Here is a 111,823-nt window from a genome sequence, read left to right as displayed (position 1 = left end):
CGGCTGGCTCGGGGTCTATCTGGACGTCGAGGTGGACTGGGGCCACTTCGAGGACCTGGTGGAGACCGCGTATCGCCAGATCGCCCCGAAGACCCTGATCGCTCGCCTGGATGAGTCGTAGCCGTTCTATAGGGTGATGTGGTGGACATGCGCGGGCCGGTGGGCCAGAAGCTGGCGATCTGGCTGGCGTTCGGCAGCTCCGCCGCCGTCATGGTGCTGGAGCTCGTGTCGCTCCGGCTGGTCGCGCCGTACATCGGGCTGACGCTGGAGACGAACACTGCTGTTATCGGTGTCGCCCTGGCGGCCATCGCGACCGGTGCGGCCCTCGGTGGACGGTTCGCGGACATGGTGCCGCCGCAGCGGACGCTCGGGCCGCTGATCCTGCTCGGCGGGGCACTGGTGATGCTGGTCCTCCCAGTGGTCCGCTGGACCGGTGAGGCGCTCCGAGGCGGCGCGAACGACCTGGTGTTCCTGGTGCTCGCCGTGACGCTGTTCGCACCGGCGGCACTCCTGTCGGCCGTCACCCCGATGGTGACCAAGCTGCGGCTGGACACACTGACCCAGACCGGCACCGTGGTCGGCAAGCTGTCCGCGTACGCGACGGTCGGCGGCATCGTCGGCACCGTGCTCACCGGGTTCGTGTTCGTGGCGACCATTCCGATCAGCACGATCGTCCTGGCGCTGGGCGCCGCACTGGTCGTTGCCGGTGCCGCACTGACCTTCCTGCTCCGTGGCGTGCGGTCCGCGGTCAAGCCGGTCGCTCTGGCGGTCATCGGCGCGACCCTGACCTTGGTCGCGCCGCGCCCGTGTGAGGTCGAGACTGCCTACCACTGCGCCCGTGTTGTTGCAGACCCGAACCGGGAGGGCGGCCGGACCCTCTACCTCGACCAGCTGCGGCACTCGTACGTCGACCTCGACGACCCGACGTTCCTGGAGTTCGAGTACATCAAGAGCTTCGCGGCCGCGATCAACGGCACCTGGGCCGAGCGGCAGCCGCTGGATGTGCTGCACATCGGCGGTGGCGGGATGACCATGACGCGGTACCTGACGGCGACGCGGCCGGGCAGCAAGCACCAGGTGTACGAGATCGACGCGGCCGTGGTGGAGCTCGACAAGCGGGAGCTGGGCGTCCGGACCGGACCGGAGCTCGCGGTGACGGTGCAGGACGGCCGGCTCGGCGTCCGGGACGAGACCACGGACAGCCGGGACCTGGTCGTGATGGACGCGTTCAGCGGGCTGTCCGTGCCGTGGCACCTGACCACCCGCGAGGTGATCTCCGACGTCCGCCGGGTGCTGCGGCCGGACGGGCTGTACCTGATGAACGTCATCGACCACGGCGACGCGAAGTTCCTGAAGGCCGAGGTCAAGACCGCGCAGGCGGTCTTCCCGTACGTCGCGGTCATCGCGCGCAAGGACGAGCTGTCCGGTCGCAGCGGCGGCAACTTCGTGGTCGCCGCCGCCGACCGGCCGATCGATTCCGCGGCGATCGAGCGCCGTCTCGGGCCCTCGCTGGACGTCCTCGACCGGCCGGACGGCTTCGTCGGCGACGCGCCCGTGCTGACCGACGACTACGCGCCGGTCGACCAGTTGCTCACGCCGTACAGCGGCTGACCGTCGTGTGATTGCATGTGGTCATGCACCCACGCGCAGGCCAGCCGGCACAACCCGAGGACCTCGTCGACGTCGACGCCATGCTGGCGGCGTACACCGACCTCACCCCGGACGTGGAGAACCCTGCCCAGAAGGTCGTCTTCGGTACGTCGGGCCACCGCGGCTCCAGCCTCGACGCAGCGTTCAACGAGGCGCACATTCTGGCGATCACGCAGGCCGTCTGCGAGTACCGAGCGGGCCAGGGCACGACGGGACCGCTGCTCGTCGGCCGGGACAGCCACGGTCTGTCGGAGCCTGCCTGGCGCACGGTGCTGGAGGTGCTGGCCGGTAACGACGTCCAGACGCTGGTCGACAGCGCCGACCGGCTCACGCCGACGCCGGCGGTGTCGCACGCGATCCTGCGGCTGAACCGCGGCGCCGGCGCGGACGCGGACGGCATCGTCATCACGCCGTCGCACAACCCGCCGCGCGACGGCGGCATCAAGTACAACCCGCCGCACGGCGGACCGGCCGACTCCGACGCGACCAGCTGGATCGCGAACCGGGCCAACGAGCTGATCGCGGGCGGCAACCGCGAGGTCCGCCGGACGCCGTTCGAGCAGGCCCGTCAGCGCGCGGGGGACTACGACTTCGTCGCGCACTACGTCGACGACCTGCCGTCGGTGCTCAACCTGGCCGCGATCCGCGACGCCGGCGTGCGGATCGGCGCCGACCCGCTCGGCGGGGCCAGCGTCGACTACTGGGCCGCGATCGCCGAGCGGCACCAGCTCGACCTGACCGTGGTGAACCCGCGGGTCGACCCGGCCTGGTCGTTCATGACGCTCGACCACGACGGCAAGATCCGGATGGACTGCTCCTCGCCGTACGCCATGGCCTCGCTGGTCGCGCAGCGGGACCAGTACGACGTGGCGACCGGGAACGACGCGGACGCCGACCGGCACGGCATCGTCACGCCCGACGCCGGGCTGATGAACCCGAACCACTATCTGGCGGTCGCGATCTCGTACCTGTTCAGCAACCGCCAGTGGGGTCCCGACGTCGCTGTCGGCAAGACGCTGGTGTCGTCGTCGCTGATCGACCGCGTGGTGGGGGACTTGGGGCGCCGGCTCTGGGAGGTCCCTGTCGGCTTCAAGTGGTTCGTGCCGGGTCTTGTTGACGGCTCCGTCGGCTTCGGCGGTGAGGAGTCGGCCGGTGCGAGCTTCCTGCGCTTCGACGGCACAGTGTGGACCACTGACAAGGACGGGATCCTGCTGGCGCTGCTGGCGAGTGAGATCACCGCTGTGACCGGTGAGACGCCGTCGGTGGCCGACGCCAAGCTGGTCGAGCGGTTCGGCGCATCGGCGTATTCACGGGTGGACGCGCCGGCCACACGCGAGCAGAAGGCCAAGCTGGCCGCTCTGTCGCCCGACGCGGTCACCGCGACCGAGCTGGCGGGCGAGCCGATCGTGGACCGCCTGACGCACGCGCCCGGTAACGGCGCCGCGATCGGCGGGCTGAAGGTCACCACCGAGTCGGCCTGGTTCGCTGCGCGCCCGTCGGGGACCGAGGACCTCTACAAGATCTACGGCGAGTCGTTCAAGGGCGCAGAGCACCTGGACGAGGTGTTCACGCAGGCGCGTGACGTGGTGTCCAAGGCGCTGGGCTAACGCACGAAGGAGTCCAGCAGCCGCTCCAGATCCGCGGCGGGGTCGTCGGTGAGCCCGCTGTGGATCGGTCCGGGATGCACGACGGTGCTGCGAGGCGCAGCCAACCACCGGAACCGCTCGCCGATCGAGGTAGCAGCAGCCGGGCCGCCGCCCGCTTCGCCGGCGCAGATCGCGCGAACCTGATCCAAGGACGCACACACCACGTCAACGTCGACGGCTGGGTCCAGGGCCTTCAGCCGATCCGGATTCACATCCCATGCGGCGCCCAGGTAGTCCAGCGCCCGGCAGTACAGGACCGCGCCGACGTTGATGAACTCACCGCGCTGAATACGCGGCGCCGCCCGCAGAATCACGTAGTCGAAGGGCTTCACCGCACACCTCCCGGCACCCAGGCGGCCCGGTTCGCCAACCGCGCTAGCAGGTGACCGAGGTACCGCTCCCGGTCGCCGTCCTCGAGCCATTCGTCGGGCACCAGCGCGATCACCTCGGTCAACAGGTCCGGGGTGATCGCCGCGACCAGTTCGGCGTCCACCTTCGCCACCCCTGGTACGGCGACCGAGAACACGTGGTCGTTGGTGTCGTACGGCAAGGAGGCGAACTTCTCGGCCGGCATCCACGAGTGGTGGAAGTACAGAGCGGCCCCGTGGTCGATCAGCCACAGGTTCTTGTGCCATACGAGCATGTTCGTGTTCCGCCACGACCGGTCCACGTTGGCCACGAACGCGTCCAGCCACAGGATCCGCGCCATCGCCTCGTCACCCGGGTTGCCGGCCGATCCGTCGTACCCGAAGGAGCCGGGCAGGAAGTCGACGGCGAGGTTCAGCCCGGCGCTGCGGATCAGCAGTTCCTGGATCTCGAAGTCCGGCTCGGACTTGCCGATCGCCGGGTCGAGCTCGATCAGCTTCAGCTCCGGGACCCGCAGGCCGAGCCGGCGGAACAGCTCGCCGACGATCACCTCGGCGACGAGCGCCTTCGGCCCCTGGCCGGCGCCGTGGAACTTGATCACGTACGTCCCGAGATCGTTGCCCTCGACAACACCGGGCAGCGATCCGCCCTCCCGCAGCGGCAACACGTAGCGGGTTGCGGTGACAACTGGCAGACTCACGACGGAGAGCCTAACTGGTTGACGATCGGGTACTGGTGCAGGGTGAAACAACCGTCCTTCGGGGTCGAGGAAGAGTTACTCCTCGTGTCCGCGACCGGCGACCCGCTGCCGCGGAGCAAGGCCGTCGTCGCGGACGTGCAGGACCCCGACGTCACCCTCGAACTCACCCGGGCCATGGTCGAGATCAACACCCCGGTCTGCGAGTCGGCCGCCGAGTTGCGGGCCTCGTTGTCGGACATGCGCGCCAAGCTGGCGCTGGCGGCCGCGGACGAGGGCGGGCGGCTGCTGGCCATCGCCGTACCGCCGCACGGCCGGGCGGCCCAGTCGATCACCAAGAAGCGGCGCTACCAGGAACTGGCGCAGCGGTGGGGCCTGCTGGCACGGGAGCAAGGTGTCTGCGGTTGTCATGTCCATGTCGACGTATCGGATAAAGAGACAGCTGTCCGCGTCAGCAACCACATCCGTCCGTGGCTGCCGGCGCTGCTCGCCCTAACTGCGAACTCACCGATCTACCTCGGCCAGGACACCGGCTTCGCGAGCTGGCGGTGGCTGATGACCACACGCTGGCCCTGCTCCGGTCCGCCGCCGTACCTGGAGTCGTTGGAGCACTACGAGGCCTTGGTGGCCATGCACATGGCGGCCGGGACGCTGATGGACGAGCAGATGGTCTACTGGGACATCCGCCCGTCGACGCACCTGCCGACGGTCGAGGTGCGGGTGAGCGACATCCCGCTCACGGTGGACGAGACCGTGCTGCTGGCGACGCTGGTCCGAGCTGTGGTGATGATCGCGCTCGAGGACGGCGGCCGGGGCCCGACGCTGGAGCCGGAGGTGCTCCGTGCGGCGTACTGGCTGGCTGCGCGCGACGGTGTTACGGGCGACGGGCTGGACGTGCTGACGGCCGAATCGCTACTGATGGCCCAGGTCCTGGAACGGCTGCGACGCCACGTGGCTCCTGCGCTGCACGAACTCGGCGCGTCCGACCTTGTCGACGAAGGGATCCAGCGTGCGCTGACCGACGGCAACGGTGCCGTCAAGCAGCGCAGGGCCTTCCGTGAGGGCGAGGACTTCGTCGCCCTCACGGAAGTCAAGCCCTAGCCGCGCAAGAAGTCCTCCAGACCGTGCAGGTCGTCGGTGTTGACGTAGTCGACGTCAGCGGCGACCAGTTCGCGCCACAGGGCCGCGCGGGCGGCGCCCGGTACGTCGGGGGTCGCCCAGAAGCGGACCTTGTACCCGGCGTGGTGGGCCGTCACCACGATGTCGTGCAGCTTGGTCTTCTCGCTCTCCGGCATCGGACCGACGCCCTGCCAGGTGAAGACGTTCGTCCAGTTGTCGCTGACGAGCGGCATCAGCGACGCCGGCAGACCGGATTGCAGGTCGCCGAGGCGCCCGTCGTACCCGGCGTAGCGGATCTTCTGCGCCTTCATGGCGTCCAGCGGGCGGTTGCCGCTGATCACCGAGGTGACAGCGCCCTTGAACACGCGTCCGTCGACGAAGATCGTGCTGATCCCGCGGTACTGCGCCAGCGCCTTGTCCACCGCGGCGTACGTCGACGGTCCGTCGCTCTTGATGTCGATCAGCAACTGGAACCCGCCGCCGTGCTTGTAGACCTGGCCGTGGTTCTCGCGGACCCGGTCCGCCAGCGGCTTCAAGTACAGGCTCTCCAAGGTGCGGCCGGGCTGGGCGTCTTCCAGGTCGTGGGCGACCCGCAGCTCGCCGTCGATCAGCCAGACGTCCGCCTCGACGCTGTTGAAGCCACGGTCGAGCGCGTCCTGTAGCGGCCGGCGGTGGTCGTAGTCGTTGTGCGCGTGCGCCGACGGCAGCGCCTCGACGGCCGGGGCGTCGTACGACTTCGGGAGCTTCAAGTGGTTGGCCCGGGCGACCTCACGCACCCGGTCCGGGTAGTCGCTGATGATCCCGTCCACGCCTTGGTCGACGAACCACTGGATCGTGGCCGGGTCGTCCACGGTCCACGGAATCACCTTGAGCCCGGCCTTGTGCGCGGCGTCCACCGTGGCTTTGGTGAAGTACGGGCGGAACGCCGGGTCGGAGATCTTGCCGCCCTGCGGGAAACCGTCGACCGGCGAGATCGCCGACGCGCCGAACGACTTGACCGCCTTGATCGGGTCGCCGCCGAAGTCGTCGATGTCGATACCGCCCAGCCACGGCGACTTCCCGGGCTGGCCGACCTGCAGGAAGTTGTAGTTGTCGAGCGCGACCAGCGGCAGCTGCGGCATCACCTCGCGCATCCGCATCAGCGAACCCCAGTCGAAGCTCTGGATCGTCACCTGGCGCGCGATGTTCGCCTTCCGGATCTCACTGGCGACCACCTGGACGAACTGCTCGCGCGGCGCGGTCTCGGACGGTGCTCCGGCCTCGACCTTGGTCTCGACGTTGAGCTTCACGCCGTACGCGTGGTAGCGGTGCACAAGCGCGAACACGTCCCGCAGCTCCGGCATCCGGGCGCCCGGGTCGGGCTGCTGCCCCGGGAAGTTCGGCAGCGTCTGCGAACCGCAGTCGAGCTGCTTCACCTGGTTCAGCGAGAGCGTGTTCACGAACTTGCCGACATACGGGTACTCGGGGTCGCCTGGCGTGTACGGCGCGGTGTCACGGCACTTCTTGCCGTCGACCTTGCGGTCGTGGGTCACCACGGCGTACCCGTCCTGGGTGATCTGCACGTCGAGCTCCAGCGTGCTGACACCGAGCTGCAGCCCGTGCGAGAACGACGCGATCGTGCTCTCCACGGTCAACCCGAGCCCACCGCGGTGGGCCTGGATGTCGAACTCACCACGAGCAGCAACGGCCGGGGCGGCCGGAAGCAGCAGTCCGGCGATCAGCGCGCACGGGAGAAACGCGCGGGGAAGGCGGCGCATGAGGGGTTCCTTCCGGAGGGGTCATGGGCGGGACGTCCCTGAGGCTGTCTGCCACAGGCATACCCATGTCCTCGCGAAAGTAGCCGAAAAGTAGCCCACCGGTAACGCTCTGGTGTGCCTACGGCGTAGAGGTGATGCGGCGTACGGATTGGGTTTCGGCGGTGATGTGGCCGTTCTTGAAGGACTTGTCGAGGGTGCCTTCGGTGCGGCGGGTGAGGGTGAGGTTGACGGGGCAGTTCGTGGGTGGCTTGACGCCGGGGCTGGGAGTAGCAAGGGACGGGCGGAGGGAGCCGGGCGGGATGGTGGCAGACGTGCGGCCGGGCTCGAGTTCGAGGTTGTCGGGCTGGATGCAGTCGCCGGTCCAGGTGAGGATCGACGGGAGGTCGGACGGGCCGGTGGCGATGCGGACCGGGATCGCGGCGCGGCGGGAGTACGTCGTGCCGGCCAGGGGAGCGGTGAGGCGGACGCGTTCGGGGAGCTTCACCGTCGACCTCGGCGCGGAGTCGTCGCCCTTGCCGCGAGTGAGGTCGAAGGTGATCTCCGTACCTGCCTGGACCACGCCGTCGAGCTGACCGGTGTAGTCGGTGACGCCGGCGGTGTGGTGGCGCTCGAGCTCGACCGTCTTGCCGCCGCCGGACGACCTGACCGATTCGCCGTCGCCGAGCTCGACGAACGTCAGGGTGCCGACCCGGTACGACGCGCTCACCTGCGCGACCTCGGCCGTCTCCGGCAGCGTGACGACGTAGTTCGCCGTGATGCCGCTGGTCCGGATGTCCTTCGACTCGACCGTCGAACACCCGGCGAGCACGACAACCATCCCGACAACGCCAATCCGCTTCACAGTCAGCGAAGCTAACAGCGCAAAGGGTTACAGACTTGCGTAGAACTACTCGTACTGCAGCGCCTCCAGAGGATTGAGCCGCGCCGCGCGCCGGGCCGGCCAAATGGCGGCGAAGATGCCGACGACGACCGAGAGGACGGCGAAGATCACCAGCTGGCCGGCCGGCACGGTGAAGGAGATCTCGTCGAGCCGGGCCGCGAGCAGCGAGGCCAGCACCAGTCCCAGGACGATGCCGATCACCGCGCCGATCAGCGCCGTGATCACGCTCTCTTGGCGGATCATCCGTTTCACCTGTCCTCGGGTCAACCCGATCGCCCGCAGCATGCCGAGTTCACGGGTCCGCTCGAACACGGTCAGGACCAGGGTGTTGACGATGCCGAACAGGCTGACCACGACGGACAGCGCCAGCAGCACGTAGAGCACGTTGAGCAGGCTCTTGATGCTGTCGGTCTGCGCGTCCTTGAACTGCTCGATGGTCACTGCCTTCGCGTTCGGGAACGCGCTCATCGCGGCGTTCAACGTGGCGGTGTTCTTCGGAGTCACCCCGCCTTGCATGGTGAGGAAGGTGTAGATGTTCTGCGGCTGCGGCGTGGCGGAGTCGAAGGTGGCCGTCGAGATCGTCACGTTGCCGAACGGTGAACCACCCGCCGGCGGCTTGAAGATGCCGCGCACCTGGAACTGGAGCTGTTTGCCGGTCACCATCTGCAAGGTGAGCGCCGATCCCAGCCCCAGCCCGTGCTGCTTGGCGTAGTCGGCGTCGACGATCGCGCCGTCGGGTTCCAACTCGGCCAGCGAAGCCTGGGAGCCCGCTTGCCAGTCGAAGCTGAGCAGCTGCGGTGCGGTCCGGTCGATCGCGGTGATCGAGATCGTCTTGCCGAACGCCTGTGCCTGGCCGCCGCGGACGCTCGTCACCTCCTGGACCGTCGGCACCTCCGCCGCCTTCTCGGCCACCGCCGGCGGCAGCGGACTGAAGTTGTTCTGCGCGGTGATCGCGTAGTCGGAGCTGGAGATCCGGTCGACGGCGTCCTCGAACGGTTTGATCAGCCCGGCGCCCAAGGTCGCGACCAGCGTGACCAGCGCGAGCCCGATCATCAGAGCGGCAGCGGTCGACGCGGTCCGGTGCGGATCGCGGCGGCTGTTCTGGCCGCCGATCGCGACCGCCGGCCCGTCCGGCAGGATGCGCGGGAACTCGGGATGCCCGCCGAACAGGCGTCGGAGCGCCCAGATCGGGACCAGCACGATCGGCCAGATCAGAGCGGTCAGTACGACGACCGCCCAGCGCGCCACCGGATCCGAGACCGCGGCCAGCGGGCGGATGAGCCGCGGGGAGAACGCGGCGATCCCGATGAACAGCAGCAGAACGCCCGCGCCGAGCAGCGACAACAGCGTGCTCGTCTTCAGCCCGTCCGCGAACAGTCCGACGAGGATGCAGGCGATACCGGCCGCCGCGAGCAGCGCTGCGCCGACCGGACGGTAGCGGTGCAGCCGCCCGGGAGCGAGGACCGCACCCTCGCGGACCGCCGCGATCGGCGGCACCCGGGTCGCCCGCCACGCCGGGCGCAGGCTCGCCACGGTCGTCACCACGACGCCGACGAGCAGCGCGACCACGATCGTCCGGGTCTGGAAGACCAGCCCGTCGTTGGGCAGCGTGAACCCGATCGCGTCGAACAGCTTGAACAGCCCGGTCGCGATCGCGAGCCCGAGGAACAGGCCGACGATCGCCGAGACCAGACCGGTGACGAAGGCTTCGAGCACCACCGAGCCGAGGACCTGCCGCCGGGAGGCGCCGAGCGTCCGGAGCGTGGCGAACTCGCGGGTGCGCTGGGCGATCGTGATGGCCAGCGAGTTCGCGATCACGAACGACCCGACGAACAGCGCGATCGCGGCGAACACGAGCAGGAACGTCCTCAGGAAGTTGAGGAACGTCGTCGTCCCGGCCGCATCCTCCGCGGCCTGCTCGTCGGCGGTCCGGACCTGGGTGGCCTCGGGAAGGATCGGCCGTACGGCGTCCACCAGCTGCTGCGGCGTGACGCCGGACTTGGCCGCGATCAGGATCTGGTCGAGCTTGCCGGTCTTGCCGAACAGGCGCTGCGCGGTGCCGAGGTCGAACCCGGCCAGCGTGGCGCCGCCGATCGACGACACCGCACCGAACTCGACCAGCCCGGTGATCCGCATCTGCTGCGCCGCGCCGCGGGCCTGGACGCCGACCATGTCGCCGGTCGCGAGTCCCTTCTTCTTCGCGGTCTGGGTGTCGACCACGACCTGGCCGGCGGCCGGCCACGCACCCGACACCAGGCTCAGCGAGTTGAACTGCGGCTGCGCGGGATCCACGCTGAAGCCGATGTTCGGCGCGCCGCCGAACACGATGACCTTGCCGTCCTTGCCGATCAGCTGCGCCTCACCGTTGACCGCGCCGCCCGCCGCGCCGACCTCGGGCAGCTCGCGGACCTTGTCCAGCAGCCCGGCCTGGAACGGCGGCGCGGTGACGACGGTGCCGTCGTCGGCCGCCTCGAACGCGGTCTTCCCGGTGATCGCGGCGTCGGTGTTCTTGTAGTTCTCGGTGAAGATCGAGTCGAACGCCGACGTGATCGAGTCGGTCAGGACGTACGTGCCCGAGATCAGCGCCACGCCGAGCACGACGCCGATCGCGGTCAGCGCCGTCCGGAGCTTGCGGGCCAGCAGCCCCTGCAGCGCGAACCTGATCACTGCAGGTCCAGCGTGTCGATGATCTGCAGGATCTCGTGCTGGCTGGTCCGGCCGGTCTCCTTCACGATCGTGCCGTCGGCCAGGTAGAGCACCCGGTCCGCCAGCGCGGCCGCCCGGGCGTCGTGGGTCACCATCACCAGCGTCTGGCCGTACTCCTCGACCGAGGAGCGCATCAGCGTGAGGATCTCGCCGCTGGTCCGGGAGTCGAGGTTGCCGGTCGGCTCGTCGGCGAACACCACGGTCGGCCGGGACACCAGGGCCCGCGCGATCGCGACCCGCTGCTGCTGGCCGCCGGACAGTTCGGCCGGCCGGTGGTCGAGACGGTCAGTGAGACCGACGCGCTCGATCAGGTCGTCGAAGTACTGCGGATCCGGCTTCGTGCCGGCGATCGTCAGCGGCAGCAGCACGTTGTCGCGGGCGCTCAGCATCGGCAGCAGGTTGAAGAACTGGAAGATGAAGCCGATGTGCTGCCGGCGGAGCTTGGTGAGCGCGTCGTCACCGAGCGTAGTGATCTCGATGCCGTCGATCCGCACCGAGCCCGCGGTCGGGCGGTCCAGCCCGGCCAGGATGTGCATCAGCGTCGACTTGCCCGATCCGGACGGTCCCATCACCGCCGTGAGCTGCCCGGGTTCGATCCGGACGCCGACCCCGCGCAGCGCCTCGACGGCCGTGTCCCCCTCGCCGTACACCCGTACGACGTCCTGTGCGTGTACAACTTCCGTTGCGGTCCCCACCATGCCGACCATCGCCCCTCCCGGCGATCCAACGGCCCCCAGCCTGTTCGGTTGTCTCCTTCGAGTCTGACCTCGATCAGGCGATCCCGACAGGGGGGAGTCCCCGATCGATCCCTGAGCCGGGGACGGCGGGTCGCGGGGGTGCAACCGGCGACCGGGGGACATGTCGTTGCTTCAGGCAACGCGAGGGGGAGGAGAAGAGGGTGCCGGACCGGGAAGCGCCTCACGGCGCGTGGCCGCTCGTAGCGGCTTATTTTGGGACCCGGGGCTTGCACCGGCCCGACACCTCGAACAGTGTAGCGGGTGCCCAAACCCCTTGTCCTGTTGGGATTCCGGGCGGCGAGACGTATAACACCCGTCGGCGCCGCATGCAACTACCAGAGGGTCCCGGCGCGTTCGGCGCGTGCCGCGGTCTGCAGCTGGTCGGCGGTCTCGACCAGTTTCGACGCGGACAGTACCTGGTCGTGGCCGTCGTCGGCGAGATGGGCGCGCCCGGTCGCCACGATCCGCGCGAACGCCGCCGCGCGATCCAGCGTGGTCGCGAAGTCACCGGTTGCGACACCGCGCAGCACGGCGTCCACCATGTCCCGCACCTCGGCGGGGCCGGGCGGCTCGGCGACGCCGGCGACGACCGCGTGCACCTCGGCGTACTTACGGCCGGTGGCGAACTCGCGGGACACCGCCTCGGCGTTCGAGTGCACCCAGGACCGCAGCACGTACAGCCGCCAGAGCGCCCCGGGCAGCGAGTCGGCGGGGGAGTCGGACCACAGCTCGGCGAGCTCGTCGAGACCGTACTCGTCGGCCAGTTTGACCACCCGGGCGTGCACCTCAGCGTCCTCGGACTTGCGCACCCCGCGGACCAGCAACTCGGCGGTCCGGTGCGCGGCCTCGGTGACGGTCGCCGGATCGGCGGCACCGGGCAGCGACTCGAACAGCTTGTTGCCGGGCATCACCGGCCGACGCGGGTTGGGGGTGCTCACGGCCTCCATGGTGCCTGACACCGTGCAGCGCCGCATGCCGACCCGGCGCAGTCAGTAGGCTCGACGCATGGCAGGTGCGGGGAAGGCGAACGGGAAGCTCGCCAAGAACTTGGTCAAGTACGGCGTGCGGTACGGACCGCTGGTCGTCGAGGCGGTCCGGCACGGGCGCGAGCCCGCACAGCAGGCGCTCCAGGCCGCCTGGGCGAAGCGGTCCGCGCGCCGCAAGGCGGTCGAGCACGTTCTCACCGTGCGCGAGGGCTCCCTGCTGAAGGTGATCAAGGACGGGCAGGCGATCTTCTTCGTGTTCTCCGGCGACGCGATCGTCACGACCTACCCCGCCGTACCGCAGAGCAGCTACCCCGAGCTGCTCCGGCATGCCGACCTGGACAATCGGGAGCCGGCCGCCGCCCTGACCGCCCAGCGGCCGAACATCCTGCTGCTGGTCCGCCGGAAACGTTGACGCGCGCGTAACATCCCGGACCCGGCCGGGCAACAGGCCGGACGCAGAGTGGAAGGACGTTTCCACGAGGGAGGGCGTCCGCATGCTCTGGAAGATCAGGACCGAACTCGCCGACCGGCCCGGTGCCCTGGCCGAACTCGCTGCACGGTGTGGTGCGGACGACATCAACATTCTCAGCCTCGAGGTGTTCACCGCCGAGACCGGCGCCGTCGACGAGCTGGTGGTCTCCACCGGCGTCGGCTGGACCGCCGACGACCTGACCGCGCTGGCGGCCGAGGCCGGCTGCGTCCGGACGACGGTCCGCCCCTGCCAGGCCGACGTGCTCAGCGACGCCCCGACCCGGTACCTGCGCGCCGTACTGCGGCTGATCGACGACCCGGTGTCCGTCGACGACGAGCTGGGCAACCTGCAGGGGTTCGACGAGTACACGCCGGCCGAGTGGGCCCGCGCGGACGTGCTGGTCGAGATCGCCGGCCGGCTGGCCGAGCGGTTCGAGACGCCGGACGGGCCGCGGCCCGGGGCCGGCGTACCCGACCTGCGGCTCGCGACCGTCGAGGACGCCGACGCCGTGGTCGCGATGCACGACCGATGTTCGTACGAGAGCCGCACCCGGCGCTACCACGTGCCGATGCCGAAGCTGACCGCACGGACCGCGCGGCACCTGTCGGCGCCGGCGGGCGGCGTATCGGTCGTCGCATGCGTCGACGACGCCGTGATCGGGATGGCCACGGCCGCGCCGTGGGAGGAGCTGGGCAGCACCACGATGGAGATCGCCGTCCTGGTCGAGGACGGCTGGCAGGGGCAGGGCCTCGGGCTGCGCCTGCTGCGCCAGGTGGTCGGGGAGGCCCGGGCCCTCGGCGCCGACCGCGTCGTCTGCATGGTGCAGCCGGAGAACCACGCGATGCTCCGCACCCTGGAGCGGCTGCGGATGCGCTCCCGAGTCATCCGGGACGGCGACAGTCTGATGGTGAGTGTCGCACTGTCCGACCGGAGCCTGTCGCATGCGGTGGATCGACCGCCGGTGCAATATCGTCAGACCCGTGCCACCCCTTCCCACCGGTCGGAACCCCCACGGTCTGCTGGTCAACCTGCCCGCGAGCACGCGCTCGCCGCTCTTTCAGCTCTTCAGCCGATTTCTGATCGCGCTGGGGCTGCTGACCGTGATGGTGCTGATCGTGGTGGTCGACCGTGACGGCTACAAGGACAGCTACGACGGCCATGTCGACCTGATCGACAGCATCTACTACGCAACCGTCACGCTCACCACGACCGGGTACGGCGACATCACGCCGGTGACGCCGACCGCCCGGCTGGTGAACGCCTTCATCGTCACTCCGCTGCGGATCGCGTTCCTGGTGGTGCTGGTCGGTACGACACTGGAAGTGCTGGCCAACGAGGGTCGCCGGATCATGCGCGACACGCGCTGGAGGAAACGGATGAAGGACCACACCATCGTCGTCGGCTACGGCACCAAGGGCCGGGCCGCGGTGCAGACGCTGATCAGCAACGGCGTGAAGCGCGAGAACATCGTCGTGATCGACCCGCGCGCCACGGCGATCGGTGACGCGGGCAACGACCAGATGGCCGCGTTCCACGGCGACGCGACGAACCGGACGGTGCTGCGCCGCGCCGAGGTGATGACCGCGCGCGAGGTGATCGTGACCACCGACCGGGACGACTCGGCCGTCCTGGTCACGCTCGCCGTGCGGCAGCTGAACCCGAGCGCACACGTCGTGGTCGCGGTCCGCGAGGAGGACAACGTGCCGCTGCTGCGGCAGAGCGGCGCGGACGCCGTGGTCACTTCGTCGGAGGCGGTCGGCCGGCTGCTCGGCTTGTCCGCGGTCAGCCCGAACCTCGGCGAGGTGATGGAGGACCTGCTGACCTACGGCGAGGGCCTCGAGGTCGCCGAGCGCCCGGTCCTCGGGCGCGAGGTCGGCAAGCCGCCGTCCGCCGTACCGGACCGGGTTGTCTCGGTGGTCCGCGACGGCAAGGTGCACCGGTACTACGACTCCAACGTCTCGGTCCTGGCCGCCGGCGACAAGCTGATCGTCGTCCGCCCCGCCAAGGAGACCCCGTGGGCCGAGCGCCCGGGCGCCGAAGAGGACGACGAGTAGCCCTTCCGCCGTCCGGCCGCCCTGCCTAGAGTCGAACTGCCTGGGGACGGGCTCTGACAGGGGGCGGTCATGAGATGGAACAAGGCAGCGCGGATCGCCGCGATCGCGGCGCTCGTCGGTGCGGGACTGAGCGGGACGCAGAGTCAGGCCTCGGGGCCGCCGGGCGGTGGCGCCTGCGTCTCGGAGGACAGCGTCGTCCAGGCGCGGGGCGGGCGTGAACCGGACCTCGGCCAGGTCCCACAGGATCTGCCGGCGACGGCGAAGAACAAGGCGAAAGCGGGCTTCAGGGCCACCGTTCCGGTGTACTTCCATGTGGTCACCGACGGCTCGATCGGCGCGCTCACGTCGGCCCAGATCCAGGCGCAGATCGCCGTACTGAACAACACGTACGCGGGCGGCGAGGGCGGTGCCAGGACCGGGTTCAGTTTCACTTTGGCGGGTGTGACGCGGACCGACAACGCGACCTGGTTCTACGCCGGCGCGGGTGGTCTGCCTGAGCACGACATGAAGCACGCCCTGCACACCGGCGGTCCCGGGGACCTCAACTTGTACTCGACGACAGCCGGCGCGGGTCTGCTCGGATGGGCGTACCTGCCGGACATCGTCACCAAGCCGGGCCAGGCGTACCTCGACGGCGTCGTCATCGACTGGGAGTCCTTCCTGGGGACGTCGACCACGTACGCGGGCCGCTACGACCAGGGCGAGACCACGACGCACGAGGTCGGTCACTGGCTGAATCTCGAGCACACGTTCTTCGGCGGCTGCAACGCGAAGGGCGACTTCGTCGACGACACCCCGGCCGAGAAGACCCCGACCAGCGGCTGCCCGGCCGGCAAGGACACCTGCAAGGCGCCCGGGCTCGACCCGATCCACAACTACATGGACTACTCCTACGACTCCTGCTACACCCAGTTCACACCAGGCCAGGCCCAGCGCATGGCCGACGCCTGGCTCTTCTACCGCGCCTAACCCGCACCACCACCCCGCCGTACCCGCTCTGCGGTAGGCATCTTTGGGCCCCCACCGTTCATTTCGGCGCTCCGAAATTGGACGGTGGGGGCCCAAAGACGGGTTGGGGGCCGTCACGGTGTGGTTGCGGTGTGGAGTTGGGGGAGTGGGGGTGTTGACGAGGGCTGAGGGGCGGTTTAGTGTCTCGGCTGTAAACGATTACAAGAACGATTACAGGAGGTCGGCGTGAGTCGTCCGACGATCGCTGGGGTGGCCCGGGCGGCCGGGGTCTCGGTGGCGTCGGTGTCACGGGTGCTGAACGGGCTGCCGGCCACCGAGGAGATGGTCGAGCGGGTGCAGCGGGCGGTGTCGGAGCTCGGCTACGTGCCGGACGCGCGGGCCCGGTCGCTGAAGGTCGGGCGGACGTTCCAGCTGACGCTGGCGGTCGCGGACGTCGGCAACCCGGTGTACGTGACGATGATGCGGGCGGTCGAGGAGGTCGTGGCCGCGGCCGGCTACCGGCTGGTGGTGACGACGACCGGGCCGGACGTGGTGGACGAGGTCGCGCTGGTTCGGGGGATGGCGCGCGGGTACGCCGACGGTCTGCTGATCAGCCCGCTGCGCGTCGACGAGGATCTGGTGAAGTCGATCCGCGAATGCGAGGTGCCGGTGGTCGTCGCCGGTAACGTCCCGGCCAAAGCGGGCGTCGACACCGTGCGGGCGAACTCACCCAAGGGCATGCTGCTCGCCGTCGACCACCTTGCGTCCTGCGGCCGCACACGCATCGCGTTCCTGAACGGCCCTGCCGACACGGTCCCCGGGGCGGCCCGCGCGAAGGGTTTCACCGAAGCCCTGAAGGCCCACAACCTCGAGCCCGTCGCCGTCACAGAAGCAGACGACTTCACCTTCGCCGCAGGACGTTCTGCCGCACGGCAGCTGCTGACGACCCCCGGTTCGGAGCGGGTCGGTTTCGATGCGGTGGTGTGTGCGAACGACTTGCTGGCTGTGGGGCTGATGCACGAGTTGGCGGCCGCCGGGCTGCGGGTGCCGGACGACGTTGCGGTGGTGGGGATGGATGACAGTGAGTTGGCCGAGCAGAGTTTTCCGCCGCTGACGAGTGTGAATCTGGGGTCGGCCGAGCGCGGGCGGCGGGCGGCCGAGTTGCTGCTGGCAAGGATCGAGGACAACGACCGGACCCCGCGGCGGATCGTCGTCCAGCCGTCCCTCAGCATCAGGAGGTCCACCCCGTGACGGCAACCGTGACCGCGCCGCGGCCGGTGAAGAAGAAAGTGGGGAAGCCGAAGGCGAATCGCGAGGCGATCCTGCTGTTCCTGCCCGCCCTGCTGCCGGTGCTGATCCTGAGCGTTTACCCGCTGATCCGCGGTATCGCGCTCGGCTTCACCGATGCCCGCGCCGGCCTGCGGGTCGAGACGAACTTCGTCGGCTTCGGCAACTTCGCCAAACTCCTGCACAACGACCTGTTCTGGGACTCGTTCCGAATCGGCGTGATCTGGACCTTGTCGGTCACGCTCCTGCAGTTCGTCGCCGCGCTCGGCCTCGCCCTGCTGCTGAACACGAACCTCAAATTCCGCGGCGTCGCGCGGACCCTCGCGCTGATCCCCTGGGCGATGCCCCCGGTCGTCGTCGCGATCATGTGGCGGTTGCTGCTGCACCCGACCAACGGGCCGGTCAACGAGATCCTGCAGAAGCTGCACCTCACCGACCACCCGATCAACTTCCTCGGCGACTTCAACACGGCGCTCCCGGCGGTGATCGTCGTCGGCATCTGGGTCGGCATGCCGATGACCACGATCACGCTGCTCGCCGGCCTGCAGGGCATCGACCGCACGCTGTACGAAGCGGCCGCGGTCGACGGCGCCGGCGCCTGGAGCCAGTTCTGGAACATCACGCTTCCGCAGCTGCGGACCGTGATCGTCGCGATCACCAGCCTGGACATGATCTGGAACTTCAACTCGTTCGGCCTGGTCTACGTGCTGACCGCCGGCGGCCCGGGCGGCAAGACGATGCTGCCGATGTTGTTCGCGTACAACGAGGCGTTCCGCTACGGCAACTTCGGGATGGCCGCGGCGATGGGTGACGTGATGGTGGTCATCATCATCGCGTTCCTGTTCTTCTACCTGCGGAACCGGCTGAGGAGCGAGGCATGAGGACAAGGCCCGCCACCCGCTTCCTGCAGTACGTCGCCGTGCTCGCGTACCTGATCTTCCTCGGCTTCCCGCTGCTCTGGCTGATCTCGAGCTCGCTGAAGTCGCCGCAGGAGTTCGCCAGCATCACGCCGAGTCTGCTGCCGAAACACTTCGACCTGTCCAACTACAGCGACGCGCTGAACGAGCAAGGCCTGGTCCGCGGCCTCGGCAACAGCCTGCAGATCTCGATCTACAGCACGATCCTGGTGCTGATCGTCGCGCTCCCGGTGTCGTACGCGCTGGCCCGGTTCCGCAGCCGGCTGCGTCCGCTGACGAACGGCTGGATCCTGGTCAGCCAGGTGTTCCCGGTGATCCTGATCGTGATCCCGCTGTTCATGATCCTGCGCCCGCTGCACCTGACGAACGCGATCCCCGGCGTGGTGATCGTGTACATGGTCTGGTCGCTGCCGTTCGCACTGTGGATGCTGCAGGGGTACGTCGCCGCGGTGCCGCGGGAGCTGGAGGAAGCGGCCTCCGTCGACGGCGCCGGCCGGGTCCGCACGATCGTCTCGATCGTGATGCCGCTGCTGCGGCCAGGCCTGATCGCGACCGCGATGTTCACCTTCATCTCGGCGTGGAACGAGTTCTTCTTCGCCCTGGTCCTGCTGCAGGACCCGCAGCTCAAGACCCTTCCGCTGGTGCTCGCCCGCTTCGTCGGTGCCGAGGGCCAGGTGCAGTTCGGCCCGCTCGCCGCCGCCTCCGTGCTGGCCACCGTCCCCAGTCTCGTGTTCTTCGCCTTCCTTCAGCGCCGGTTGACCTCCGGCTTGCTGAGCGGCGCAGTCAAAGGTTAGGAGAGATAATGAAGAAGGTATTGACCGCGTTGCTGGCGGCGGGAGCGCTGGTGACGCTCGCCGCGTGCGGGGGCAACAGCGACGACAGCGGTTCGGGGTCGTCGACCGAGAAGGTGACGCTGAAGTTCCAGAGCCTCGCCTTCCAGAAGACCACGGTCGCCGCGACCAAGAAGATCGTCGCGGACTGGAACGCCGCGAACCCGAACATCCAGGTCGAGTACGTGCAGGGCAGCTGGGACTCCGTGCACGACCAGCTGGTCACCCAGTTCCAGGGCGGGACCGCGCCGGACATCATCCACGACGAGTCCGCCGACATCACCGGCTTCGTCAACCAGGGCTACCTCGCCGACCTCTCGCCGTACCTGAGCAAGGACACCAAGGACGCCGTCAGTCCGGGCGTCTGGGACACGGTCTCCAAGGACGGCAAGATCTACGCCGCGCCGACGCTCCTGCAGTCGTACGTCGTGTTCGCGAACTCCGCGATGCTGAAGCAGGCCGGGATCACCGCGACCGGTGACTCGCTGAGCTGGGACGATCTGGCCGCCGACGCCAAGTTGCTGACCGCGGGCGGCAAGTTCGGACTCGGCTGGGGTCTGAAGAGCCCGACCGCGACGATGCTGAACCTCGGCCTGAACTTCGACGCCAAGTACTTCGACGGCTCCGGCAAGGACGCGAAGGCGACCGTCGGCGACGCCGAGCTCGAGGTGCCGAAGCGCATCCACGCGATGGCGTACGACGACAAGTCGATCGACCCGACGTCGCTGACGCAGAGCGGTTCGGACGTGCTGCCCGGGTTCTACGCCGGCAAGTACGGGATGGTCGTGGCCGGCAACTACGTCGCGCAGCAGATCCTCGAGGAGGCGCCGAAGACCTTCCAGTGGGAGGTGCTGCCGCCGCTGAAGGGCACGAGCAGCAAGCAGGCCGCGAACCCGCAGACGCTGTCGGCGCCGGCCGAAGGCAAGCACATCGAGCAGTCGGCGAAGTTCATCGACTACTTCATGAAGGCCGAGAACCTGGCCGCGGTCGGTCAGGGCGACTGGCTGATCCCGACCACCCAGGCGGCCCGGGACGCGGTGCAGCAGGCGACCGGCGGCAAGAACGGCTGGCAGCAGATCCTGGCCAGCGGCGCCGAGCTGACCAAGGCGCCGTTCCAGAGCGTGGAGAACTACCCGCAGTGGAAGGACCAGATCGCGACGCCGGCGTTCCAGCAGTACCTGGCGAACAAGACCGACGCGGCGGCGCTGGGCAAGAAACTGAGCGACGGATGGGGTCAGGTCAACAACTGATGTCCTTGATCGAGGAGAAGGCAACGGGGGTCCTCGTCGGGTCCGCGGTCGGTGACGCGATCGGCGGAGCCGTCGAAGGCTGGACACCGGAGGCGATCCGGGAGCGGCACGGCGGCTGGGTGACCGGCATCGTCGGCCCGTGGTACGACGACTGGCGGACCGCCCGCCCGATCGCGCCGTACCACAAGGGCGACGGGCACATCACCGACGACACCTTGATGACGCACGCACTGGTCGAGGTGTACGACGAGCGCCGGTCACACCTGGACGCGTATGCGGTCGCCGAGTCGCTGGTGCCGAAGATGCTGAACGGGACCCGCTGGGTTCCCGAGCTCGAGGCGGACGCGCTCCTGCTGCAGCGGGTGTTCCTGGCCGAGAAGTGGCTGGTCGCCCGCCTGCACTACGGGCACGTCGATCCGCGCGAGGCGGGTGTCGGCAACATCGTGAACTGCGGTGCGGCGATGTACATGGCGCCGGTCGGGATCGCCAACGCCGGCGATCCCGAGGGCGCGTACGCCGAGGCGCTCGACGTCGCCGGTGCGCACCAGTCGAGCTACGGACGGGAGGCGGCCGGCGTGTTCGCGGCTGCCGTCGCCGCCGCGATGACGCCGGGCGCAACGCCCGCGTCGGCGGTCGCGGCTGCTGTGGCGCTGGCCAAGGACGGCACTCGGAGGGCCGTCGAGGCGGTCGTCGAAGCGGCCGACGGCGTGACGGACTGGGAGGAGGCGATTCCTGTGCTGCGGAAGGCGATCGAGCCGTACGACACTGTCGGTCCGAACTACCGTGAGCTGTCGATGGACGCCCGCCGGCCGAGCCGTACCAAGGCGATCGAGGAGCTTCCGGTCGCGCTCGGGTTCGTCCTGGTCGCCGAGGGAGACGTCCGGCGGGCTGTCCTGGGCGGCACCAACTACGGGCGCGACGCGGACTCGATCGCGTCCATGGCCGGCGCGATCACCGGAGCTTTGCAGGGCCACGACGGCGTACCGCCGGACTGGGCGGAGCGGATCGCCGAGGCGAGCAAGACCGATCTGGTGGCGCCGGGGCGGGTCATGGCGTCCGTCGTACGGGACATCCGGGCGGCCGACGCCGAGCGGTGGGCCCGGCGTGCGGCCGCGTTGGATGCGCTGGTCTGAATGTCAGTTGGCGTACGCCTCGAGCTCGACGATCCGGGAGTACCCGTGGTCGTTGGAGTCGTGGATGACGAGCTGGACGGCGTCGACCGCGCGCGGCTCGAAGGTGATGACCAGACGGCCCGTGGTGTTGCCCCGCACCTCCTCCATGGTCGTCCACACACCGTTGTTCCGGAGTCGGACGTCGAAGTCGCGGATGCCCATCACGGCGGCGGGGTACTTGGTCGAGTCGAGGGTTTGGAGGACGACTCGGCCGATGGTGGTCGGCTGGACGAAGTCGACGCCGTAGGTGTCGGGGAAGATGCCCTTGGTGTTGTCGTGCCAGCCGCTGGCGCCCCATTGCTCGGAGTCGGCGTTGCCGTCGACGCCGCCGCAGAGGCGCATGTTGCCGTTGGTGGAGGATGCGACAGCCTGTTCGCCGAGCAGCACGTTGTCGCGGGCGGGAACAGGCTTGATCACCACAGGCACCTGCAGGTGCTGCTTACCGACGGTCAGGTCGACGGAGTACGTCGCGGGCGCGGTGCCGCGCGGGACACTGAGCTCGAGCGGCGCCTTCACGAGCTGATCGACGGGCAGGTAGCTGGAGAACTGGTGCCGGGACAGCGTGAGGGCGGCGTCCCCGGCGACACGCATGTCGGCGATCGTGGGTTTGCGGCCGGTGTTGGTCATGCCGAGCGTCAGCTTCCCGGCCGTGAAGCACGGCAGCGGCACGACCTCCACGGGCTGTGGCGTGGCGCTGATCTCCACCTGGTTGTTGCCGCTGGCAACGGTGACGGCGGGCACCACGAGCGTGAGTGGGACGGCGACGAGGGCGATGCGTCGGAGCATGGGCTGGTCCGTTCAGGCGAGATGGGTTCCGGGACGGCCGTCCTCGACGACCAGGGTGGCGCGCGTGGACGCCGTACCGCCGGGAGTGACGACGCGGTCGACGACACGGAACTCCGACGTCCACTGCGTCCGGTCGAGCCGGCAGCTGAGGTAGCCGCGCTGGACGTTCTGGTACTTGACGTGCGGGTTCTCGGCGAGCAGCGCGCGCCCAGTGGCGTCGGCGTCGACGCCGTCCTTGCCCGACGAGATCGACGTGGTGACGAACTCGGACCCGATCGCCGGCGTGGACGGATCCGCGAAGTTCACCCGCAGGTCGGAGGCGACGCTGCGGTGCAGGTCGCCGGTGAGGACGACGAAGTTGCCGACGCCGCGGTCGCGGACGCCGGCCAGCACGCGATCGCGCGCGGCGGCGTACCCGTTCCAGGTGTCCATCGGAAGCTCGAGCTCCGGCCCGGTCTTGCGGTCGAGTTGGGCCATGGCGACCTGCTGCGCGACGACGTTCCAGCGGCTCGTGGAGGATCCGAGCGTGTCCAGCAGCCAGCTTTCCTGGGCGGCGCCGGTGATGGTGCGCGCCGGGTCGGTCGACACCTCGTCCGGCGGCAGCCATCCACCGGTCGACGTCTGGTCGTCGCGGAACTGCCGCGTGTCGAGGATGCTCAGGTCGGCAGTACGGCCGTACCGGAGGTAGCGGTGCAGGCGGATCGACGGGCCGTCGGGGGACTGGTCGAGACGCAGCGGCATGTGTTCCCAGTACGCGCGGAAGCCGTTCGCCCGGCGGACGAGGAAGTCGTCGTACGGGATGCCGTCCTCGGACACGTACCCGGCCCAGTTGCCCTCGACCTCGTGGTCGTCGAGCGTGACGATCCACGGCGCCGCCGCGTGCGCGGCCTGCAGGTCGGGGTCGGTCTTGTGCAACGCGTAGCGGGCCCGGTACTCGTCGAGGGTGAAGATCTCGCCGGCGAAGTCGACCGGTACGGACTGGTTGCGGACGCCGGCGGTCGGTCCGACGCCGACCTCGTAGATGTAGTCGCCGAGGAACAGCACAGCATCGTGCTCCCGGCGTACGACGTCCTGGTACGCGGTGTAGAACCCGTCGTAGTAGGCCTGGCAGGACGCGACTGCCAGCGTCACGGCCGGCTCGTCGGACGGCGCCGGCGCGGTTCGGGTACGACCGGCCGGGCTGATCTGACCGGCGGCGCGGAACCGGTAGAAGTAGTGCCGCCACGGCCGCAGTCCCCGGACATCGACATGCACGGTGTGCGCGTACTCCGGACGGGCGTGCGCCGTGCCTCGGCGTACCACTCTGCGGAACGACTCGTCCTCGGCGACCTCCCACTCGACGTTCACCGGGCGGTCGCCCATGCCGCCGAACGGTTCGAGCGGCCCGGGCGCGAGGCGGGTCCAGATGACTACGGCGTCCGGCAGCGGATCGCCCGACGCGACGCCGAGCGTGAACAACGGTCGGTTGTCGGTGCGATGCGATATCCCTGCCGCATCGACGAGATCGGGGAGGTTTCCGGCAAGAGCGAGCGCGGCGGCGGTTCCGGTCAAGAAGCTGCGGCGGGTGACAGCTGTTCGGGACATGGCCGGAAGTATCAGGCCGCGCCGACAGAACGATCCAGGTGTGTGTTTCGCCTGGCGCAACAGGGGAAGGAAGAGCCTCGATGAGATTGACCTGGGTGCAGCCGGAGGACCTCCTCCCGCACCAACTGGTCCAGGCGCGGTCGGAGGGCGTCGACGTCACCGACGTCCAGGCCCGCTGGCTGGCCGCCGGCGGGACCACGGACGCGCCCGTGTCGGGCGCCTCCGACGAGCCCGCGACCCCCGCGCTGCGGGCACTCGCCCGCGAGCTGCTGGACCTGCTCGACGCACGGACCGGGGACTGGCGCGAGCCGGTGATCCCGGAGCTGCCGTCGCTGGGTGCGCCGGTCGATCTCGAGACCCGCACACTGAACGCCTGGCTCGGCCGGATGGCCGGGAACCTGCTCGGCAAGCCGGTGGAGAAGATCCCGCGCGAGGGCATCCGGGAGATTCTGGTCAGCTCCGGTCAGTGGCCGCTGACGCAGTACATCACCGCGATCGGCGTGCCCGACGACGTGCAGCAGCGATGGCCGTGGAACCGGCGGTCGAAGGTGAACAGTCTGCGCGAGGTCATCGACGGCATGCCCGAGGACGACGACATCAACTTCGCGATCCTGGCGCTGGTGATGATGGAGCGCTTCGGTCCCGGGTTGACCACCGAGGACGTGGCGCAGAGCTGGCTCGGCGACCTGCCGGCCGGCCGCGTGTTCACCGCCGAGCGTGTTGCCTACCGCAACCTTCTGGAAGGGATCGAGCCGGCCCGCGCGGCCGTCGTCGGGAACCCGTTCCGGGAATGGATCGGCGCCCAGATCCGGACCGACGCCTACGGCTGGGCGCATCCCGGCGACCGCACCGCGGCCGCGCGGCTCGCGCTGGTCGACGCGCGGCTCAGTCACACCGGCGCCGGGGTCGACGGCGCGCTCTGGGTGGCCGCGATGTCCGCGGCCGCGCTGGTGCTCGACGATCCGGTCGAGGCCGCGGTCGCCGGCCTGGACGTGATCGGCGGTCAGGGCGCGATCGCCCGCGCGGTCCGCTTCGGGCTCAGCCTCGCCGACGCCGAGCTGGACGACGCGCTCGACGCGCTGCACCACGAGTACGGCGACCTGCACTGGGTGCACGCGGTGAACAACACCGCCCTCACCGCGTATGCGCTGACCGCTGCGGATTTCACCACGGCGATCGGCCGCGCGGTGATGGGCGGCTGGGACACCGACTCGGCCGGTGCCACCGTGGGCGCGGTTTTTGGCGGGACGCGCGGGGTTCCGGCAGAGTGGTCCGCACCACTGGACAATCGGGTGGCCACGAGCCTCCCGGGGATGAACCAGATCGCGATCGACGAGCTGGCGCGGAGGACTGTGGAGGTGGCCCGGGGTGGAGCCTGACGTGGTACCTGATGTGTTGGTGGTGGGGAGCGCGAATGTGGATCTTGTGTTGCCTGTTCAGCGCATTCCACGACCGGGCGAGACGGTTCTCGCCGGTGCGATGACACGTGGTCCTGGCGGCAAGGGCGCGAACCAGGCGGTCGCGTCGGCGCGCGCGGGGGCCCGGACGGCGATGGTGGTCGCGCTGGGTGACGACGACGGCGGCGCACTGCTGCGCGAGGCGCTCGAAGGTGTCGACCTGTCGCTGGCGACGACCAGCGACGCCCCGACGGGTACGGCGATCATCACTGTCGAGGACGGCGGTGAGAACTCGATCGTCGTCGCCCCGGGCGCGAACGGCGAGCTGACCTTGTCCGCGGCCGCGCTGACTGCGATCGGCGATGCGAAAATCGTCCTTTCCCAATTGGAGATCCCGTTCCCGACGGTGCAGGCGGCGGCCGCGGTGGCGAAGTACTTCGTGCTCAACGCGGCACCGGCCGCGGAGCTCCCGGACGAGCTGCTCGCCGAGGTGGACCTGCTGGTGGTGAACGAGACCGAGGCCGCGGCGATCGCCGGGCCGGACCGGTCCGCGCTGCTGAAGCAGGTGCCGGCCGCGGTGGTCACGCTCGGCGGGGCGGGCGCGGTGATCCTGACCCGCGAGGCCGAGGAGATCGCGGTTCCCGGCGTACCGGTCGAGGTCGTGGACACGACCGCGGCGGGAGACACGTTCTGCGGAGTACTGGTCGCCACGTTGGCTGCCGAATCAACTAACGACTCGATCACGGCAAGCGACCTGACGAACGCGGTCCGACGCGCTAACGTTGCTGCTTCATTGAGTGTTCAGGCCGCGGGGGCGATTCCCTCCGTGCCGCACGGGGATGCAATCGACGCGCGTTATGCGGAGGTGTACCTGTGAATCCGCTCGAACCGCGGCCCATCGACCTACCCGCCAGGGTCGACCTTGGGCTCGCGATCGACCCGTCCTTCCTGGACGACGCCAAGATCCTCGGCGCGCCGGACGACCCGGCCGACCTGCCGCGGTGGCGCGCCAAGCTGGCCGAGTGGCGGTTCGGTGCCATCGAGCGGACCCGGTACGACGGCTCGCACTACGACGAACCCGGTCGCGAGTGGACCCAGACGGCGTACTCGGTGGCGCTGGTCTGGCTCTGGGACGACCTGCTCTACAACGTTGAGACCGGGAAGTTCACCCCGGAGAAGTTCGTCGAGCACGGGATCGCCGAGTTCGGCGGGTACGACGCGATCGTGCTCTGGCACGCCTACCCGGTGATCGGGATCGACGACCGCAACCAGTTCGACTTCTACCGCGACGTGCCCGGCCTGCGCGAACTGATCGACGACCTGCACCGGCTCGGCCTCAAGGTGTTCTTCGACTACAACCCGTGGGACGTCGGCACCCGCCGCGCGGACCGCTCGGACGCCGACGAGTTCGCCGCGCTGGTCACCGACTACACGGTCGACGGCGTGTTCCTGGACACGCTGAAGGAGGGCGACCCGGCGTTCACCCGCGCGATCCGGCAGGCGAACCCCGCGATCGCGCTGGAGGGCGAGTCACGGTTGCCGATGGCAAGGATCGGCGACCATGCGTTGTCCTGGGCGCAGTGGTTCGCCGACACCCACGCGCCCGGCGTGCTGCGGGCGCACCTGTTCGAGCGCCGGCACATGATGCACCACACTCGCCGGTGGAATCGTGACCACAGCGACGAGCTGCAGTCCGCCTGGGTGAACGGCGTCGGCATGCTGGTCTGGGAGTCGGTGTTCTCGGCGTGGGTCGGGTGGAACGCCCGCGACCGCGCGACGCTGCGCCGGATGGTCGCCGCGCAACGGGCGTTCGCGCCGGTGCTGATCAACGGCGACTGGATCCAGCTGACGCCGGAGATCCCGGAGAAGGCCCGCGACCACGGCGTCCACGGGTCCCGGTTCGACCTGGCGGACATCACGTTCTGGACGTTGATCAACCGTCACGACGAGGACTTCGAGGGCATCGTGCTGCGCTCCGAGGACCAGGTCGGCGACTGGTACGACGTGACGACGGGCGTCCCGATCACCGCGGACGACGACGGTGTCCATCTGGTCGTGCCGGGCCGCGGCGTGGCCGGCATCGTCCGTGTCGGCGCCACCGCCGGCGCCTCCTGCCGGGCCACCGCGCGCCGGCTGGGCACGATGCCGCGCGCCCATGTCGACGAGTCCGCGTTCCCGATGCGGCCGGCCGAGCGGGTCGTCGCACCACCGGTCGCCGGTCCCGCCGAGATCGGCCCGACGGTCGACGTACCGGCGGGGGAGCAGACGCTGATCGTCCGGCACCGGCGGCGCGAGACCGGCCTGTACGACACCGCGCCGTACGTCGAGGAGTGGAAGCCGCTGCCGCCTCGCCTGCACGACATCCAGACGGTGACGCGTGAGGTGTCGCTGCCGGGATGCTCGGTGGCTGTCGCCGAGGTGACCAACGCGGAGTACCAGGCGTTCCTGCAGGCGACCGGCTACCGTCCGCTGGTCGCGAACCGGTTCCTGAAGCACTGGGTCGACGGCGCGCCCGCCCCCGGGACCGAGGACCAGCCGGTGACGTACGTCGACCTGCCGGACGCCCGGGCGTACGCCGCCTGGCGTGGCGGACGGCTGCCCAGCGAGGACGAGTGGCAGCTCGCCGCGCTCGCCGAGGGGTTCACCCGGCGCGAGCCGCTGGTGTGGAACCTGACCGAGAGCGAGCACCGCGACGGACGCAGCCGGTTCTGCATCCTCAAGGGCGGCTCGCACTACGTCGCCGAGGGCTCCGACTGGTACGCCGACGGCGGCCCGCAGGAGCCGGACGTCAGCTTCAAGCTGGTGCTGACCGGCGGCGGCCTCGACCGCTCGGAGAACATCGGCTTCAGGTGCGCAGGATGAGACCTGCTCCACTCGACGGGGTGAAGGTGCTGGAGGCGGCGACGCTGTTCGCGGGGCCGCTGGCAGCGACCTTCCTGGGCGACTTCGGCGCCGACGTCACGAAGATCGAGCACCCGTCCCGGCCGGACGCGGCGCGCACGCACGGCGCCTCGAAGGACGGTGTCGGGCTCTGGTTCAAGACTCTCGGCCGGAACAAGCGGCTCGCGACGCTCGACCTGTCCCGCGGCCGGGACGTGTTCCTCGACCTGGTCCGGCAGAACGACGTCCTGGTGGAGAACTTCCGGCCCGGGACGCTGGAGCGCTGGGGCCTCGGCCCGGACGTGCTGCTGGCGGCGAACCCGCGGCTGGTGATCGCGCGGGTGACGGCCTTCGGGCAGGTCGGTCCGTGGTCGCGGCGTCCCGGCTTCGGGTCGCTGGCCGAGGCGATGAGCGGGTTCGCGGCGGTCACCGGCGAGCCGGACGGCCCGCCGACGCTGCCGCCGTTCGGCCTCGCGGACGGGATCACCGCGCTCGCCACGGCGTACGCCGTCCTGGTCGCGCTGCGCGAACGGGACCGGTCCGGGGCCGGGCAGGTCATCGACATGGCGATCATCGAGCCGATCCTGATGATGCTCGGCGGCGGCATCACGGCGTACCAGCAGACCGGGTACGTGCAGCCGCGGCTGGGGAACCGCTCGTCGAACAACGCTCCGCGCAACGTCTACCGCACCGCCGACGGCCGCTGGGTGGCGGTGTCGACCAGTTCGCAGAGCATCGCCGAGCGCGTGCTGACGCTGGTCGGGCGCGCCGATCTGGTCGCGCAGCCCTGGTTCGCGACCGGACGCGAGCGCGCCCAGCACGCCGACGAGCTCGACGAGGCGGTCGGGTCGTGGATCGCGGCGCGGTCGCTGGAGCTCGTGATGGAGGAGTTCGAGAAGGCCGAGGCCGCGGTCGGGCCGGTGCACGACATCCGCGGGATCATGACCGACCCGCAGTACGCCGCGCTCGGGACGATCGTCAGCGTGGACGACGACGAGCTGGGCCCGGTGCAGATGCAGAACGTGCTGTTCCGGCTGTCCGAGTCGCCGGGGGAGATCAAGTGGGCCGGTCGGCCGCACGGTGCGAACACCGACGAGGTGCTCGCCGAGATCGGTGTGACGCCGGACCAGGTGGCGGCGCTGCGAGCAGCTGGAGTGGTGTGAGGGGGCGTTGAGGTGCTGACCGCACTGTATGTACCGGCCAACCGGCCGGACCGGTTCGCGAAAGCTGTTGCCGCGGGCCCCGATCTGGTGGTGTTCGACCTGGAGGACGCCGTACCGGTCGCCGACAAGGCGGATGCGCGCGGCTGGGCGGTCGCCTGGGTCGCCGCGAACGCCCGCGGGCCGGTCGAGATCCGGGTGAATGCGCTGGACTCGCCCTGGATCGAGGACGACCTGGCGGCGATCCGCGCCGTACCGCAGGTGCGGTTGCGGGTGCCGAAGGTGGAGAGCGCGGCGGACGTCCACGCGGTGCTGGACAAGGTGCCGTCGGCAAGGATCACTGCGCTGATCGAGTCCCCGCTGGGTCTGGAGCGGGCGTTCGAGATCGCCACCGCCGACCCGCGGCTGGTCGCGGTCGCGCTCGGCGAGGCAGACCTGTCCAGCGCGCTCGGCGTGGATGGCCCGGAGGGGTTGATGTGGGCGCGCGGCCGGCTCGTCTCGGCCTCCCGAGCCGCGGGCCTGGGTGCCCCGATGATGTCGGTCTACCCGAACGTCAACGACCTGGACGGCCTGCGAAAGACCTCACAGGAAGGCCGGGCACTGGGCTTCGTCGGCCGTACGGCGATTCACCCGCGGCAGCTGCCGACGATCGTGGAGGCGTTCACTCCGACCCCCGCCCAGATCACCGCCGCGCAGGAACTGCTGGACGCGGTCGAAAAGGCAGACATCGCGAACGGCGGAGTGATCGTGCTACCGGACGGCCGCATGGCCGACCCGGCAATGATCGGCCGAGCCCGCGAGCTCACCACGCTGATGCAGGAGATCGAGTCCCACCGGGGCTGACCGGCCCGGACCCCCACCACTCAGCAACCTGCGGCAACTGGGCCGGCGTCCGCTCACGTGAGGGCCCGAGACGTCGCTCGGCGCGTGTTGGTGAGTGATACAGGTCCGCGGGGCGTGGTCGGCTAAGGTCGAAGTATGCTCCCGCGCAGTGTTGATGCCGTGGTGATCGGTTCGGGGCCGAACGGGCTGGTGAGCGCGATCACGCTCGCCGACGCCGGCTGGGACGTGCTGGTGCTGGAGGCCGCCGACACGTTCGGAGGCGCCGTCCGGTCGACCGAGGACGGCGGCTGGATCAGCGATCGTTTCAGTTCGAACTATCCCCTCGGGGTCGCGTCACCGGTGATCCGCGCGCTCGAGCTGGAGAAGTTCGGCCTGAAGTGGGCGCACGCCCCGCTGCCGCTGGTCCATCTGCTCGACACCGACGGCTCCGCGGCCGCGATTCACCCGGATCCGGAGGACACCGCGAAGTCACTCGGCGCCGAGCATCCGGGCGACGGTGACGCATGGTTGCGGCTGTACCAGCAGTACGTGTCCATCCGCGAGCCGTTGCTGAAGGCGCTGCTGACCACCTGGCCGCCGATCGGCCCGGGCGTGCAGCTGGCCCGGAAGCTCGGTTCGGCGGGGGAGTTGCTCCGGTTCGCGCGGTTCATGGCGATGCCGATGCACCGGATGGGCCAGGAACTGTTCGACGGGCGGCACGGCCCGGCGATCATCGCCGGGAACGCGCTGCACGCGGACGCGTCGCTGTCGGGCGCCGTCAGCGGCACGATGGGCTGGCTGCTCGCGATGCTCGCCCAGGACGTCGGCTTCCCGGTCGCGGCGGGCGGATCCTCGGCCTTCTCCGGCGCGCTCGTCCGACGGGCCGAGCGCGCCGGCGCGCTGCTGGTCGGCGGCACGCCGGTGTCCGGTGTCGAGGTGTCGGCGGGCCGGGTGACCGCCGTCCACACGGCCTCGGGGGAGACGGTGGCGGTCGAGCGGGCCGTGGTCGCGGACACGTCCGCGCCGGTGCTGTACCGCGAGTTGTTGCCTGAGGCACTCGTTCCGGCCGGTCTGCGCCGGGACCTCGACGAGCGGTTCGAGTGGGACTACCCGACGGTCAAGCTGAACTTCCGGCTGAGCGGCCCGATCCCGTGGCTTTCACCCGAGGCGCGATCGGCAGGCGTCGTACACCTCGCCGGGACCGCCGACGACCTGGTGCACCTGTCCGCCGACCTGGACACCGGGCGGGTGCCGTCCCAGCCGTTCCTGCTGATCGGCCAGACCACGAAGTCGGATCCGACCCGGTCGCCGGACGGCGCCGAAGCGGTCTGGGCGTACGCGCACCTGCCGCGCGGTGTCGCCGACGACGCGTCCGCGGAGAAGCTGGCCGGCCGGATGGAGCGCGCGATCGAGCGGTTCGCGCCCGGGTTCGGCGACCTGGTCGTCGCGCGGGACCTGCAGCGCCCGTCGGGGCTGGAGTCCGGCAACGCCGCCCTCGGCCTCGGCGCCGTCGGCGGCGGCACGATGCAACTCCACCAGCAGCTGATCTTCCGGCCGACGATCGGGCTGGGCAGCGCTCGCACCTTCGTCGACGGCCTGTACCTGGGCAGCTCCGCGATCCACCCCGGCGGCGGCGTCCACGGCGCCTGCGGCCACCTCGCCGCCCGCACCGCCCTCCGCGACGCCTCCCTGCTCGGCCCTCTCACCCGCAAACTCCCCACCGCCACCCTGCGCCACCTGCAGAAGTGAGACTCGACGAGGCGACCTGCAGGGCTCGGGTGGCGGCTGCTCGGGTCGGGCGGTTGGCGACGGTCGGGGCGGATCTGCGGCCGCACGTGGTGCCGGTGACGTACGTCGTTCACGGTGACGAACTGTTCATCGCGGTCGATCAGAAGCCCAAGTCGACGACCGCGCTGAAGCGGCTGCGGAACATCGCGGCCCACGAGCGGGTCGCCGTACTAGTGGACGAGTACGACGAAGACTGGACCCACCTGTGGTGGGTCCGGGTCGACGGCGTCGCGCGAGGGATGCCCGGCCACGCGGCGGCGGTGGAGCTGCTGGCGGCGAAGTACCCGCAGTACGAGGCCGACCCGCCGCGCGGACCGGTGATCGGGATCCGGGCTGAAGCGTGGTCTGGCTGGTCGTACGCCTGAGCGGGCACGATCGACAGGAAGTGTCCGCCCGGCCCGGCCGAGTTCACGCTCAGCGGGATCGCCGACGAGGCGCAGTGGACGTATACGTCCTGTCGAGCCGCCCGCTGCTCGGCGCGTAGGCTCGGCGGGGTGAACGTGGAGGGGTTGCTGCGAGAGCTTGCGCCGCAGGTGCTGGGGTTCCTGGCGCGGCGGCATGGGCAGTTCGACCTGTGTGAGGACGCCGTGCAGGAGGCGCTGCTGGCGGCGGCGACGCAATGGCCGGTGGACGGCGTACCGGCGAACCCGCGCGGGTGGCTGATCACTGTCGCCACCCGTCGGCTCACGGATGCGTTCCGCAGTGAGAACGCGCGGCGGCGGCGTGAGGACAACGTCGCGGCGATGGCCGGCCCGGAAGAGCTGGTCTCCCCGGCCGCCGACGTGGACGAGGCGCCGGACGCCGACGACACGTTGACCTTGCTGTTCCTGTGCTGCCACCCGGCGGTGACGCCGGCTTCGCAGGTCGCGCTGACGCTGCGGGCCGTCGGCGGTCTGACCACGGCGGAGATCGCCCGCGCGTTCATGGTGCCGGAGGCAACGATGGCGCCGCGGATCAGCCGGGCGAAGAAGAGCATCAAGGCGGCCGGCAGCCGGTTCGAGATGCCGCCGCCGGCGGAGCAGGCCGAGCGGCTGCGCGTCGTACTGCAGGTCCTGTACCTGATCTTCAACGAGGGCTACACCGCCAGCTCGGGCGAGGAGTTGCAGCGGGTCGAGCTGACCGCCGAGGCGATCCGCCTGGCCCGGATGCTGCGATCGGCGCTGCCCGACGACGGCGAGGTCGCGGGCCTCCTGGCGTTGATGCTGCTGACCGATTCGCGCCGGGCCGCGCGGACGGCGGCCGACGGCGGCCTGGTGCCGATCGACGAGCAGGACCGGTCGTTGTGGGACCGCGCGCAGATCACCGAGGGCGCCGACCTGACCCTGGAGTCACTGCGCCGCGGCGCGGCCGGGCCCTATCAGTTGCAGGCCGCGATCGCCGCCGTTCACGCGGAGGCGCCGAGCGCGGCGGAGACCGACTGGCGGCAGATCCTCGCGCTGTACCTGGTCCTGGAGAAGCTCGCCCCGAACCCGATGGTGACGCTCAACCGCGCGATCGCGCTTGCCCAGGTCGAGGGTCCGCAGGCCGGCCTCGACCTGCTCGCGACCCTCGAGGACGACAAGTTCATCACCGAGACCCATCGCCTGGACGCGGTCCGGGCCCACCTGTACGAGCGCGCCGGCGACCCGGCCAAGGCCCACGAGCACTACCTGGCCGCGGCCCGCCGTACGACCAGCCTCCCGGAGCAGCGCTATCTGCAGGCGAAGGCGGACGCGGTCACGGGATGAGCCGGTAGAAGCGGAACAGTGCGGTCTGGAACGGGAGGATCCGCGTCTCGGCGAATCCCGCCTGCGTGGCGTAGCGGCGCAGTGTCGCGGGTCGCATGACCGCGCCGGTCGCGGCCGACTCCGGATCGCCCATCGCCTCCGGCAGGCAGGACATCAGACTCCAGCCGTAGTGGTAACGCTCCAGCTCCGACGCCGGCGCGGTGAACTCGTCCTCGACCAGCTCGTCGAGGATCAGCACCGAGCCGCCCGGCGCGAGCAGCTGCCGCGCGCTGCGCAGCGCATCGACCGGTCGCGGGATGTCGTGCAGCGCCTCCAGGATCGTGACCAGGTCGAACTGGCCGCTCTGCGCGGCGTCGGACGCGTTCGCGACCGAGAAACTGACCCGATCGCTCAGTCCGGTGTCGCGGGCATGCCGGCTCGCCGCGGCGATGGCGTCCTCGTCGAGGTCGAGGCCGTGCACGGTGATCCGTGGATAGGCCTGCGCCATCGCGATCGACGACCAGCCGGTGCCGCAGGCGAAGTCGGCGACCCGGGCCGGGGGATCGGAGCGGAGCCGCTGGTCGATCTCGGGGATCGCCGGCAGCCACTGCTTGCCCAGCAGGTTCAGGTACGTCGGCCGGTTGAACTCCGCGCGTCCTTCCGGCTCCCACGGCTGGTGCGGCGGCGCGGCACCGGTGCGGTAGGCCTCGACGAGGTCGGGCAGCATCCGCGCTGCGCGGGCGAGCTCGACGCCCTTGTAGCCGTGGTAGTCGACGTTGTCCGGGTCGGCCAGCACCGGAACGTGCTCGGGCGGGAGGGTGTAGCGCCGCTCGGTCGGCGCTGCCGTGGTGTCGTCGACGTCGACGAGTCCGCTGACCGCGTGGTGCTCGAGCCACTCGCGGATGTAGCGCTCGTCGGTGCGGGTGCGTTCGGCCAGCTCGACCGACGTGGCGGGGCCGTGCTCGGCGAGTGCCCGGTACAGGCCGAGTTGCTCGCCGAGGTAGACGGCGTACAGCTCGAGCGCCGCACCGGCGTTCCGGAAGAGGCGCTCTACGAGTGCGTTGGTCCGGTCCATGGATTGGATCGTACTGCCCGTCCGGTCGCCTGCGAGTCGATCGCGGCGTGCGCGAGTTCGAGCGCGCGGTGGCCTGCTCTCGCGTGGACGGGCGGTGGGTCGCCGGCCCGGAGTGCGGTGAGCAGCGCGTCGACGTGGCGGTCGAAGGTGCCCGCGAAGTCGCGGGCCTCGTCATCGAAGTACGTCGAATGCCAGCGCTGCTCGACCGGGTCGCCGGGCTTGGAGAACGTCAGCGCGCGGACGGTGTCGTGGATGACGAGGCGTCCCTTCGTGCCGTTGATCTCGATCCGCTGCGTGTCGGGGTAGGCGTACGAGGAGTCGTACGTGCCGAGCATCGTGCCGACGGCGCGGTTCTCGAAGTCCAGAGCCAGCGCGACCGTGCTGAACGCGCCGTACGTCTTGTCGGTCATGTGCGCCGAGACCGCGGAGATCGGGCCGACGAGATGCTCGAGCATGTCGAAGCCGTGGCACTGGGTCTCGATCAGGTTCGCGTGCGGGGACCGGCCGCGGTTCGCCTCGCCGCCGAAGCGCCAGGTGGCGAAGATCAGCTCGCCCAGTTCGCCCGCGTCGATCAGGGCCTTCGCGCGGCGCACGGGTTCGGCGTACCGGTGGTTGAAGTTGATCGCGAAGAACCGGTCGCCGGCCGCGTCGAGGAGCGCGTCGGCCTCGGCCAGGTCGAAGACGAGCGGCTTCTCGACCAGCAGCGGTACGCCGGTCCGCACGAGGCGCAGCGTGACGTCGTAGTGGTCCTCGTTCGGCAGGCAGACCGTGACCAGGTCGGGGCGTTCGCGCTCCATCATGAGGTCGAGATCGGTGTACGGCGTGGTGCCGAACTTCTCCGCCCGAGCCCGCGTCTTCTCGGGCGTGCGGCCGACGACGGCGCACAGCTCGGTGTCCGCGCGCCGGGAGAAGATGCGCGCGTGGTGCTCGCCCCAACCGCCGGCGCCGACAACCGCGACCCTCATGCGGCGCCCTCCTGGGTGACGACGACCTTGCCGGTCTCACCGGCCAGGAACAGCCGGAACGCTTCGGCGATGTCCGAGACCGGGAAGCGGTGACTGATCACTCGGGCGATCAGGTCCTGGTGCGCCGACAAGAGCGCGAGGTTGCCGGGCATCTCGTCGTACCGGAAGTACTCGCTGCCGAGGACGGCGTGCTCGGGACTGATCAGGTCGCCGGAGGCGTTCAGGGTCACGCCTTCGCCGTGGCCGACGCAGATCAGTGCGCCGCGTTTGCCGATGATGTCGAGAGCGGCGCGGCGCGCGGACTCCTTGCCGGAGGCATCGAACGCTACATCCGGGTGGCCGGCCGCGGAGATGTCGTCGGCAAGCAGCGGGACCGCGCCGAACGTCTCGGCGAAATCGAGTCGCCAGCGGGAGACGTCCGAGATGTAGACCGGGACGTCCGCGCCGTAGGTCAGTTTGCTCATCACGGTGAGACCGAGGCCGATCGGGCCCGCGCCGGCGATGTAGACGCTCTCGACGTCCTGGCGGACGAGCGCGGCACGGCCGAGCGCGTGGGCGCTGGTGCCCATCACGTCGAGCAGCATGGTCGCGTTGCCGATCTCGATGTCGTCGGTGATCGGGAAGAAGTTGGTCTCGTGCACGAGCTCGTAGGGGCCGTACCCGCCGTCGTGGGTGAAGCCCATGTCGGCGCGTTTCGCGAAGCACTGGTTGGTGGCGCCGTACTTGCAGCTGCGGCACTCGCCGCAGAAGTCCATCAGGAACACGGCGCCGCGGGTGCCGACGGGCGTGCTGGTGCCGTCGCCGGCCTGCAGGACGGTGCCGGCGGCTTCGTGTCCGGGGACGACGGACGAGCCGTCGTAGTACTGGTGGCGGTCGGTGCCGCAGAGGGCGTTGGCCTGGACTGCGAGCAGAAGCTGACCTGGTCCGGGGTCCGGGTACTCCTGGTGCGCGAACTCGATGGTGCCGGCTCCGGTGAACCTGGGGGCGAGGGCGGTACGCGTCATGGGGCTGGAATTTACTACGTAGCAAATCCAGGCCACAAGGCTTCGCGACGCGGCGGTTGCCGGTCAGCGCGTGGTGCTCTCCCGGATGCGGAGCTCGTAGCCGGCCATCCGGTGCTGCGGGACGTGGTCGTCGGCGAGTTGCTCGTCGAGCAGGTCGAGCGCGCCGCCCGCGAGCTCGTCGAGCAGCGGGGCGACCGTGCTGAGGGTCGGCGTCGAGAGGCCCGACTCGACGATGTCGTCGAACCCGATCACCGAGACGTCTGCTGGTACGTCGACGCCGGCTCGACGGAGAGCGTGCAGGGCGCCGAGGCCGGCCGAGTCGTTCATCGCGAAGATGCCGTCGGGCTTCAGGTTCTCGAAGTGCTTCACGATCGCTGCTGCGGCCGCTGCCGTGGTCCAGTCGCAGTCGACGAGCAGATCGGGGTCGAGTGCGATGCCGTGTTTCTTGAGCGCGGCCTGGTAGCCCTGGCGGCGCAGTTGGTACGAGCGTTTTGGGCCGTGGTTCGCGCCGAGCAGCAGGATCCGCCGCCGTCCGGTGTCGAGGAGGTGGGTGACGGCGGCCTGGGCGGCCTCGCGGTTCCTGATGCCGACGTGGTCGATCGCGCTGCCCGGCTCGCGGTCGCCGATCAGGACGACCGGACGCTCGCTGCGCTGCTCGCTGCGCTGCTCGGTGCGGCCGAGGGAGACCGCGCTCATGATCACGCCGTCGGTGAGGACCTCGCCGCCGCCGCGGAGCAGCTCCAGCTCGGTGTCGCGGCGGCCGCCGGTGGTCTCGACGAGCACCGTCGTACCGCGGTCCCGGGCGGCGGCGACGACGGCCTCGGCGAGATCGGCGAAGTACCGCTCGCGGAACGTCGGCACGGCCAGTGTCACGGTGCCGGTGCGGCCGGTACGCAGCCGGCGGGCGGCCGTGTTTGGCCGGTAGCCGAGGGCGTCGAGGCTGGCCTGGACGCGAGCGCGGGTCGCGGGGGAGACGTGAACGTAGTTGTTCACCACGTTCGAGACGGTGCGTTGCGACACGCCCGCGTGCCGGGCCACGTCGGACATGCTGACCGCCATGGCGTCAGGCTATCAACCACGGCGGGCGTGACCTGAGTTGTAACTTCGGTTTACAGTAGGGGCATGAGCCTTCAGGAGCGGACCAGGCGGGACGCGATCGGGGTCGGCGTCGCGCTGCTGAACAAGCTGGCGCGGTCCCGGGCGATCGACCGGTTCGGGTTGCGGAAACCGGCCGAGCGGGCCGTGTTCGAGGCGACCAAGACCGGTTTCCGGACGGCGGGAGCGCTGTCGCGGCGGTTCGCGGCGGCCTCGAAGCCGGCTGCGCCGTCCCGCCTGCCCGCGGCGCGCGGCACCGGCCGGTTCGACCTGACGCCGACCGAGGACCAGCAGATGATGGTCGACGTCGTCCGCGAGTTCGCCGCCGACGTACTGCGACCCGCTGCCGCCGCCGCGGACACCGCCTGCGTGACCGACCCGCCGGTCCTGGAGTCGTCCGCCGAGCTCGGGCTGAGCCTGATAGAGGTGCCGGAAGACCTCGGCGGCATCGTCACCGAGCGGTCCGCGATGACCGGCGTCCTGGTCGCCGAGGCGCTGGCCCACGGCGACATGGGTCAGGCCGTCGCGTGCCTGGCGCCGTCCGCGGTGAGCACGGCGATCTCGTTGTGGGGCGACGAGACCCAGCAGGCGACGTACCTGTCGGCCTTCACCGGCTCCTCGGTGCCCGCCGCCGCGCTGGCATTGCTGGAACCGCGAGCGCTGTTCGATCCGTTCGAGCTGAAGACGCGGTTCACGGGCGGGCTGCTGAACGGCGTGAAGTCGTTGGTCCCGCGGGCTGCCGAGGCGGAGCTGTTCGTAATCGGCGCGCAGACCGAGGCCGGTCCGCGGTTGTTCGTCGTCGAGCCGGATCATCCCGGTGTGACGATCGAGGCCGAGCCGTCGATGGGTCTGCGCGCCGCTTCGCTGTCGCGGGTGATCCTGGCCGACGTACCGGCGGTTCCGCTGGGCACGGTCGAGGACTATGCCGAGTGCGTGCGGTTGTCGCGGCTCGGGTGGTGCGCGCTGGCGTTGGGTACGGCGCGGGCGGTGCTCGACTACGTCACGCCGTACGTGAACTCCCGGGAGGCGTTCGGTGAGCCGATCAGTCATCGGCAGTCGGTGGCGTTCATGGTGGCGAACATCGGGATCGAGCTCGAGGGCATGAAGCTGGTGACGTACCGGGCCGCCTCGCGTGCCTCCCAGGGGCTGCCGTTCGCGCGCGAGGTGGCGCTGGCGCGGCGGTTGTGCGCCGAGCAGGGCATGCGGATCGGGACCGACGGCGTTCAGCTGCTCGGCGGGCACGGGTTCGTGAAGGAGCATCCGGTCGAGCGGTGGTACCGCGACCTCCGGGCGATCGGCGTGATTGAAGGTGCGGTGCTGGTCTGATGATCAACCTCGAGACCCCGCGGAAGTTCCGGGCCGTCGTCAACCAGGCGCATCAGGTCGCGGCCGAGATGCTGCGGCCGAACTCGCGCCGCTACGACCTGGCCGAGCACGACTACCCGGTCGAGCTGGACATGCTGGCCGCGATGGTCGACGGACTGGGTGCCTCGGGCAACGGTTCCGGCGCGGGCGCGTCCGGCGTACGACGGACCGCCGCCGCGGAGGACGGCGTCGTCAACGGGTCGAACCTGTCGTCGGTGCTGTCGATCATGGAGATGTGCTGGGGTGACGTCGGGCTGCTGCTGTCGATGCCGCGGCAAGGGCTCGGCAACTCGGCGATCGCGTCGGTGGCGTCCGACGAGCAACTGAAACGCTTCGAGGGTGTGTGGGCCGCGATGGCGATCACCGAGCCGGACTGCGGCTCGGACTCCGCGAACATCCGGACCACCGCGCGGCCGGACGGCGACGACTACATCCTCGACGGCGAGAAGATCTTCGTCACCGCGGGCGGCCGCTGCGACGCGGTCGTCGTCTGGGCGACACTCGACAAGTCACTCGGCCGGGCCGCGATCAAGTCCTTCGTGGTCATGAAAGACACGCCCGGCATGACGGTCGAGCGCCTCGAACACAAACTCGGCATCCGGGCCTCCGACACCGCCACGATCCGCTTCGACAACTGCCGCGTCCCGGCCGCGAACCTGCTCGGCTCGGCGGACATCGACAAGGGTTTCGCCGGCGTCATGCAGACCTTCGACAACACCCGCCCCCTGGTCGCCGCGATGGCCGTCGGCTGCGCCCGCGCCTCCCTCGAACTCACCCGGGAGCTGCTGTCCGAGGCCGGCGTACAGATCGACTACGACCGCCCCACCCACCACCAGCCCGCCGCGGCCGCGACCTACCTGGCCATGGAAGCAGACTGGGAAGCCGCCTACCTCCTCACCCTCCAGGCCGCATGGATGGCCGACAACGCCCAGCCCAACTCCCTCCAAGCCTCCATGGCCAAAGCCAAGGCCGGCCGCGCCGCCAACGACATCACGCTCCGCTGTGTAGAACTCACCAGCACCCTCGGCTACTCCGAACACCACCTCCTCGAAAAGTGGTCCCGAGACAGCAAAATCCTCGACATCTTCGAAGGAACCCAGCAAATCCAACAGCTCATCGTTGCGCGACGCCTGCTTGGGAAGACGTCAGCTGAGCTGAAATGACCTTGTTTTCAATGGATTCCGCTGTCTCTCGCGCTCGGTTCAGAGGAGTCCCGGACCTGGGTCGGGATCCTCAGGAACCGGGCTTGGTTGTTGTTCTGAAACGCTCGATGTGACTCTTGACCGCCCTGGCCAGCACAGGCGACATCGGAACGAAGCGCTCCTTGTCTAGTATCACTCTGGCGGATGGGGTGAACATCAAGGAGCTGTCCGAGTACCTGGGGCACTACGATCCAGGGTTCACGTTGCAGATGGATACCCCTATGCTGCCGTCGTCCTACGACCGGGCGCGGCAGGCTGTCGATCGGCGGCTGGCGCGACTTGCGCGGCGGCTGACGGAGCAGTCACGGAGCAGGACGGAAATCAACCGGGTGCCCTGTTCAGCGCGGTCGGGCGGATGCGAGGGCCCGGACTTGCGATCGGGCAGGCACGTCACGAGACAGGCGGGAGGTCCCGGAGCGCGGGGGCAGCCTGGACGAGAGCGGCGTGGGTCAGCGCCTGCGGATAGTTGCCGAGATGCTCGCCGGTCTTGGGGTCCATCTCCTCGGCGTACACGACCAATCAGTCTTTGTGGTCCTTGAGCTTCGGAGGAGTCGCAGATCGCATACTTGCCGAACCAGACACGCACGCGGTGCCTGGGCGCCGTGGGGCTGATGGTCAGGTGAGGATGTGGTTCAAGAAGCCGGTCAGCTGGGTGGAGAACGGGGAGCGGCGGCTCGGGTCTGTGGTGTCGTTGACGGTGTCCCAGCCGTGCCCGGCGGCGGCTGGGAGCGCGACGAACTGGACCACTCCGGGACGGGCCTGCTGTAGCAGCGCGCGGACCTGGGCCAGTGGGCTGCTGCGGTCGTCGGGCGCATCGGCGACGAGCAGCGGTACGCCGACGCGGCCGATCGCCTTCTGTGCCGTGAGCCCGTCGCCGAGTGGGAACTCGAACAGCGCGGGCGACAGCGCGACACAACCGTCGACTTTCACCGCGGCGCATGCCCCGATCGCGACCGAGCCGCCGAGCGAGGCGCCGACGACCGCGACCTTGCGCGCACCTTGTCGACGCAGCTCGGCGACCGCGGTCTGCACGTCAGCCACATGCCGGCTGCCCTTGTCGCCGCCCGGGCAGGTCGACTTGCCGTCGCACCGCCGGTCGAAGAGGAGCACGTGGAAGCCCTGTTGGGCGAGGATTCCGCCGTACTCGAACCAGCCGCAGATACCGTTGTCCGTCTGATGCAGCATCACCACACCGCGTGGGCCTGAACCCAGTGACACTGAGTTGAGACGGACCCCGTCGGTGGCTGCGAGCATGGACTCGCGGACCGTGACCCCTGCCGGGGCGGCTTGACCGCAGTCCGCCTCCGTCGTGGTGCTGGGCGTCGGCGTGGGTGTCGGCGTCTGCGTGGGTGTCGCTGAGACAGACGCGTACGGCACATCGGTTGGCGCCGTCGATCCGGCGCCGGACGTGTTCGAGCAGGCCGCGAGCAGCGTCGCGATCACCATGATTGGAGTCAGCAGCTTCACGGACGCCACGATGCCGTGATCGAGGTCCACCTGGCGAGTGTCTCCACCCCTCACGCGACGTCCGCTTGACAACGGTGGCTAGGTGGAACCAGCGGACCGCGGCCCCAAAGGGTGTGGTTCTCATGGATCTCCAGTTCGGCAAGGACCCGGCGCGAGACCGAGGTCCTCGCGCTGGTCGCCCAAGGACTGTCCAACCAGGCGATCGCCAGCCGGTTGCACCTCACCGAAGGCACGGTGAAGTCCCACCTGGCCCGCGTCTACACCAAACTCGGCGTCGACTCCCGCACCGCCGCCGTAGCCACCGCCACTACCCTCGGCCTCATCCGCCGCTAGCGATCGTTGCGATCGATCGATCACGGAAAGCCGTGTGGATGTGAAGTATCTTGGGTTCCGATGTGCCAGAGCGAGATCAGTTGGAGATTGGGGACGTGATGCCGGGCCGGTCCGAGCGGTTGTCATCCGCGACGCAGCACGAGGGTGCGGAGGGCGGATACCGTCCCGGGTACGAGATCGCGGCCGAGCGGATTCTCGAGTACGTCGTCCGGGAACGCCTCGCGCCGGGCGACCGGTTGCCGACCGAGAAGGATCTCGCGGCGGCAATCGGGATGTCCCGGACCATCGTCCGGGAGGCGGTCAAGATCCTGTCCGCGCTAGGCCGGCTCTCGGTGCAGATGGGCCGCGGCATCTATGTGGCCGAGCCGGAGGCGGCCTTGTGGCGGGAGTCCTTGTCGCACTTCCTGCCGACCGATCTCGGTCAGGTCGAGGAGATCTTCGAGTTCCGTCGCTTCGTGGAGACGAAGACGACCGAGCTGGCCGCGCAGCGGGCCACTCCGGCCCAGGTGCGGGCGCTGCGTGAGGCGGCACAGCTCACGGTGGCGGCTGCGGACGATGGCGACCTCGAGGCGTTCAACCGGGCCGACGAAGCGTTCCACGGCGCGATCGGAGACGCGTCGTCCAACATGTTCCTGTCGGCGAGTGTCGACTCCGTTCAGCGGCTCCAGCGACAGATCAGCGTGATCGGCCTGGCGGGCGTGGCCGGAGGCTCGACGGTCGTGGCCGCAGGGCAGCATTCTGCGATCGCTGACGCGATCGGGTCGGGTGACGAGCAGTTGGCGGTGGCGCTGATGGTCGAGCACATCGACACGACGCTCGAGCAGTTCAAGCAGGAGATCCACAGCCGGCTCTTCCCCGCGGGCGGCACCGCCTGACCGGCTGCCAGGCGATGCCCGTCCGCTGCCGCTGAGCTACCTGCCGTTGACCGCGACCTCGAGCAGGTCGATCGCCGGTCCGTTCGATCCGCCGTCGAAGGTCAACCTGACGTACTGGCCCTGCGCGTTCAACGGGTACTGGTTGTAGACGCCGAAGTACGCCTGCCCGGTCGGCCCGTTGATCGTGCTGACGTCGGTCCAGCTCACTGCGTCGACGCTGGTCTGGACCTTGATCGTCTTGGGAGTGTTCAGGTACCGCTGGTCCAGCGTGTTGAAGGTCAGCTGGAGGTTCGACAGCGCTGCGTTCGCCGGCAGCTTGAACTGGATCCAGGTCGGCGTACCGGCCGCGACGGACCATTTCGCGCTGTCGTAGTGCGTGGCGTCGATCGTCCTTCCGTCGGTCAGGTTCGCAGTCGCCTCCTGCGCGTTGCCGGCGGTGACCTCCGCGGACGTCGCGAGGTTGCGATAGGGCTGCAGGTCCAGGAACACCCGGTTGCTCGTGACGGTCCTGCCGTTCACGGTGACGTCCGCCCAGACGACTCCTCTGGTGAGCCGGTCGACCCGCGGTGTGCCGATCTTGTTCTTGGCGAACGTGAAGGTGCTGACCTCCTTGATCGCGACCGGCGTGTAGCTGTCGCCGCCGGCCAGGTCCACGATCCCGCCGTGCCAGGTGATCCGCGCGGCACCGAGCCCGATCGGGCCGCCCTTCGCCGAGCGGCCCTCGAGTTGGTAGCGGAGCCCGTCGTTCAGGCCGAACTCGCCGTACGCCTCCTTCCCGTCGATCCGCAGGAACGCGCCGAGCAGGTCGTCGCCGACGGAGACGACGCCACCCGTGACCCGGACCTTCAAGGTGTCCGACCTGGTGACACCCTCATGGGTGCCGGTCACCGTGATCGTCGTCGAGCCGTTGGAGACAGGAGTCACGATTCCGGCCGACGTGACCGCGGCGACGGCCGGATCGGCGCTGCGGTAGCGGATTCCCGAAAGGCTCGCCTTCAGGGCCGGGAACGTCATGTATCCCTCGGACCTGATCCGTAGCACGCCCGGCGCAAGTTGCTGTCCGGACGCGACGACGTTGGTCAGCGTGTACTTGCGTGCCGTGTTGTCGGTGACGATCTTGATGATCGTGTCGATCGGATCCTCGTCGACGTCGGCGAGGTCGATCGTCAGGCTGTCGCCGGTCTGGCTGAACGAGGTGACCGGGCGGTTCTGGTTCAGCCAGGTCACCGAGGTGACCCGGTCCTTGACGGGGCTGATGGTGAGGGAGCGTCCGGCGATGGCGTCGAAGCCCCTCTTGCCGTCCGGTCCCTTGACGACATGCAGGTAGATGTTGTTGTCGCGGGCGGTCGCGTAACCCCATTGCGGACCGGTGGTGCTGTTCGGGAAGGCGAACTTCTCGTAGTTCCCGCGCCCGTCGTCCTGGTAGCCGTAGCCGGCCAGGAAGTACGGCGTCGTACCGGTGGTCGCCTCGTGCCGCTCGGGCAGTCCGGTTGGCGCGAACCAGTCGGCCAGGTGTTCGCGGACGTCGATGAACTCCTGCACGCCCTTCGGGTACCTGGTGGCGATCTCGGTGGGGGAGTGCCAGTTGGGGCCGCGACTGTCGATCACCGACTGGTCGTTGTTGTCGACGTACCCGCGGCCCGCGTTCATGATCATCTCTTTGGTGACCTGGCGGAAGTCGTCGCGCTGGCCGTAGTACGGCGACACCTGGTTCTTGGTGCGAATCATCTTCCACGGCTCCATCGGCGTCCGCTTGACCAGGTGGTTCGCGCCGGCGTTGGAGTAGATACCGGACGCCTCGCCGGTCCTCAGGTCCGGGTCGCCGTACTCCTCACCCCACGCGTTCGAGTCGATGACGATCTCGTCGCTGTGGTCGCGGACGGCGCTGTACATCACGTCGTAGTTCGCGTTGGGCATCGCCTGCGGACCGTCGAAGTACAGGTACGCCGGGTCGTAGCGCCCGATCAGGTCCTCGACGTTCTGCACGAACACGTCGGTCGAGTAGTGCTGCAGCCCGCCGCCCTCGGTGGCGTAGTACAGCCCGAACTTCATGCCGTACCGCTTCACTGCCTGCTCGTACTGCTTCAGGCCGTCGACCACCTGGCCGGTGCTGTCCTTGGGGAGGTAGAGCTGCCGGATGTGCTTCGGGTCGGCGAACTTGGACGGCCAGAAGTAGTTCTGCTGCAGGGCCTCGATCGACACCAGCGAGTGGCCCTGACGCTTCGCCCGGGCCGCCCAGAGGTCGACCGAGTAGTTCGGATCGACGAAGTAGTCGTACGTCGGGGTGGCGTGGGTCAGCGCACCGACCCGGCCTTCCTCGAACCACTTGTTCGGCCGTTCCTTCACGGTTGTCGTGAAGGTCTTCGTCGCGCTGCTTCCCGCGCTGTCGGTGACCTGGACGGTGAAGTGGTAGTCGCCGGTCGCGGCGGCTCCGCTGATGATGCCCTTCGTGCTGTTGAGGTCGGGCTTCCCGTTCGTGAGCCCGTCCGCGATCGTGCCGTCGGGGTTGAGTTCCAGTCCGTCCGGCAAGCGGCCGTCGACGATCTTCCAGGTGTAGCCGGGCTGACCTCCGCCGGCCATGAACTGGAACGCCGACGCGGCCACGCCGTGGTTCGCCGTTCGGGTCGACTTGTTCCAGACGTACGGCCATTCCTTGTAGCCGGTGGGCATGGTGTTCCGCGGCAGCGGAGTGCGGACCGGGTCTGCGGTCGACAGTCCCTGCGAGACGATCTTCAACGACTCGGACGGTCCGGCCACCGAGTTCGCCAGCCCGCTCACGGCGTTGCCGCTCTGATCCGCGACCCTGCCGTAGAACCCCAGGTAGGCGACGTTCTGGTCCTTCGCGATCGGTACGCCGTTCGCGTTCAGGTCCTCGGTGTAGGTGTGCTTGATCTGGATCATCAGCTTGTTCCAGCCCTGCTTCAGGTGCACGGCCTGTTTCGTCAGGTCCTTCTGCACCTCGACCGGTGTGCTCGGCGCCGTCAGGCAGCGGTCGTTCACGTAGATGCGGTACGAGCCGCTGGCGCCGACGTCGAAGAAGGCGTCCTTCGCCTCCGGGCTGTAGACGTAGGTGCTCGCGTAGACGTACTTGTTCCGCGTGTCGACGCCCTTCTTGACCGAGTAGTACCCGTACAGGTCCTGGTAGTCGTCGTAGTTGCGGTTGTAGATGCGGTCGTCGAAGTACTCCCAGGCGTGGTTCTCACCGCCGAACCCGAACGGGGCGCCCAGCTCGGGCGTGATCGGGTTCTTCCCGTCGACGGGCCCCGGGCGGTCGTACACCTCGACCTCCGACAGACCGGTGATCGACGGGTACGGCGTACGTCCCTTGTCGATCTCGATCTTCATCCCGACGACGTTCGACAGCCCAGGATCCGCCGAGTACACCGTCGGCGCGGACGGACTGGAGGATGTGCTGTTCACCTGGCCCGATTCGACGGAGCTGCCGTCGGCGAGCGTGAAGGTCAGGTGGTACCAGTTGTTGACATGGCGCCCGTCGCCCCACTGGGCGATGCGTACCTCGTTCAACGAGATCGGGGTGTTCCAGCTGAAGTTCACCCACGGACTCGAGTCGTTCTCCGTGACCCACTGCTTGCTGGTGCTCCCGTCCACCAGGTTGGCCACGGGATTCGTCGCGAGCGTCGATGACGACGCCGTGATGCCGGACGCCCGCGGGGCCTGGTTCACGACCTCTCCGACCTCACATTCGTAGGTCTTGTCGGCCACGGGCGAGCCGAACGGTCCCGACACCAGCCAGGAGTTGATGAACGGGGCACTTCCCGGGACCTGCTGCGCGGACGCCGTCGTCCCTGGCGGTCCGAGGAGGAATGCGGTGGCGAGGACCGCCGCGACGGCCAGTAGTGCCGTGGATCTTCTGCGCCTCACTGTCGAGCTCCTTGGGTTGGGCGAGTCTCAGTTGACGTTATGAATCTGATTCTTCGGCGTCCGGCGAAGGGTGGGTCCTGCTACCGAGTTGGCTGTCGACCCCACGTCTGAGGGCATCCAGGTGCGACGAGTATGGCGAGGCTCCTCTCTTGCGTCAACACTATGGATCTGCTCTAATGACCGAACTGCAGCCAAATAGATCTGAACTATTTTGCTCCAGCGGGTACCGCTCTCCCGATCTGAAGGACGACATGCGAATCACTGATGTGACCTTGGACCTGGTGGACCTGCCGGCGCAGCCGCCCTTTCGGTGGCGTGCCGGGCTGCCCGGCTCGGAGGGGCCGGCGGTGGGCGGCATCCTGCGTATCCACACCGACGAGGGGCTGACCGGTGAGGCCAGGACGCGGCGCGGACGCATCGTGGCCGACCTGGTGGACCGTCGCATCCGACCCGACCTGATCGGTGCCGATCCGCTGTGGCGAGAGCTGTTGTGGCATCGGTTGTGGGAGCTGGACCGGATCGAGGAGCTGCCGATCTACGCTCTCGGCCTGGTCGACGTGGCGTTGTGGGATCTGGCGGGGAAGGCCGCGGGTTTGCCGGTTCATCAGCTGCTGGGGACGTTCCGGGACGCGATTCCCGCCTACGCGAGCACGGTGACGTTCTCGTCGGTGGACGAGTACCTCGACGTCGCCGACCAGTGCCTGGAGGCGGGCTACAAGGCGATCAAGCTGCATGCCTGGGGCGATGCGCGTGCGGACGCGGAGTTGTGCCAGAAGCTGCGGGCGCACGTGGGCGACGACGTACCGCTGATGTTCGACGGTTCCGCGGGCTTCGATCTCACCGACGCCGTGTACGTCGGGAGGGCGCTGTCGGAGGTCGGCTACACCTGGTACGAGGAGCCGATGCGCGAGTTTGGTGTGACGGCGTACCGCCGGCTCGCCGAGCGTGTCGACGTACCGCTGCTGGTCGCCGAGACCTCCGACGGCGCGCACATGAACGTTGCGGACTTCATCACCGCCGGTACGGCGGGCTACGTGCGGACCAGCGCGCAGTACAAGGGCGGCATCACCGGCGCGATGCGGATCGCGCATCTCGCGGACAGCTTCCAGCTCCGCGCCGAGGTGCATGGCTCCGACATCGTCAACGCGCACCTGTGCATGGCGATCCCCAACACCTCGTACTACGAGTCCCTCGTCTATTCCAACCCGGTCGCACGGGAACCGGCCGTCGGCCCGGACGGCCTCGTCCGTGCGCCCACCACACCCGGCATCGGATACGAGTGACGAACCCCGGCGACGCCGCTGCCTCAGCATCCGCGCGCCGAACCCTACGAAGGAGACAAGATGCGTACACGACTGCGTACCAAGCAGTCCGTGCTGGTGGCCACTGTTGCCGCGTGGGCTCTGGCCCTCGCGGGGTGCACGGCCAGCGGTGCGGAGCCCTCCGGTTCCGGCGACAAGGTCACACTGACCTTCCTCGTTTCCGAAACGCCGAACCTCACGCCGAAATACTGGGACGACGCGATCGCTCGTGCATCCGAGAAGGTGCCGGGCGTCACGATCAAGAAGGTCGTCGGCGAGAACACCCCGGCCTACGCGCAGCAGCTGTTTGCGTCAGGTCAGGCGCCTGACATCTTCGCAACAGGGATCGCGAACGGCCTTGCGCAGAAGGGCATGCTCGCCGAGTACACCCGCGACGAGATGGAAAAGGCCGGAATCACCGACTTCACGTCGGGCACGATCAACGGCAAGTTCTACGGCATCGCAGGTGGTGCGCAGGCGATTCCGGTCGTGTACTACAACAAGGAACTCTTCGCGAAGGCGGGCATCAGCGACGCGCCGAAAACCTACTCGGAGCTGCTCGCTGACTGCGCGAAGTTGAAGGCGGCCGGCATCGCCCCGTTCGAAATCGGTGGCGGCGGCAAAGACACTTGGGCGACCGTCTTCGCGCTGGCGTCTGCGGTTGCCGCTGACGTCCTCACCGTTGACCCGGACTGGTTCCTCAAACGAACGAAGGGCGAGGTGAAGTTCACCGACCCCGCGTTCGTCGCCGCGGCGAAGAAGGTGCAGGACCTGACCCAGAACGGGTATGGCGACAAAGACGCGATGACGCGCTCCTACGCTGACCTCGAACAGGCGTTCCTCGGGGGCAAGGCGGCGATGTACCCGATGGGCTCGTGGTTTTCCGCCGCCGCTGACAAGGCAAAGCGGACCGACATCGGTGTCTTCGGCTGGCCGAGCGATGCCGGCAAGGCGGCCTTCCCGACAGTCAGCGGCTCGGGAATGAACGTGAATGCGAAGTCGAAGAACGTGGAGCTCGCCAAGAAATGGTCGTTGGCATTCGCTACCGACAAGCAAAACCTGGACCTGGGAGTCATCACCGATGGGAATATCGTGACGGTCAAGGACTACAAGTTCCCAGGCAACGTCGGCGCGGTCTACAAGGAAACGGTGAGTGCCTACGACGCCGCTGTCGCAGCCAATGCGACGGTTCCCGCCTGGGCCAATATCACCGGTGACGGCGCATTGCCGCCGGGATTCTCTGACCTGATGACCGCGGCGAATGTCGATCTGCTGACAGGCAAGAAGACTCCTGAACAGTTCGCACAGTACCTCGACCAGCAATACGCTGCGGCGCAAAAGTAGCCGCATGCACAAGCAGAAGAGGCGGCGCTTTCCGCCGCGCAATCCCCTTCATTTCCTCTTGTTTGCGCTCCCCGGCGCCGTGCTCTACACGGTGTTCGTCCTCTGGCCACTGCTGGTCGCGCTCTGGTCGAGTTTCACCAACGAGGATGCGTACCGAACCACCACGTCGTTCGTGTGGTTCGACAACTATGGTCGGCTGTTCACCGATCCGGCCTACTTGCACACGCTCCGGAACACGGTGATCCTTGCCCTCATCTGCATCGTTGTGCCGAACGCGCTCGGCCTTGGGATCGCCGTTCTGCTCGACCGCGTCGGCTGGGTGTTCAACGTGCTGCGTGCGGTGTTCTTCATTCCGGTCATCTTGTCGTCGGTGGTCGTCGCGGTGATCTGGCAACAGCTGCTGAAAGACGACGGGTTGGTCAACACGTCGCTGCGCTCGTTCGGGGTCACCAACCCACCCGGATGGCTCTCTGATCCGTCGCTTGCGCTCTACAGCGTTGGGTGGATTGCCGCATGGCAGGCGGTGGGTACCTGCGTCGTCCTGTACCTTGCCGGGCTGCAGAGCATTCCGAAGGAACTACTCGAGGCCGCATCGATCGACGGTGCCGGGCCCCTCAGGCGCTTCCGCACCATCACCTGGCCACTGCTTGCCCCATCCGTCACGATCATGACTGTCTTGTCGATGATCGGCGGATTCAAGATTTACGACCAGGTCAAAGTCATGACGAACGGCGGGCCGGGCGTCGGCACGACCTCGACGCTCGCGTTCGACGTCGTACGAACCGGTATCGACGCCGGTTCGGTGGGCTACGGTGCCGCGAAGGCCGCTGTCATGTTCTTCATCATCGCTGCGATCTCGTTGCTCTCCATTCGGATCATGCGCAGCAGGGAGGTGGACCTGTGACCGCGGACGCCGGCATCAGTAGCCGGACGGGCGGTGGCAAAAGCGCCGTCAGTACCGGCCGCACCCGCCGCGGGCGTCGGCAGATCAACAGCCGGATCAACAACCAGATCGACGCCGGTCGCGCGGGGCCGACGCGCTCGCTGATCGCGCTGATCTTGACCGGTCTCTTCATCTACCCGATCTACCTCGTGGTCCTGAATGCGTTCAAGACGCAGGAGAACATCTACAGGTACCCGGGCTTACCAACCATGCCATTGACCTGGCAAAACTTCGTCGATGTCCTCGCCCGCCCCGACAGACTGTTCTGGACCGGCCTGATCAACAGTGTTCAAATCACCGTCGTCGGCACCCTGCTGTCGACCATGATCGCTGCGATGATGGCGCATTACATGGTGCGGTCAACCGGATGGTTCGCCAAGATGCTGTGGGTCATCATTCCACTCGGCCTCATGATTCCGCCCGCCACGACGTTGCTCCCGTTGCTTCGCATGATGCGAGATTTTGGGTTGATCGGCTCGGTGTTCGGACTGATCGTGCTGTACGTGGCCGGTAGCCTGCCGTTCGGTGTGCTGGTGTTCACCGGCTTCATGCGAACCATCCCGAAAGAGCTCGAAGAGGCCGCGGCGATGGATGGGGCCGGACCGATCCGTACGTTCTGGTCGATCGTGTTCCCGCTGTTGCGGCCGGCGGGCGCGAGCGTCATCATCTTCGTTGCAGTCGGTCTGTGGAACGACTTCATCACTCCGTTGATCATTCTTGGCCCGGCCAACGGAAGCACCATCACGGTCGGCATGTACCGCCAAATCAGCGAACACGTCTCGAACTACGGCGCGGTGTTTGCCTACATGGTGCTCGCCACGATTCCGATTCTCATCCTGTTCGTCTTCCTGCAGAAATACTTTGTGAAGGGACTGCTCAGTGGCGCAGCAAAAGGATAACGGTGTCCGCACCACGGCGCGAGGTATCCGTCGTGCCGTGGCCTCCATCGCCAACGGGTGACCCCGCTCACGGATCCTTCAGGAGCAGCGCATGACCACGACAGTTCATGTCGTCTTCAAGACCCACCTCGATCTCGGGTTCACCGACACCGCCGCGGCCGTCACCGAGCGCTACGTGCACAGCTACTTGCCGCGGGCGATTCAGCTGGCGGCCGAGCTCCGGCGCCGCAACGGTCCCGCGCGCTTCGTCTGGACCACCGGGTCCTGGCTTGTTCACGAGGCGCTGCGACTCGGCAGCCCACAGGAGCGGCAGGCCCTGGAAGCGGCGATCGAGCTGGGCGATGTCGCCTGGCACGGGCTGCCGCTCACCACACACACCGAACTGATGGACGCCGGCTTGCTCGAGCACGCCATCGGGATCGGGCGTCGGCTGGACGACCGGTTCGGCCGTCACACGATCGCCGCGAAGCTCACCGACGTTCCGGGGCACACCATCGGACTTGTTCCGTACCTGGAACGGGCCGGTCTGCAGTTTCTGCACATCGGCGTCAACGCTGCCTCCGCCGTTCCCGAAGTCCCTGAGTTCTTCGTCTGGCGGGCACCGGACGGCAGCGAGGTCGTGGTCAACTACGCGCAGGACTACGGCACGAGCGGACTCGCCGTCGCCGTCGCTCCTGGCGGCACCGACGCGCTGCATCTTGCCCATACCGGAGACAACCTCGGTCCGCCGCCGCTGGCCGAGATCGAAGAGCTGTTCCAGGGGCTGCAGGCGAATTACCCAGGCGCCCGGATCGTGGCCTCGACCCTCGACCAGTTCGCCCAGGCCGTCCTCGCAGCGCGGGCAGAACTACCGGTGGTGACCGATGAAATCGGTGACTCATGGATCCACGGAGCCGCGAGTGATCCGATCCAGACGGCGCGGCTACGGGCATTGCTGCGGCTCCGGAGCCGGTGGGTCGGGTCCGGCGAACTGGTACCCGGCAGGCCGGAGTGTGACGACTTCAGCGACGGCCTGCTGCTGATTCCCGAGCACACGTGGGGCAAGGATCTGAAGACCTACCTGCCTGACTACGGCCATTATGACAAGGCAGCCTTCCAACGTGCGCGGACGGCCGACGTTGTCGACGTGGCTGCGAATCCGGCCGGCACAAGAGGCTACTCGTGTCCACGCATGGACAGGCCGCGGCCGACCTATGGGGACTTCGAGGAGTCCTGGGCCGAGCAGCGTGCTCATGTATCGCGCGCCTTGGCAGCGCTGCCGGCCGCGCTGCTGGCCGAGGCTGCCGCGGCGATCGCGGGCAGCTCACCAGGAGCGGAGCATGGCCGACCCGACGCCGAGGTGCCGATCGACCCGGGCGTGGAACATGCCGTCGGCAACTATCGCGTGACATTCGGCGGGGACGGTGCCCTGATCGGACTGGTCGACGGGACAGGTACGTCGTGGGCCGGGCCGGACAACCCGCTGGCCGGCTACCGTTACCACACGTACGACGAACGCGATGAGCAGCGCTGGTTGAGCGAATACACCCGGCACCTCGATCGCCACGGCGAGTGGGCCGTCCCCGACTTCAGTAAGCCGGGGCTGGCAATCGCCGAGCGGCTGCCGGGGCGCACCTTCACTCCGCAAGTTGTCGCGGCGGCACGGCGTGACCTGTCAGACGGCTCGGTTGTGACACTACGGCTGGAGCTTGCGGCGGAGGCATGCGAAACGTGGGGCGGCGCTCGCGACATCCGGCTGAGCTATCGATTCCCGGCCTCGTCCGCACCGATCGAGATCACCCTTGACCTGTGCGACCGCGATGCATCCAGGCTGCCGGAGGCCAGTTGGCTGGGCTTCCGCCCGCTGACCGGGCCCGGTGACTGGCGGCTGACCAAGATCGGCACCGAGGTCGACCCACGGGCGGTCGTCCGAAGCGGCAACCGAACTATGCACGGAGTCGACCAGGTCTCGCACCGCGGCGCCGGCCGATTCCTCCTTCAGCCACTGGACTCGCCTGTGGTCGCGGTGGGACGGCCCGCACTGCTCCAGTTCGACAACCGCGTCGCCGAGCCGGACGACGGCATCTACGTCAATCTGCACAACAACGTGTGGGGCACCAACTTCCCGATGTGGTTCGACGACGACACCAGGTTCCGGTTCCTGGTTACGACTGATGCGACGACGGAGGCACCGTGAAGAGCTTACGGAGAATGCGCTACGGCTTGCTCGCGGCTGTGACCGCGCTCGGTCTCGCCGCAGGTAGCGGCGCGCTGTCTCAGCCGCGCGCGGAGGCGGCGCAGACCGGCGGTACCGCGCCGTACCTGAATCAATGGGTGGTGTCCGGTCCGTTCGCCGACGCCGGAGCGATCGGCAAGGAGACCTCCGGCTGGCAGTACTTCGACGACCGGATCTTCAACCGGAACTACGACGACTACAACGACTTGATGGGGTACTTCGACGTCAAGCGGGGGGAGTCGACCGTCGACAAGTGGGTGGCGGCGGCGAGCTACGTGTACAGCCCGGTCGCGCAGACCGTGCAGTGGCAGGTCGGCGGATCGGGGCGTTACCGGCTGTTCGCCAACGAGGTCGAGGCCGGGCGTCAGGACAGCGTCGTCGGCCGGGTCAGCAAGGCGGGCACGAAGTACCCGATCCAGCTGAACCAGGGCTGGAACCAGCTGCTCATCGAGATCCAGCACAAGAACCCCGGCAAGAACAAGAACTTCCTCGGCTTCTACACGAGGATCAGCGACGGCGTCGGCAACACCGTCCCCGGACTCACGTACTCGGTCAGCGGACCGAACGTGAAGGACCACCAGCTCGGGATCGTCACGAAGGGGCTGGACATCGACCGGCAGGCCTTCGCCGCGCGCAACGCGAAGGTCCCGGCGAACGACTACCCGTCGAACACCCTGCCGTACGCGTACGACGAGAACCCCTACGTCGGCATGGTGGCGACGATCGACGGCAACCGGAACACGTCGAGCATCGCCCCGCAGGCGGCGCCGTTCACGTTCCAGGCGGCCGGCGGAAGCCCCGGATACTCCTGGACGATCGCCGCCGGCCAGCTGCCGCCCGGCCTGACACTCGCCGCGGACGGTCATCTCGACGGCAAGGTCGCGGACGGCGCCCACGGCGTACAGCAGAAGGACTACGCGTTCACCCTGAAGGTCACCGACGCCGCCGGGGCCACCGCGACGAAGCCATACACGATCACGGTGAAGCAGAACCCGGTCGACTGGTTCATCGACGGGAAGATGTCGGCGCTGTCGCACACCACCGGCACGATGCCGAACCTGTACGACCCGAACTTCAACTACGACGAGTGGGCCCAGACGGCCAAAGAGATGGGTATGACCATGCTCTCGACCGAGAGCCTGCAGAACACCGTCTACTACTGGCCGTCGCCGAACGCGAACCTGACCCCGGCCAACTCGAACAAGCTCTACAAGTACGGCGCCCTGTTCCAGGCTCCGGACGGTAGCTGGCAGGTCAAGGACCGGGTGCAACAGGCCAAGGAGGCGGCCGAGCGCTACGGGCTGAAGTTCGGGGTCTACGTGTCGTCGTTGTATGAGGGATCCGAGATCCTCGAGAGCGACATCCAGGGCCTGGTCGAACGCTACGACCCCTGGTACGTCTTCGCCGACGGCGGTCCGGAGAGCTACTCGAACATCGACGTGGCGTGGAGCTCCGCGCGCAACTACAACGACCGGGTACTGATCGACGCGAACCCGAACGCGCAGACCGGCGACCAGGACATCACCCTGCACGAGCGCCCGTTCTGGAACGCCGAGCCGTACAACGAGGGCGGCTGGCGAACCGGGATCCTGCCGCAGGGCAGGAAGGTCGCGCACGAGGAGTGGAACGACCCCTACACGACGGCACTCGACGTGTGGACGCAATACGCCAAGGGCAATGAACGGGACGACTGGGGCGAGGCGACCAAGGAACTGATCAACCAGTACGGCCACGGCTACGTGATGAACTACGACTCGTCCATCACGGTGACCCGCGGCATGGACAACCTGAGCAGCAACCTGGACAACACGAACATCTTCTCGATGGTCCCGATCTCCTCGCAGCAGCTGTCGGACATGCGGGCGTCGATCGTGCGGTGGATGGACAACGGGTCCGGCCCCGATCTGCGCGAGTCGCTGTACGGAACCACGCCGTACACCATGGACTACGCGTTGAAGCCCGGCTGGTACACCGATCCGCAGAAGGCGATCGCCCACGGCCAGGGGCCTGACTGGGGTTACGCCATGTCCCGGGACCAGTACGTCTACCTGCACCTGATCAAGAACCAGATCGCGGGAACGGCGAAGACGGGCTTCGCCGGCCAAGCATCGATGAGTCACATCGGTCCCTTCGACCATCCGGTCAACCAGGTCGAGTGGCTGAACAAGGGCACGACACTGCCGTTCAGCACCGAGACGGAGAACGGCAAGTACTACGTCACGATCGACACGTCCGGTGTGACGGCGGATCCGATCGACACCGTCATCAAGATCCGGACCGACAGCCCGGTCCGGAAGTACAAGATGACGGGCGTCAAGCTCTTCAGCAGCCAGACCGCGGCCAACCACCTGCAGCTGCGGGCCGAGAGCTACATGAACAACTACACCAACGTCCTGGCGCCCGCGAAGCTCAAGTACACGAGCAGCAACCAGGGTGTCGCGACGGTGAGCGCGGCAACGGGCCTGGTCACGGCCGTCGCGGACGGCGCCGCGACGATCACCGTGACGGCGACGTACGACGACGGAGTGAATCCGGCGCAGGTCATGACCGACACGTACCCGGTCAAGGTACGAGCTCACAAGGTTGCGGCCGCCCTACCCCTGGTCGGCGTGAACCTGTTGACGAACGGCGCGCTGTTCTGGGGCCAGTTCTCGACCGACAAGGACGTACCGATCGCGTTCAAGGGCTTCAGCCGCAAGGGCGGCGAGACCGACATCCTCGACGCCACGAACGTCAAGTTCCACTACGCGACCGTCGACGGCCGACGGGACAATGCCGCGGGGAAGTTCGTGCTCACGGAGATTCCGGCAGACCAGTCGCCCTTCGTCGTGGAGGGCAACCGGATGCGGTTCACCCGGAAGGTCTCGGCCTCCACGATGTACAGCTACTGGGCCGACGTCACGGTCGGCGGAAAGACCTACACCTCGACCCGGAACTACATCACGCTGATCCCGGACGCCGATGTGGCGCGCGGGATCACGCCGAAGGCGACCAGCGACACCGGCAATGCCCGGCTGCTCTCCGACGGGACGATCAACGACGCGACCGGCGGCAACCTCGCGAAGTGGTCGGCGCCGGCGGGTGCGGACAATCCCAGCATCACCTACGACCTAGGCAGGATGCACGATCTCTCACGGGTCAACCTGTTCTTCAACCACCACATGCCGAACGCCGACAACGTCACCTACTACAACGTGCCGAAGAAGGTGAAGATCGAGTACAGCCAGGACGGTACGCACTGGACCGCCGGTCACGAGACGAACACCGTGTCGGGCGCCGGGCTGCCGACGGCCAGGAACACGCTGGCGGTGCCGGGCAGCGATACGACGCTGTACGGGTGGGAGCAGGACGGGCTGTACTACAACTACCCGGTCGATTCGGCCAAGCCCAGCGTGCACGCCCGGTACGTCAGAGTATCCTTTCCGGGCGGCGGTCAGGGCGGTAGCCCGGTCGACGTACTGGAAGCCCAGATCTTCTCGTTGCGGGACCTGACCGCCCTCGGCAGTCTCGAGTTGCAGCCGAAGACCGGGACGGACAACCGGACGGCGACGATCGATGTCCAGGGCTACTCCTTCCTGGGAGCGCCTCTCGACCTGAGAACCGCCGCCATCACGATCACCAGCGACAACCCGTCGGTGGTTGAGGTCGGCGCCGAGGGGGTTCTGTCGTCCGGCGCGGCGGGAAGGACGCGGATCTCCGTCTCCGCGGAGCTGGCCGGGTATCGCGCCGAGGACCATCTGTACGCCGACGTGGACACGGACGGGCGGATCTCGTTCCCCGCATTCCTGAAGCAGGCCAAGCTTGCGCTGAGCAACAGTTCCGTCAAGGTGAACGAGCCGGCCGTCGGTACGATCGAGGGAACGCTCAACACCGGCGCGAAGGCGAACCTGTCGCACGCGAAGGTCGAGTACGTTCTCAGCGACAGCAGACTGGCTGCGGTACCCGGCAGCAACACGATCGTGCTGAAGGAACCGATCCCCACCGGGTTCCAGGCCACGGCGAAGGCGATCGTGACGCTGGACGGGGTCGCCGTCGAGTCGAACACCGCGACGATCACGGCCCTCGCGGACAACATCGCGAGTACGGCGACGGTCACGGTGTCCTCGGTCCGTGACCGCAACGGCGTACCGGACGGCGACAACCAGGACGACCGCTACCTCGGGACGAAGGCGACGGACGCGAACAAGGCGACGTCGTGGGCGGCCAAGCAGTCCGACCGGAGCCCGTGGATCAAGCTGCAGTTCCCGGCTCCGGTCGAGCTCGACCGGGTCAATCTCGTCGACCGCGGTCACGAGGTCAACCAGATCGTCGAAGGCGTTCTGGAGTGGGAAGGTGGCAGCAAGAAGGTGACCGGTATCCAGTGGGACGGTCAGCCGGACAACGTCGTGAAGCTCGACGCCCCGGTGCGGACCAGCTGGGTGAAGTTCACCATCGACCCCGGCAGCGTCTACGCCAATCCGAGCGGGGCGGAATGCGGACTGGCCGAGTTCGGTGTGTACGAGGTGCCGCCGCCGAAGTCCGTCGTCGACTTCAGGCCGGTCGCCGTCGACACCGGGGTCGGCGAGCTCCCAGCGCTGCCCGGGCAGGTCGACGCCGTCTCCAGTGACGGCACCACCGGCCTGGTCGACGTGACCTGGGACCCGGTCACGGCGGACATGGTGGCCGCCCCGGGCTGGTTCACGGTCCGCGGCACGGTCACCGGAACGACCGCGAAGCCGACAGCCGTTGTCAACGTCGAAGCCCGCTGAGCGCACATCCAGTGCGGGCCGGTGCGGACCCGGGCCCGGGTCGGCGAGTCCGTCGGTGAGTGCCCGGCGCTGCCGGCCGTGAACGGCACCGTCGCAAACTGGCAGTTCTACCTCGACCAGCAGCACAAGTACCACACCAACGCCGAACCTGGCCGCTTAGGTGCCCTGGGGAAGACTCTCTGCGGGTTCGGCCCAGGTGCTGCGGTCGCGACGGCCGGAAAGGACGGCAGCGTCTCGAAGTGGTGGCCACACTTCGACCCAGCGGTGCTTGCCACGTGCAACGATGCGGTTGTTGATGCCGGCGCGTTGCCGACCGGTGGAGGCAGGGCGGACGCGGTCAAAATGGTCTCAGAGCTGGTCACCCAGGCGCGCGACCAGGGCAGGTGGGTGGTGCTGGCCGGCGTCGCCGAGGAGGCACCGGGCGCGAGGCGCTGGTGGCGATGCAGCTGTCACCGGACAACGCCCCGCGCTGGCTGACCAGCAACTCAACCCGGCGGCCCGGCCTGATCCAGCTCACCGACCTGACCGCGACGCTGCTGTCCGACAGCGCGCCGGGCGCCCCGATCGACGGCGCGGAGATCCACTCGACCGGCCCGCTGCAACTCATCGTCGCGCGACGCCTGCTTGGCAAGACCTCAGCTGAACTCAAATAGCCTTGTTTGCAAGGGTTTCTGATACTTCTCGCGCGTAGTTCAGAGCAGGCCGGTCGACCTCGGTCCGCTCGTCCGCGCGCTCGAACACGGTGATGCTCCAGCTCTGTCGTTAAAGGCGATCGCGGTCGCCAATCCGCGGAGTCCTGCTCAGACGATGGTGGCCTGCCTGTCAGCCGTGTCTTCTCTTCGTGTGCTGCCGGGTCCAGCGGTGCAGAGCGATGCCTGCGACGGCGACCCAGCTGGCACTGGTGACGGCGAACGAGGCGCCGACGACCGCCCGGTACGGCTTCGACTGCTCGATGGCGGGCCGCATCGCGGGTGGTGCGAAGGCGAGCGCGTTCGTCCAGCAGCCGATCGCCAGCGGTACGGCGACCGCACGCGGGAGACGTGGCAGAGCGACCCCGGTAGCGGTGACAAGCCCACCCATCATCACCAGGTCGAGATGCAGCTGGCGGATGCGGCGTGGAGCCTGGATGCCCAGTTGACGCGCGAGGTGCGGCTTGTAGGTGGCTGCCGCGTACGGAAATCCGGTCAGCGCCCCGAGGGCGATCTGGAGCAGCCCGGACGCAACCAGCCCGTTGATGCGCCGGTCCTGGGGCCACGCGGTCGAGTCGGTCATGAAGTCTCCTCTTGTGTCGATTACCGGGGCAGGGTATCAAATAACCTATACACAAGTGTCAATGTTAGGGGATCGCGATGAGTCATCCTCAGGTGCAGGTGGAGAGAGTGGATCCGGTGGAGGGCCGGCGGTGGTTGATGCTGGTGTTGCTGGCGTTCGCGCAGTTCATGCTGATCGTGGACATCACGGTGGTTCAGGTCGCGTTGCCGAGCATCGGTGACGATCTCGGGTTGGAGCGGGCCGCGCTGACTTGGGTTGTCACGGCCTACACCCTGGTGTTCGGCGGCCTGATGATCTTCGGTGGCCGGCTGGCCGACCTGCTCGGTGCGCGGCGGACGCTCCTGACCGGGCTGGCGATCTTCACGCTGGCGTCGCTGGTGTCCGGTCTCGCGCAGGACGCGGCCGTCCTGATCACCGGGTGCGCCGGCCAGGGGCTCGGGGCGGCCCTGATGTCGCCTGCCGCGTTGTCGATCCTGACCACGATCTTCCAGGGGCGTGAGCGCAACCGTGCGCTGGGCATCTGGGCCGCGATCGGTGGCGCCGGCGCGACGATCGGCGTACTGCTGAGTGGGCTTCTGACCGCGGGCCCCGGTTGGCAGTGGGTCTTCTTCGTGAACGTGCCGATCGGTGTCGTGATCCTCGTTCTGATCCCGCGCCTGGCTCCCGCGGACCGGTCGCGGGAGCGGCAGAGCCTCGACGTACCGGGGGCGTTGTTGGTCACCGCCGCGACGGCAGCACTGATCTACGGGCTGGTCCACGCCGGCGATGCGGGCTGGGGATCCGCGGGAACCCTGGCTGCCCTCGGGGGAGCGGTCATCGGGTACGGCGTGTTCGTGCTGACCGAGGCGAAGGTCGCCGTACCACTGATGCGCCCGCAGCGGCGCTCACCTGATCAGCCATGTGGGTGGTCGCGCGCTCGCCGTGGTGAGCTTCGCACTCGTCGCGGTTGGTGCCGCGCTCCTGACACAGGTGTCGCCTGGTGACAGCGTCACCACCTCCGTTCTGCCCGGGTTCGTGATCGCCGCACTCGGGGTCGGGCCGGTGTTCGTCACCGCGACCACCACGACCCTGGCGAACGTGCCTGCGGCGGAGTCGGGCGTGGCGTCCGGCGTGGTCAACACGTTCCACGAACTCGGAGGCAGCATCGGCATCGCGGTCGTCTCGACCGTTGCCGCGGCCAGCCTGTCGCCCGCGGGAGCACCTGACGTGGAGGGCTTCTCCGACGCCTACCTGGTCAGCGCCGCCGCCGCGGCCTTTGCTGCGCTGGTCGCTCTGGTGTTGGTTCCGGCCGGCAAGCCGCAGCCCGTGGCCGGGCACGGCCACGGGCATGGCCATTGATTCGTCGTCCGGACACGGCGCTTCGTAGGCTTCGGGAATGGCCGCTGACCAGCGTCGCCGGCGTGCGGACGCCGAGCGCAATGCCGAGACCGTCCTCACCGCGACCCGCGACCTCCTCGCCGCCGGCGCCATGCCGACGATGAGCGAGGTCGCGGCCGCCGCCGGCATCACACGGATGACGTTGTACGCCCACTTCGCGACCCGGGAGTTGCTGCTCGAGGCCGTCGTACTGCGTGCCGTCGCCGAGACCGACGAGGCGCTGACCGCGCTGGACCTCGACGCGCTTGATGTCGACGAGGCGCTGGACCGCCTGATCCGCACCTCGTGGTCGAAGCTCGACAGCCACCGCACGGTGCGCCTCGCAGCGCTCGAACAGCTGGGTCAGGCTGCTCTCCGCGAGCAGCACGACGCGGCGTTCCGCCATGTCGAGAACCTGATCGCTCGCGGTCAAGGCGACGGCGCATTCCGTACCGACCTAGACCGTGACTGGCTGGTTGCCACGTTCTACGCGGTGCTGCATGCGGCGGCCGATGAGGTCGACGCCGGCCGCCTTACCTCTGTGGCCGCTCCATCCGCACTGATCACCACTTTGCGCTCACTGCTGCACGCCGGCTGAAGTACGGTTCAAGAGCGGACCGGGCGGGCGATCGCGTCGGATGCTTCCTTGAGTTTCCGGTCGGCTTCGGAGCCGCCGGCCGCCGCGGCGTCGACGACGCAGTGTGAGAGGTGGTCGTCCAGCAGGCCCAGGGCCACTGACTCCAGCGCCTTCGTCACGGCCGAGATCATAGGGTACCCGTCTACGGTATTTGTACAGCCACGACCCGGAGAGGTTCCGGCGCAAGTTGCTGACCCAGCTGCCGTAGCTGCCGACCCGCGACGCGCGGGGCATCTGGTATCACCGGGTGCCCGACGTACCCGTTGCCTGCAAGGCTTCTGACCTACCGTGAAGTGAACCTCGCTATGGTTGGCCGCGTGAATGCCGGCGGCAGCGTGATGGGATCGGGCCTGATCAAGGCTCTGACCGTTGTCTGTCTTCTTGCCGGGGTGTTCGCGATGCATGGCCTGACCAGTCAGCACGACGCGCTCCTCGCAGCGCGGCACACCACGGCGGGCCGGCCCGGGATCGCGCACCACGCCGAGGCCGCAGGCCATGAGAGGGCTCAGATCGTCAGAATCGCAGCCGCCGGTGACGCTGATGATCATCCGGAGGACTTGTGCCTGGCAGTCATGACGGTGCTGGCGCTGGCGTTGGCCGGCGTAGCAGTCCGCCGCTGGTCGGTCGTCACAGGTAACCGGCGTCTCGCGGCGACCATCGGCGTGCACCCACTGAGTTGGCCGCCTTGGGTTCCGCTGTCCTTGTCGAGGTTGTGTGTGCTGCGGATCTGACTCGTCAGGTGCCCGCGCAATGCCCACTGCCTCGACAAAGGAAGAAGACAATGCGACACCGTAAGTGGACCAGTGGTGCCTCGGCAGTCCTGGTTCTCGTCTCCGCCGTCGGCCTGGCCGGTTGTGGTGACGAGTCCGATTCAGCACCCACCTCGGCGGGCGTCGCCGCTCCGGCGGCCGACCACAACGACGCGGACGTAGCCTTCGCTTCGCACATGATCCTGCACCACCAGCAGGCATTACAGATGTCCGGCATGGCCAAGTGGCAAGCCACGAGCGCCGAGGTCAAGCGACTCGCCACGGCGATCACGGTAGTGCAGGAGCCCGAGATGAAGCAGATGTCCGGCTGGCTCACGGGTTGGGGCAAGCCGGTTCCGTCGCCCTCGCACAGCGACCATTCGGTGGAGGATTCCATCCCCGGCATGATGACCGAGGACGAGATGCACGAACTCGGCAAGACCAAGGGGAGGATGTTCGACCGGGTCTGGATCCAGATGATGATCAGGCACCACCAGGGCGCAGTGACCATGGCGAAGGCCGAGCAGGCCAGCGGCAAGAGTCCGGCCACGATCGCACTCGCGAAGAAGATCGTCACAGCTCAGTCCGCTGAGGTCGCGAGACTGAAGCGATTGCTCGGACAGCTGCCGGTCGCCTAGCGCGAAAGGCCGGCGGCAACGAGCCGCCGGCCCATCCGCCGCAGATCACTCGATGCCGCTAGTTGCCTTGTGCGATAGTAAGTCCCGAGCAGAGCTGGCCGGTCAGTGCTCGATCTTGATGGTGCAGGTGCCGTCGTTCGCGAGGACTGCCGTTGATTTGGTGGGCCTTCCCGGCGCCAAGGTGACCTGTGCACCACAGACCTCTTGCAGCTGACCCAGGCCGGCTTCGCCGGTTGCCGGGCAGGCCCCTTCGCATGGGCGGCTCCACACGATCACCCGATAGTTGCCGCCGGGAATGCTCCGGCTGAAGGCGATGCGGCCGCCGTTGAAGATCTGTTCGACGATCGGCTTCGCGGAAGTGTCCTCGATTCTCAGCGACCACAGGGTGTGGGCCGCTGTACTCCCTTGCTGCCCGACGACCAGGCCGGCGGCCGCGGATGCGCCGGCAACGTGCGACGTCTGCTCGGACGGGGTTGTGAGCGGCGGGGCTGTCTGCGTTGCCGCTGCGATCTGCGTGGCCGACGACGACGGCTGCGGCGATCCGCCGCAGCCGCTCAGAAGAACGACTGCGACGGATGCCAGGACGAGTCGGTTCACTTCGCCCAGGTGATGATCGTGACCGTGTTACCGGTCTTGATCTTGGACACGTTGGACGCCTTGGCGGCGGCCGCGTCGGTGTGGTTGTAGATCAGGGCCAGTTCGTCGTAGTCGTGCTGGTTCGGGTGCTGGTTGGTCGACCAGTCGCGGGTGTAGTCCATGCAGGTGCCGAGGTTGGGGTTGTCGAAGTTCTCGTCCTGGTGGTCCAGACCGTAGGTGTGGCCAACTTCCTGGCACATGACGCCCTGGCGCTCCGCGGCCGGTGCCCCGGACTCGTAGGTGTCGTTGACCTTGACGCTGCCCTGGCTGATATGGGTGCCGCCCGACAGGTTGATCGAGGCGAGACCGGCCCAGCCGTTGTTGCCGTACGCGTAGTTGCAGACGTGGATCTGGCCCGAGATCATCGAGCAGCGCCGGCGGGCAGTGCTCGTTGTGCTTCCGGACAGGATGCCGCTCTCGACGTACGCGCTCTTGTTCCAGTCGGTGCGGGCAGTGCTCAGATTGCCGGTCCAGTCCGAGGTCAGGCTGGAGACCAGCGGCGCGGTGACCTGACCGCTACGGGCCCAGTGGTAACCACCCCAAGAGTGGTTGGCCTGCGCGGGAAGGGCGGCGGTCGCGATCGCGACCAGTGCGGCCGCTGGGATGGCGGCGAGGCGGAGTAATTTCATGGGCGGAATCTCCTCCGGGACATGCCTCGCGTGGGCGGTGCGAGACTGTCCAGGACCGTACGACGTACTACTGCCGCTAGTACAGGGATCGCTGCGAAGGATATCCCTACAACTACTATGCGTGTTCGGAGGAGCTCAGCCGAGGAAGTGTGGGCATGCCACCAGGCCTGCCGCCAGGACCAGGACAGGGACGAGCGGAAGCGCCAGCAGTGAAACGGCTGCGCCGGCGCCACCTACGCGAGTTGCCACCGGCAGTGGGGCCGGCGGAGTGAGCAGGCGTTCGACCCGTGTCAGGACCGAACCGCCCGTTGCGGCGAGACCGACTGCTGGCGAGCCCGCACAGCCCAGCGTGGCTATCGCTGAGGCCAGGTTCGCTCCCGATTCGCGGCGGACAGTCTGGTCGTCGGCGAGCAGTTCGACCAGGTGCGCGGTCGTCTTCGGCAGCGCGCCGAAGAGCGGAACGGGCGGAAAGGCGCGCCGAAGCGCGTCGGCCCAGGCGACCAGGACGTGATGACGGCCCGCGAGATGCGCCCGTTCGTGCGCGAGCACAGCGCGGAGTTCCGCCTCATCGAGGAGCGCCATCGCGCCCTTCGTGAGCACGATCTGCCGAGCCCCCGGAACGCAGTACGCCGCCGGAACGTCGGCCGGGATGATGGTCGCACCGAGTTCGTGGTCGCGGCAGCCGAGCAGACACACCAGCTTCAGATGGCGATCGCGGTCGGCCCGGTGTCGCACCAGTACCCGTCCCACGGTCAGTGCGACGCGACCGATCAGCACGGCAGGAACCACTACAGCCATGGCCGCGGCGAACAGTCCCGGCACGCCGTTGCTACCGCCGATTGCGGTCAGCCAGCCATGCACCAGTCCGTCATCGGCGAAACAGGCGACTGTCGCGAGCGTCGAAGCCAGCAGAACGGATGCGGCGGAGGAGTGCCACAGAGCCAATCCCAGGCGTGGTGACCGATCGAGCCATGGGCCGGCGAGCAACCGCGGAGAAGCGGTCGCGAGTACGGCGGCGTACCCGAACAGGACCAGCGTGATCGTCGTCATCGGCCCGATCCTCGCGATCGCAGGGCCCGCCGAATGGCGTCCGCCTCTGCTGGAGTGGCGTCCTCGACGAACCGCAGCAGTGTGCCGGCCTGGTCGCCGCTGCCGGCGAGGACCTCACGCATCAGCTCAGCGTTGTACTGCTGCCGCGTGGCAACCGGTGCGTAGCGATACGCGCGGCCGTCGCGCTCTCTGGTCAGCCAGCCCTTGCGGTGCAGGTTGTCCATCACGGTCATCACGGTGGTGTAGGCGAGGTTGCGTTCCTTGTTGAGATCATCGAGCACTTCACGCACGATCGCGGAGCGGCCCCAGGACCACAGGCGGTCCATCACCGCGGCCTCAAGCTCGCCGAACCCACGCATAGGGCACCCCTCCAACTCGGACGTACCGAATCACGGTAGTCGACGCCGGAGCCTGCCGGCGGGCGTTGCCCGCAATGCCACTCCATAGCTACTATCCAGAATAGGAGATTTCCTGGCTGGGCGGCCAGCAGCGTGGGGGATGGGGGCAGTATGGGTACGCGGCGCGCCGGCGTGCGAATCGGCCTGTTGGGGCGACTCGGCAGCGGGAACCTCGGCAACGATGCGAGCATGGAGGCTGTCCTGGGCTTCCTCGGGACCGCCGCGCCTGCGGTCGATTGCCTGTGTTCTGGGCCGCAAGAGGTCGCGGCGAGCTACGGGTTACCTGCACAGCGACTGCTGTGGTTGCACGCCCCGGTCGTGTCGAGGTTCCGCTTGCTGCGTGCAGCGCGCACGCTCGTGCTGATCGCCCTCGGCGCCATGATCGATACCTGGCGGATATCGGCCTGGGTACGGCGCCACGACATGGTGATCGTTCCTGGTATGGGTGTGCTGGACTCGACGTTGCCCGAGCGACCGTGGCAGTTGCCCTACGGAATGTCGTCATGTCCGTGGCGGGCAGGATGTTCCGTACCAAGATCTGCTTCGTCAGCGTCGGCGCCTCGGTGGTCGAGCAACGCCTCACTCGGCGTTTGCTGGCGACAGCTGCCCGGCTGGCGACCTACCGGTCGTTCCGGGATCGTGACTCGCTCGCCGCAGCTGTCTCGATGGGAATGGCCAAGGAGAGCGACCGGGTGTACCCGGACCTCGTGTTCGGGCTCGCGAACCCGGGCGTCTCGTCGGAACTGACAGGCGTGGTCGGTGTCGGAGTCATGGCGTACTACGGCGGGCCTGGCGAGCGCGATCGAGCCGACGATATCCACGCCGACTACACCGCGAAGATGACCCGCTTGGTGCTGGATCTGGTCGACAGCGGTCGCTCGGTTCGGCTCGTCGTCGGCGACGCGGATGATGAGCCTGTTGCGCTCGGCATCCTGGCCGCCGTACGGACCAGCTGGCGAGGGCCGGGAAGGCCGCCCGCCGAGTATGACCGGCCGCATTCGATCGATGATGTGATGCGGCAGTTGGCGTTGGTCGACGAGGTTGTCGGTACGCGTTTCCACACGGTGCTGACTGCCCTGAAACTGGCGAAGCCGACCGTTGCCGTGGCCTACGGCAACAAGCACGTGTCCTTGATGGCGGACATGGGTGTCGGCGAATACGTGCAGGACATCAACGACTTGGATGTCGACGTACTCGAGAAGCAGCTCGACGCGCTTATCGCCGACCGCGCCCACATCGTCCGAACTCTGGCAGAGCGAAGCCGCTCGGCGGCGAGGCAGGTCGACGACCAGTTCGCGGCGCTGTCCGCGGTCATCTTCAAGGATGTCGGGTGAGGTAGCGCAGGACGCGGACCAGGAGCGTCGAGGCGATAACGAGGACGAGTAGGTCGGCGACGGTGAGCACGTCGGCCAGCGGGCTGCTTGCGCCGGACAGAGTTTGGGCCAGTGCACCGACGGCCAAGATGTCCAGGATCGTCAGTACGACGAGGCTTCGGTGCGCGCGGTTCACGGCGTCACATCCCGAGGTGCTGTGCCGGCGTGGTGACCGCTTCCAGCACGGTCAGGACGATCATGGCGACGAGGACGAGGACACCCAGGGTGACCGCGACTGGGCGCTGTCGCCAGTATCGCTTGGGGTTGCGGTCGATGAACGGAACGGCGACGAGTAGAGCGAATAGGATGACTCCGCCCCAGAGGATGCCGGACAGGCCGATCCAGTTCTCGAGGGTGAACATCCACCAGTACATCCACGGTGGCCGGGTGACCTCGATGCCCTCGACAGGCGTGGGGCCGACGCCGGGTGGGAACAGGGCCGCGGCGACGCCGAGGCCGCCGAGCAGGACGAGGCCGAGTGCGCCGACCCGGCGCAGGTGGTGGGTGAACGGCTCGGCGGGTTCCCCGGCCTCGCTGGGGTTTCTGGGGTCAGGTGAGATCTTGTGGTACTTCACCAGCAGTGCGTGCAGGACGAGCAGTCCGAGGATGAGGCCGGGGATCACCGACACGTGCGCGACGTACAGCCGAACGAGGATCGAGACGTGGGTGGAGAAGCCGGTGGTGAACCAGAACCCGAGGCCGCCCAGCAGCTTGCTCAGTTCGAGATTGTGACTCAGCGCCTCGAACCCTTCCTGGTCCCACTTGAGGACGGTTCCGGTGAACATCGCGCCGATGGTGAGGGCGAACATCGCGACGCCGATCAGCCAGTTGGCCTCGCGTGGCCGCTTGTACGCGCCGGTGAAGTAGATGCGTAGCAGATGGAGGATCGCCAGCACGTACATCGCCTCGGCGGCCCAGAAGTGCACGCCGCGGATCCAGCGACCGAGGTAGACGTTCTGGACGATGTCGCGGACCGACTCGTTGGCTGAGGCCGGGTTCGGGTCGTAGAACTGCGCGAGCACGATTCCGGTCGCGATCAGGATCAGCAGGGCGAACGCGGTCAGTCCGCCCAGGCTGAAGGCGAGCCGGTTGGCGTGCGCTGGTACCGGGTACTCGATTGCGCGGATGCCGAGCCGTTCGTCGACGGCGTCGAGGCTACGACGTAGTACGCCCGGTCCCGGTGTTGCGGCCTGCCGCCGGGGAACCCATCTGGCGTGAACGTGGTGTGTCATCGGAATCAGTCCTGGGCGCTCGGGCCGGGGTGTGGCAGATCACGGGGGCGTAGACGGGTCGCGATGACAACGCCGCCGGCCAGGACGAGCGCCGACAGTGCGAACATCACCCAGGTGAGGGTGCTCATGCCGTCACGACCAGGGAGTGGGTCGATCGCGGCGACGGTGCCGGTCTCGGCTCCCGTGACCGGGGCCGGTTGGCCGATCGGTACCGGATCGGAGGTGCTGGTGTGGACGCGAGCACCTATCGACCTCTCGAGCAGGGCTCGGGTCTGGTGGAGGTCTCCAGCCTTCCACGCTGCGGCAGCCTTCTCGACCAGCGGGATCTGCACCTGCGACGTATCCGTCGCCTCCGTGGCGTCGGTGATCTTGTCGGTGATCATGTCCCCGTCGTCGGGCATGTTGACGATCAGCGCGATAGCCTGCCGGACCAGGACGTAGGACATGTCGCTGTCGTCGGGACCGTGAGCCCGCGCCACGCCAGGGCCAGCCACTGCTGTCACGAGAGCCAGGATGAGTGCGGCACAGCCGCGACATAGATTCCTCACCGCGAACTCCTAGGGTGAGTAGTACTTCCTCATCGTCAACGTCCGCTTGTGCCTGCGTACAGCTGAAGGGGCTTAAGCCTCGTGTTCCAGGCCCGAAGGTCCCGAGACACCCACGTCGGGGAAGTGCCGTACCCGGAGGTCCTGTCAGGCGGGGCCGATCGGCCCGTCGGCAATCGTTCGTTCGGCTCTATTGCCACCGCGGGTCGCGACGCACGATCCGTCACAGTCTCCTAGGAGGGAGGCGGTGGCGATGGCCGAGAATCCCCGCTTGCACATCCCGGACTACGTGCCGGACGAATGGGTCGACAGGTACGGACCCAGCTCGAAGCCGATGGACGTGAAGGTACGGCGACATCGCCCGCCCTCGGACGCCGTGGCGATGGCGGCAGCGCTCGCCGTACTCGTCGTCGGGACCCTCGTCGGCCTCGTCGTCTCTGCATCCAAGCCTGCTTTTGCTGCTGGAGCTCTGCTCGCCCTGGTGTTGATCGCGGCTGTCGCATCGACAGGAATGACTCATGCCATCCTGCGCGCCGGCAGTCCGGACAATCGCGATCGGCGCTGCCGGCGCTTGCGAACTGCAAGGCTCGGTCATCGTGCCTGACCGGTGCGGGACCTTCGCCTCTCACCAGACACGGGCGGGTGGCGGACGGTCGGCTCAACCCGATCGCTGAATCCGAACCTGGAGGTCATCATGCGTAAGTTGTCGATCACCTTGGGTACGGCGGTGCTCGCTGCCGCAACGACGGTCGTTGGTGCAGCGTCCGCGAACGCTGAATCCACGCCGACCGAGAGCGAGTTCGGTCAGCATGTGGCCGGCTGTGCGCAGACGATGGGCTTCGACGGCGTCCACAACCCCGGCATGCATCAGGGCTTCTCAGGCTGGGACGGCATGCCTTGCTGATGGCCCCCGTGAGCTGAGGTGGGAGGAAAAGATGACATCGGAAACCGCCGTGTCGCAGGGACCTCTCGACGTCGCTGCCGGCGTCTCACCGGCGAACGTGGTGGAGGTACCGCTACTGGATGCGTCCGGGATCGAGAAAGCCTATCGGCGCGGGATCTGGCCGATGCGGCGGTCGCAACTCGTGCTTCGGGGTGCGGATCTGACCCTCGTGCCGGGTGAGGTGGTCGGCCTGGTCGGTGAGAACGGCTCGGGGAAGTCGACGCTGATGAAGATCCTGGTCGGCGCGCTCAGCCCTGACGCCGGGACGGTGTCGGTGACCGGTCGGCTCGGGTACTGCCCGCAGGAACCCGTGGTGTACGAAAGGCTGACCTGTAACGAGCACTTCGAGCTGTTCGCCCGTGCGTATGCCATGTCCCCCGAGGTTGAGCACCGTGCGAAACGGGCTCTGTACGCCGACCTCGGCTTCGAGCGGTACGCCGGCAGCCGCGCAGATCGGCTGTCCGGTGGAACGCTCGCGAAGTTGAACCTCGCGCTCGCTCTGCTGGCAGATCCCGACGTACTGCTCCTGGACGAGCCGTATGCCGGCTTCGACTGGGACACCTATCTGAAGTTCTGGCAGCTGGTTGCGCTGCGCCGCCAGGCGGGTCGCGCGGTACTGATCATCAGTCACTTCGTCGCCGACGAGGAGCGGTTCGACCGGATCGTTCACCTGCGAGAGGGACGAACGACGTGACGGCCACCATTGTCCTTGCCCGCCGGTTCCTTGCCGACTACGCGCGCAACCCGGTCAATCCGCTCGTGCTGGTCGTGATCCCTGTCGTGTTCGTCGTTGCCGCGGCCGGCTCGATGGCCGACGCGGCGAAGCTGCTCGGTGGATCCGGGGCCGACGTCCCGACTGCAACCGCCGGTTGGGCCGCGGCGTTCCTCGCGGGCGTGGCCATGTACTTCCAGACCCGCGCAGCGCGGGCTGCCGACCGGCGCCTGGTAGTGGCCGGACTGGCTCCACGTCGACTCGTGGCCGCGCGGCTCGTGACCGGCCTGGCTCTCTCGCTGCTGGTTACTACTGCCGCCCTGGTTGCGCTCAGCGTGCGAACCGGCATCGATCAACCGCTGCGAGTTGTCGCCGGTACCTTGATGTTCGCCCTGATCTATCTTGCGATCGGGGCCTTGGTGGGTGTGACTGTACGCAATCCGGTGAATGGCGCCGTGATCATCTTGTTCGTTTGGATCCTCGACGTCTTCTTCGGGCCGGCGGTCGGGTCCCCGGACCGGGTCGCGACCCGCTGGTTCCCGACTCATTTCGTCACCCTGTGGATGGTCGACTTGCCGTCACACCATGGAGGACGGCCTGGCGATCTGGGTTGGGCCTTGCTCTGGACCGCATCAGCTGTGCTGGTGGCGTGGACTGTGCTGACCGTGACCAGCGGGGTCGTCCAGCCTCGCCACCGTGGCGGCCGCTTCATGACCGGGCTCCGGATGGGGCTTCGCGACAATCGGCGCAATCCCGCGCTGCTGGCCCTCCTGGTGGCCGTCCCTGTGGTCTTCATCTGGCTTTCCGAGGCGGTGACGGAAGATGGCTACCTGAAGATGCAGGTCGTCGACGCTGGACAGACGGTCACCCGATCGTTCTGGCTGCCTGACGTTCACGCCGGAACCATGACGCCGATCGCTGTGGCGTCCCTGGCCACGCTGGCCGGCCTCTTCATCGTCCTTGACGCACGCACTGGCGACCGGCGCCTCGCCCTGGCCGGGTTTCCCAGGGGCATGCTGCTGGTCGTCCGCATCTGCATCGTCGGTCTTGCCGCCGTCGTCGTCACCGCGGCGGCCTTGGCGGTGACCGCGCTGGTGTTCGACGCCCAGCAGCCGTTGCTGTATGCCGCAGGCAACATCCTGGTGGCCGCGACGTACGCCATGATCGGGGTGTGCCTCGGGCCGCTCTTCGGCCGTGTGGCGGGCGTCCTCATAGCCTTCCTCGTCCCGTTCCTCGATCTCGGCATCGCTCAAAGCCCGATGCTCAGAACCGAGCCGCCCGCGTGGGCGCATTTCCTGCCCGGGTACGGCGCCGACCGGGTCCTGCTCGACGGCGGCCTCACGTCCGGGTTCGATCAGACCGGCCCGCTGCTGCTGGCCCTGGCCTGGCTGACCGCGCTCACCATCGCTGGCACGCTGCTCTTCCGCAGAGCCGCCAGTTGAGCTCACGAGATTGTTCAGGACGAGTTGTCCTGACTTGCCGCGGTGTATCGGCTGGGATCGGAGTCGAACGCCGTAGCGCAGCCAGCAGAGCAGAAGTAGTAGCGGTGCTCACTCCGGTCTCGGTGCGCTGCTGCGGACTCAGGCGTCACGGTCATCCCGCAGACGGGATCGGTGTCGGTGTTCGATTGGACCGGACCGGCGGTCATCGGCGCCTCCTGTTGCGGGATCTCGATCCGCGGCTCAACGTGCGTCGTTGAGGCAGCGCGGGGTGGTTGCGGGTGCCAGCGGCGGAGGCGGTTGGCGTTGGTGACGACCGAGAGCGACGACAGTGCCATCGCAGCCGCGGCGAGCATCGGGCTGAGACGGATACCGAACCACGGGTAAAGGACGCCGGCTGCGACGGGAAGTCCGATGGCGTTGTAGACGAGGGCGAAGAACAGGTTCTGCCGGATGTTGCGCATGGTGGCGCGTGAGAGGCTGATCGCCGTGGCGACGCCGGTCAGGGCGCCGGAGATCAGGGTGACATCCGCGGCCTCAATGGCTACGTCGGTGCCGGTGCCGATGGCCAGCCCAACGTCGGCCGCGGCAAGTGCGGGGGCGTCGTTGATGCCGTCGCCGACCATCCCGACCCGGTGACCGTCTGCCTGTAGACGGCGTACCTCATCGGCCTTGTGCTCGGGCAGAACCTGGGCGAGTACGTGCTCGATACCGACCTGCCGGGCGATCGCACCCGCCGTACGGGCGTTGTCGCCGGTGATCATCACGACCTCGACGCCCAGGTCGCGCAGAGCGGTGATCGCGGTCGCCGAGTCTTCTTTCAGCGTGTCCGCGACCGCGAGCACACCGGCCGCCCGGCCGTTGACGGCAACCAGCACAGGTGTCTTGCCCTGCGCGGAGAACTCATCGGCGGTCGCTTGCAGTTGGGCCTCCTCGATGCCCACGTCGGCCAGCAATCTCGCGTTGCCCACCAGCACGGCGTGCCCATCGACGGTGGCCTGCACCCCCTTGCCCGTGACCGAGTCGAATCCGGCAGCCGCGCCTGGTGCCAGGCCGCGGTCGCGGGCGCCGGCGACGACGGCGGTGGCCAGCGGATGTTCGCTGTCGGCCTCTGCACCGGCCACCAGCGCGAGAAGCTCCGGCTCACCGAGGTCGCCGACAGCGCGCACGTCGGTCAGGACCGGTTTGCCGGCGGTGATCGTGCCGGTCTTGTCCAGCACGACCGTGTCCATGCGATGCGCTGTCTCGAGTGCCTCGGCCGATCGGATCAGGATGCCGGCCTGAGCGCCCTTGCCGGTGCCGACCATGATCGACAGCGGCGTCGCAAGTCCCAGCGCGCACGGGCACGCGATGATCAGTACCGCGACCGCCGACACCAGCGCGAGCGTCAGTGCGGGCGCCGGGCCGACCACGTACCAGATCGCGAACGTCGCGATGGCGATCGCGATGACGACCGGTACGAAGTAGGCCGAAATGGCGTCGGCCAGGCGCTGGATCGGAGCCTTCGAGGCTTGGGCCTGCTGCACCAGCCGGACGATCTGGGCCAACATCGTATCCGCGCCGACCTTGTCCGCGCGGACCCGCAAGGATCCCGTTCCGTTGACGGTGGCGCCGATCACGGTGTCGCCGGCGCGTTTGGTGACCGGCATCGGTTCACCGGTGACCATCGACTCGTCGACTGCGGACGAGCCCGAGAGGACGATCGCATCAACCGGAATCTTCTCGCCGGGCCGGACGACGACCTCGTCGCCGATCGCGACGTCTTCGACGGGGATCTCGGTCTCGACGCCGTCACGGACGACTCGCGCGTTGCGGGCCTGCAGGCCGAGCAGGGCGCGGATCGCCTCACCGGTGCCGGCCTTGGCCCGGGCCTCGAACAGCCGACCGAGCAGGATCAGGGTCAGGATCACGCCGACCGCCTCGAAGTACACCTCGCGGACGTCGGACGGGAAGATCGACGGTACGACGGTGACGAGCAGGCTGTAGCCGTACGCGGCTGACGTTCCGAGTGTGATCAGGCTGTTCATGTCTGCCCCGCGGTGCATCAGCGTCAGCCAGCCGATGCGATGGATCGGCCAGCCGGTGTACAACATCACCGGAGTGATCAGGGCCAGTTGCAGCCAGTGGTTGAGCATCCACCCCGGCAACCAGCCGGCGTTGAACAGCGAGTCGGCCATCACCGCGAACAGAACCGGCGCGGTCAGAATCGCGCCGACCAGGACCCTGCGGGTCAAGTCTGCGATCTCCGCCCGGCGCTCGGCGGCTTCTGCCGCCTCTGTGTCCGCTGCGGCGCGCTCGGTCGAGTCAATGGGTGGGGCGATGTCAGCGGGTGTTGCCAGAGTTCGGCCGTCGGCAGATCCGTCCGGCGCAGGCTCGACGATCAGGCTGCCGTGGATCATGTTCATCCCGCAGGCGAAACCGAACGTACCGGCGGCATTCGGTGTCAGTCGCACCGTTGTCCGTTCGTACGCCGGAAGGGCCGCGCTGACCCGCAGATCCGGGAACACCACACGCGAGGTGCACTCCCCGCTTTCCTGCCGGTCGAACACCATCTCCGCCGGCACTCCCTGCCTCAGCCGGATGACATCGGGGCGGTAACCGCCGCGGACCGTCACCTCAACGCGCTGGACGCCTTGATCCATGCGAGCTGCGCTCGTACGGCGTGGACCGAAGAAGAACCACACCAGTGCGCCTATCAGCGCAGCGGAGGTCAGGACTACCACGACGTCAGCCACACTCATGGCGAGCTCCTTGCTGTGCAGGACGACGTACAAGGCCACGGTCGTGATGTACGTCGCTGCCTGCCAGGGGCAACCGTCCCTCTCGGGCGGGACGTGTGTCCTTCCGGCTTCAGGGAATCTTCATCGTTCGCCGTGAGGTGTCTCCATGTGCTGCGTGCAGGCTTGTGAGTGAGATGGAAGGCAGGAGGTGGGCCGCATGTTCGGCGGTGGATGGTGCAGTGGCATGGGTGCCGGCGGTTGGGTCCTGATGATCGGGATCTGGGGCGCGATCCTCGGTCTGGTGGTCTGGGCGGTGACCCGGATCTTCCCGACCGACAAACCGCTGCGCGATGCCGAGCGAAGCCTGGACCGGCGCCTGGCGTCGGGCGAGCTCGACCCACAGACCTACCGCAGGATCCGCGACGAACTCACCCGCACCGAACCCCACTGAGTGAGCGAGGAGCCGTGGCCTGCCCGCTGATGATGCTGTTCATGATGGGCGGGCATGGCGGGAGTACCGACGATCGAGGGCCGTCCGATCGCGACGACGACCGGACGCATGCGCACCGGCACGATTGTTGAAGCCTCACTCAGGCAGCTGGTAGCTGGACGGTGAAGGTCGAGCCCCTGCCCGGACCCGCGCTGGTGACGGAGATTCGGCCGTGTTGGGCTTCGGTCAGTGCCTTGGCGATCGCCAGGCCGATCCCGGAGCCCCCGTGAGTGCGGTCACGTGACTTGTCGACGCGGTAGAACCGTTCGAAGATGCGATCCAGGTGCTCAGCCGGGATACCTTCGCCGGTGTCGGAGACGCTGATGAGGATCGATCCAGGCTTGTCCAGCTTGGCCTCGACCGTCACGGAACCACCGGCTGGGGTATGTCTGAGAGCGTTGTCGAGCAGGTTGCCGAGTATCTGGCCGACGCGTTCTGGATCCGCCACGATTCTGGGTGGTTGCTGCGGCGAGGTCTCGAGAAGGGTGACGCCCTTGTCGCGGAAGCGGTCCGTGGCTGCGGCGATCGCCCTACGCACGAGCTCGCCGGGATCGAGCTCCTCGAGGTGTAGATCGAGTTGGCGTTCCTCGGCGCGGGAGACCGCCGCGATGTCCTCGGTGAGCCTGGCCAGTCGCGCGGTCTGGTTGCGTAACGCGGCCACGGTGTCATCGTCGAGTCTCGCGACGCCGTCCTGGACCCCTTCCAGATAAGCGTCGAGTACGGCGACCGGCGTACGCATCTCGTGTGCGAGGTCCGCCAGCAGTTGCCGGCGGGTCCTCTCGACCGCGTCCAATCGTGCCGCCATCACGTTGAAGGCGGACGAGAGCTTGCTGAACTCGTCCCCGAGGCCGGCAGCTGTCACACGGACCTTGTAGTGGCCGTCGGCAACCTGCTCGGCGGCTGTGGCCAGCGAGTCCAAGGGGCGGACGATGCGCCTGGTCGCGAAGATCGACACCAGGACAGCCGCGACCAACGCCACGCCCATCGCGACTGTGGTGGAGACAGCGGAGGCTGATCGGAACGCCTCTTCGACGTGCTGGAGGGTTCCGGTGTCGACTTCGCCCGCGGCGCGTCGAAGATGGCTACGGAAGATCGGCGGGCCGACCGCGCTGACCAGCAGCAACACGGTTGCCGCACCAACGAGGACAACGAGAAGTTGTGCCAGGAAGAGCCGGGCACCGAGTCCGGGGGAGCGCCGTTGACGGACCGGTGAAGTGTCGGCGGCCATCACCCTCCTCCCATCCGGTAGCCGACGCCGCGGACGGTACGGATGAAATGCGGATCGTCGGGATCGTCACGGAGCTTGCGCCGGAGGTGCCCGACATGGACGTCGACCAGGTGCTCGTCGCCCACCCAGGTCTCACCCCAGACCGACTCGATGAGCTGCCGGCGGCTGAAGGCCAGGCGTGGGCGCGCCGACAGCACAGCGAGTACGTCGAACTCAGTGCGGGTCAGCGGCACGAGTTCGTCTTCGAGGGTCACCTCTCTGGCAGCGACGTCGATGCTCAGCGCGCCGAAGACCCGTGGAGGTTCCTCGGCCGGGTCTGCCGATCCCGTCGTACGTCGGGGGCGCCGGAGCATGACTCGGACCCTGGCGATCAGCTCGCGGGGGCTGAACGGTTTGGTCATGTAGTCGTCGGCCCCGACCGACAGCCCGATGAGCTTGTCGACTTCCTCGCTTCGCGCGGTGAGCATGACGATGTAGCAGTCCGAGAAAGTGCGGAGCTGACGGCACACCTCGATGCCGTCAATTCTCGGCAGACCGAGGTCGAGGACGACCACGTCGGGGTCGACCTGCCGGGCGAGCGCGACGGCCTGCTCGCCGTCGAACGCCAAGGTGACCTCGAAGCCGTCCTTTTCGAGGTAAGTCCCGATCAGTGTGGTCAGGTCCTTCTCATCGTCGACGACCAGCACTCTGCTGGGTCCCGCCTGGTGCGTCACGCCTCCATGGTGGCTCATGACGTGCGCGATGCCTTGATCCGTCTGCATCTTCAGCGAATCTTCATCGAACTCCCGAGGCATCCCACATGGTCGCGGCCGACGCTGAAGGTGGGAGGCCGCGGTGGCCTACCAGGCACGAGGGAAGTGGTTTCGATGATGTACTGGAACGGCATGGGCTGGGGTGGCTGGATCTTCATGACGATCACCGTCGTGGCGTTCTGGGCACTGGTCATCGCCGCCGTCGTGGCGGTGGTTCGCTCGGTGCGCGGGGACGCCACGCGGGTGGAGCGCCCGAAGGACGCGTTGGAGCTGCTCGACGAGCGGTTTGCTCGCGGGGAGATCGATGAGAGCGACTACCACCACCGCCGCGAGCTGCTGACGGACCACAACGTCCAGCGGAGGGTGGGTCTCTGACGTGCCATCGGGAATGTCGCGGCGCCGTCTCCTGACTGGCGTCGCCGGTACAGCCGGGCTGTTGTTCCTGGGCGGTTGTGCTCGCAACTCCGGTGCTGCGGTGGCACCGGGCTCGGATGCGGTGCGGCGTGCCGAGGCCGCGCGGGCGGCAGCCGGCGGAGACGTGGTCACCGCGAAGCTCACACCACGGCCCGTGACGCTCGACCTCGGTGGCCTAACGGTCGACACTTGGGCGTACGGCGATCGACTACCCGGCCCTCAGCTTCGAGCGCGGGCCGGCGATCGCCTTCGCGTCGACGTGGTCAACCAGCTACCGGCCGAGACGTCGGTGCATTGGCACGGCGTTGCCCTGCGCAACGACATGGACGGCGTACCCGGCATGACTCAGGATCCGATCGGAGTCGGCGGCACGTTCCGGTACGAGTTCACCGCTCCGGATCCGGGGACCTACTTCTACCACCCGCACGTCGGCGTGCAGCTCGATCGCGGGTTGTACGGCGTACTGATCGTTGACGACCCCGTCGAGCCGGGGCGGTACGACGCCGAATGGATCCTCGTACTCGACGACTGGGTCGACGGCACCGGTCGGACACCGGATCAGGTGCTCGAATCGCTCACCGGCAGGGGCATGGGCCACATGGCCGGCATGGAGGGTGCGCAGTCGGCGCTGATCGGCGGTGCCGGCGACGTGACGTACCCGTACTACCTCGCCAACGGCCGCGTGCCTGCCGCGCCGGTCACATTCTCAGGCAAGCCGGGACAGCGTGTGCGGCTGCGGGTTGTGAACGCCGGCTCTGACACCGCGTTCCGCCTCGCGCTTGGCGGACACCGGCTGACCGCCACCCACACCGACGGCTTCCCGGTCCGGCGACGGCAGGCCGACGCGGTGCTGATTGGTATGGGTGAGCGCATCGACCTCGAGCTCACCCTGGGCGATGGCGTGTTCCCGCTTGCCGCGACCGCCGAGGGCAAGACGGGTCTCGCACGCGCCGTCGTCCGCACCGGCGCAGGGACGGTGCCGCCGGCGTCGTACCAGCCGGCCGAGCTCGGGCGGCAGATCATGCTCGCGGGGCAACTCCAGGCCGCGGACGACGTACGGCTGAACAGTAAGAAGGTCGACCGCACACTGGACCTCGTGCTCGGCGGATCGATGATGCCGTACCGCTGGACCGTCAACGGCAAATCTTTCCCGGACACCGAACCGCTCGCAGTCGAGCAGGGCGAACGAATCCGGCTACGGATCGCCAACCAAACCATGATGTTCCACCCCGTGCACCTGCACGGCCACACCTTCGGCCTCGCGGACGGAGGAGCTCGCAAGGACACGGTCATCGTCCGATCCATGGAGAGGCTCACGGTGGATCTGGACGCCGACAACCCAGGCCAATGGGCGACGCACTGCCACAATCTCTACCACGCCGAACGCGGCATGATGACGACACTGTCGTATCGGGCGTCGTGAACTTGCCCGAGTGTTCGGGTCGGACTATTGCATGGCGCTGAGCAGGGCCCGGCAGGCGTCGGCGCAACTGCCGCGCGAGAGCACCCGTTCAGTGGGGAGGCAGATGTCGGCGCAGTCGAGATCGGTACGGATGCACTTGCGGAGCTCGGCGACGCCCCGCGCGGACCGGCCGTGACCGGATCTCGGCAGGTTACGAGCACTGCTACGCCCTCATGGTGTCAACAAAGTTCGCAGCAGCTCGTACGACGGCGTAACAGTTGAGCGTGCGCACACGCTGCTCTTCTGGCTGCCCCGCCGCCGTACCTCGATGTCGCACCTGAGGTTGCGGACCCAGCACAGCAGTTCGTCGCGTTGGCCATTGAATCGGGCCGTGCTTCTATCGGGGGCCTATTGGCAAGGAACAGGCACCCGGTGCAGTCGTTCGCCGATCGACGGGTCAGGCTGGGATGCGGCCGGGTGCCCAGAGTGCGTCGACGTCTTCTCCGGCTGCCTCGCGGCGCTGCAGGTCTTGGAGGAACTCGATGTAGTCGTGCTGTGGGCGCCAGCCGAGTAGATCGGAGGCCGCGCTGAGATCGTGCTGCTCGACGCGGTCCGGCAACGCGAGCCGGTGGCGCTCGATCAGCGCCGCCGCGCCGGGCATTCTCGATTCTGCCCAGTCGGCGCCGTGCGCTGTGAAGTCGTCCTGCACCTCCTTCGGCATTGCGTGATCGCTGTGCACGATCGTGCTGAAGAGGTCGATGCGGCCCGCCAGCGCGGCCTCGGTTGCGGCGGCGGTCGCGGTTGCGATGTCGCGTACGTCGACGCCGTTGCGCAGGAGCCGCTCGCCCCAGCGCAGGTACGGCTCGGGAACGAAGCCGTGGTAGCGCAGTAGCGCGACCGACGCGCCTGTGACCTCGCGGTACATCTTCCAGAGGTCTTCGCCGAGCACCTTGGTGACGCTGTAGACGCTTCCCCAGCCGTAGGCCATCGAGGAGGCGAAGACGACGCTGCGGATGCCGGCCGCGCGGCAGGCTTGGACGACGTTGAAGGTGCCGTCGACGTTGACCGCGAAGATGGTGGCGTCGCTGACACCCGGTTGGTGTGCGTTGTGCCAGGCGGCGAGGTGGACGACCGCGTCGCAGCCTGCCACCGCCTCGAGCACGTCGGTCGGCGTTCGGGTGTCGCAGCGTACAAACTCGCCGATCGCGGAGTCCGCGGGATCGGTCGACGGGGCGATGTCTGCCCGCCGGACGTGATGGCCGGCCGCGGTGAGCACTCGCGAGACCTCCCGCCCAGCGATGCCTGATGCGCCGGTGACCAGGACTGTGCTCATCGGGATCCTCCACACCGAGTCGGAAAGCACGACCGAGGCGACGTTACCCGTCTCGCGGCCGCCGCGCTCCTCGAACCGGGCCATCGTCGCGGTCGGACTGCGCGACATTGTCCAGCCGATCGGGCAGGCGGCTTGTCGCATCGGGCGCCGGCCGTCGAGACGATCGCAGTGGTGCCGTGCAGTCGTTGACAGCGACTCAACAAGCCTGAAGGCTGATGAGTGCTACGGCGCTCCATCCTGTGGCCGCTGGGTCAGCCGAGCGGGCGACGCGAATCCTTTACAGGGAAACCACATATGCGGACCGCGCGGGTTCCGCCTTCGTACGAGGTAGTCACTCAGCGGGGCTGGAGGCGGGGGGTTGGAGTTGGGAGCACGCGATCGGCGTGGGGGAGTGGCGCCGTGCATCCTAGGTCTGCAAAGGACCGGAGTCCGATCCGCCGACGCCGGCGGCGCGTGCCCCACTCGCTGCAGGCGGCGATTCCAGTACAGGTGAGAACGATGGCGACCGGTCGCTTTCGGGCGCCGCGGCTCTCGCAGGACCGCCGAATCGGATTGTGCGAGCAGTCCTCCCTGCTGCTGTGGCGTGCCTCTTGGTGCTAACGGCCGTGGCGGGCTGGGCGATGATGAGACAGACCGCGGACCCCTCGGGGGGCCGGTCGGCACCGGCCGCGCAGCCGACTCAGGCCAGCCAAGCGTCGCGCACCGTGACCCGACCGGATTTCCCGTCGTGGTACCCGAAGGGTGGAGGTCCGAACGAGACGGCGGCCAGGTGTACTTCCGCGGAGCTTCCGACCCGGGCCTGCTGATTGTCGACCAGACGGATCGACCCAAGGCCGATCCCGTTGCCGACTGGGGCCATCAGGAGGCTGCTCGCGGCAGCGGTTCCAAATGCATCGCTGTCTCAGCTGGCATTTGCTCACCTCCGACACCGCCGCGATTGCGCGCGGTTTGCCCGCGATTCGGTGCGATTGTTTCAGGCTTGCGGGGGTACCGGAATGCGCACAGATTGAGATTGCCCGAGATCGGCTGGGGAGATCGGCCGGGCTGGTCGAAGGGACACAAAACCATGGATCTCACCAAGTCCTGGAATGACGCGGTCGGCGCGATCATCACGTTCCTGCCCAAGTTCGCGATCTTCTTGGTCATCCTCCTGGTCGGGTGGCTGATCGCCAAAGCGCTGCGCAAGCTCGTCGACGTCGTACTGAGTCGCGTGGGCTTCGACCGAGCAGTCGAACGCGGCGGGGTCGGACGCGCGCTGGAGCGGTCGAAGTACGACGCGAGCGGGCTGATCGCGGCGTTGGTGTACTACGCGGTGTTGTTGATCGCGTTACAGTTCGCGTTCGGAGTGTTCGGGCCCAACCCCGTCAGCGATCTGCTGGCGGCCATCGTCGGCTGGCTGCCGAAGGCAGTCGTCGCGATCGTGATCGTGGTCGTCGCAGCAGCGATCGCCAACGCACTGCGTGACCTGGTCGGCAGTGCGCTCAGCGGGCTGAGTTGGGGCCAACTCGTGGCGCGGATCGTTCAGGTCTTCGTCATCGCGCTGGGCATCATCGCTGCCCTGAATCAGATGGGCATCGCCACCGCGGTCACCACTCCGGTCCTGATTGCGGTCCTCGCGACTGTCGGCGGTGTGATCGTGGTCGGCATGGGCGGCGGGCTGGTTCGGCCGATGCAGCAGCGCTGGGAGCGCTGGCTGGGTCGCGCCGAGCGTGACCTGCCCCAGGCGCGCGCCCGTGACGAGGCCTACCAGCGCGGGCGCGAAGACGCTGAACGCGACGCTTGGGCGACGCCGGCGAGCGGTCGCGAGTCGGCCGCGCCGTACGGAGCGTACGGCGCGGAGGGCACGGCGGACAGCCTGCGTCCGGGGCACAGGCCCGAGGAACCCGGTTCCTCGACTGGATCTGCCCGGGACGACGGAACCTACTGAACCGTCGTCGTCACATCTCCTGCGCTTGCGGTGACGAGAGAACACGCCGCCGCAAGTCGCAGGCCGACCCAGTCGGTGCTGAGGTCGGCGCTGGGCCGCCAACCCCGGCCAAAAGCGCCGTCCTCGATACCCTGGGCATACCCGGCCAGCTCAACCGGTCCGATCCGGCCCGGGCTGAGGGTGAGAATGTCGCGGACCGCCGCAGCGTGCTGGTCGATCGCGGCCTGAACGGCCGGCGTGACAACCATCCTGCTGAGGACGAGCCTGGACAGCGCACCCAGGTCGCGCCGCGCGGAAGCTTCCAACCATCTGCCCAGCCACATCATGGCGAACAAGAGTAGGACCGACCCTCGTCGCGGTGATCCTACGGGTGGGATGAACGACACGGCGTGATCGCCCGCTGACGACGGATTGCGCACCCAGTTCTGCACTGGCTGCACGCATTGACTTTGCCCCAGTGACACTTTTGCGTGCCGCAGGTAACCGATTACCGGGCGGCCTTTGCATCTGTCCACGTAAGTTTCGCCGGCGTACGCTCGAGTGAGCACCTGCGTTACGACTGGAGAAGCGGAGGGGGCCATGTCGTTTCAGGCAAAGCGGTTGCGCATTGAGATTCCGTGGGACGGGGGCGAGGAGTCGGTCGTCAGCGCCGAGGAACCAATCATCAAAGGCCAGTGCCTCGACTGGGCCAGCAACCTCGTCGGCAGTTGCCTCGACTTCTTCACGACAGCGTTGATTGTGCAAGGGGCATTCTCGTTCGACGCTCAACAGATCCCGGCGATGCGAGCCCAACTCGAAGAACGGCTCGGCCAGCTCGACGAGGCCGAGCGCGGGAATCTGGCTCCCGGCGTTGACCGAGGTTGAACCATCACTGACTGTCGACGACCCCGACCCTGCTGACGGTGGCCGGATCGCTGAACTGTCGCGCTCCGCGTTGCGCTACGGCGAGCGGCTCATGGCGCTCCCGGAACCTACGCTTGCGGGACGGATCTATGACTTCGGCCGTCGGCCGCTGACGGACCGCCTCCGTCGTCAGCTCCCAGACGCTGCCGCCATGTCAGCCTTTGTCGAGTCCTCGTGCGGACCAGCCCTCCGGCGGGATTGGCACGAGCTCCCCGGCACGCCGCATTGGCGACGTTGGGCGGCGGTAGGCGCATCGAGCCGGATCGCGGGCAAGCTCTACGTCAGTGTCGCTCCGGAAGCGCTGTCCGAAGCGGTGGCCACGATTGCGGCGCTGGCCCGGGCACCGAGCATCGCCGCCTTCAAGGTCGCCGCCGGTGCGGCCGGCATCTGCCGCCCGGACCGACTCGTCGTCTACGTCTCGGCGTTCCAGGATCTCCCGAACCTCGGTACCCTTCTCCGCGGGCGGCTTGCAGGATGTCAGGCAGACGGCGTTCCATTCACCGCCGCACTGACGCCGGATGGCATGCTGTCGTGGGCAGTCGACCGTTCGTCGGGCGCAAGTTGGCGACAGTGGCTGGCTGGTCGATTGGCCCAGCATCTGCATACCGCCGCCGATGCGGGGGTTCCTGGTCCCGGAAGTTTCGCCCTCGACCGCCTCGGGCTCGATGGTGTCGACACAGTGCGCTGGACGCCGGTGATGGTCTGATGGGCTATCTCGACCTGTACGTGCTTCCTGCAGACGCGCTCATCAGGCCCCTGTCCGGGTTGGCGGCGGCCTACCGAGAGAAGATCGAGGCCGGGGCGGACGACTACTCCGTGACGCGGCCCAGGTCACGGCTTCCATCGACCGTCGTCGACGCACGTACCGCAGCTTTGTTGGAGCGGTTCCGGCAACCCAAGACAATCGTCGACGCGGTGCTCGAGCTCAGCTTGGAGGAGGGCCTCGACCCGCGCGCCATCCTCGATGACGCCGCGCAGATGGTTCGGCGCTTCGCCGACGAGGGCGTACTGGCTCCGGCGGGCAGCCCGCTCGCCGCGCCGATCGTCGCCGAGCTGGCCCCCGGGGACCGGCTCGGCCAGGCCGAGGTGCTCGAGCCGGTCCAAGTCCTCGTCGATGTCGAGGTACACCGTGGCCGGGCGGCCGATGGCACCCCAGTCGCGGTCAAGCTGGCTCGTCGGGCGGCGGATGCCAGCGTCCTCGCGGCCCTTGCGCATGAGACCCGCGTCCTCGACCGGCTCGGGGGAGACGTCGCACCCGAACTGATCGCGTCCGGCGATCTGGATGGTCGCCCGTGGATCGCTACCCGGTGGTGCGAAGGTGTCGACGCCGCGACCGCCGCAGCGGCCCTGCGTGGAACCGATGCCGAGACAGCGCCGGCTGCCTTGCTCGGCCTCGCTGAGGCGGTCCTGGACGCCTATTGCCGACTCCATGCCCACGGCGTCGTGCATGGTGACGTGCATCCCCGCAACCTCGTCATCGACGGCGGCGGCAACGTCACTGTGCTCGACTTCGGGAGCTCCGTGCTCGATGGCGTCCGCGCGGATAACCACGCGGATCGCCGTCCAGGAGTCGATATCTATGCGGAGCCGGAGGTCGCCGCGGCGGCGCTGACGGGCGCGCCGTTGCCCCCACCGACTGCCGCCGGCGAGCAGTTCTCGTTGGGCGTTCTGGTGTTCGTACTCCTGGCGGAGGACCATCCTTACGGCTTCACCGCTGACCCTCGCGAGTTGCTCGGCCGGATACTGAACCGGCCGCGGTCCTTCGACGATCGGCTGTCTGGCCTGGCGGGGGTCGAGCGCGTCATCGGCCGCGCGCTGCAGCCGCGTCCGGGAGATCGTCACACGTCCACAGCCGCTCTGCTCGACGCTTTCAGAGCGGCTGTCGCAGCACGTGCCGGTGCTCGTCCAGCGGGCGGGATGAGGGCCCGACCGACTGCTTCGGACCGCCTGATGGCGGCTGTCCTCGACCGCTTGGTGCCGAAGGGTGCGCGATTCGATCTGCCTTCGTCTGTTGATCCCACGGTGATGCATGGCCTGGCGGGTCGGGCCTGGGCGATGTTGCGGTATGCGGAGTCACGGGGCGATCCTGAGTTGCTGGCCGTGGCGGACGTGTGGGCGACCGAGGCGGCGGCCGCCAACATCCGAGGCCAGGCTTCCTTGCTGCACGGAGCTGCCGGTGTGCACGCCGTACGTCTCGCCGTGGCGCGGGCGCGCGCCGATGAGGAGGAACGGGCGGCGGCGACAGCTGCGTTCGTCGCCGCGGCATCCGAGCCCTCGGAGGGCGCGGACGTCACGCACGGACGTGCAGGGCTCCTGCTGGGCTGCTGCGCGGTGCTCCAGGACGCCGCGCCTAGAGAACGCCGGCTGCTGGCCGGGCTGGGAGCCCAGCTTGCCGACGGCCTTGAGCAAGATAGCGATGCGATCCCGTACGGCATCGCGCACGGGACCGCGGGCCGGCTGCTCGCTCTTCTCCGGTGGGCGGAGGCGACGGGAGTTTCGCCGCGCGAAAGGGTGGCGGAGCGCCTCGACACCTTCGCCAGTGCCTTCGCCGGCGCGGGGCGCCGTCGGCGGTGGGCGTTGACGGGTGACGGCCGGAGTGCCGGTCACTCACTCGTCGCCAGTTGGTGCAACGGCGCTGCCGGACTCGTGCACCTCTGGCTCGCGGCGCACCGGGTGTTCGGCGACGACCGATGGGTCCGTCTCGCCGAGCAGGCAGGTACGACGGTCGAGCACGGCCCCGACCTGATGTCCGGCGACCTCTGCTGCGGTCTCGGCGGTCAGGCCTACGCGCTGCTCGCCCTGTACCGGGCCAGTGGCGAGGCGCGATGGCTGGAGTCCAGCCGCCGGATCGCCGAAGGTGCGGCGCAGGTGATCTCCCGAGTACGCCCGGATGTCCGCGACAGCCTCTACGCCGGCGAACCCGGCGTCGCCACCCTTGCAGCGGATCTGGCCCACCCGGCCGACGCCCGGATGCCACTGGTCGACCCCTGACGATGGGTCCAGATGCTGTCGAAGATCGGCGAGCGGCGCCGCGGTCTGATTCGGAGAACCTTCAGGGCAGCTCTGGTCCGGCGTCGTGGTCGCTGTCGTGAGGGCCTTCAGGGAGTCCTGCGGCGGCGGCCCGTGTGGCTGCGCGGCGGGCCACGATCAGGTGCGTCAGCGTGGCGAGCAGGCACAGCCACGTGAGGGCGATCGTCCAGCCGGCCAGGACATCGGTCGCCCAGTGGTATCCGAGGTACACCCGGCTGAGCCCCATTGCGACACTCAGCAGAACAGCAACAGCTGCGCCGGCGATCTTCAGCGCTCGCGACGCTCTCGAGTACCAGAGCAGTCCGGCCAGCAGCAGGAAGAAGGTGCTGCCGCTGAGAGTGTGGCCGGACGGGAACGAGAAGCCGTTGGTGACCGTGCCCAGCACGACGCTCGAGTCCGGTCGATGCCGTCCGATCAGGAGCTTGAGGACGGAGGTGAGGATCGCCGCGCCGACCATGCCGACGACCAGGACGACGGCCTCGAACCAGCGTTTGGTCACGATCCGGAACACGGCAGCGACGATCACGGTGATCATGGCAAGGACCGGTACCTGGCCCAAGAAGGTGACTGCCTGCGCGAGCCTGCTCAGGCCCGCGGTGCGGTGCACGATGAATGTCTGAGTCAACTGCGGGTCGAAGGCTGCGAGCCCGTCGCCTTCGATCACGGCGTCGGCCTGTACGACGAACCCGATTGTCCCCAAGACGGCTGCCAGCAGACCGAGAAGCGTGCATCGTGACAGTGGACTCACAGCCTTCGGGTCGTCGGAACGTGACCAGACTTCAGGTTTCGAGGATCAGCCGCCGTCGGGATCGATGCGGTATCCCATGCCACGGACCGTCTGGATCGCAGTGCGATTGAACGGTGCGTCCAGTTTGAGCCGCAGGTACCGGATGTAGACCTCGACGACGTTGGGGTCGCCGTCGAAGGCCGGGTCCCAGACATTCTCCAGGATCTCGGTTTTGCTGACCGTCTCGCCGCGGTGGCGCATCAGGAAAGCGAGCAGCCCGTATTCGCGGCGGGTCAGGACGATCTCCTGCCCGGCCCGCTCCACCCGCCGCCGGACCGGATCCAGGACCAGGTCGCCGGCCCGCATCACGACTGGCCGCTCCGGTGCCCCGCGGCGGATCAGGGCGCGCAGGCGGGCGATCAGCACGATGAAGCTGAACGGCTTCGTGAGGTAGTCGTCGGCCCCGAGGTCGAAGGCGTCCGTCTGGTCGTAGTCGCCGTCCTTCGCGGTCAGCATCAGCACCGGGGCCCAGACACCACGTTCGCGAATCTGCTCGAGCACCTTGTAGCCGTTCAGTTTCGGCAACATGATGTCGAGCACGATCACGTCGTACGGATGTTCGGTCGCCGCCCAGACGCCGTCCTCGCCGTTGTGGACGACCTCGACCACGAACCCGTCCTCGGTCAGGCCGTGCCTGATCGTCTCTGCCAGGGGGACCTCGTCCTCGACCACCAGAACCCGCATCTTCCCAGTGTCCTGCCGGTTTGCTGAGAGCAAGCTGAGTCACTGCGCCGGTAGCGGCAACGTGACTGTTGCGACGGTGCCCCGGGAGGCGCCCGGAGTCAAGGTGACGGTTCCGTGATGTGCTTTGACGATCTCCTGGACGATGGACAGACCGAGTCCTGAGCCGCCGCTCGCCCGTGCGCGACTGGTGTCCAGGCGGACGAATCGCTCGAAGACGCGCAGGCGGTCGTTCTCGGGGATCCCGTCGCCATCGTCTTCGACCGTGAGGACCGCCTGACCGTCTCGCTCGGTCGTGCTGAGGCGCACCGTGCTGTGTGCCGCGGTCGCGGCGTTCTCGACCAGATTGCGGAGCAGCTGACTCAGCCGGAGCGAGTCACCGAGCACCCTGACAGGTTTCACATCACCGATCACGGTGAGCAGGCCGGACTCCCGTAGCCGCAGGATCTCCGCGTCGACCAGGTCGTCCAGATCGACTTCGGTGCGGTGCAGGGGCAGCGCGGCATCGTCGGCCTTGGCGAGGAGCAGCAGATTCTCGACCAGTCGACGCATCCGCTCGGCCTCGCCTTGCATCAACCGATGCAGCTCCTGCCAGCTCTGACCGCGGGCCGACGGCTCGATGACGTCCAGGCCGGCGGACACCGTCGCGAGCGGCGACCTGAGTTCGTGGCTCGCATCGGCGACGAACGCACGCTGGGTCGCCTGGCCGGCCTGCAGACGATCGAGCATTTCGTTCATGGTCGCGGCGAGCCTCGCGATCTCGTCCTCGGTCTGCGGCACCGGAACGCGCTCGGTCAGGTCGCTGGACTCGATGCCCTGCACGCGGGTCCGGATCCGCTCGACGGGCTTCAGCGCCTGGCCGGTGAGCATCCAGCTCGCCGCGCCGACGACGACCAGCAGCGCGGGAACGCCGATCGCGAGGTACTGCGCGACAGTGGTGACAGTCGAGCGCTCAGTTGCGATCGATGAGGCCACCACGACGGTGTAGTTCCGCCCGCCGTACTCGACACCACGTGCGACGATCAGGTAGTCGTGATCGTCGTCCAGCAACGGCATGTCGCCGACCTCCGCACGCAGCACTGCGTCGGGTTCGGGACGCAGGTGGGTCAGCGGAGCTGATTCTGCCCGTGGAGACGACGCCGCGACGACCCGAGCAGAGCTGTCGAGCACCTGCACGATCTGGCTCGCTCTGGTCGACTGAACGAGATCGTCGTTCAGCTTGGCCACGCCTTCCTCGTCGATCTGACCGGCGACATCGTCGGCTCGCCCGTCCGCGGCGTCGGAAACGGTCGTGATGAGCGCCCGCTGCAGCAGAAGCAGCAGCAAGACAGCGCCCAAGGCCATCGCACCCGCGACGACGACGATCGCGGCTGCGGCGGACCTGCTCCGCACACTGGCACGGCTCAGCCGTGAGATCGTGCTACGCAGCGCCGACAACTGGACCTCTCCATCCTCTGCTCGTTCACACCTCCGCCCCACCATCGTCGCAGGCCGATTCCTGGCAGCGTGGATGCTCGAACCGAATCAGCGTGGCAATTCCCAGCTGAGTAGCACCTGAGGACCTGTGCCGTCCGGGAGCTCATCGAAGGGATGCGAACAAGTCGTCGAGCGGACGACCGGGCGTGCGCCCGTGCTCGACGTACCACTCCCGGCCCAGCAACGACCGGAACAGCCACCGGGGCAGTTTGAGCAGCAGAGCCAGCGTGCGCGCGCCGTCGTCGGAACTCGCCTGACTGGCATGTGCCTCGAACGAGGCTCGCTTCTGAGCTGTGAAAGGCCGCACATCGACTCGATGGGTGATCGCCGCGCTGGGGGAGTAGGCCTGCGCGTAGGCCGCGGCGGAGACCGCCGGCAGTACGCCGGGGATCGCCTCGACGATCCGGACCAGCCGACGGATCTGCCGGCGGTCGATAGTTGCCTCCAGCACCAAGGCCGTCCCGGCCCGGGCGGCGGCATAGGTGCCGACGGTGTGCACCTGCCGGTGATCCGGATGCCCGTACCCGCCGGCCGGGTCGTAGATCGTCAGCGCATCGGCCTGCTCCTCCCGCAGCAGAGCGATGAGTGGTCTCGCCGCATCCTCGACCGGGAGCGCGCTGAACCCTTCGCCGCTGAACGGCTCCGACGACCCAGAATCCTTGAACCCGAATCGCACCACCCGCGCACAGCCGAGAGCGGCGGCAGATCGTTCCAGTTCGTCGCGCCGGAACGCCGCCAGTCCGGGCCCCGAACGGTACGGCGAAGCGGCCGCCCCCGCCTCGCCGTCCGTGGCAACCGCGAGTACGACGCGGTGCCCCTCGGCGGCGAGGCGAGCCAGCGACCCGCCCATCAGCAAGGCTTCGTCGTCCGGGTGCGCGTGGAACGCCACCAGGGTGAAAGTCCTCGCCATCCTGACAGCATGACACGCCCTGCCGGACCGCTCTAGTTGCTCTCAGCACCCTCTCAGCGTCCGGACGACACGCTTGATTCGATGAGTGAGAACGAAGAGCGGCCGGCCGTATCGGCCATTGTCCGCGGACGACGACGACGGCGGCTGGTGACCTCCGTGCTGAGTGCATTGATCACCGCTGCACTGGTGGTCCTCCTTCCCCGTGCGGTGGGCGCCACCTGGACTCAGGTCGGAACCGTCCTCGGCCGGGTATCCGCTGGATCGCTGGCGGTGCTGGCGGTCGTCTGGATCGCCGGACTGTGGGCGCACTCGTTCGTACTGGCCGCATCGCTCCCGGGACTGACAAAACGGCGAGGCCTGACGTTGAACCTGACCGGAAGTGCCGTGGCGAACGTACTGCCGCTCGGCGGTGCAGCAGGCACGGCGCTGAACTTCGCGATGGTCCGCCGCTGGGGATTCAGCCCAGGCGCGTTCGGCGCCTCTCTCGCCGTGACGACGTTACTCAACGTCGCCTCGAAGCTCGGCGTCGTCGCGCTCGCTCTCGGCCTGATCCCGATCCTGCACAGCGGTCATGCGTTCGGGTCGGCGAGTCTGCTGTTACTGCCGGTACCGGCCGCGGTCGTCGCGAGCCTCTGGATCCTTGTCGACGAGCGGGCGGCCGTCGCCGTCGGCAGTCTGCTCGACAAGTTGGCCGGCGTGTTCCGGCGCACCGATTTCAAGGACCGGCTGCCGGACCTGCGGCGCCGGATCCTCCAGGTGATGCGCACCGGGTGGCAGCCGATGACGGCCGGGATGGTCGCGTACGTCGCCCTGCAGCTCGCTCTGCTCTGGCTCTGCTTCGCCGTGCTTCACGTTCCACTGGGCATTCCCGTCCTCTTCACTGCGCTGGCTGTGGAACGCCTGTTGACGTTGGTGCCGATCACACCGGGAAGCGCCGGTGTCGTCGAGGTCGGGACGACGGCCGCTCTGGTCGCGCTCGGCGGTGATCCTGCCGGAGTCGCCGCCGGATTGCTGTTGTTCCGCGGGTTCACGTACCTGATGGAGATCCCGGTCGGCGGCGTGCTGCTGGCCGCGTGGTCATGGCTTCAGTCCCGCGCCAGTCCAGCGGCGCTCGAGGAGCCGGCCGGATGAGGATCGCGCTGGTCAGCGACTGCTACCTTCCCCGGCTCGGCGGTATCGAGCTCCAGGTCCACGATCTTGCCGTCCACCTGATACGCGCCGGTCACCAGGTCACGGTTTTCACAACCGCTGAAGGACCGGTGGCCGGGGGAGACGTTCCCGTTGTGCGTCTTCCTGCGGTTGCCGGAGTACCCCTCAGGTCAGCTGTCGACCGTCTACGTGCCGCATTGCGGCATTTCGATGTCGTGCACTGCCACTCCTCCTTGGTGTCTCCGCTTGCCTGGTGCGCCGCGCGACTGGCCGACAGTCCGCTCCTGACGCTGCATTCCCTGCCCAGCTCGTCGACGCCGTGGCCGGTTGGGCGGATTGACCGGTACGTCGGCGACGCGCAGTGGACTGCCGTCAGCGAGGTAGTGGCGCGCGTCCTGGAGAGGCTTCTGCCGCGTCGGCAGGTCGGCGTGCTGCACAACGGCGTCGATCCGGAACTGTGGCGTCAAGCCCGGCGTACCGACCATCCGCTGACCCTCGTGAGTACGATGCGGCTGGCCAGGCGGAAGCGCCCGATGGCCGTACTGTCGATTCTGCAGCAGATCCGCGCGAGCGTACCGGCCGCCATCGCGCTTCGAGCGATCGTTGTCGGAGACGGACCGCAGGCCGGGGCGGTCGCCAGGGCGGCGCAGCGTCGGGGTCTCGGCGACTGGGTCGATCTACCGGGTCGCTTGACCCGCTTCGAAATCCAGCAGTTGTACGCGTCTGCGGATGTCTATCTGGCACCCGCGGAGCTCGAGTCCTTCGGCGTTGCCGCGCTCGAAGCCCGCTGCGCGGGCCTGCCTGTCATCGCAATGGCTTCGGGCGGCGTCGGAGAGTTCGTCCGACCGGACATCGAGGGATACCTGGTGCGCACCGACTCCGAGATGGCGGCGGCCGCGGCGGCCTTGCTGTGCGACGGAGCGACATTGTCGCGCATCCAGGCATTCAATCGGCACACCGAGCCCGGGATGTCCTGGAAGCACGTGCTCGCCCAGCACGTGACGGCCTACTCGACTCAGCACGCTCTCAGTCAGCAGTACCTAGCGTCGAGATCATGATCCACGAAGCTCCCGGCCCGCAGTCGTTGTCCGGCTGGGGACGGACGCTCCATCGAACGTGCCGGGTGCGACGGCCCGAATTCGACGGGGCGGTCGTCGATGCGGTGCTGGCCGAACCGAGGATCACTGTGCGCGGGGCGGGCAAGAGCTACGGCGATGCGGCGCTCCCAGGTGACAGTCCGAGCACCGTGCTCGACCTGACCGCGCTCGATCGGATCGGCTCGTTCGACCAGGGAAACGGCGTGATCGTCGTGGAAGCCGGCACCCTCCTGAAGGATCTCATCGACCAGACGCTCTGGCTCGGCTGGAACCTTCCGGTGGTACCGGGCACTGAGTACATCACGGTCGGGGGAGCGATCGCCGGCGACGTCCATGGCAAGAATCACCCTGGTGCGGGATCCTTCGGCCAGCATGTGCTGTGGATGGCGTTGCTGCGGTCCGACGGGACCATGGCTCAGCTGTCACCGAGTCAGGATCCGGACGCGTTCTGGGCGACGATCGGCGGCATGGGGCTGACCGGCGTCATTCTCCGGGCGGCGATCCAGCTCCAGCGTGTGGACACCGGGTGGATGATCAGGAACCGCTGCCGGACGTACTCGCTGGATCAGACCGTCGAGGCGATGCGGGCGGCGGCCGAGCGACAGGAGCTCGAACCAGGGCGGCATGCGATCGCCTGGCTGGACGCACACGTGCGCGGCGCGCGTCTGGGACGCGGGATCGTGGACGAGTACTACAGTGCGTCGACACTCGACCTGCCTGGTGTGGTCGCGCCGTTTCCAGAGCCCCGGGTGGCGGGCACTGGCCACCGAAGGTCGTTGCCCGGAACCGGTGTGGTCTCGAACGCGACCATCGCGGCAGCCTCGGCGGCACGGTGGCATCTCAGCCGGTCAGGCAACTCGCAACTCGTCGCGCTGCGCGCTGCGTTGTGTCCGCTCGATCGCGCGAACGGGTGGCCGGCGGCGTTCGGACGCCGGGGGATGGTCCAGTACCAGTTCGCCGTTCCGCCGGACCAGGCCGGGACGCTGCACGACGTGCTCGCGTTCTTCAGTGCCCGGGGTATGACGCCCGCGCTGGTGACGCTGAAGAATCTCGGGTTCGGCGACGCGGGCCCGCTGTCGTTCCCGATCCCGGGCTGGACGCTCGCTCTGGACCTTCCCGCGCGTTGGCTGACTGACCACGACACGCTGCGGCCGGTCGACAAACTCGTTGCCGGCGCCGGAGGGCGTATCTACCTGTCGAAGGACGCGATCGGGACTCCGGAGCTGATACCCATGATGTATCCCCGGCTGACGGACTGGCGCCGCACCCGGCAGCGACTGGATCCGGCAGGACGATGGACGTCCGGACTCGCCGAGCGGCTCGGCCTGCTGACATGACCGGATCGGTCCTCCTGGTCGGCGGATCGTCCGAGATCGGGATGGCTGTGCTCCTCCGGCTACTCGGACCGGCACCGCGTCGCGTCATCCTTGCCGGCCGTCCGAGCGCGGAACTCAAGTGCAATGCCGAGAAGCTCCGCGATGCCGGGTACACCGTGTCGACAACGGAGTACGACGCGGCTCTCGATGTCGCCGAACTCGACGGGATGCTCGACCATGCCTGCGCAGGCCATCCACTCGAGCTCGCAATCGTCGCGGTGGGGTCGATGTCGGCGAAGTCGTTCGCACAAGGCGTGGTTGTCAACGGCCTGGCCGTCGCGCTTCTCCTGCGTGCGTTGACGCAGCGGAGACCAGAGCAGATCGTGCTCTTGTCCTCAGCTGCTGCGGTTCGGCCGCGGCAATCGATCGCCGAGTACTCGCTGGGTAAACAGTTGGCGGACTCGACGGCGCTTCTGCTCGCGCGCCGGACGGCGGACACCGGCGTACGGATCCTGGTGGTTCGCCCGGGATTCGTCCGGACGCGGATGACGGCCGACCTTGCCGTGCCGCCCCTCGCTACTGATCCCGATCGTGTGGCCAGGCGGGTCGCGGCTGCCGTCGACAGCCGCAAGACAGTGATCTGGGTGCCGCGAGTCATGGGCCTCGTCGTACGTGGCCTCGGCATCCTTCCGCGCCGGGTGCTCCCGCCTTCCTGGCGATGAGGCTTCTCCGCGTCCTCTCAGGTCGATCTCGATCTACTGGTGTGATGAAGCAGAACGCCCACGAACGCAAGCGGCGTCGGGTGCGGAAGCGGTGGATCGCCCTCGCCCTCTGCCTGCTCCTGGTTGTTCCCGCCGTGTCCTACGTGCGGGCGCTGCTGTATCCCGGGAACGCGAGTTTCACGGTCCGGACCGTGGAGTGGTTTCGCGATCACGGCGGCGGATTCGTGATCGACACGGTCGAGACCTGGAAGTACTCCCACCAGCAACCGCCTGCGACCGGCGCGCCGGCTGACACGACAGCCCCCGAGCCGGGCGGTGCGCCGAGAGCGGGTCAGGCCAGGGTTCGTCCAACTGCAACTGAACTGCCGACTGTTCAACTGCTGCCTGGCATGACTGTGCTGGACCACGAGGGCAAGTGGTCGGTCGCACGGCAGTCCAGGTCAGGCCTACCGCTGGTCTGGACGACCTGGTTCCGGCCTGACCCGGTCCACCTGCCCGTGTCTGTCGCCGCGGCGTTGCTGCCGCGCGGCAGTTACCGGCTGCACTTGATGCCGGGGACCCGGGAGCCGATCGTCGGGATGGCGTCCAAGGCCGGGTACTCGGTACCAGCCGCAGACCTCCCGGCCCTCGTGGCGACGTTCAACGCCGGCTTCAAGATGAAGGATTCGCACGGTGGGTGGTGGACGAACCAGTCTCCGGCCGTCCCGCTGGTCGACGGACGGGCGTCCGCGGTGATCCTCCGCGACGGCTCGGCCCGCATCGGTGTGTGGAACCGAACGGTCACGATGACCAAAGATGTCGTTGCGGTTCGCCAGAACCTCGATCCGGTGATCGTCGACGGCAAGGTTGTCGACGGGCTGACCGCGAACGCCAACGGGCGTTGGGGCACCGTCCGCAGTCAGTTCCAGTACACCTGGCGGTCCGGCCTCGGAACAGATGCTCATGGCAACTTGATCTACGTCGCGGGCAACAAGCTGACGCTCGCGACGCTGGCCTCGGCAATGCACCAGGCGGGCATCGTCCAGGGCATGGAGCTCGACATCCATGCGGCGATGGTGAGCTTCGACATCGAGCAGCCCGGCCCGGCCGGAACGGTCACCGGACAACGCCTGCTGAACTCGATGAACTCCCCGGCCGATCGCTACCTGGTCGACGACCAGCGCGACTTCTTCTATGTGACCGCGAAATGACCAGCGTCCGGACACGTCTTCGGCCTGCAGCGCAGGGTGAAAGTACGGTGCGGGCGCTGTTGCGGCTGAGCCGGCCGCAGCAGTGGCACAAGGCGGTCATGCTGTTTGCTGCACCGGCCGCTGCCGGGGCCTTGGAGTCCCCGGCCATCGTGGTGCGGGCTGCGATCGCCGCCGCCGGGTTCGTGCTGCTCGCGGTCGCCATTTACGCGTTCAACGACATCCGGGACGCGTCCGACGACCGTCGGCATCCCCGCAAGCGGCTGCGGCCAGTCGCCTCCGGTGCGCTCAGCCCGGCGACGGCCGCAGTATTCGGTGTCAGCACCGCATTGCTGGGCCTCGCGGTCATGAGCGGCCTCGGCTGGCAGACATTCAGCATCGCCGGTGTGTATCTCGCCACCCAAGTGCTGTACGTCGCCGGACTGAAACACATCGCAGTCGTCGACCTGATCATCGTCGCGCTGGGTTTCGTACTGAGAGCGGCCGCGGGCGGCACGGCAACCGGACTGCCGGTGTCGAACTGGTTCCTTCTCGTCTCGTTGTTCGGGGCGATCTTCCTCGTCACCGGCAAGCGCAAGGCGGAGCACAGTACGTCCGGTAACGCGGTCAGCCGTCCGGTGCTGGCGGCGTACCCGAGTTCCTGGCTCGACCAGGTCATGGCAGTCGCGTTGCTCGGAACCGCGCTGTCGTACGGCATGTGGGCCTTTCAGAACCTCGGTCATGACGTCTACCGCGAGCTCTTGGCCATCTCGTTCGTGCCCTTCCTCACCGGCCTTCTCCGTTATGCTCTTCTGGTCTCCACCGGCCGTGGAGAGCAGCCGGAGCACGAGATCTTCCGCGATCGTGTCCTGCTCGTCGCCGGGCTGATCTGGGCGGCACTTCTCGGTGTCGGCCTGTACGCGGCGTAACTCGCGGACCAGCGCCGCGAGGACGCAGCCATCGCGCTCGCCGCGTCGTGTGAGTGTGTCAGCCGACCTAATCTGATCCTGACAGTGGTGCAGTGGCATCGTGAAGGGACTGAGTGGCCATGTCTGAACCTCGGCTCACGAAGGCCGACGTCCGTCGTTACCGTGCAATGCTTGCGGCCGAGCGGGACGCGGCTGCGCTCTACCAGGCGTTGGCGGCGGTCGAGAGTGGGACGCGGCGGGACGCGTTCACCGAGTTGGCCGCCATCGAGGAGCGGCATGCGTCGCATTGGGAGGCGAAGCTTCGCGAGGCGGGTGCCGAGGTGCCGGTGGCCGGCCGGCCCGGGCTGCGCACCCGCCTGCTGGGCTGGCTGTCGCGCCGGGTCGGTGCCGGGCCGCTGTTGCCGTACGTCGAGCGGATGGAGCGTGCCGATGCGAACAAGTACGACGCCGACCCGCAGGCCGCTGAGGGGATGGCCGCTGAGGAACGCCGCCATGGGCGACGCATCGCGCGGATGCGCTCCGGGGGCGCGGGCACGCCGACAGAGCAGATCGCGCAGCGTGAGCGATGGCACCGTGGCGATCGGTCCGGCGGTCTGCGTGCTGCCGTGTTCGGCGTCAGCGACGGGTTGGTGTCCAACGCCGCGTTGGTGATGGGTTTCGCCGGCTCAGGGGCAGGGCGATCGACGGTGCTGCTGGCCGGCGTCGCCGGTCTGCTCGCCGGGGCGTTCTCGATGGCCGCGGGAGAGTACGTCTCGATGTCCAGCCAGCGGGAGATGTTCGAGCGTGAGATCAGCCTGGAGGCGGCCGAGCTCGACGAGAATCCTGAGGAGGAGCGGCTCGAGTTGGCGCTGCTGTACGAGGCGAAGGGCATTCCGAAGGACGAGGCCGCCCGCTTGGCCGACCAACTGATGGCCGACCCGCCTGCGGCCCTGGACTCGCTGGTCCGTGAAGAGCTCGGTCTGGATCCCGACGCGCTCGGTAGCCCCTGGACGGCCGCGGCATCGAGCATGATCGCGTTCGCGGCCGGTGCGTTCGTCGTGGTTCTGCCGTACCTGATCGGCGGCGGAACAGCGGCGTTCGTCGCGGCGCTGGTCGCCGCCCTCGTCGCCATGTTCGCCGTCGGCGCCGGCATCGGCGTGCTCAACGGCCGCGCAGCCCTCCGTTCAGGCCTCCGCCAGGTCGTCGTCGGTGCACTGGCCGTCGCGGTGACGTACGGCGTCGGCAGCCTGATCGGTACGACGGTCTCGTAACGCGCCGGCTTCACCAGGAATCCTCGCGGCGAGCGATGTCTGGAGCCGACGCGGGGAGGTGTCATTCGACGACGCGGAGCGCTGCGGGGATGTCCATCCGGCGCTGGCGTCGGAGGCCGAGCAGGGGCGCGAGTGCGACGATCGAGGTGCCGAGGAGCAGGACCGCGACGATCGTCGTGGTCGAGAGAGTGGGTCGTACCAGCAGGTCCGGGGTGACCTCGCCGAAGCCGGACACGATGTACCTGAGTCCCACGTACCCGCCCGCGATCCCGGCGAGTGTGCCGAGCAGGCCGATGACCGCGTTCTCGGCGACCGCGATGCCCAGCACGACCCGTGGCGTCAGGCCGAAGGCGAACATCGTGGCATGCTCGCGGGTGCGTTCGTCCGCGGTGATGCCGGCGGTGTTGAACGCGATCAGCAGGGCGAGCAGCAGGGTGGCGACCTCGATCACGCGAAGGATGCCGGTGAACTGGGCAAGGGCGTTGTCGAGGACGTCGGCGAAGGCGGCGGCCGCATCGACGGAGGAGACCCCCGGCTGCCCGAACACCGCGCGTTCGAGGTCGGCGGCGGTCCCCGACGGCAGCACGACGACCTGGTTGGCGGTGCCGGTCAACCCGAATCGTGCGGCACCGTCGGCGTCGAGGTAGGCGAACGTCCGCCAGGGGTCGGGGTGGAGTGCGCGGACCGGAACCCGGCTGGTGACGAGGCGGAGGCCGTCGGGGGATCGGACCGGGTGCCGGAGCTCGACGATGTCGCCAGGGGCCACGCCGAGGTCTTCTGCTGCCTTCTCCGACACCACGATCCCGTTCTTCGGGCCGCGGTCGCCGAGCAGCGTCGGAGTCCAGATTCTGTTGGTGAAGTCAACGACTTGGACGATCGAATCGATGGCGGCGCCGTGGCCGAGGAGCGTGGCCGGCACCGCCAACTGCGGCTGTGACGCCGCGACGGCGGGAGTGTCGCGGATCGCTCGCAGCGGCGCGGAGTCCAGCGCGTAGTACGTGTCGAAGGTGACGACCAGCCGGCCCGGGCTGCTGTGCCCGACCTCTTCGGCGTGCGCGTCCCCGGCAGCGCTGAACGTGTCCAGTAGACCGAGGACCGCGACCAGCGATGTCATCGCGGCGGCGACACCGAGCGCGGTGAACGCGGTACGGCGGGGTGTGCGGAGGACGTTGCGCAACGACATCGACAGGTAGGTGCGACCGGGAAGCTCTGCCCTGGAAAGCAGGGTCAGGAGGCGTCCTGCGGGCCGCGCCGACGTGTACGCACCGGTGCGAATCGCCTCGACGGGACGCATCCGAACCGCTCGCACGGTAGGCACGACCGAAGCGATCACGGGGAGGACAAAACCGAGCACGGCGGCCTGGGCGAAGCGGCCGGCCTGGAACGGGGTGACCCAGATCGGCAGCGGAAGCAGATCGGCCATGACGTTGCCCATGGCCGTGCCGATGAGCCAGCCGACGCCGATCCCGGCCACCACCCCCACGGTCGCGATCTGGACGCCGACGAGCATCGGCCGGACGGCGAGCATCCGCGGTGGCACTCCGAGCGCCATCCCGACGCCGATCTCCCGGCGCTGCGACTCGATCATCCGGCTGACCAGGTTGAAGGTGGCGAACGCCGCACCGAACAGGATCAGGAACGCGAAGACGTTCCAGGTGGTCTGGTCGTTCCTGGCGTCCTCGTACAGTGCGCGATGGACGGGATCCTCGGCACGGGTGGTGACCGTTCCGCCGAAGGGTGCGACGGCAGCGGTCAGTTGCCGGCGTACTGCCGCGTGATCCGCGCCGGGCCTCAGCCGGACGACGAGGTCGTTCACCTGACCGATGTGACCGGTCGCTCGCTGTGCGACCGCGAGCGGCGTGAACACGACCGCGAAGCTGGTCTCGCCGAGCACCATCCCGCTGCGGCCGGTCACCTGGAAGTACTCGGGCGTGTAACCGGTCCCGACGTACTCGAGGGTCGTGCCGGTGCCGAGCAGGAGCCTGCCGGTCGGGGGCAATCCGTGGCCGGAGGCGAACTTGGACTCGAGTACGGCGACCGCCGAGGCGGGACCGCGCGTACCGAGACCTTGGCCGCGGTCGACGTACAAGGCGTTCACCGGCGAAGAACCCGACGGCATACCGACGACCTCACCGGGGACGAGCAGTTGGTTCGCGCCGGTCGACGCGTCCACCAGGGTCGGCGCGATCAGGCGCTCGACCGACGCGTCGACGGCGGACGCGTCCGGCATGCCTCCGATCGCTCGGAGCAGCGATCCCTGCGGGGCGAACGCGCCTTCGGGCAGGTGCACCCGCAGATCGTGCATCCGAAGACTCGCGTAGCTGCGGTCGTTCGATTCGAGCCGCCAGGCGGTCGTACCGCCGAGGCCGGCGTAGGCGCCGGTGCCGAGGGCGATGACCAGGGCCAGCGCCGTCACCAGAAGCCATCGTCGACGCAGGTCGCGCCACGACCAGATGACCCACAGACGAAGCGACCCGGTTCGCATGACGCCTACCAGTGCAGGTCGGCGGTGCGGCTCTTGCCGCCGGCGGGTGGACCGTCGCTGACGATGCGGCCGCTCGACAATTCGATCACCCGGTCGGCGACCCGGGACAGCTCACGGTTGTGTGTGACCACGAGCACCGTCTTGCCTGCTTCGGCTTGCTGCTGCAGCAGTTCCAGGATCTGTACGCCGGTGCGGAAGTCGAGCTCGCCCGTCGGCTCGTCGGCCAGCAGGATCGGGTTGTCGGTGGCCAATGCGCGGGCAATCGCGACCCGTTGCTGCTCACCACCGGAGAGTTGGTGAGGAAAGTGATGCAGGCGATCGGCCAGACCGACCCGCGACAGCTCGTCCCGGGCGACGTCCGCCGCTGCCGGACGGGCCGCGACATCGGCGCCGAACTGTACGTTCTCGAGGGCGGTCAGCCCCGGGAACAGGTTGAACGTCTGGAAGACGAAGCTCACCGTGTGGCGCCTCAGCTCGAACTGCTCACGCCGTGACGACCTGGTCGTGTCACGTCCGTTGAGGGCGACTCTGCCGCCGGTCGGTGTGTCGAGCAGACCGATCATGTTGAGCAACGTGGTCTTGCCGCTCCCCGAAGGACCGAGCACGACCACGAAGGCGGCCTCGTCGATGTGCAGGTTGACCTCGGCCAACGCGGTCACCGTGCTGTCGCCGACGACGTACCGCTTGACCACGTCGTCCAGGTCGACCCGCGTGCCGACGGACAGGTCGGGCGACGACGTCCGGAGGTGCGTACCGATGTCCTGCCCCATGCGTTCACCGTCGCAGTCCGATCGCGCGGACGGCAGTGACCAAGGTCCTCTCGACCGCGGGCCATGCTGCCTCGGGCCGGCCCTTTGGAATACCTCCCGGGGTATATAGAATGGATCCTGAGAACACCCCCGGGGGTATCGCGACGAGCGCGTTCACCCGGGTTCGGGAGGAGAAATCATGAGCACGATCGACCTGACAGCTGCCGGCTTCGAAACGACGATCACCGAGAACGAGATCGTCCTCGTCGACTTCTGGGCGTCGTGGTGCGGGCCGTGCCGGATGTTCGCGCCGATCTTCGCGGCGGCCTCGGACCGGCACACCGATATCGTCTTCGCCAAGGTCGACACCGAGGCCGAGCAGGGATTGGCCGCGGCCGCGGGGATCACGTCGATCCCGACCCTGATGGCCTTCAAGGACGGATCGCTGGTCTTCTCGCGGCCGGGCGCGCTGCCGGCGCAGGCACTGGAGCAGGTCGTCGCAGCGGTGCGTGAGCTGGACATGGCGAAGGCCCGCCGAGAGGCGAGGAGCGCCTGATGGTCGACTACAGTCTTGCCGCGGAGGTGGCCAGGCCGTACGGCGAGACCGTCGAAGCGGTCCGCTCCGCGCTTGCTGAGCAGGGATTCGGCATCCTGACCGAGATCGACCTGCGGGCGACGCTGGCAGCGAAGCTCGGGGTCGACGTGCCTGCACAGGTCATCCTCGGAGCATGCCGGCCGCCGCTGGCGTACCAGGCGCTGCAGGTGGATCCGTCGATTGCCGTGATGCTGCCGTGCAACGTGGTCGTCCGGGCGGTCGACGAGACGACCTCGATGGTGGAGGCCTTCAACCCTGACGTGATGCTGGAACTCGGCGATACCTCCGCGTTGCAGCCCGTCGCGCAGGATGCCAAGGACAGGCTCGCCGCCGTCCTCGCCGCTGTGACCGAGGAGACGAGATGACAGCGCTCGACCCGACCGAGCTGGGTCCGGTGGTCAACCGGATCAAGCGAGCCCAGGGCCAGTTGGCCGGAGTGCTGCGGATGCTGGAGGAAGGACGCGACTGCGAGGATGTCGTCACCCAGTTGGCGGCCGTGTCCAAGGCGCTCGATCGCGCGGGTTTCGCCGTCGTGGCCACCGGGCTCCGTCAGTGCATCGTGAACGGTGACGGCCCCGACAGCCTCGACACCAAGAAGATGGAGAAGCTCTTCCTGTCCCTGGCCTGACACCTCGAAGGACCTGCGGCCCACGGGTTGCGGGCCGATCGCCTCTCCCTCGGCTTGGCCTGCCGCGGCTCAATGACCGTGACGGTTGGTTGATCGAGGAGGCTGGAGATGCGTCGGAAGGTTCTGGTGCTGGGCGCCAATTTCGGTGGGATGACCGCGGCGCTGGCGGTCAAGCATGAGCTCGAGGGTGACGTGGACGTGACGGTCGTGTCCGCGAGTGACCACTTCCTCTTCAATCCCAGCCTGATCTGGCTTCCGTTCGGCAAACGGGACGAGGCGGACATCACGTTCCCGGTGGCGCCGACGCTGGATGCGCACGGCATCGAGTTCGTCCACGCGGCCGCAACCGCGGTCGACCCGGTGGCCAAGCAGGTCACGATCGACGACGGCCGGCAGTTCGGCTACGACTATCTGGTCATCGCGACCGGTTACCGCAACAAGGACGACGTCGTTCCCGGGTTCAAGGAGAACGCGAACACGATCACCACGCTCCGGGAGGCCGAACGGACCGCTGTCGCCTGGCGCCGGTTCCTCGATGACCCCGGCGATGTGGTCGTCGCGGCCACGCAGGGTGCGGGCTGCTTCGGGGCGGCGTACGAGTTCCTGTTCAACACTGCGTACCAGTTGCGGAAGGCCGGTCTGCAGAAGAAGGTGAAGCTCACCTACGTCACTGCGGAGCCGTTCCTCGGGCACTTCGGGATCGGCGGGCTGCCGCACGGCGAGCAGCTGCTGGGGATGTTCCTGAAGAAGGAAGGGATCGAGGCACGCATCTCGGTCGGTATCGACCACATCGACGACGGCGCGCTCGTGCTGGCGGACGGCGAGACGGTGCCGTTCTCGTTCGGCATGGTGATCCCGCCGTTCCTCGGGCAGCGCTTCCTGGAGGACTCGAACGGGCTGGCCGACGAGAAGGGGTACGTCGTGGTGCGGGACACGTACCAGAGCGAGAAGCACGACGACGTGTACGCGGTCGGTGTGGCGGCCGCGGTCGACGTACCGTGGCAGACGCCGACGCCGGTCGGGATCCCGAAGACGGGCTTCCCGACCGAGGTGATGGCGCACACCGCGGCTGCGAACATCGCCGCGCAGATCCGCGGCGAGGAGCCGGTGAACACGAAGTCGTTCGGCGACATCAAGGCGGTCTGCGTGATGGATGCCGGGAACAACGGTGTCATCATCCTGGCCGACAAGATGCTGCCGCCGCGCAAGCACGGCGTACTCATCCCCGGTCCGCAGGCCCATCTGATGAAGCTGGGCTTCGAGAAGTACTTCCTGTGGAAGATGCGCCACGGGTACGTGCAACTGCCGTGAACCTCACCCTGTCAGCGTGATCGAGATCTCCGGCGGGGTGGTGATCGAGTTGTGGACGGTGCAGTGGTTGACGACGGCCAGCAGGGCGTCGCGCCGCGCGGGCGGGAGGTCGGCCGCGAGCTTGACGGTGACGTCGATCCGGTCGACCCGCGCCGGCTTCTGCGCCAGTGCGAAGCTGGTCTCGACGCTGAGGCCGGTGGTGTCGAGGTTGTGCCGGTGCAGGTAGCGTCGGGCGTAGAACGCGACGCATGCGGCGAGGGACGCGACGAAGAGTTCCGTCGGCGTGGGGGCGGTGTCTTCGCCGCCGGCGTCCTTCGGCTGATCGACGGCGAGCGTGTGCTCCCGGATCTGGATGCCGAAACGGTCGCCGTCCAGATGGCCGACCCGGATCGTCGTGGTGCCGTTTGGCTCGCTGGCCGGCGGCGTGGCTTGGCGCAGCCAACGGAAGTGCTCCTGGTTTCCCAGCAGGTCGAGGCGGTGCCAGAGCACACTCGTGGGGACGGCCTGCGAGGCGTGCGCGAGGCTTGCGATGCGCTGGTTCTCCCGGTCGACCGGAACCACCAGGTCGATGTCTCGCGAGTCGTGCCCGGCGAAGGCCGTCCAGAACTTCCGGTTCAGCCGGTCGGCGACCAGGCGCGGGATCGTCCAGCCGAGTACGGGCAGGTCCACGCAGCGAGCAGCTGCCAGCGCGGCGGCGGTGGCGGCTGAGTGGTCGGCGTGCCCGCTGACCCCGGACGGGTCGAAGACGAGCAGGCCGTCTGCTCCCGACGCTCTGATCCGGGCGAGTATGTCGCTCTTCAGCGTGTTCAGGTCGACGGTGGCCAAGGCGCCGTCGGGATGATCGAGCAGGACGGCCGAGTCGACGCCCAGTGCGCCGGCCGCGATCTGCAGCTCCTTGGCACGAAGTACGCCGAGGTCGCCGGCAGGTCCGAGCGTCGAGGCCTCCCCGTGCGTCAGGCACAGCACCGAGACGTCGCTGCCGGCCCGTGCGAAGGCGTCCAGTGCCGCGCCGAGCCCGAACGATTCGTCGTCCGGATGCGCGACAACCGCCAGCACGGACGACCACCGAGGCAAGGTGCTCGTCACGTCAATGGTTGATCGGACTCGAGTCATCGTGCACCTCCGCGCCGTCGGCGGGCTCGCCACGAACGCCGCACCGTACGTCGATCGTCCGTCCGGCGCACCGCCGGCCGAACGGACGAAGGTCCCGACCTCCGTCCGCAGACGTCCCTCTGCTCCCGACCGACGTCGGCCAAGGTCTCAGACGCGGACGCGTTCAAGGTGCCTGGGTGTCACTGCGGTCCAATCGAGTTCGTCGTGGATCCGCCCGGCCAGTACGGCGCGGGCATGGTCCTCGCCGTGGACGACGTACACGGTCTCGGGAGCGCTCGGCGCCGCCGACAGCCAGCCGATCAGTTCGTCGGAATCGGCGTGGGCGGAGAACTCGGAGAGCCCGACAACCTGAGCGCGGACCGGTACGTAGCGGCCGTGGATCTTGAGCGCGCGGGCGCCGTCCAGCAGCGCGCGGCCGCGGGTGCCGGGAACCTGGAAGCCCGCGAGTACGACGGTGTTGCGCTTCCCAGGGAGCAGACGCGCCAGGTGGTACAGGACCCGTCCTCCGGTCGCCATGCCGGACGCCGAGATCACGACGGACGGGCGGCCGGGGTCGCTGATCCGCATGGACTCCTCGACGGAGTGGACCAGGCGCAGCGTCCCGGGGTCGAACGGGTCCGGCCCGCCGAGAATCTCGGGGCGGAGCTCGGATGACTTGTTCGCGACCGCTGCGCGGTAGACGTCGAGGGCGGCCAATGCCATCGGGCTGTTGACGTACACCGGCAGGTGGGGGATGAGACCGTCGCGCATCAGGCCGGCGAGTTCGTGCAGCAGGATTGCGGTGCGGTCGATCGCGAAGGCCGGCATCAGGACGACACCCCCGCGTGCGGCGGTGGTGGAGATCAGGTGGGCGAGCTGGGCGTGGTCGAGCGCGTCGTGGTGGCGGTCGCCGTACGTCGCCTCGATCAGGACCGTGTCGACGGCCGGCGGCGGCTCGGGCGGGCGGAGCAGCGGATGCTGTTGCCGGCCGAGATCCCCGCTCACCAGCAGTCTTCGCCCGTCGAACTCGAGCTCCGCGAAAGCCGAGCCGAGGATGTGGCCGGCCCGGTGCAGTCGTACGGAGGTGCCGGCCAGGTGGACGCCGTCGGTCATGGGGCGGAAGAGCCGGATCGCCCGTTCGGCGTCCTCGGAGTCGAAGAGCGGTTGCGGTGGATCGTGCTTGGAGTAGCCGCCGGCGCGGGCGTGCTGAGCGTCCTCCATCTGGAGCCGGGCGGCGTCGCGGAGCACGATCGCGGCGACGTCGGCTGTACCGGGCGTGCAGATCACCGGTCCGTGGAAGCCTTGCCGGACGAGGCCGGGCAGATAGCCGCAGTGGTCGAGGTGCGCGTGGGTGAGTACGACGGCGTCCAGCGACGCCGGGTCGATCGGGAACGGGTCCCAGTTGCGGCGTCGCCATCGCGCCTCCCCCTGGAACAGGCCGCAGTCGATCAGGATCCGCTCGTCGCCGTGTTCCAGCAGGAACTTGCTGCCGGTCACCGTTCCGGCCGCGCCGAGGAAGGTGAGCGCGGTCATGTCCACTCCTCTCATGCCGGTGTCGTCAGGTTCGCCGCTGGGAGGACGGTGCGGCAGCGGGCAACAGTCCCGAGCTTCGGGGCCGTTCGGCCCTCAGCCCGATGCCGGGACTTTGGTCCCTGTCGCAGTGGCGCCGGGCAGGGTGTGCTGGACGTGGAGACAGGCGGGAGTTGATCGTCATGGACAAGATCGTCGTCGGTGTGGACGGCGCCTGGCGCCGGTCCGGGGCAGTGGACTGGGCGGTGCAGGAGGCCGTCCGGCGCCGAATGCCGTTGCGGGCGGTGCATGTGGTCGACGACCGGCACGCGCAGACGCCGGTGCGCGTCGAGGGGCAGGTCATCATGGCGGCGCCGATCCCGGAGATCGATCGGCGGCTGCTTGACGACGTCGAGAAGTATCTCGCTGCGGCGGCCCCGGAGCAGGACCTCGACGCCGATGTCGTGATCGGTGCGCCGGACCGGCGGCTGGCCGAGTTGAGCGCGGACGCCGAGCTGACCGTGGTCGGCAGGCGGGGGATCGGCGGATTCGCCCGGTTGCTGATCGGATCGACCTCGGAGTACGTCGCCAACCACGGCGACGGCCCCATCGTCGTCGTACCGGACGGATGGCGGCCGGAGCGGCACGCGAACGCCCCGGTCGTCGTGGGCGTGGATCGCTACGACGGCAACGACGCCGCGATGGAGTTCGCCTGCGAGACGGCGGCTCTGCACGACGCGCCGCTGTGGATGGTGCTGGCCTGGGACGTTCCCGCGGCGTACACCTGGGACGTCGCCGCGGCCGGCGAGTTGACCGAGGACTGGGAGCATCTGGCCCAGGACCGGCTCGACAGCATCGCGGCGCAGTGGCGGCACAAGTATCCCGACATCGAGGTGGAGCGGAAGCTGCTGCGGTCGCACCCCGTGGCCGCGCTGCTGGAGACTGCCGAGTCGGCGGGAGCCCAGCTGGTGGTGACCGGCGGCCGTCGGCACCGGCTGCCCGGCGTAGTCGTCGGGTCGGTGGCTCGCGGCGTCCTGCACCACGCGACGATTCCGGTCGCGGTCGTCCACGATCACTAGCGCGGCGCGCTCGCGGGGGCCGGTCGGCACCCGCTACGGCTTGAGGCGCTGCTCGAAGAACGTCAGTACGCGATCCACGGCTTCCTGCTGGCGGTGCTCGGTCAGTGTGGCGTGTCTGCGGCCGGGGAACTCGACGGCGATGAACTTGTCGCCGAGCTCACGGCGAAGGGTGTCGAAGCGTGTCCCGACCGCAGGATCACCCGCATAGCGCAGGCCGAGCACCGGACAGCCGGCGGCGACCTTGGCCTTGACGGCGCCGAGGTCGCCCGGGCTCAGTCCGAGGTCGGCCTTCCGCGCTCGTCCCACCGGGGCCGGTGAGGCCGGCTGAGCGAGCACAGGCGCGACGACGGGTGCGTCGGCGAGCATCGCGAGCGCGAAGCCTCCGGTCAGGCACATGCCCACGGCCCCCACGCCGGATCCGCCCAGCTCACTGTGGAGATCGCGCGCCAGGGACCGCAACCACGTCGCCACCGGGCTGGTACGACCGAGCGCGAACAGGCTGAACTCCCGACTGACGCACACCTGAGCGATGCTCCGCACGGACTCCCGGACGGTCGCCCCCGCCCCCGGGTGCCCGAACAACGAAGGCATCACCACCGTGAAGCCGCGCCCGACCACCTCCTCGGCGAACGCGATGACCGCTGGTGTGATCCCCGGGATCTCGTGGATCACGATCACCCCCGGACCGGCGCCCTTGCGAAAGGTCGGATACGTCGTCCCGCCGGCGGTGTAGGTCCCCGGCGTCCAGGAGTCGAGTCGTCCCATACCTGGTTGCGTCCCTTCGGTTTCATGATGTTCCACCCCGTGCACTGCGGTCATCCGCGGTAGGCGGATCCGCAGGCCGAGCCGGCCAGCAGGTCGGCGCGGACATCGCGGTCGGCGAGAAGATCGAGCAGATCGTCGCGGCTGAGCGTTCCGACCACTCGATCGTTGTCGACGACCGGCAGCAATGCCGCCGTGGTCGACCGGATCAGGTCGATGGGCACCGTGATCTCGTCGTCGCACCGTACGTAGGCGGTACGGCGTACCTGGACCTCACCGACGCGGTGGGCCGGCGCCGCGCCGTGGTCGGCGCCCTCCTCGGCTTCGTGTGTGAGCAAGTCGCTCAGTTCGACGGTACCCACGAGTGCCCGGGAGTCGTCGTCGACGACGACGATCGACGTGAGCTGTTCATCGCCCATCAACCGCGATGCCGCGCCGATCGAGGTCTGCGCGGTCACGGTCGTCGCCGGTGTGGTCATCACGTCCCGGACCCGCATCGTCCGCACCTCGCTTCGTCGCTCGAGCTGCTTCGCGTTCCTTTCTGGCACTTGCACGCTGACGCTTCCGCTCGCCACGGGCCAGGACCGTTTGTCACCGAAGTCGGGCCATTGGGCCCTGCTCGGGCGGTCGTTCGGGCCGGGACGCTCGGAGGGTGAGCACGATGCTGGATCGGCTGCGGCGCTTCCGTCCGGTCGGTACGCCGGGCGGCGCCGGGCCTGTCGGCGTGCCGATGGACAGCCGCACCGGCGTACCGGCCGAGCTCGTCCCCGTCTTCAGGGCACTCGATGCCGCGATCGCCGACAGCGAGGAGATCCGGGCACGGGCGAGCGAACAGGCTGCCCGCCTCATCGCGACCGCCCGGACCGACGCCGCAGGGATGGTCATGGACGCTCGAGCGCGCGCGACCGGCGAGCAGGCGGAGGTGACCGCGGCGATCCAGGCCCGGGCCGACTCGGCGGTCGAGCAGCTGCTGGCGACCGCGGCAGCCGCCGCGGTCCAGCTGCAGGAGGCCGGATCGCAGCGGATGGACAGCCTGGTCGCGGCGGTCCTGGACCGGCTCCGCGCGGATGTGCGGAGGACGACCTGATGGGCGCGGGCTGGGTGGCGGCGACCGTCCGGGCGAAGGCGATGGCCCGCCGCCGGATGGGGGCCGGAGCGGCACGGCGGCTCGCGTCGTCTGCAGGACTGCCCGACGCGCTCCGCCTGCTCGACGGTACGGCGTACGCGCGGGCCGCCGTACCAGGGACGACGCTGCCCGAGGCCGAACAACTGGTCGCAGCTGCCGAGCTGTGGCAGCTGCGGGTGTTGTCCGGCTGGATGCCTGGATCCGCTGGTGGCCTGGCTCGGGCGCTCGCCGGACGCTACGAACTCGCCAACATCGAGGCGCACGCCCGGGCGCTGGCGGATGGACGGCGGCGGACCTACTTCGAGCTGGGCAGTCTGGCGATGTCCTGGCCCAGGATCGCGGTGACCACCTCGGCGGACGGGTTGCGGCGTGCGCTCGCCGCGTCACCTTGGGGTGATCCCGGTGATTCCCTGGCCGAGAACCTGCACGACGTACTGGTGCTGCGCTGGCTGCGCATGGTCGTCGCCGAGGCGCCGCAGACGATCGGGTGGGCGTCCGGCGCCGCGGTCCTGCTGGCCGCCAAACAGTTGCTGTCGGCAACAGGAGGGCACGCCGTCGGCAGGGCCGCGACGCCACTGATCGGGGACGATTGGCTGCGAGCGCGGTCGGTGGCGGCCCTGAGACCGGCGGTACCGGTCGCCGGACGCTGGGTTCTGGAGGGAGTCGGCTCGCCGGCGGAGCTCTGGCGCGCTGAGGCGGGACTTGCCGGCCGGATCGAGGCAGACGGGTTCCGCCTGCTGCGACAGGGAACGCCCGGCATGGATCCGGTCCTGGGAGCAGTCGCTGTGCTGGCGGTCGACGGCTGGCGGGTGCGGGCCGCGCTCGGAGACGCGTCGTACGGCGCCGGTCCGGGGGAAGTGCTCGATGTCCTGGCGTGACGCCGTCCGACCCGTGCGCATGCAACGGATCGCGCTGGTCGCACCCGGTGCGCATGAGCGCGAGCTGCTCGCTCGGCTGAGCTCCGCGGGCGTCGTCGAGCTCGATCCGGTGCGGTCCGACATCGAACTGGCCGTCGCGGCCGACCGGCAGCCGGACTGGTCGGATCGCGAACTGGAGGTCCGCCGGCGGACGGCCCAGGCGACTCCGCACGGCCCCGTGGTGGCACTCCTCGGCTGGACGCCGGCGTCGGCGCTTCCCGAGCTGACGGAGGCCTTGACGCCCGTCGGCGGGACCGCCGTACCGCTGCCGCCGCCACCCGGCGTGCAACCACCGACCTTGTTGCGCCAGCACGGACGCGGCCGGTCGTTCGAACTGCTGGTGCAGACGTACACCACGGTTCCGTACGCCGATGTCGACCCCGCACTCGTCGCCGGACTCGCCTACGTGGCGATGTTCGGGATGATGTTCGGCGACGTCGGCCACGGGATCCTGCTCCTGCTCGGCGCCGTGATCGTTCGGAGCGGACGTCTCACCCGATTGGCGAAGCTCCGGCCGGCCTGGCCGTTCCTCGCCGGAGCAGGCGCCGCGAGCGTCGTGTTCGGCGTGCTGTACGGCGAGATGTTCGGGCCGACCGGTCTGGTCCCGGTGGTGTGGCTCTCGCCGGTGGACGACATCACCACTTTGCTGCTGACCGCGATCGGGGTGGGGGCAGTGCTGCTGGCCGGCGCCTATGCGCTGGGCATCGTCAACCGGTTCCGCGAAGGTGGCTGGGCGTTCGCGCTCTACGCCCGGACCGGGATCGCCGGTGCGCTGCTGTTCCTCGCGCTCGGTGCGGTGGCCGGGGGCGCCTACTTCGGCAGCGGCTGGTTGCTGATCGGTGCGGTCCTGCTCGGGATCGCGGGTCTCGTACTCACCTTCCTCGGTCTGCTGGCCGGCTCGGGCGGCGGCGGCGCCGGTGTGCTGCAGGCGAGCGTCGAGCTGTTCGACGTCGTCGTCCGGCTGGGATCGAACATCGTGTCGTTCGCGCGCTTGGCCGCCTTCGGCCTCACACACGCAGCGCTGGGAGCGATCGTCTGGGCAGGCACCGTCGCGCTGTGGAACAGCGGCTCGGTGCCGGGCCGCCTGGGCGCCGGGCTGGTGCTGATCGCCGGGACGGGCATCGCCTTCGCGCTCGAGGCTCTGGTGGCAGGTATCCAGGCGTTGCGGCTCGAGTACTACGAACTGTTCTCCCGGGTGTTCGCCACGGACGGACGCCCGTTCCGGCCCTGGCGACTGCCGGCGGACGACCTGGAGGTGACTTCATGAGGGAGTTCCTGCGGCGGCATCCCCGGGCGGCGGTGCTGCTGACCGTCGCGAACCTGCTGTTGCTGACCAGCGCGATCGCGCTGCTGATCGTCATCGTGACCGCCGACTGGGGGTTCGCGGCCGGCCGCCCGGATGCGGCCGCGAGCCAGACCGTGCAGGCCAACGGGTCCGCACTGCTCGGCGCGGCGATCGCGGTGGCCGGCTCGGCGATCGGGGCCGGGATCGCGGTCGCCTACACCGGTGCCGCGGCGCTGGCGGCGATGAGCGAGCGGCCGGAGTTGTTCGGGCGCGCGATGGTGGTGGTCGGACTCGCCGAGGGCATCGCGATCTACGGCCTGATCGTGGCGATCATCCTGGTCGGAGAAGCACGATGACTCGGGTGGCCGTCCTGGGCGAGCCGACCCGGACGGCGGGCTACGGGCTCGCGGGCGTCACGTTGCTTCCAGCAACTACAGAGACAGAGGTACGTCGGCAGTGGCGCGAGTTGCCGGCCGACGTCGGCGTGGTTCTCCTGACCGGCGCGGCGGCCGGGGTGCTCGGCGAGGAATGCCTGCGGACCGCTGCGGTGCTGACGGTGGTGCTGCCGCCGTGAGCCGGCCACTGTCCGCCGCCGCCGACGCGGCCCTCGAACCGGTCCGGGCGGCGTTGCCTCCTCGGCGAACCAGCGGAAGAACTCGGCCGCGTAGGCGATCTCGCCCTTGG

General features: G+C 68.5%; 109 protein-coding genes and 1 pseudogene (1 of these 110 cut by a window edge). 69 read left to right on the top strand and 41 right to left on the bottom strand.

Annotated elements, in window-relative coordinates; translation table 11 throughout:
- The 3 genes in view from ACWEOO_RS29710 to pgm are tightly spaced (at most 26 nt apart) and all read left to right on the top strand, a layout consistent with a single transcriptional unit that may run on beyond the window.
- Positions 1-121 carry the 3' portion of an MmcQ/YjbR family DNA-binding protein gene (locus tag ACWEOO_RS29710; protein ID WP_359922478.1) on the top strand. Its footprint begins 236 nt before the window's first position, so 121 of the gene's 357 nt are visible here — the last part of the coding sequence; its start codon lies off the left edge, out of view; its stop codon occupies positions 119-121.
- Between the two features lie 26 nt (positions 122-147).
- Positions 148-1,611 (top strand): fused MFS/spermidine synthase, encoded by a 1,464-nt coding sequence (locus ACWEOO_RS29705; protein WP_452145840.1) that lies wholly within the window; start codon positions 148-150, stop codon positions 1,609-1,611.
- Between the two features lie 23 nt (positions 1,612-1,634).
- The gene (gene pgm, locus ACWEOO_RS29700) at positions 1,635-3,257 is read left to right on the top strand and encodes a phosphoglucomutase (alpha-D-glucose-1,6-bisphosphate-dependent) (protein ID WP_452145839.1); all 1,623 of its coding nucleotides are present in this window, start codon (positions 1,635-1,637) and stop codon (positions 3,255-3,257) included.
- Here pgm and ACWEOO_RS29695 read toward each other — a convergent pair.
- Together ACWEOO_RS29695 and ACWEOO_RS29690 are read right to left on the bottom strand one after the other, a co-directional pair.
- A complete protein-coding gene (locus tag ACWEOO_RS29695; RefSeq protein WP_452145838.1) occupies positions 3,254-3,628 on the bottom strand; it encodes a DUF3037 domain-containing protein in 375 nt (124 codons plus the stop codon). The two genes, pgm and ACWEOO_RS29695, sit on opposite strands and share 4 nt — an antisense overlap.
- A complete protein-coding gene (locus tag ACWEOO_RS29690) occupies positions 3,625-4,362 on the bottom strand; it encodes a HipA family kinase (RefSeq protein WP_452145837.1) in 738 nt (245 codons plus the stop codon). The genes ACWEOO_RS29695 and ACWEOO_RS29690 overlap by 4 nt, the downstream gene beginning before the upstream one ends.
- 42 nt (positions 4,363-4,404) lie before the next feature.
- Between ACWEOO_RS29690 and ACWEOO_RS29685 the strand changes: the two genes are divergently transcribed.
- On the top strand, positions 4,405-5,460 hold the full coding sequence (locus ACWEOO_RS29685; protein WP_452145836.1) for a carboxylate-amine ligase: 1,056 nt from the start codon (positions 4,405-4,407) through the stop codon (positions 5,458-5,460).
- Here ACWEOO_RS29685 and ACWEOO_RS29680 read toward each other — a convergent pair.
- The 5 genes from ACWEOO_RS29680 to ACWEOO_RS29660 form a co-directional block, all read right to left on the bottom strand.
- The gene (locus tag ACWEOO_RS29680) at positions 5,457-7,235 is read right to left on the bottom strand and encodes a glycerophosphodiester phosphodiesterase family protein (protein WP_452145835.1); all 1,779 of its coding nucleotides are present in this window, start codon (positions 7,233-7,235) and stop codon (positions 5,457-5,459) included. The genes ACWEOO_RS29685 and ACWEOO_RS29680 overlap by 4 nt on opposite strands.
- A gap of 118 nt (positions 7,236-7,353) precedes the next feature.
- Entirely contained in the window at positions 7,354-8,076 is a 723-nt protein-coding gene (locus ACWEOO_RS29675; protein WP_452145834.1) for a hypothetical protein, read from the bottom strand.
- A gap of 45 nt (positions 8,077-8,121) precedes the next feature.
- A complete protein-coding gene (locus tag ACWEOO_RS29670; protein ID WP_452145833.1) occupies positions 8,122-10,782 on the bottom strand; it encodes an ABC transporter permease in 2,661 nt (886 codons plus the stop codon).
- Positions 10,779-11,528, bottom strand: a complete 750-nt coding sequence (locus ACWEOO_RS29665; protein WP_452145832.1) for an ABC transporter ATP-binding protein — start codon at positions 11,526-11,528, stop codon at positions 10,779-10,781. The genes ACWEOO_RS29670 and ACWEOO_RS29665 overlap by 4 nt, the downstream gene beginning before the upstream one ends.
- 362 nt (positions 11,529-11,890) lie before the next feature.
- A complete protein-coding gene (locus ACWEOO_RS29660; RefSeq protein WP_363709664.1) occupies positions 11,891-12,505 on the bottom strand; it encodes a hypothetical protein in 615 nt (204 codons plus the stop codon).
- Positions 12,506-12,563: 58 nt separating this feature from the next.
- Between ACWEOO_RS29660 and ACWEOO_RS29655 the strand changes: the two genes are divergently transcribed.
- From ACWEOO_RS29655 to ACWEOO_RS29615, 9 genes are all read left to right on the top strand, one after another.
- Positions 12,564-12,956, top strand: a complete 393-nt coding sequence (locus ACWEOO_RS29655) for a hypothetical protein (RefSeq protein ID WP_355698281.1) — start codon at positions 12,564-12,566, stop codon at positions 12,954-12,956.
- A gap of 82 nt (positions 12,957-13,038) precedes the next feature.
- Positions 13,039-14,148 carry a GNAT family N-acetyltransferase gene (locus ACWEOO_RS29650; protein ID WP_452145831.1) on the top strand — a complete coding sequence of 370 codons (1,110 nt, stop codon included), beginning with the start codon at positions 13,039-13,041 and terminating at the stop codon, positions 14,146-14,148.
- Positions 14,120-15,070, top strand: coding sequence for a potassium channel family protein (locus ACWEOO_RS29645; protein ID WP_452145894.1), 951 nt, complete (start codon positions 14,120-14,122; stop codon positions 15,068-15,070). Before ACWEOO_RS29650 ends, ACWEOO_RS29645 begins: the two co-directional genes overlap by 29 nt.
- 69 nt (positions 15,071-15,139) lie before the next feature.
- Positions 15,140-16,039, top strand: a complete 900-nt coding sequence (locus tag ACWEOO_RS29640; RefSeq protein ID WP_452145830.1) for a zinc metalloprotease — start codon at positions 15,140-15,142, stop codon at positions 16,037-16,039.
- A 225-nt stretch (positions 16,040-16,264) separates the two neighbouring features.
- Positions 16,265-17,269, top strand: a complete 1,005-nt coding sequence (locus ACWEOO_RS29635) for a LacI family DNA-binding transcriptional regulator (RefSeq protein ID WP_452145829.1) — start codon at positions 16,265-16,267, stop codon at positions 17,267-17,269.
- Complete coding sequence (locus tag ACWEOO_RS29630) at positions 17,266-18,186, top strand: carbohydrate ABC transporter permease (protein WP_452145828.1); 921 nt, start codon at positions 17,266-17,268, stop codon at positions 18,184-18,186. The genes ACWEOO_RS29635 and ACWEOO_RS29630 overlap by 4 nt, the downstream gene beginning before the upstream one ends.
- The gene (locus ACWEOO_RS29625) at positions 18,183-19,016 is read left to right on the top strand and encodes a carbohydrate ABC transporter permease (RefSeq protein ID WP_452145827.1); all 834 of its coding nucleotides are present in this window, start codon (positions 18,183-18,185) and stop codon (positions 19,014-19,016) included. The genes ACWEOO_RS29630 and ACWEOO_RS29625 overlap by 4 nt, the downstream gene beginning before the upstream one ends.
- 8 nt (positions 19,017-19,024) lie before the next feature.
- On the top strand, positions 19,025-20,302 hold the full coding sequence (locus ACWEOO_RS29620; protein ID WP_452145826.1) for an ABC transporter substrate-binding protein: 1,278 nt from the start codon (positions 19,025-19,027) through the stop codon (positions 20,300-20,302).
- A complete protein-coding gene (locus tag ACWEOO_RS29615) occupies positions 20,302-21,435 on the top strand; it encodes an ADP-ribosylglycohydrolase family protein (RefSeq protein ID WP_452145825.1) in 1,134 nt (377 codons plus the stop codon). The genes ACWEOO_RS29620 and ACWEOO_RS29615 overlap by 1 nt, the downstream gene beginning before the upstream one ends.
- A gap of 3 nt (positions 21,436-21,438) precedes the next feature.
- Here the strand turns inward: ACWEOO_RS29615 and ACWEOO_RS29610 are convergent, their stop codons facing one another.
- Together ACWEOO_RS29610 and ACWEOO_RS29605 are read right to left on the bottom strand one after the other, a co-directional pair.
- Positions 21,439-22,260, bottom strand: coding sequence for a galactose-binding domain-containing protein (locus tag ACWEOO_RS29610; protein WP_452145824.1), 822 nt, complete (start codon positions 22,258-22,260; stop codon positions 21,439-21,441).
- Positions 22,261-22,272: 12 nt separating this feature from the next.
- Positions 22,273-23,844 carry an alkaline phosphatase D family protein gene (locus ACWEOO_RS29605; protein WP_452145823.1) on the bottom strand — a complete coding sequence of 524 codons (1,572 nt, stop codon included), beginning with the start codon at positions 23,842-23,844 and terminating at the stop codon, positions 22,273-22,275.
- 80 nt (positions 23,845-23,924) lie between these two features.
- On the opposite strand from ACWEOO_RS29605, the gene ACWEOO_RS29600 reads away from it, so the two are divergent.
- The 8 genes from ACWEOO_RS29600 to ACWEOO_RS29565 all read left to right on the top strand — a co-directional run bounded on the left by ACWEOO_RS29600 (position 23,925) and on the right by ACWEOO_RS29565 (position 33,618).
- A complete protein-coding gene (locus ACWEOO_RS29600) occupies positions 23,925-25,223 on the top strand; it encodes an ADP-ribosylglycohydrolase family protein (RefSeq protein ID WP_452145822.1) in 1,299 nt (432 codons plus the stop codon).
- Positions 25,213-26,118 carry a ribokinase gene (locus ACWEOO_RS29595; RefSeq protein WP_452145821.1) on the top strand — a complete coding sequence of 302 codons (906 nt, stop codon included), beginning with the start codon at positions 25,213-25,215 and terminating at the stop codon, positions 26,116-26,118. The genes ACWEOO_RS29600 and ACWEOO_RS29595 overlap by 11 nt, the downstream gene beginning before the upstream one ends.
- Complete coding sequence (locus ACWEOO_RS29590) at positions 26,115-28,103, top strand: SUMF1/EgtB/PvdO family nonheme iron enzyme (RefSeq protein WP_452145820.1); 1,989 nt, start codon at positions 26,115-26,117, stop codon at positions 28,101-28,103. The genes ACWEOO_RS29595 and ACWEOO_RS29590 overlap by 4 nt, the downstream gene beginning before the upstream one ends.
- A complete protein-coding gene (locus tag ACWEOO_RS29585) occupies positions 28,100-29,284 on the top strand; it encodes a CaiB/BaiF CoA transferase family protein (protein ID WP_363709635.1) in 1,185 nt (394 codons plus the stop codon). The genes ACWEOO_RS29590 and ACWEOO_RS29585 overlap by 4 nt, the downstream gene beginning before the upstream one ends.
- A gap of 12 nt (positions 29,285-29,296) precedes the next feature.
- Positions 29,297-30,124, top strand: a complete 828-nt coding sequence (locus tag ACWEOO_RS29580; protein ID WP_452145819.1) for an HpcH/HpaI aldolase/citrate lyase family protein — start codon at positions 29,297-29,299, stop codon at positions 30,122-30,124.
- A 135-nt stretch (positions 30,125-30,259) separates the two neighbouring features.
- Positions 30,260-31,852 (top strand): phytoene desaturase family protein, encoded by a 1,593-nt coding sequence (locus ACWEOO_RS29575; protein WP_452145818.1) that lies wholly within the window; start codon positions 30,260-30,262, stop codon positions 31,850-31,852.
- Positions 31,849-32,256, top strand: coding sequence for a TIGR03668 family PPOX class F420-dependent oxidoreductase (locus ACWEOO_RS29570; RefSeq protein ID WP_452145817.1), 408 nt, complete (start codon positions 31,849-31,851; stop codon positions 32,254-32,256). The genes ACWEOO_RS29575 and ACWEOO_RS29570 overlap by 4 nt, the downstream gene beginning before the upstream one ends.
- A gap of 129 nt (positions 32,257-32,385) precedes the next feature.
- On the top strand, positions 32,386-33,618 hold the full coding sequence (locus tag ACWEOO_RS29565; RefSeq protein ID WP_452145816.1) for an RNA polymerase sigma factor: 1,233 nt from the start codon (positions 32,386-32,388) through the stop codon (positions 33,616-33,618).
- Here ACWEOO_RS29565 and ACWEOO_RS29560 read toward each other — a convergent pair.
- The 4 genes from ACWEOO_RS29560 to ACWEOO_RS29545 form a co-directional block, all read right to left on the bottom strand.
- On the bottom strand, positions 33,608-34,672 hold the full coding sequence (locus tag ACWEOO_RS29560) for a class I SAM-dependent methyltransferase (protein ID WP_452145815.1): 1,065 nt from the start codon (positions 34,670-34,672) through the stop codon (positions 33,608-33,610). The genes ACWEOO_RS29565 and ACWEOO_RS29560 overlap by 11 nt on opposite strands.
- On the bottom strand, positions 34,648-35,637 hold the full coding sequence (locus ACWEOO_RS29555; protein ID WP_452145814.1) for a Gfo/Idh/MocA family protein: 990 nt from the start codon (positions 35,635-35,637) through the stop codon (positions 34,648-34,650). The genes ACWEOO_RS29560 and ACWEOO_RS29555 overlap by 25 nt, the downstream gene beginning before the upstream one ends.
- Entirely contained in the window at positions 35,634-36,641 is a 1,008-nt protein-coding gene (locus ACWEOO_RS29550) for an alcohol dehydrogenase catalytic domain-containing protein (protein ID WP_452145813.1), read from the bottom strand. Before ACWEOO_RS29550 ends, ACWEOO_RS29555 begins: the two co-directional genes overlap by 4 nt.
- 63 nt (positions 36,642-36,704) lie before the next feature.
- The gene (locus ACWEOO_RS29545) at positions 36,705-37,700 is read right to left on the bottom strand and encodes a LacI family DNA-binding transcriptional regulator (RefSeq protein WP_452145812.1); all 996 of its coding nucleotides are present in this window, start codon (positions 37,698-37,700) and stop codon (positions 36,705-36,707) included.
- Positions 37,701-37,763: 63 nt separating this feature from the next.
- Here ACWEOO_RS29545 and ACWEOO_RS29540 point away from each other — a divergent pair, with 63 nt between their 5' ends.
- Positions 37,764-39,062: an acyl-CoA dehydrogenase family protein gene (locus ACWEOO_RS29540; protein ID WP_452145811.1), complete on the top strand. Its 1,299-nt coding sequence runs from the start codon at positions 37,764-37,766 to the stop codon at positions 39,060-39,062.
- Entirely contained in the window at positions 39,062-40,264 is a 1,203-nt protein-coding gene (locus ACWEOO_RS29535; RefSeq protein ID WP_452145810.1) for an acyl-CoA dehydrogenase family protein, read from the top strand. The genes ACWEOO_RS29540 and ACWEOO_RS29535 overlap by 1 nt, the downstream gene beginning before the upstream one ends.
- A 429-nt stretch (positions 40,265-40,693) precedes the next feature.
- On the opposite strand, the gene ACWEOO_RS29530 is transcribed toward ACWEOO_RS29535, so the two are convergent.
- Positions 40,694-40,816 (bottom strand): hypothetical protein, encoded by a 123-nt coding sequence (locus ACWEOO_RS29530; RefSeq protein WP_452145809.1) that lies wholly within the window; start codon positions 40,814-40,816, stop codon positions 40,694-40,696.
- A 102-nt stretch (positions 40,817-40,918) separates the two neighbouring features.
- On the bottom strand, positions 40,919-41,488 hold the full coding sequence (locus ACWEOO_RS29525) for an alpha/beta hydrolase (RefSeq protein ID WP_452145808.1): 570 nt from the start codon (positions 41,486-41,488) through the stop codon (positions 40,919-40,921).
- 160 nt (positions 41,489-41,648) lie between these two features.
- Between ACWEOO_RS29525 and ACWEOO_RS29520 the strand changes: the two genes are divergently transcribed.
- From ACWEOO_RS29520 to ACWEOO_RS29510, 3 genes are all read left to right on the top strand, one after another.
- Complete coding sequence (locus tag ACWEOO_RS29520) at positions 41,649-41,789, top strand: hypothetical protein (RefSeq protein ID WP_452145807.1); 141 nt, start codon at positions 41,649-41,651, stop codon at positions 41,787-41,789.
- Positions 41,790-41,881: 92 nt separating this feature from the next.
- Positions 41,882-42,103 (top strand): response regulator transcription factor, encoded by a 222-nt coding sequence (locus ACWEOO_RS29515; protein WP_452145806.1) that lies wholly within the window; start codon positions 41,882-41,884, stop codon positions 42,101-42,103.
- Positions 42,104-42,183: 80 nt separating this feature from the next.
- Positions 42,184-42,978 (top strand): FadR/GntR family transcriptional regulator, encoded by a 795-nt coding sequence (locus ACWEOO_RS29510; protein WP_452145805.1) that lies wholly within the window; start codon positions 42,184-42,186, stop codon positions 42,976-42,978.
- 36 nt (positions 42,979-43,014) lie between these two features.
- Here the strand turns inward: ACWEOO_RS29510 and ACWEOO_RS29505 are convergent, their stop codons facing one another.
- Positions 43,015-46,860: a discoidin domain-containing protein gene (locus ACWEOO_RS29505; RefSeq protein ID WP_452145804.1), complete on the bottom strand. Its 3,846-nt coding sequence runs from the start codon at positions 46,858-46,860 to the stop codon at positions 43,015-43,017.
- Positions 46,861-47,111: 251 nt separating this feature from the next.
- Here ACWEOO_RS29505 and ACWEOO_RS29500 point away from each other — a divergent pair, with 251 nt between their 5' ends.
- The 8 genes from ACWEOO_RS29500 to ACWEOO_RS29465 all read left to right on the top strand — a co-directional run bounded on the left by ACWEOO_RS29500 (position 47,112) and on the right by ACWEOO_RS29465 (position 58,963).
- Positions 47,112-48,143 (top strand): enolase C-terminal domain-like protein, encoded by a 1,032-nt coding sequence (locus ACWEOO_RS29500; RefSeq protein WP_452145803.1) that lies wholly within the window; start codon positions 47,112-47,114, stop codon positions 48,141-48,143.
- 60 nt (positions 48,144-48,203) lie between these two features.
- Entirely contained in the window at positions 48,204-49,505 is a 1,302-nt protein-coding gene (locus ACWEOO_RS29495) for an ABC transporter substrate-binding protein (protein WP_452145802.1), read from the top strand.
- A 4-nt stretch (positions 49,506-49,509) separates the two neighbouring features.
- Entirely contained in the window at positions 49,510-50,409 is a 900-nt protein-coding gene (locus ACWEOO_RS29490) for a carbohydrate ABC transporter permease (RefSeq protein WP_452145801.1), read from the top strand.
- Positions 50,406-51,347, top strand: coding sequence for a carbohydrate ABC transporter permease (locus tag ACWEOO_RS29485; protein WP_452145800.1), 942 nt, complete (start codon positions 50,406-50,408; stop codon positions 51,345-51,347). Before ACWEOO_RS29490 ends, ACWEOO_RS29485 begins: the two co-directional genes overlap by 4 nt.
- Positions 51,348-51,438: 91 nt before the next feature.
- Positions 51,439-53,523 (top strand): DUF5054 domain-containing protein, encoded by a 2,085-nt coding sequence (locus ACWEOO_RS29480; RefSeq protein WP_452145799.1) that lies wholly within the window; start codon positions 51,439-51,441, stop codon positions 53,521-53,523.
- Positions 53,520-58,310, top strand: a complete 4,791-nt coding sequence (locus ACWEOO_RS29475) for a DUF7402 domain-containing protein (RefSeq protein ID WP_452145798.1) — start codon at positions 53,520-53,522, stop codon at positions 58,308-58,310. Before ACWEOO_RS29480 ends, ACWEOO_RS29475 begins: the two co-directional genes overlap by 4 nt.
- 78 nt (positions 58,311-58,388) lie before the next feature.
- The gene (locus tag ACWEOO_RS29470) at positions 58,389-58,787 is read left to right on the top strand and encodes a hypothetical protein (RefSeq protein WP_452145797.1); all 399 of its coding nucleotides are present in this window, start codon (positions 58,389-58,391) and stop codon (positions 58,785-58,787) included.
- A complete protein-coding gene (locus ACWEOO_RS29465; protein ID WP_452145796.1) occupies positions 58,751-58,963 on the top strand; it encodes a hypothetical protein in 213 nt (70 codons plus the stop codon). The genes ACWEOO_RS29470 and ACWEOO_RS29465 overlap by 37 nt, the downstream gene beginning before the upstream one ends.
- Before the next feature lie 169 nt (positions 58,964-59,132).
- Here ACWEOO_RS29465 and ACWEOO_RS29460 read toward each other — a convergent pair whose 3' ends face one another.
- Complete coding sequence (locus ACWEOO_RS29460; protein ID WP_452145795.1) at positions 59,133-59,582, bottom strand: hypothetical protein; 450 nt, start codon at positions 59,580-59,582, stop codon at positions 59,133-59,135.
- A gap of 77 nt (positions 59,583-59,659) precedes the next feature.
- Here ACWEOO_RS29460 and ACWEOO_RS29455 point away from each other — a divergent pair, with 77 nt between their 5' ends.
- From ACWEOO_RS29455 to ACWEOO_RS29445, 3 genes are read left to right on the top strand one after another with little or no spacing between them, the layout of a single operon-like run.
- Entirely contained in the window at positions 59,660-60,565 is a 906-nt protein-coding gene (locus ACWEOO_RS29455; protein ID WP_452145794.1) for an MFS transporter, read from the top strand.
- Positions 60,552-60,920 carry a hypothetical protein gene (locus ACWEOO_RS29450; protein WP_452145793.1) on the top strand — a complete coding sequence of 123 codons (369 nt, stop codon included), beginning with the start codon at positions 60,552-60,554 and terminating at the stop codon, positions 60,918-60,920. Before ACWEOO_RS29455 ends, ACWEOO_RS29450 begins: the two co-directional genes overlap by 14 nt.
- A gap of 37 nt (positions 60,921-60,957) precedes the next feature.
- The gene (locus ACWEOO_RS29445) at positions 60,958-61,536 is read left to right on the top strand and encodes a TetR/AcrR family transcriptional regulator (protein WP_452145792.1); all 579 of its coding nucleotides are present in this window, start codon (positions 60,958-60,960) and stop codon (positions 61,534-61,536) included.
- Between the two features lie 8 nt (positions 61,537-61,544).
- On the opposite strand, the pseudogene ACWEOO_RS29440 reads toward ACWEOO_RS29445, so the two are convergent.
- A pseudogene (locus tag ACWEOO_RS29440) lies at positions 61,545-61,703 on the bottom strand (metal-sensitive transcriptional regulator); the annotation flags it as partial.
- A gap of 189 nt (positions 61,704-61,892) precedes the next feature.
- Between ACWEOO_RS29440 and ACWEOO_RS29435 the strand changes: the two are divergent.
- Both ACWEOO_RS29435 and ACWEOO_RS29430 read left to right on the top strand, forming a co-directional pair.
- Entirely contained in the window at positions 61,893-62,306 is a 414-nt protein-coding gene (locus ACWEOO_RS29435; protein WP_452145791.1) for a DUF6153 family protein, read from the top strand.
- 50 nt (positions 62,307-62,356) lie between these two features.
- Entirely contained in the window at positions 62,357-62,962 is a 606-nt protein-coding gene (locus ACWEOO_RS29430; protein ID WP_452145790.1) for a DUF305 domain-containing protein, read from the top strand.
- Between the two features lie 102 nt (positions 62,963-63,064).
- Here ACWEOO_RS29430 and ACWEOO_RS29425 read toward each other — a convergent pair whose 3' ends face one another.
- From ACWEOO_RS29425 to ACWEOO_RS29410, 4 genes are all read right to left on the bottom strand, one after another.
- Positions 63,065-63,559 (bottom strand): hypothetical protein, encoded by a 495-nt coding sequence (locus tag ACWEOO_RS29425; RefSeq protein WP_452145789.1) that lies wholly within the window; start codon positions 63,557-63,559, stop codon positions 63,065-63,067.
- On the bottom strand, positions 63,556-64,227 hold the full coding sequence (locus ACWEOO_RS29420) for a hypothetical protein (RefSeq protein WP_452145788.1): 672 nt from the start codon (positions 64,225-64,227) through the stop codon (positions 63,556-63,558). Before ACWEOO_RS29420 ends, ACWEOO_RS29425 begins: the two co-directional genes overlap by 4 nt.
- 135 nt (positions 64,228-64,362) lie before the next feature.
- On the bottom strand, positions 64,363-65,277 hold the full coding sequence (locus ACWEOO_RS29415) for a M56 family metallopeptidase (protein ID WP_452145787.1): 915 nt from the start codon (positions 65,275-65,277) through the stop codon (positions 64,363-64,365).
- Positions 65,274-65,636 carry a BlaI/MecI/CopY family transcriptional regulator gene (locus ACWEOO_RS29410; protein WP_452145786.1) on the bottom strand — a complete coding sequence of 121 codons (363 nt, stop codon included), beginning with the start codon at positions 65,634-65,636 and terminating at the stop codon, positions 65,274-65,276. The genes ACWEOO_RS29415 and ACWEOO_RS29410 overlap by 4 nt, the downstream gene beginning before the upstream one ends.
- Before the next feature lie 542 nt (positions 65,637-66,178).
- Here ACWEOO_RS29410 and ACWEOO_RS29405 point away from each other — a divergent pair.
- Positions 66,179-67,009: a polysaccharide pyruvyl transferase family protein gene (locus ACWEOO_RS29405; RefSeq protein WP_452145893.1), complete on the top strand. Its 831-nt coding sequence runs from the start codon at positions 66,179-66,181 to the stop codon at positions 67,007-67,009.
- Here the strand turns inward: ACWEOO_RS29405 and ACWEOO_RS29400 are convergent.
- Genes ACWEOO_RS29400 through ACWEOO_RS29390 form a run of 3 tightly spaced genes read right to left on the bottom strand, consistent with a single transcriptional unit; the run spans position 66,993 to position 68,783 of the window.
- The gene (locus tag ACWEOO_RS29400; protein ID WP_452145785.1) at positions 66,993-67,184 is read right to left on the bottom strand and encodes a hypothetical protein; all 192 of its coding nucleotides are present in this window, start codon (positions 67,182-67,184) and stop codon (positions 66,993-66,995) included. The genes ACWEOO_RS29405 and ACWEOO_RS29400 overlap by 17 nt on opposite strands.
- A 4-nt stretch (positions 67,185-67,188) precedes the next feature.
- On the bottom strand, positions 67,189-68,280 hold the full coding sequence (locus ACWEOO_RS29395; RefSeq protein ID WP_452145784.1) for a cytochrome b N-terminal domain-containing protein: 1,092 nt from the start codon (positions 68,278-68,280) through the stop codon (positions 67,189-67,191).
- A 5-nt stretch (positions 68,281-68,285) separates the two neighbouring features.
- Positions 68,286-68,783, bottom strand: coding sequence for a hypothetical protein (locus ACWEOO_RS29390; RefSeq protein WP_452145783.1), 498 nt, complete (start codon positions 68,781-68,783; stop codon positions 68,286-68,288).
- 289 nt (positions 68,784-69,072) lie between these two features.
- Here ACWEOO_RS29390 and ACWEOO_RS29385 point away from each other — a divergent pair, with 289 nt between their 5' ends.
- The 4 genes from ACWEOO_RS29385 (at position 69,073) to ACWEOO_RS29370 (ending at position 71,922) form a co-directional block, all read left to right on the top strand.
- Positions 69,073-69,429 carry a hypothetical protein gene (locus ACWEOO_RS29385; protein ID WP_452145782.1) on the top strand — a complete coding sequence of 119 codons (357 nt, stop codon included), beginning with the start codon at positions 69,073-69,075 and terminating at the stop codon, positions 69,427-69,429.
- A gap of 90 nt (positions 69,430-69,519) precedes the next feature.
- Positions 69,520-69,729 carry a hypothetical protein gene (locus tag ACWEOO_RS29380; protein ID WP_452145781.1) on the top strand — a complete coding sequence of 70 codons (210 nt, stop codon included), beginning with the start codon at positions 69,520-69,522 and terminating at the stop codon, positions 69,727-69,729.
- A 31-nt stretch (positions 69,730-69,760) separates the two neighbouring features.
- Complete coding sequence (locus ACWEOO_RS29375; protein ID WP_452145780.1) at positions 69,761-70,462, top strand: ATP-binding cassette domain-containing protein; 702 nt, start codon at positions 69,761-69,763, stop codon at positions 70,460-70,462.
- Positions 70,459-71,922 carry an ABC transporter permease gene (locus tag ACWEOO_RS29370; RefSeq protein ID WP_452145779.1) on the top strand — a complete coding sequence of 488 codons (1,464 nt, stop codon included), beginning with the start codon at positions 70,459-70,461 and terminating at the stop codon, positions 71,920-71,922. Before ACWEOO_RS29375 ends, ACWEOO_RS29370 begins: the two co-directional genes overlap by 4 nt.
- A 14-nt stretch (positions 71,923-71,936) precedes the next feature.
- On the opposite strand, the gene ACWEOO_RS29365 is transcribed toward ACWEOO_RS29370, so the two are convergent.
- Positions 71,937-74,660 (bottom strand): heavy metal translocating P-type ATPase, encoded by a 2,724-nt coding sequence (locus ACWEOO_RS29365; RefSeq protein ID WP_452145778.1) that lies wholly within the window; start codon positions 74,658-74,660, stop codon positions 71,937-71,939.
- Between the two features lie 223 nt (positions 74,661-74,883).
- On the opposite strand from ACWEOO_RS29365, the gene ACWEOO_RS29360 reads away from it, so the two are divergent.
- Both ACWEOO_RS29360 and ACWEOO_RS29355 read left to right on the top strand, forming a co-directional pair.
- On the top strand, positions 74,884-75,090 hold the full coding sequence (locus ACWEOO_RS29360) for a hypothetical protein (protein WP_452145777.1): 207 nt from the start codon (positions 74,884-74,886) through the stop codon (positions 75,088-75,090).
- 14 nt (positions 75,091-75,104) lie between these two features.
- Positions 75,105-75,221, top strand: coding sequence for a DUF2933 domain-containing protein (locus ACWEOO_RS29355; RefSeq protein ID WP_452145776.1), 117 nt, complete (start codon positions 75,105-75,107; stop codon positions 75,219-75,221).
- A gap of 8 nt (positions 75,222-75,229) precedes the next feature.
- Here ACWEOO_RS29355 and ACWEOO_RS29350 read toward each other — a convergent pair whose 3' ends face one another.
- Both ACWEOO_RS29350 and ACWEOO_RS29345 read right to left on the bottom strand, forming a co-directional pair.
- Positions 75,230-76,357 (bottom strand): sensor histidine kinase, encoded by a 1,128-nt coding sequence (locus tag ACWEOO_RS29350; protein ID WP_452145775.1) that lies wholly within the window; start codon positions 76,355-76,357, stop codon positions 75,230-75,232.
- Positions 76,357-77,070 carry a response regulator gene (locus ACWEOO_RS29345; protein ID WP_452145774.1) on the bottom strand — a complete coding sequence of 238 codons (714 nt, stop codon included), beginning with the start codon at positions 77,068-77,070 and terminating at the stop codon, positions 76,357-76,359. The genes ACWEOO_RS29350 and ACWEOO_RS29345 overlap by 1 nt, the downstream gene beginning before the upstream one ends.
- 153 nt (positions 77,071-77,223) lie before the next feature.
- On the opposite strand from ACWEOO_RS29345, the gene ACWEOO_RS29340 reads away from it, so the two are divergent.
- A complete protein-coding gene (locus ACWEOO_RS29340) occupies positions 77,224-77,484 on the top strand; it encodes an SHOCT domain-containing protein (RefSeq protein WP_452145773.1) in 261 nt (86 codons plus the stop codon).
- Between the two features lie 13 nt (positions 77,485-77,497).
- Entirely contained in the window at positions 77,498-78,946 is a 1,449-nt protein-coding gene (locus ACWEOO_RS29335) for a multicopper oxidase family protein (protein ID WP_452145772.1), read from the top strand.
- A 24-nt stretch (positions 78,947-78,970) separates the two neighbouring features.
- Here ACWEOO_RS29335 and ACWEOO_RS29330 read toward each other — a convergent pair whose 3' ends face one another.
- Together ACWEOO_RS29330 and ACWEOO_RS29325 are read right to left on the bottom strand one after the other, a co-directional pair.
- A complete protein-coding gene (locus tag ACWEOO_RS29330) occupies positions 78,971-79,135 on the bottom strand; it encodes a four-helix bundle copper-binding protein (protein WP_452145892.1) in 165 nt (54 codons plus the stop codon).
- 247 nt (positions 79,136-79,382) lie between these two features.
- The gene (locus tag ACWEOO_RS29325; RefSeq protein WP_452145771.1) at positions 79,383-80,258 is read right to left on the bottom strand and encodes an NAD-dependent epimerase/dehydratase family protein; all 876 of its coding nucleotides are present in this window, start codon (positions 80,256-80,258) and stop codon (positions 79,383-79,385) included.
- Between the two features lie 769 nt (positions 80,259-81,027).
- Here ACWEOO_RS29325 and ACWEOO_RS29320 point away from each other — a divergent pair.
- A complete protein-coding gene (locus ACWEOO_RS29320; protein WP_452145770.1) occupies positions 81,028-82,185 on the top strand; it encodes a membrane protein in 1,158 nt (385 codons plus the stop codon).
- Here the strand turns inward: ACWEOO_RS29320 and ACWEOO_RS29315 are convergent.
- Positions 82,179-82,511, bottom strand: a complete 333-nt coding sequence (locus ACWEOO_RS29315; RefSeq protein ID WP_452145891.1) for a DUF6401 family natural product biosynthesis protein — start codon at positions 82,509-82,511, stop codon at positions 82,179-82,181. The genes ACWEOO_RS29320 and ACWEOO_RS29315 overlap by 7 nt on opposite strands.
- Positions 82,512-82,764: 253 nt before the next feature.
- On the opposite strand from ACWEOO_RS29315, the gene ACWEOO_RS29310 reads away from it, so the two are divergent.
- Genes ACWEOO_RS29310 through ACWEOO_RS29300 form a run of 3 tightly spaced genes read left to right on the top strand, consistent with a single transcriptional unit; the run spans position 82,765 to position 86,079 of the window.
- On the top strand, positions 82,765-83,049 hold the full coding sequence (locus ACWEOO_RS29310; RefSeq protein WP_452145769.1) for a hypothetical protein: 285 nt from the start codon (positions 82,765-82,767) through the stop codon (positions 83,047-83,049).
- On the top strand, positions 83,036-83,794 hold the full coding sequence (locus tag ACWEOO_RS29305; protein ID WP_452145768.1) for a hypothetical protein: 759 nt from the start codon (positions 83,036-83,038) through the stop codon (positions 83,792-83,794). The genes ACWEOO_RS29310 and ACWEOO_RS29305 overlap by 14 nt, the downstream gene beginning before the upstream one ends.
- Entirely contained in the window at positions 83,794-86,079 is a 2,286-nt protein-coding gene (locus ACWEOO_RS29300; protein ID WP_452145767.1) for a lanthionine synthetase LanC family protein, read from the top strand. The genes ACWEOO_RS29305 and ACWEOO_RS29300 overlap by 1 nt, the downstream gene beginning before the upstream one ends.
- 61 nt (positions 86,080-86,140) lie before the next feature.
- On the opposite strand, the gene ACWEOO_RS29295 is transcribed toward ACWEOO_RS29300, so the two are convergent.
- From ACWEOO_RS29295 to ACWEOO_RS29280, 4 genes are all read right to left on the bottom strand, one after another.
- The gene (locus tag ACWEOO_RS29295; RefSeq protein WP_452145766.1) at positions 86,141-86,818 is read right to left on the bottom strand and encodes a phosphatase PAP2 family protein; all 678 of its coding nucleotides are present in this window, start codon (positions 86,816-86,818) and stop codon (positions 86,141-86,143) included.
- Positions 86,819-86,911: 93 nt separating this feature from the next.
- Positions 86,912-87,589 (bottom strand): response regulator transcription factor, encoded by a 678-nt coding sequence (locus ACWEOO_RS29290; protein ID WP_359922629.1) that lies wholly within the window; start codon positions 87,587-87,589, stop codon positions 86,912-86,914.
- 39 nt (positions 87,590-87,628) lie between these two features.
- Positions 87,629-89,023, bottom strand: coding sequence for an ATP-binding protein (locus ACWEOO_RS29285; protein WP_452145765.1), 1,395 nt, complete (start codon positions 89,021-89,023; stop codon positions 87,629-87,631).
- A gap of 142 nt (positions 89,024-89,165) precedes the next feature.
- Positions 89,166-89,972: a PIG-L deacetylase family protein gene (locus ACWEOO_RS29280; RefSeq protein ID WP_452145764.1), complete on the bottom strand. Its 807-nt coding sequence runs from the start codon at positions 89,970-89,972 to the stop codon at positions 89,166-89,168.
- An 81-nt stretch (positions 89,973-90,053) separates the two neighbouring features.
- On the opposite strand from ACWEOO_RS29280, the gene ACWEOO_RS29275 reads away from it, so the two are divergent.
- The 7 genes from ACWEOO_RS29275 (at position 90,054) to ACWEOO_RS29245 (ending at position 97,601) form a co-directional block, all read left to right on the top strand.
- Positions 90,054-91,103 carry a lysylphosphatidylglycerol synthase transmembrane domain-containing protein gene (locus ACWEOO_RS29275; RefSeq protein ID WP_452145763.1) on the top strand — a complete coding sequence of 350 codons (1,050 nt, stop codon included), beginning with the start codon at positions 90,054-90,056 and terminating at the stop codon, positions 91,101-91,103.
- Positions 91,100-92,179 (top strand): glycosyltransferase family 4 protein, encoded by a 1,080-nt coding sequence (locus tag ACWEOO_RS29270; RefSeq protein WP_452145762.1) that lies wholly within the window; start codon positions 91,100-91,102, stop codon positions 92,177-92,179. Before ACWEOO_RS29275 ends, ACWEOO_RS29270 begins: the two co-directional genes overlap by 4 nt.
- Entirely contained in the window at positions 92,176-93,555 is a 1,380-nt protein-coding gene (locus ACWEOO_RS29265) for an FAD-binding protein (protein WP_452145761.1), read from the top strand. The genes ACWEOO_RS29270 and ACWEOO_RS29265 overlap by 4 nt, the downstream gene beginning before the upstream one ends.
- A complete protein-coding gene (locus ACWEOO_RS29260) occupies positions 93,552-94,256 on the top strand; it encodes an SDR family NAD(P)-dependent oxidoreductase (RefSeq protein ID WP_452145760.1) in 705 nt (234 codons plus the stop codon). The genes ACWEOO_RS29265 and ACWEOO_RS29260 overlap by 4 nt, the downstream gene beginning before the upstream one ends.
- Before the next feature lie 44 nt (positions 94,257-94,300).
- A complete protein-coding gene (locus ACWEOO_RS29255) occupies positions 94,301-95,446 on the top strand; it encodes a hypothetical protein (protein WP_452145759.1) in 1,146 nt (381 codons plus the stop codon).
- On the top strand, positions 95,443-96,351 hold the full coding sequence (locus tag ACWEOO_RS29250) for a decaprenyl-phosphate phosphoribosyltransferase (RefSeq protein ID WP_452145758.1): 909 nt from the start codon (positions 95,443-95,445) through the stop codon (positions 96,349-96,351). The genes ACWEOO_RS29255 and ACWEOO_RS29250 overlap by 4 nt, the downstream gene beginning before the upstream one ends.
- A gap of 119 nt (positions 96,352-96,470) precedes the next feature.
- Positions 96,471-97,601 carry a VIT1/CCC1 transporter family protein gene (locus ACWEOO_RS29245; RefSeq protein WP_363709569.1) on the top strand — a complete coding sequence of 377 codons (1,131 nt, stop codon included), beginning with the start codon at positions 96,471-96,473 and terminating at the stop codon, positions 97,599-97,601.
- 61 nt (positions 97,602-97,662) lie between these two features.
- Here the strand turns inward: ACWEOO_RS29245 and ACWEOO_RS29240 are convergent, their stop codons facing one another.
- Together ACWEOO_RS29240 and ACWEOO_RS29235 are read right to left on the bottom strand one after the other, a co-directional pair.
- Positions 97,663-100,017, bottom strand: a complete 2,355-nt coding sequence (locus ACWEOO_RS29240) for an ABC transporter permease (protein ID WP_452145757.1) — start codon at positions 100,015-100,017, stop codon at positions 97,663-97,665.
- Between the two features lie 74 nt (positions 100,018-100,091).
- Complete coding sequence (locus ACWEOO_RS29235) at positions 100,092-100,856, bottom strand: ABC transporter ATP-binding protein (protein WP_452145756.1); 765 nt, start codon at positions 100,854-100,856, stop codon at positions 100,092-100,094.
- A gap of 178 nt (positions 100,857-101,034) precedes the next feature.
- Between ACWEOO_RS29235 and trxA the strand changes: the two genes are divergently transcribed.
- The 4 genes from trxA (at position 101,035) to ACWEOO_RS29215 (ending at position 103,369) form a co-directional block, all read left to right on the top strand.
- Positions 101,035-101,391, top strand: a complete 357-nt coding sequence (gene trxA / locus ACWEOO_RS29230) for a thioredoxin (RefSeq protein ID WP_452145755.1) — start codon at positions 101,035-101,037, stop codon at positions 101,389-101,391.
- Entirely contained in the window at positions 101,391-101,795 is a 405-nt protein-coding gene (locus ACWEOO_RS29225; RefSeq protein WP_452145754.1) for a DUF302 domain-containing protein, read from the top strand. The genes trxA and ACWEOO_RS29225 overlap by 1 nt, the downstream gene beginning before the upstream one ends.
- Positions 101,792-102,058, top strand: coding sequence for a metal-sensitive transcriptional regulator (locus tag ACWEOO_RS29220; protein WP_452145753.1), 267 nt, complete (start codon positions 101,792-101,794; stop codon positions 102,056-102,058). The genes ACWEOO_RS29225 and ACWEOO_RS29220 overlap by 4 nt, the downstream gene beginning before the upstream one ends.
- A 108-nt stretch (positions 102,059-102,166) precedes the next feature.
- Complete coding sequence (locus ACWEOO_RS29215; RefSeq protein ID WP_452145752.1) at positions 102,167-103,369, top strand: NAD(P)/FAD-dependent oxidoreductase; 1,203 nt, start codon at positions 102,167-102,169, stop codon at positions 103,367-103,369.
- Between the two features lie 3 nt (positions 103,370-103,372).
- On the opposite strand, the gene ACWEOO_RS29210 is transcribed toward ACWEOO_RS29215, so the two are convergent.
- Together ACWEOO_RS29210 and ACWEOO_RS29205 are read right to left on the bottom strand one after the other, a co-directional pair.
- Positions 103,373-104,425 (bottom strand): PIG-L family deacetylase, encoded by a 1,053-nt coding sequence (locus ACWEOO_RS29210; protein ID WP_452145751.1) that lies wholly within the window; start codon positions 104,423-104,425, stop codon positions 103,373-103,375.
- A 204-nt stretch (positions 104,426-104,629) separates the two neighbouring features.
- Positions 104,630-105,994 carry an MBL fold metallo-hydrolase RNA specificity domain-containing protein gene (locus tag ACWEOO_RS29205; RefSeq protein WP_452145750.1) on the bottom strand — a complete coding sequence of 455 codons (1,365 nt, stop codon included), beginning with the start codon at positions 105,992-105,994 and terminating at the stop codon, positions 104,630-104,632.
- Positions 105,995-106,173: 179 nt separating this feature from the next.
- Here ACWEOO_RS29205 and ACWEOO_RS29200 point away from each other — a divergent pair, with 179 nt between their 5' ends.
- The gene (locus ACWEOO_RS29200; protein ID WP_452145749.1) at positions 106,174-107,049 is read left to right on the top strand and encodes a universal stress protein; all 876 of its coding nucleotides are present in this window, start codon (positions 106,174-106,176) and stop codon (positions 107,047-107,049) included.
- 33 nt (positions 107,050-107,082) lie between these two features.
- Here the strand turns inward: ACWEOO_RS29200 and ACWEOO_RS29195 are convergent, their stop codons facing one another.
- Entirely contained in the window at positions 107,083-107,814 is a 732-nt protein-coding gene (locus tag ACWEOO_RS29195; RefSeq protein WP_452145748.1) for a dienelactone hydrolase family protein, read from the bottom strand.
- Between the two features lie 50 nt (positions 107,815-107,864).
- On the bottom strand, positions 107,865-108,308 hold the full coding sequence (locus tag ACWEOO_RS29190; RefSeq protein WP_452145747.1) for a CBS domain-containing protein: 444 nt from the start codon (positions 108,306-108,308) through the stop codon (positions 107,865-107,867).
- A 155-nt stretch (positions 108,309-108,463) separates the two neighbouring features.
- On the opposite strand from ACWEOO_RS29190, the gene ACWEOO_RS29185 reads away from it, so the two are divergent.
- The 5 genes from ACWEOO_RS29185 to ACWEOO_RS29165 are packed head-to-tail and all read left to right on the top strand — an operon-like array spanning position 108,464 to position 111,713.
- A complete protein-coding gene (locus ACWEOO_RS29185) occupies positions 108,464-108,898 on the top strand; it encodes a hypothetical protein (RefSeq protein WP_452145746.1) in 435 nt (144 codons plus the stop codon).
- Positions 108,898-109,815, top strand: a complete 918-nt coding sequence (locus ACWEOO_RS29180; protein WP_452145745.1) for a hypothetical protein — start codon at positions 108,898-108,900, stop codon at positions 109,813-109,815. Before ACWEOO_RS29185 ends, ACWEOO_RS29180 begins: the two co-directional genes overlap by 1 nt.
- Positions 109,802-111,121: a V-type ATPase 116kDa subunit family protein gene (locus ACWEOO_RS29175; protein ID WP_452145744.1), complete on the top strand. Its 1,320-nt coding sequence runs from the start codon at positions 109,802-109,804 to the stop codon at positions 111,119-111,121. Before ACWEOO_RS29180 ends, ACWEOO_RS29175 begins: the two co-directional genes overlap by 14 nt.
- Entirely contained in the window at positions 111,118-111,495 is a 378-nt protein-coding gene (locus tag ACWEOO_RS29170) for an ATP synthase subunit C (protein WP_452145743.1), read from the top strand. The genes ACWEOO_RS29175 and ACWEOO_RS29170 overlap by 4 nt, the downstream gene beginning before the upstream one ends.
- The gene (locus ACWEOO_RS29165; protein WP_452145742.1) at positions 111,492-111,713 is read left to right on the top strand and encodes a hypothetical protein; all 222 of its coding nucleotides are present in this window, start codon (positions 111,492-111,494) and stop codon (positions 111,711-111,713) included. Before ACWEOO_RS29170 ends, ACWEOO_RS29165 begins: the two co-directional genes overlap by 4 nt.
- Positions 111,714-111,823 lie beyond the last annotated feature (110 nt).

It is taken from the genome of Kribbella sp. NPDC004138 (assembly GCF_053603655.1).
This window is presented reverse-complemented; position numbering and strand designations above follow the sequence as displayed.

Excerpts from the sequence above, each read along its gene's own strand:
- ACWEOO_RS29705 (WP_452145840.1), top strand. The coding sequence starts at position 148 with ATGCGCGGGCCGGTGGGCCAGAAGCTGGCGATCTGGCTGGCGTTCGGC.
- pgm (WP_452145839.1), top strand. The coding sequence starts at position 1,635 with ATGCACCCACGCGCAGGCCAGCCGGCACAACCCGAGGACCTCGTCGAC.
- ACWEOO_RS29680 (WP_452145835.1), bottom strand. The coding sequence starts at position 7,235 with ATGCGCCGCCTTCCCCGCGCGTTTCTCCCGTGCGCGCTGATCGCCGGA.
- ACWEOO_RS29665 (WP_452145832.1), bottom strand. The coding sequence starts at position 11,528 with ATGGTCGGCATGGTGGGGACCGCAACGGAAGTTGTACACGCACAGGAC.
- ACWEOO_RS29660 (WP_363709664.1), bottom strand. The coding sequence starts at position 12,505 with ATGGAGGCCGTGAGCACCCCCAACCCGCGTCGGCCGGTGATGCCCGGC.
- ACWEOO_RS29655 (WP_355698281.1), top strand. The coding sequence starts at position 12,564 with ATGGCAGGTGCGGGGAAGGCGAACGGGAAGCTCGCCAAGAACTTGGTC.
- ACWEOO_RS29650 (WP_452145831.1), top strand. The coding sequence starts at position 13,039 with ATGCTCTGGAAGATCAGGACCGAACTCGCCGACCGGCCCGGTGCCCTG.
- ACWEOO_RS29645 (WP_452145894.1), top strand. The coding sequence starts at position 14,120 with ATGGTGCTGATCGTGGTGGTCGACCGTGACGGCTACAAGGACAGCTAC.
- ACWEOO_RS29640 (WP_452145830.1), top strand. The coding sequence starts at position 15,140 with ATGAGATGGAACAAGGCAGCGCGGATCGCCGCGATCGCGGCGCTCGTC.
- ACWEOO_RS29625 (WP_452145827.1), top strand. The coding sequence starts at position 18,183 with ATGAGGACAAGGCCCGCCACCCGCTTCCTGCAGTACGTCGCCGTGCTC.
- ACWEOO_RS29620 (WP_452145826.1), top strand. The coding sequence starts at position 19,025 with ATGAAGAAGGTATTGACCGCGTTGCTGGCGGCGGGAGCGCTGGTGACG.
- ACWEOO_RS29615 (WP_452145825.1), top strand. The coding sequence starts at position 20,302 with ATGTCCTTGATCGAGGAGAAGGCAACGGGGGTCCTCGTCGGGTCCGCG.
- ACWEOO_RS29610 (WP_452145824.1), bottom strand. The coding sequence starts at position 22,260 with ATGCTCCGACGCATCGCCCTCGTCGCCGTCCCACTCACGCTCGTGGTG.
- ACWEOO_RS29605 (WP_452145823.1), bottom strand. The coding sequence starts at position 23,844 with ATGTCCCGAACAGCTGTCACCCGCCGCAGCTTCTTGACCGGAACCGCC.
- ACWEOO_RS29600 (WP_452145822.1), top strand. The coding sequence starts at position 23,925 with ATGAGATTGACCTGGGTGCAGCCGGAGGACCTCCTCCCGCACCAACTG.
- ACWEOO_RS29585 (WP_363709635.1), top strand. The coding sequence starts at position 28,100 with ATGAGACCTGCTCCACTCGACGGGGTGAAGGTGCTGGAGGCGGCGACG.
- ACWEOO_RS29575 (WP_452145818.1), top strand. The coding sequence starts at position 30,260 with ATGCTCCCGCGCAGTGTTGATGCCGTGGTGATCGGTTCGGGGCCGAAC.
- ACWEOO_RS29560 (WP_452145815.1), bottom strand. The coding sequence starts at position 34,672 with ATGGACCGGACCAACGCACTCGTAGAGCGCCTCTTCCGGAACGCCGGT.
- ACWEOO_RS29555 (WP_452145814.1), bottom strand. The coding sequence starts at position 35,637 with ATGAGGGTCGCGGTTGTCGGCGCCGGCGGTTGGGGCGAGCACCACGCG.
- ACWEOO_RS29550 (WP_452145813.1), bottom strand. The coding sequence starts at position 36,641 with ATGACGCGTACCGCCCTCGCCCCCAGGTTCACCGGAGCCGGCACCATC.
- ACWEOO_RS29545 (WP_452145812.1), bottom strand. The coding sequence starts at position 37,700 with ATGGCGGTCAGCATGTCCGACGTGGCCCGGCACGCGGGCGTGTCGCAA.
- ACWEOO_RS29540 (WP_452145811.1), top strand. The coding sequence starts at position 37,764 with ATGAGCCTTCAGGAGCGGACCAGGCGGGACGCGATCGGGGTCGGCGTC.
- ACWEOO_RS29535 (WP_452145810.1), top strand. The coding sequence starts at position 39,062 with ATGATCAACCTCGAGACCCCGCGGAAGTTCCGGGCCGTCGTCAACCAG.
- ACWEOO_RS29525 (WP_452145808.1), bottom strand. The coding sequence starts at position 41,488 with ATGCTGCATCAGACGGACAACGGTATCTGCGGCTGGTTCGAGTACGGC.
- ACWEOO_RS29500 (WP_452145803.1), top strand. The coding sequence starts at position 47,112 with ATGCGAATCACTGATGTGACCTTGGACCTGGTGGACCTGCCGGCGCAG.
- ACWEOO_RS29495 (WP_452145802.1), top strand. The coding sequence starts at position 48,204 with ATGCGTACACGACTGCGTACCAAGCAGTCCGTGCTGGTGGCCACTGTT.
- ACWEOO_RS29490 (WP_452145801.1), top strand. The coding sequence starts at position 49,510 with ATGCACAAGCAGAAGAGGCGGCGCTTTCCGCCGCGCAATCCCCTTCAT.
- ACWEOO_RS29480 (WP_452145799.1), top strand. The coding sequence starts at position 51,439 with ATGACCACGACAGTTCATGTCGTCTTCAAGACCCACCTCGATCTCGGG.
- ACWEOO_RS29465 (WP_452145796.1), top strand. The coding sequence starts at position 58,751 with ATGCAGCTGTCACCGGACAACGCCCCGCGCTGGCTGACCAGCAACTCA.
- ACWEOO_RS29460 (WP_452145795.1), bottom strand. The coding sequence starts at position 59,582 with ATGACCGACTCGACCGCGTGGCCCCAGGACCGGCGCATCAACGGGCTG.
- ACWEOO_RS29455 (WP_452145794.1), top strand. The coding sequence starts at position 59,660 with ATGAGTCATCCTCAGGTGCAGGTGGAGAGAGTGGATCCGGTGGAGGGC.
- ACWEOO_RS29445 (WP_452145792.1), top strand. The coding sequence starts at position 60,958 with ATGGCCGCTGACCAGCGTCGCCGGCGTGCGGACGCCGAGCGCAATGCC.
- ACWEOO_RS29430 (WP_452145790.1), top strand. The coding sequence starts at position 62,357 with ATGCGACACCGTAAGTGGACCAGTGGTGCCTCGGCAGTCCTGGTTCTC.
- ACWEOO_RS29420 (WP_452145788.1), bottom strand. The coding sequence starts at position 64,227 with ATGAAATTACTCCGCCTCGCCGCCATCCCAGCGGCCGCACTGGTCGCG.
- ACWEOO_RS29415 (WP_452145787.1), bottom strand. The coding sequence starts at position 65,277 with ATGACGACGATCACGCTGGTCCTGTTCGGGTACGCCGCCGTACTCGCG.
- ACWEOO_RS29410 (WP_452145786.1), bottom strand. The coding sequence starts at position 65,636 with ATGCGTGGGTTCGGCGAGCTTGAGGCCGCGGTGATGGACCGCCTGTGG.
- ACWEOO_RS29405 (WP_452145893.1), top strand. The coding sequence starts at position 66,179 with ATGTCCGTGGCGGGCAGGATGTTCCGTACCAAGATCTGCTTCGTCAGC.
- ACWEOO_RS29395 (WP_452145784.1), bottom strand. The coding sequence starts at position 68,280 with ATGACACACCACGTTCACGCCAGATGGGTTCCCCGGCGGCAGGCCGCA.
- ACWEOO_RS29380 (WP_452145781.1), top strand. The coding sequence starts at position 69,520 with ATGCGTAAGTTGTCGATCACCTTGGGTACGGCGGTGCTCGCTGCCGCA.
- ACWEOO_RS29375 (WP_452145780.1), top strand. The coding sequence starts at position 69,761 with ATGACATCGGAAACCGCCGTGTCGCAGGGACCTCTCGACGTCGCTGCC.
- ACWEOO_RS29365 (WP_452145778.1), bottom strand. The coding sequence starts at position 74,660 with ATGAGTGTGGCTGACGTCGTGGTAGTCCTGACCTCCGCTGCGCTGATA.
- ACWEOO_RS29360 (WP_452145777.1), top strand. The coding sequence starts at position 74,884 with ATGGGTGCCGGCGGTTGGGTCCTGATGATCGGGATCTGGGGCGCGATC.
- ACWEOO_RS29350 (WP_452145775.1), bottom strand. The coding sequence starts at position 76,357 with ATGGCCGCCGACACTTCACCGGTCCGTCAACGGCGCTCCCCCGGACTC.
- ACWEOO_RS29340 (WP_452145773.1), top strand. The coding sequence starts at position 77,224 with ATGATGTACTGGAACGGCATGGGCTGGGGTGGCTGGATCTTCATGACG.
- ACWEOO_RS29335 (WP_452145772.1), top strand. The coding sequence starts at position 77,498 with ATGTCGCGGCGCCGTCTCCTGACTGGCGTCGCCGGTACAGCCGGGCTG.
- ACWEOO_RS29325 (WP_452145771.1), bottom strand. The coding sequence starts at position 80,258 with ATGAGCACAGTCCTGGTCACCGGCGCATCAGGCATCGCTGGGCGGGAG.
- ACWEOO_RS29315 (WP_452145891.1), bottom strand. The coding sequence starts at position 82,511 with ATGATGTGGCTGGGCAGATGGTTGGAAGCTTCCGCGCGGCGCGACCTG.
- ACWEOO_RS29310 (WP_452145769.1), top strand. The coding sequence starts at position 82,765 with ATGTCGTTTCAGGCAAAGCGGTTGCGCATTGAGATTCCGTGGGACGGG.
- ACWEOO_RS29300 (WP_452145767.1), top strand. The coding sequence starts at position 83,794 with ATGGGCTATCTCGACCTGTACGTGCTTCCTGCAGACGCGCTCATCAGG.
- ACWEOO_RS29290 (WP_359922629.1), bottom strand. The coding sequence starts at position 87,589 with ATGCGGGTTCTGGTGGTCGAGGACGAGGTCCCCCTGGCAGAGACGATC.
- ACWEOO_RS29280 (WP_452145764.1), bottom strand. The coding sequence starts at position 89,972 with ATGGCGAGGACTTTCACCCTGGTGGCGTTCCACGCGCACCCGGACGAC.
- ACWEOO_RS29275 (WP_452145763.1), top strand. The coding sequence starts at position 90,054 with ATGAGTGAGAACGAAGAGCGGCCGGCCGTATCGGCCATTGTCCGCGGA.
- ACWEOO_RS29270 (WP_452145762.1), top strand. The coding sequence starts at position 91,100 with ATGAGGATCGCGCTGGTCAGCGACTGCTACCTTCCCCGGCTCGGCGGT.
- ACWEOO_RS29265 (WP_452145761.1), top strand. The coding sequence starts at position 92,176 with ATGATCCACGAAGCTCCCGGCCCGCAGTCGTTGTCCGGCTGGGGACGG.
- ACWEOO_RS29260 (WP_452145760.1), top strand. The coding sequence starts at position 93,552 with ATGACCGGATCGGTCCTCCTGGTCGGCGGATCGTCCGAGATCGGGATG.
- ACWEOO_RS29255 (WP_452145759.1), top strand. The coding sequence starts at position 94,301 with ATGAAGCAGAACGCCCACGAACGCAAGCGGCGTCGGGTGCGGAAGCGG.
- ACWEOO_RS29250 (WP_452145758.1), top strand. The coding sequence starts at position 95,443 with ATGACCAGCGTCCGGACACGTCTTCGGCCTGCAGCGCAGGGTGAAAGT.
- ACWEOO_RS29245 (WP_363709569.1), top strand. The coding sequence starts at position 96,471 with ATGTCTGAACCTCGGCTCACGAAGGCCGACGTCCGTCGTTACCGTGCA.
- ACWEOO_RS29235 (WP_452145756.1), bottom strand. The coding sequence starts at position 100,856 with ATGGGGCAGGACATCGGTACGCACCTCCGGACGTCGTCGCCCGACCTG.
- trxA (WP_452145755.1), top strand. The coding sequence starts at position 101,035 with ATGAGCACGATCGACCTGACAGCTGCCGGCTTCGAAACGACGATCACC.
- ACWEOO_RS29225 (WP_452145754.1), top strand. The coding sequence starts at position 101,391 with ATGGTCGACTACAGTCTTGCCGCGGAGGTGGCCAGGCCGTACGGCGAG.
- ACWEOO_RS29220 (WP_452145753.1), top strand. The coding sequence starts at position 101,792 with ATGACAGCGCTCGACCCGACCGAGCTGGGTCCGGTGGTCAACCGGATC.
- ACWEOO_RS29215 (WP_452145752.1), top strand. The coding sequence starts at position 102,167 with ATGCGTCGGAAGGTTCTGGTGCTGGGCGCCAATTTCGGTGGGATGACC.
- ACWEOO_RS29205 (WP_452145750.1), bottom strand. The coding sequence starts at position 105,994 with ATGACCGCGCTCACCTTCCTCGGCGCGGCCGGAACGGTGACCGGCAGC.
- ACWEOO_RS29200 (WP_452145749.1), top strand. The coding sequence starts at position 106,174 with ATGGACAAGATCGTCGTCGGTGTGGACGGCGCCTGGCGCCGGTCCGGG.
- ACWEOO_RS29195 (WP_452145748.1), bottom strand. The coding sequence starts at position 107,814 with ATGGGACGACTCGACTCCTGGACGCCGGGGACCTACACCGCCGGCGGG.
- ACWEOO_RS29190 (WP_452145747.1), bottom strand. The coding sequence starts at position 108,308 with ATGCGGGTCCGGGACGTGATGACCACACCGGCGACGACCGTGACCGCG.
- ACWEOO_RS29180 (WP_452145745.1), top strand. The coding sequence starts at position 108,898 with ATGGGCGCGGGCTGGGTGGCGGCGACCGTCCGGGCGAAGGCGATGGCC.
- ACWEOO_RS29175 (WP_452145744.1), top strand. The coding sequence starts at position 109,802 with ATGTCCTGGCGTGACGCCGTCCGACCCGTGCGCATGCAACGGATCGCG.
- ACWEOO_RS29170 (WP_452145743.1), top strand. The coding sequence starts at position 111,118 with ATGAGGGAGTTCCTGCGGCGGCATCCCCGGGCGGCGGTGCTGCTGACC.
- ACWEOO_RS29165 (WP_452145742.1), top strand. The coding sequence starts at position 111,492 with ATGACTCGGGTGGCCGTCCTGGGCGAGCCGACCCGGACGGCGGGCTAC.